At 40.4% G+C, this 115,343-nt stretch carries 101 protein-coding genes, 3 tRNA genes and 1 pseudogene (2 of these 105 running past the window's edge); 49 read left to right on the top strand and 56 right to left on the bottom strand.

Annotated elements, in window-relative coordinates; translation table 11 throughout:
- The 3 genes from ACN9MR_RS07970 to ACN9MR_RS07960 form a co-directional block, all read right to left on the bottom strand.
- A protein-coding gene (locus tag ACN9MR_RS07970; RefSeq protein ID WP_426329080.1) for a relaxase/mobilization nuclease domain-containing protein crosses the window boundary here: on the bottom strand, positions 1-636 show its 5' portion. 492 nt of this gene lie to the left of the window's left edge; 636 of the gene's 1,128 nt are visible here — the first part of the coding sequence; it begins with the start codon at positions 634-636; the stop codon falls past the left edge of the window.
- Between the two features lie 264 nt (positions 637-900).
- Positions 901-1,398, bottom strand: a complete 498-nt coding sequence (locus ACN9MR_RS07965; RefSeq protein ID WP_426329079.1) for a plasmid mobilization protein — start codon at positions 1,396-1,398, stop codon at positions 901-903.
- A gap of 1,429 nt (positions 1,399-2,827) precedes the next feature.
- Positions 2,828-3,202: a hypothetical protein gene (locus tag ACN9MR_RS07960; protein WP_426329078.1), complete on the bottom strand. Its 375-nt coding sequence runs from the start codon at positions 3,200-3,202 to the stop codon at positions 2,828-2,830.
- 858 nt (positions 3,203-4,060) lie between these two features.
- Here ACN9MR_RS07960 and ACN9MR_RS07955 point away from each other — a divergent pair.
- Both ACN9MR_RS07955 and ACN9MR_RS07950 read left to right on the top strand, forming a co-directional pair.
- On the top strand, positions 4,061-4,513 hold the full coding sequence (locus tag ACN9MR_RS07955; protein WP_426329077.1) for a hypothetical protein: 453 nt from the start codon (positions 4,061-4,063) through the stop codon (positions 4,511-4,513).
- A gap of 64 nt (positions 4,514-4,577) precedes the next feature.
- Positions 4,578-5,348: a TlpA family protein disulfide reductase gene (locus ACN9MR_RS07950; protein WP_426329076.1), complete on the top strand. Its 771-nt coding sequence runs from the start codon at positions 4,578-4,580 to the stop codon at positions 5,346-5,348.
- Positions 5,349-5,692: 344 nt separating this feature from the next.
- Here ACN9MR_RS07950 and ACN9MR_RS07945 read toward each other — a convergent pair whose 3' ends face one another.
- Positions 5,693-6,091 (bottom strand): hypothetical protein, encoded by a 399-nt coding sequence (locus ACN9MR_RS07945; RefSeq protein ID WP_426329075.1) that lies wholly within the window; start codon positions 6,089-6,091, stop codon positions 5,693-5,695.
- A gap of 537 nt (positions 6,092-6,628) precedes the next feature.
- Complete coding sequence (locus ACN9MR_RS07940) at positions 6,629-6,904, bottom strand: helix-turn-helix transcriptional regulator (protein WP_426329074.1); 276 nt, start codon at positions 6,902-6,904, stop codon at positions 6,629-6,631.
- 297 nt (positions 6,905-7,201) lie between these two features.
- Here ACN9MR_RS07940 and ACN9MR_RS07935 point away from each other — a divergent pair, with 297 nt between their 5' ends.
- From ACN9MR_RS07935 to ACN9MR_RS07920, 4 genes are all read left to right on the top strand, one after another.
- A complete protein-coding gene (locus ACN9MR_RS07935; RefSeq protein WP_426329073.1) occupies positions 7,202-8,326 on the top strand; it encodes a hypothetical protein in 1,125 nt (374 codons plus the stop codon).
- A gap of 195 nt (positions 8,327-8,521) precedes the next feature.
- On the top strand, positions 8,522-9,106 hold the full coding sequence (locus ACN9MR_RS07930; protein WP_426329072.1) for a hypothetical protein: 585 nt from the start codon (positions 8,522-8,524) through the stop codon (positions 9,104-9,106).
- A gap of 112 nt (positions 9,107-9,218) precedes the next feature.
- Positions 9,219-9,647 carry a MauE/DoxX family redox-associated membrane protein gene (locus tag ACN9MR_RS07925; protein WP_426329071.1) on the top strand — a complete coding sequence of 143 codons (429 nt, stop codon included), beginning with the start codon at positions 9,219-9,221 and terminating at the stop codon, positions 9,645-9,647.
- A gap of 119 nt (positions 9,648-9,766) precedes the next feature.
- Complete coding sequence (locus ACN9MR_RS07920) at positions 9,767-10,144, top strand: hypothetical protein (protein WP_426329070.1); 378 nt, start codon at positions 9,767-9,769, stop codon at positions 10,142-10,144.
- A gap of 59 nt (positions 10,145-10,203) precedes the next feature.
- Here ACN9MR_RS07920 and ACN9MR_RS07915 read toward each other — a convergent pair whose 3' ends face one another.
- From ACN9MR_RS07915 to ACN9MR_RS07905, 3 genes are read right to left on the bottom strand one after another with little or no spacing between them, the layout of a single operon-like run.
- Positions 10,204-11,571, bottom strand: coding sequence for a RagB/SusD family nutrient uptake outer membrane protein (locus ACN9MR_RS07915; protein WP_426329069.1), 1,368 nt, complete (start codon positions 11,569-11,571; stop codon positions 10,204-10,206).
- 17 nt (positions 11,572-11,588) lie between these two features.
- Positions 11,589-14,843 carry a SusC/RagA family TonB-linked outer membrane protein gene (locus ACN9MR_RS07910; RefSeq protein ID WP_426329068.1) on the bottom strand — a complete coding sequence of 1,085 codons (3,255 nt, stop codon included), beginning with the start codon at positions 14,841-14,843 and terminating at the stop codon, positions 11,589-11,591.
- A gap of 13 nt (positions 14,844-14,856) precedes the next feature.
- Positions 14,857-15,432: a TlpA family protein disulfide reductase gene (locus ACN9MR_RS07905; RefSeq protein ID WP_426329067.1), complete on the bottom strand. Its 576-nt coding sequence runs from the start codon at positions 15,430-15,432 to the stop codon at positions 14,857-14,859.
- Positions 15,433-16,055: 623 nt separating this feature from the next.
- On the opposite strand from ACN9MR_RS07905, the gene ACN9MR_RS07900 reads away from it, so the two are divergent.
- Both ACN9MR_RS07900 and ACN9MR_RS07895 read left to right on the top strand, forming a co-directional pair.
- Complete coding sequence (locus ACN9MR_RS07900) at positions 16,056-16,319, top strand: helix-turn-helix domain-containing protein (protein WP_426329066.1); 264 nt, start codon at positions 16,056-16,058, stop codon at positions 16,317-16,319.
- A 103-nt stretch (positions 16,320-16,422) separates the two neighbouring features.
- Positions 16,423-17,151 carry a LytR/AlgR family response regulator transcription factor gene (locus ACN9MR_RS07895; RefSeq protein ID WP_426329065.1) on the top strand — a complete coding sequence of 243 codons (729 nt, stop codon included), beginning with the start codon at positions 16,423-16,425 and terminating at the stop codon, positions 17,149-17,151.
- A gap of 11 nt (positions 17,152-17,162) precedes the next feature.
- Here ACN9MR_RS07895 and ACN9MR_RS07890 read toward each other — a convergent pair whose 3' ends face one another.
- A complete protein-coding gene (locus tag ACN9MR_RS07890) occupies positions 17,163-17,306 on the bottom strand; it encodes a hypothetical protein (protein WP_230145082.1) in 144 nt (47 codons plus the stop codon).
- Positions 17,307-17,399: 93 nt separating this feature from the next.
- Between ACN9MR_RS07890 and ACN9MR_RS07885 the strand changes: the two genes are divergently transcribed.
- The 3 genes from ACN9MR_RS07885 to ACN9MR_RS07875 all read left to right on the top strand — a co-directional run bounded on the left by ACN9MR_RS07885 (position 17,400) and on the right by ACN9MR_RS07875 (position 19,799).
- Entirely contained in the window at positions 17,400-18,473 is a 1,074-nt protein-coding gene (locus ACN9MR_RS07885) for a sensor histidine kinase (RefSeq protein ID WP_426329064.1), read from the top strand.
- 62 nt (positions 18,474-18,535) lie between these two features.
- Positions 18,536-19,108: a hypothetical protein gene (locus ACN9MR_RS07880; RefSeq protein ID WP_426329063.1), complete on the top strand. Its 573-nt coding sequence runs from the start codon at positions 18,536-18,538 to the stop codon at positions 19,106-19,108.
- Between the two features lie 382 nt (positions 19,109-19,490).
- Positions 19,491-19,799 (top strand): hypothetical protein, encoded by a 309-nt coding sequence (locus ACN9MR_RS07875; RefSeq protein ID WP_426329062.1) that lies wholly within the window; start codon positions 19,491-19,493, stop codon positions 19,797-19,799.
- Between the two features lie 305 nt (positions 19,800-20,104).
- On the opposite strand, the gene ACN9MR_RS07870 is transcribed toward ACN9MR_RS07875, so the two are convergent.
- From ACN9MR_RS07870 to ACN9MR_RS07860, 3 genes are all read right to left on the bottom strand, one after another.
- On the bottom strand, positions 20,105-20,329 hold the full coding sequence (locus tag ACN9MR_RS07870) for a hypothetical protein (RefSeq protein ID WP_426329061.1): 225 nt from the start codon (positions 20,327-20,329) through the stop codon (positions 20,105-20,107).
- Between the two features lie 42 nt (positions 20,330-20,371).
- Complete coding sequence (locus ACN9MR_RS07865; protein ID WP_426329060.1) at positions 20,372-21,457, bottom strand: DUF932 domain-containing protein; 1,086 nt, start codon at positions 21,455-21,457, stop codon at positions 20,372-20,374.
- 105 nt (positions 21,458-21,562) lie between these two features.
- Positions 21,563-21,943, bottom strand: coding sequence for a single-stranded DNA-binding protein (locus ACN9MR_RS07860; protein WP_426329059.1), 381 nt, complete (start codon positions 21,941-21,943; stop codon positions 21,563-21,565).
- A 642-nt stretch (positions 21,944-22,585) separates the two neighbouring features.
- Between ACN9MR_RS07860 and ACN9MR_RS07855 the strand changes: the two genes are divergently transcribed.
- Positions 22,586-25,492, top strand: a complete 2,907-nt coding sequence (locus ACN9MR_RS07855) for a TrlF family AAA-like ATPase (protein ID WP_426329058.1) — start codon at positions 22,586-22,588, stop codon at positions 25,490-25,492.
- Between the two features lie 143 nt (positions 25,493-25,635).
- Here ACN9MR_RS07855 and ACN9MR_RS07850 read toward each other — a convergent pair whose 3' ends face one another.
- Genes ACN9MR_RS07850 through ACN9MR_RS07840 form a run of 3 tightly spaced genes read right to left on the bottom strand, consistent with a single transcriptional unit; the run spans position 25,636 to position 28,209 of the window.
- Positions 25,636-27,339 (bottom strand): hypothetical protein, encoded by a 1,704-nt coding sequence (locus ACN9MR_RS07850; protein ID WP_426329057.1) that lies wholly within the window; start codon positions 27,337-27,339, stop codon positions 25,636-25,638.
- Positions 27,340-27,376: 37 nt separating this feature from the next.
- The gene (locus ACN9MR_RS07845) at positions 27,377-27,679 is read right to left on the bottom strand and encodes a hypothetical protein (RefSeq protein WP_426329056.1); all 303 of its coding nucleotides are present in this window, start codon (positions 27,677-27,679) and stop codon (positions 27,377-27,379) included.
- A gap of 38 nt (positions 27,680-27,717) precedes the next feature.
- A complete protein-coding gene (locus ACN9MR_RS07840; RefSeq protein ID WP_426329055.1) occupies positions 27,718-28,209 on the bottom strand; it encodes a hypothetical protein in 492 nt (163 codons plus the stop codon).
- Between the two features lie 97 nt (positions 28,210-28,306).
- Between ACN9MR_RS07840 and ACN9MR_RS07835 the strand changes: the two genes are divergently transcribed.
- On the top strand, positions 28,307-28,783 hold the full coding sequence (locus ACN9MR_RS07835; protein ID WP_426329054.1) for a hypothetical protein: 477 nt from the start codon (positions 28,307-28,309) through the stop codon (positions 28,781-28,783).
- 3 nt (positions 28,784-28,786) lie between these two features.
- On the opposite strand, the gene ACN9MR_RS07830 is transcribed toward ACN9MR_RS07835, so the two are convergent.
- The 3 genes from ACN9MR_RS07830 to ACN9MR_RS07820 form a co-directional block, all read right to left on the bottom strand.
- Positions 28,787-29,776 carry a hypothetical protein gene (locus ACN9MR_RS07830; protein WP_426329053.1) on the bottom strand — a complete coding sequence of 330 codons (990 nt, stop codon included), beginning with the start codon at positions 29,774-29,776 and terminating at the stop codon, positions 28,787-28,789.
- A gap of 30 nt (positions 29,777-29,806) precedes the next feature.
- Entirely contained in the window at positions 29,807-31,546 is a 1,740-nt protein-coding gene (locus ACN9MR_RS07825; protein WP_426329052.1) for a DUF4209 domain-containing protein, read from the bottom strand.
- Between the two features lie 502 nt (positions 31,547-32,048).
- Positions 32,049-32,948 carry a hypothetical protein gene (locus ACN9MR_RS07820; RefSeq protein WP_426329051.1) on the bottom strand — a complete coding sequence of 300 codons (900 nt, stop codon included), beginning with the start codon at positions 32,946-32,948 and terminating at the stop codon, positions 32,049-32,051.
- Positions 32,949-33,564: 616 nt separating this feature from the next.
- Here ACN9MR_RS07820 and ACN9MR_RS07815 point away from each other — a divergent pair.
- The 4 genes from ACN9MR_RS07815 (at position 33,565) to ACN9MR_RS07800 (ending at position 36,895) form a co-directional block, all read left to right on the top strand.
- A complete protein-coding gene (locus tag ACN9MR_RS07815) occupies positions 33,565-34,434 on the top strand; it encodes a hypothetical protein (protein WP_426329050.1) in 870 nt (289 codons plus the stop codon).
- A 91-nt stretch (positions 34,435-34,525) separates the two neighbouring features.
- Positions 34,526-34,861 carry an STAS-like domain-containing protein gene (locus ACN9MR_RS07810; RefSeq protein ID WP_426329049.1) on the top strand — a complete coding sequence of 112 codons (336 nt, stop codon included), beginning with the start codon at positions 34,526-34,528 and terminating at the stop codon, positions 34,859-34,861.
- A gap of 11 nt (positions 34,862-34,872) precedes the next feature.
- Positions 34,873-35,472 carry a PIN domain-containing protein gene (locus ACN9MR_RS07805; protein WP_426329048.1) on the top strand — a complete coding sequence of 200 codons (600 nt, stop codon included), beginning with the start codon at positions 34,873-34,875 and terminating at the stop codon, positions 35,470-35,472.
- A gap of 547 nt (positions 35,473-36,019) precedes the next feature.
- A complete protein-coding gene (locus tag ACN9MR_RS07800; RefSeq protein WP_426329046.1) occupies positions 36,020-36,895 on the top strand; it encodes a type IV toxin-antitoxin system AbiEi family antitoxin domain-containing protein in 876 nt (291 codons plus the stop codon).
- On the opposite strand, the gene ACN9MR_RS07795 is transcribed toward ACN9MR_RS07800, so the two are convergent.
- Positions 36,882-37,751 carry a nucleotidyl transferase AbiEii/AbiGii toxin family protein gene (locus tag ACN9MR_RS07795; RefSeq protein WP_426329045.1) on the bottom strand — a complete coding sequence of 290 codons (870 nt, stop codon included), beginning with the start codon at positions 37,749-37,751 and terminating at the stop codon, positions 36,882-36,884. The two genes, ACN9MR_RS07800 and ACN9MR_RS07795, sit on opposite strands and share 14 nt — an antisense overlap.
- Positions 37,752-37,976: 225 nt before the next feature.
- On the opposite strand from ACN9MR_RS07795, the gene ACN9MR_RS07790 reads away from it, so the two are divergent.
- Positions 37,977-38,168, top strand: coding sequence for a hypothetical protein (locus ACN9MR_RS07790; protein ID WP_426329043.1), 192 nt, complete (start codon positions 37,977-37,979; stop codon positions 38,166-38,168).
- Between the two features lie 339 nt (positions 38,169-38,507).
- Here ACN9MR_RS07790 and ACN9MR_RS07785 read toward each other — a convergent pair whose 3' ends face one another.
- The 4 genes from ACN9MR_RS07785 to ACN9MR_RS07770 all read right to left on the bottom strand — a co-directional run bounded on the left by ACN9MR_RS07785 (position 38,508) and on the right by ACN9MR_RS07770 (position 44,954).
- The gene (locus ACN9MR_RS07785; protein WP_426329042.1) at positions 38,508-38,780 is read right to left on the bottom strand and encodes a hypothetical protein; all 273 of its coding nucleotides are present in this window, start codon (positions 38,778-38,780) and stop codon (positions 38,508-38,510) included.
- A 683-nt stretch (positions 38,781-39,463) separates the two neighbouring features.
- A complete protein-coding gene (locus ACN9MR_RS07780; RefSeq protein WP_426329041.1) occupies positions 39,464-42,694 on the bottom strand; it encodes an error-prone DNA polymerase in 3,231 nt (1,076 codons plus the stop codon).
- Positions 42,695-42,699: 5 nt separating this feature from the next.
- Positions 42,700-44,211 carry a Y-family DNA polymerase gene (locus ACN9MR_RS07775; RefSeq protein WP_426329040.1) on the bottom strand — a complete coding sequence of 504 codons (1,512 nt, stop codon included), beginning with the start codon at positions 44,209-44,211 and terminating at the stop codon, positions 42,700-42,702.
- Positions 44,212-44,216: 5 nt separating this feature from the next.
- Complete coding sequence (locus ACN9MR_RS07770) at positions 44,217-44,954, bottom strand: ImuA family protein (protein WP_426329039.1); 738 nt, start codon at positions 44,952-44,954, stop codon at positions 44,217-44,219.
- Between the two features lie 283 nt (positions 44,955-45,237).
- On the opposite strand from ACN9MR_RS07770, the gene ACN9MR_RS07765 reads away from it, so the two are divergent.
- Positions 45,238-45,861: an alpha-ketoglutarate-dependent dioxygenase AlkB family protein gene (locus ACN9MR_RS07765; RefSeq protein WP_426329038.1), complete on the top strand. Its 624-nt coding sequence runs from the start codon at positions 45,238-45,240 to the stop codon at positions 45,859-45,861.
- A gap of 770 nt (positions 45,862-46,631) precedes the next feature.
- On the opposite strand, the gene ACN9MR_RS07760 is transcribed toward ACN9MR_RS07765, so the two are convergent.
- The 3 genes from ACN9MR_RS07760 to ACN9MR_RS07750 form a co-directional block, all read right to left on the bottom strand.
- Positions 46,632-47,525: a bestrophin family protein gene (locus ACN9MR_RS07760; protein WP_426329037.1), complete on the bottom strand. Its 894-nt coding sequence runs from the start codon at positions 47,523-47,525 to the stop codon at positions 46,632-46,634.
- Between the two features lie 96 nt (positions 47,526-47,621).
- Entirely contained in the window at positions 47,622-47,840 is a 219-nt protein-coding gene (locus tag ACN9MR_RS07755) for a zinc ribbon-containing protein (protein ID WP_426329036.1), read from the bottom strand.
- Positions 47,780-48,331: a DUF421 domain-containing protein gene (locus tag ACN9MR_RS07750; protein ID WP_426329035.1), complete on the bottom strand. Its 552-nt coding sequence runs from the start codon at positions 48,329-48,331 to the stop codon at positions 47,780-47,782. The genes ACN9MR_RS07755 and ACN9MR_RS07750 overlap by 61 nt, the downstream gene beginning before the upstream one ends.
- A 256-nt stretch (positions 48,332-48,587) precedes the next feature.
- On the opposite strand from ACN9MR_RS07750, the gene ACN9MR_RS07745 reads away from it, so the two are divergent.
- The 3 genes from ACN9MR_RS07745 to ACN9MR_RS07735 all read left to right on the top strand — a co-directional run bounded on the left by ACN9MR_RS07745 (position 48,588) and on the right by ACN9MR_RS07735 (position 49,557).
- A complete protein-coding gene (locus ACN9MR_RS07745) occupies positions 48,588-48,926 on the top strand; it encodes a hypothetical protein (RefSeq protein WP_426329034.1) in 339 nt (112 codons plus the stop codon).
- Between the two features lie 99 nt (positions 48,927-49,025).
- Positions 49,026-49,415 carry a DUF4385 domain-containing protein gene (locus tag ACN9MR_RS07740; protein ID WP_426329033.1) on the top strand — a complete coding sequence of 130 codons (390 nt, stop codon included), beginning with the start codon at positions 49,026-49,028 and terminating at the stop codon, positions 49,413-49,415.
- Positions 49,402-49,557 (top strand): DUF2256 domain-containing protein, encoded by a 156-nt coding sequence (locus tag ACN9MR_RS07735; RefSeq protein WP_426329032.1) that lies wholly within the window; start codon positions 49,402-49,404, stop codon positions 49,555-49,557. Before ACN9MR_RS07740 ends, ACN9MR_RS07735 begins: the two co-directional genes overlap by 14 nt.
- A gap of 26 nt (positions 49,558-49,583) precedes the next feature.
- On the opposite strand, the gene ACN9MR_RS07730 is transcribed toward ACN9MR_RS07735, so the two are convergent.
- The 9 genes and pseudogenes from ACN9MR_RS07730 to ACN9MR_RS07690 form a co-directional block, all read right to left on the bottom strand.
- The gene (locus tag ACN9MR_RS07730) at positions 49,584-50,093 is read right to left on the bottom strand and encodes a 2'-5' RNA ligase family protein (RefSeq protein ID WP_426329031.1); all 510 of its coding nucleotides are present in this window, start codon (positions 50,091-50,093) and stop codon (positions 49,584-49,586) included.
- Between the two features lie 4 nt (positions 50,094-50,097).
- Complete coding sequence (locus tag ACN9MR_RS07725) at positions 50,098-50,388, bottom strand: hypothetical protein (protein WP_426329030.1); 291 nt, start codon at positions 50,386-50,388, stop codon at positions 50,098-50,100.
- A gap of 27 nt (positions 50,389-50,415) precedes the next feature.
- A complete protein-coding gene (locus tag ACN9MR_RS07720) occupies positions 50,416-50,682 on the bottom strand; it encodes a hypothetical protein (protein WP_426329029.1) in 267 nt (88 codons plus the stop codon).
- A gap of 7 nt (positions 50,683-50,689) precedes the next feature.
- The gene (locus ACN9MR_RS07715) at positions 50,690-50,932 is read right to left on the bottom strand and encodes a hypothetical protein (RefSeq protein WP_426329028.1); all 243 of its coding nucleotides are present in this window, start codon (positions 50,930-50,932) and stop codon (positions 50,690-50,692) included.
- 82 nt (positions 50,933-51,014) lie between these two features.
- Complete coding sequence (locus ACN9MR_RS07710) at positions 51,015-51,629, bottom strand: hypothetical protein (protein ID WP_426329027.1); 615 nt, start codon at positions 51,627-51,629, stop codon at positions 51,015-51,017.
- A gap of 660 nt (positions 51,630-52,289) precedes the next feature.
- Positions 52,290-52,469, bottom strand: a complete 180-nt coding sequence (locus tag ACN9MR_RS07705) for a hypothetical protein (protein WP_057935026.1) — start codon at positions 52,467-52,469, stop codon at positions 52,290-52,292.
- Between the two features lie 499 nt (positions 52,470-52,968).
- Positions 52,969-53,766, bottom strand: coding sequence for an SDR family NAD(P)-dependent oxidoreductase (locus ACN9MR_RS07700; protein ID WP_426329025.1), 798 nt, complete (start codon positions 53,764-53,766; stop codon positions 52,969-52,971).
- A 23-nt stretch (positions 53,767-53,789) separates the two neighbouring features.
- Positions 53,790-54,596, bottom strand: a complete 807-nt coding sequence (locus tag ACN9MR_RS07695) for a helix-turn-helix domain-containing protein (RefSeq protein ID WP_426329024.1) — start codon at positions 54,594-54,596, stop codon at positions 53,790-53,792.
- A gap of 316 nt (positions 54,597-54,912) precedes the next feature.
- Positions 54,913-55,379: pseudogene (locus ACN9MR_RS07690) on the bottom strand (aldehyde dehydrogenase family protein).
- 490 nt (positions 55,380-55,869) lie between these two features.
- Here ACN9MR_RS07690 and ACN9MR_RS07685 point away from each other — a divergent pair.
- From ACN9MR_RS07685 to ACN9MR_RS07640, 10 genes are all read left to right on the top strand, one after another.
- Positions 55,870-56,658 (top strand): alpha/beta hydrolase, encoded by a 789-nt coding sequence (locus ACN9MR_RS07685; protein ID WP_426329023.1) that lies wholly within the window; start codon positions 55,870-55,872, stop codon positions 56,656-56,658.
- Positions 56,659-56,831: 173 nt separating this feature from the next.
- Positions 56,832-57,818 (top strand): alpha/beta hydrolase, encoded by a 987-nt coding sequence (locus tag ACN9MR_RS07680; RefSeq protein WP_426329022.1) that lies wholly within the window; start codon positions 56,832-56,834, stop codon positions 57,816-57,818.
- Between the two features lie 39 nt (positions 57,819-57,857).
- Positions 57,858-59,270: an ATP-binding protein gene (locus ACN9MR_RS07675; protein WP_426329021.1), complete on the top strand. Its 1,413-nt coding sequence runs from the start codon at positions 57,858-57,860 to the stop codon at positions 59,268-59,270.
- Between the two features lie 12 nt (positions 59,271-59,282).
- Positions 59,283-60,944 (top strand): FAD-dependent oxidoreductase, encoded by a 1,662-nt coding sequence (locus tag ACN9MR_RS07670; RefSeq protein ID WP_426329020.1) that lies wholly within the window; start codon positions 59,283-59,285, stop codon positions 60,942-60,944.
- A gap of 116 nt (positions 60,945-61,060) precedes the next feature.
- Positions 61,061-61,453, top strand: a complete 393-nt coding sequence (locus tag ACN9MR_RS07665) for a RidA family protein (protein ID WP_426329019.1) — start codon at positions 61,061-61,063, stop codon at positions 61,451-61,453.
- A gap of 42 nt (positions 61,454-61,495) precedes the next feature.
- Positions 61,496-61,855 (top strand): response regulator, encoded by a 360-nt coding sequence (locus tag ACN9MR_RS07660; RefSeq protein WP_426329018.1) that lies wholly within the window; start codon positions 61,496-61,498, stop codon positions 61,853-61,855.
- A gap of 387 nt (positions 61,856-62,242) precedes the next feature.
- On the top strand, positions 62,243-63,178 hold the full coding sequence (locus tag ACN9MR_RS07655; protein ID WP_426329017.1) for a ring-cleaving dioxygenase: 936 nt from the start codon (positions 62,243-62,245) through the stop codon (positions 63,176-63,178).
- Between the two features lies 1 nt (position 63,179).
- Positions 63,180-63,815, top strand: a complete 636-nt coding sequence (locus ACN9MR_RS07650; RefSeq protein WP_426329016.1) for an alpha/beta hydrolase — start codon at positions 63,180-63,182, stop codon at positions 63,813-63,815.
- Positions 63,816-63,835: 20 nt separating this feature from the next.
- Positions 63,836-64,195, top strand: coding sequence for a hypothetical protein (locus ACN9MR_RS07645; RefSeq protein ID WP_426329015.1), 360 nt, complete (start codon positions 63,836-63,838; stop codon positions 64,193-64,195).
- A 56-nt stretch (positions 64,196-64,251) separates the two neighbouring features.
- Positions 64,252-65,457 (top strand): MFS transporter, encoded by a 1,206-nt coding sequence (locus ACN9MR_RS07640; RefSeq protein ID WP_426329014.1) that lies wholly within the window; start codon positions 64,252-64,254, stop codon positions 65,455-65,457.
- Between the two features lie 301 nt (positions 65,458-65,758).
- Here the strand turns inward: ACN9MR_RS07640 and ACN9MR_RS07635 are convergent, their stop codons facing one another.
- Both ACN9MR_RS07635 and ACN9MR_RS07630 read right to left on the bottom strand, forming a co-directional pair.
- Positions 65,759-66,685 (bottom strand): LysR family transcriptional regulator, encoded by a 927-nt coding sequence (locus tag ACN9MR_RS07635; RefSeq protein WP_426329013.1) that lies wholly within the window; start codon positions 66,683-66,685, stop codon positions 65,759-65,761.
- Between the two features lie 96 nt (positions 66,686-66,781).
- On the bottom strand, positions 66,782-67,618 hold the full coding sequence (locus ACN9MR_RS07630; RefSeq protein ID WP_426329012.1) for a lysophospholipase: 837 nt from the start codon (positions 67,616-67,618) through the stop codon (positions 66,782-66,784).
- Positions 67,619-68,078: 460 nt separating this feature from the next.
- Between ACN9MR_RS07630 and ACN9MR_RS07625 the strand changes: the two genes are divergently transcribed.
- The 3 genes from ACN9MR_RS07625 (at position 68,079) to ACN9MR_RS07615 (ending at position 71,635) form a co-directional block, all read left to right on the top strand.
- Positions 68,079-68,951, top strand: a complete 873-nt coding sequence (locus tag ACN9MR_RS07625; protein WP_426329011.1) for an alpha/beta fold hydrolase — start codon at positions 68,079-68,081, stop codon at positions 68,949-68,951.
- 149 nt (positions 68,952-69,100) lie between these two features.
- Positions 69,101-69,790, top strand: a complete 690-nt coding sequence (locus tag ACN9MR_RS07620) for a hydrolase (protein ID WP_426329010.1) — start codon at positions 69,101-69,103, stop codon at positions 69,788-69,790.
- A gap of 57 nt (positions 69,791-69,847) precedes the next feature.
- A complete protein-coding gene (locus tag ACN9MR_RS07615; RefSeq protein ID WP_426329009.1) occupies positions 69,848-71,635 on the top strand; it encodes an amidohydrolase in 1,788 nt (595 codons plus the stop codon).
- 119 nt (positions 71,636-71,754) lie between these two features.
- On the opposite strand, the gene ACN9MR_RS07610 is transcribed toward ACN9MR_RS07615, so the two are convergent.
- Both ACN9MR_RS07610 and ACN9MR_RS07605 read right to left on the bottom strand, forming a co-directional pair.
- Complete coding sequence (locus tag ACN9MR_RS07610; protein ID WP_426329008.1) at positions 71,755-73,137, bottom strand: alginate export family protein; 1,383 nt, start codon at positions 73,135-73,137, stop codon at positions 71,755-71,757.
- 73 nt (positions 73,138-73,210) lie between these two features.
- Positions 73,211-73,810: an FMN-dependent NADH-azoreductase gene (locus ACN9MR_RS07605; RefSeq protein WP_426329007.1), complete on the bottom strand. Its 600-nt coding sequence runs from the start codon at positions 73,808-73,810 to the stop codon at positions 73,211-73,213.
- Between the two features lie 462 nt (positions 73,811-74,272).
- Here ACN9MR_RS07605 and ACN9MR_RS07600 point away from each other — a divergent pair, with 462 nt between their 5' ends.
- From ACN9MR_RS07600 to ACN9MR_RS07585, 4 genes are all read left to right on the top strand, one after another.
- A complete protein-coding gene (locus ACN9MR_RS07600; protein WP_426329006.1) occupies positions 74,273-75,307 on the top strand; it encodes a proline iminopeptidase-family hydrolase in 1,035 nt (344 codons plus the stop codon).
- Between the two features lie 438 nt (positions 75,308-75,745).
- Positions 75,746-76,537: an MBL fold metallo-hydrolase gene (locus ACN9MR_RS07595; protein ID WP_426329005.1), complete on the top strand. Its 792-nt coding sequence runs from the start codon at positions 75,746-75,748 to the stop codon at positions 76,535-76,537.
- Positions 76,538-76,562: 25 nt separating this feature from the next.
- On the top strand, positions 76,563-76,973 hold the full coding sequence (locus tag ACN9MR_RS07590) for a DUF1348 family protein (protein ID WP_426329004.1): 411 nt from the start codon (positions 76,563-76,565) through the stop codon (positions 76,971-76,973).
- Between the two features lie 100 nt (positions 76,974-77,073).
- A complete protein-coding gene (locus ACN9MR_RS07585; RefSeq protein WP_426329003.1) occupies positions 77,074-78,072 on the top strand; it encodes an alpha/beta fold hydrolase in 999 nt (332 codons plus the stop codon).
- A 43-nt stretch (positions 78,073-78,115) separates the two neighbouring features.
- Here the strand turns inward: ACN9MR_RS07585 and ACN9MR_RS07580 are convergent, their stop codons facing one another.
- The 3 genes from ACN9MR_RS07580 to ACN9MR_RS07570 all read right to left on the bottom strand — a co-directional run bounded on the left by ACN9MR_RS07580 (position 78,116) and on the right by ACN9MR_RS07570 (position 82,660).
- Positions 78,116-78,718, bottom strand: a complete 603-nt coding sequence (locus ACN9MR_RS07580) for a pyridoxamine 5'-phosphate oxidase family protein (RefSeq protein WP_426329002.1) — start codon at positions 78,716-78,718, stop codon at positions 78,116-78,118.
- A 25-nt stretch (positions 78,719-78,743) separates the two neighbouring features.
- Complete coding sequence (locus ACN9MR_RS07575; protein ID WP_426329001.1) at positions 78,744-79,727, bottom strand: type I glyceraldehyde-3-phosphate dehydrogenase; 984 nt, start codon at positions 79,725-79,727, stop codon at positions 78,744-78,746.
- Between the two features lie 389 nt (positions 79,728-80,116).
- The gene (locus ACN9MR_RS07570; protein WP_426329000.1) at positions 80,117-82,660 is read right to left on the bottom strand and encodes a BamA/TamA family outer membrane protein; all 2,544 of its coding nucleotides are present in this window, start codon (positions 82,658-82,660) and stop codon (positions 80,117-80,119) included.
- A 230-nt stretch (positions 82,661-82,890) separates the two neighbouring features.
- Here ACN9MR_RS07570 and ACN9MR_RS07565 point away from each other — a divergent pair, with 230 nt between their 5' ends.
- Both ACN9MR_RS07565 and ACN9MR_RS07560 read left to right on the top strand, forming a co-directional pair.
- Positions 82,891-85,155 (top strand): histidine kinase dimerization/phosphoacceptor domain -containing protein, encoded by a 2,265-nt coding sequence (locus ACN9MR_RS07565; protein WP_426328999.1) that lies wholly within the window; start codon positions 82,891-82,893, stop codon positions 85,153-85,155.
- A gap of 14 nt (positions 85,156-85,169) precedes the next feature.
- Complete coding sequence (locus ACN9MR_RS07560; protein WP_426328998.1) at positions 85,170-87,134, top strand: sigma 54-interacting transcriptional regulator; 1,965 nt, start codon at positions 85,170-85,172, stop codon at positions 87,132-87,134.
- A gap of 276 nt (positions 87,135-87,410) precedes the next feature.
- Here the strand turns inward: ACN9MR_RS07560 and ACN9MR_RS07555 are convergent, their stop codons facing one another.
- The 6 genes from ACN9MR_RS07555 to ACN9MR_RS07530 all read right to left on the bottom strand — a co-directional run bounded on the left by ACN9MR_RS07555 (position 87,411) and on the right by ACN9MR_RS07530 (position 94,666).
- The gene (locus ACN9MR_RS07555) at positions 87,411-89,708 is read right to left on the bottom strand and encodes a histidine kinase dimerization/phosphoacceptor domain -containing protein (protein ID WP_426328997.1); all 2,298 of its coding nucleotides are present in this window, start codon (positions 89,706-89,708) and stop codon (positions 87,411-87,413) included.
- A gap of 986 nt (positions 89,709-90,694) precedes the next feature.
- Entirely contained in the window at positions 90,695-91,966 is a 1,272-nt protein-coding gene (locus ACN9MR_RS07550) for a site-specific integrase (protein ID WP_426328996.1), read from the bottom strand.
- A gap of 228 nt (positions 91,967-92,194) precedes the next feature.
- A tRNA-Pro gene (locus ACN9MR_RS07545) sits at positions 92,195-92,268 on the bottom strand.
- A 50-nt stretch (positions 92,269-92,318) separates the two neighbouring features.
- A tRNA-Pro gene (locus ACN9MR_RS07540) sits at positions 92,319-92,392 on the bottom strand.
- Positions 92,393-92,493: 101 nt separating this feature from the next.
- A tRNA-Ser gene (locus ACN9MR_RS07535) sits at positions 92,494-92,580 on the bottom strand.
- A gap of 79 nt (positions 92,581-92,659) precedes the next feature.
- The gene (locus ACN9MR_RS07530; protein WP_426330219.1) at positions 92,660-94,666 is read right to left on the bottom strand and encodes an HD family phosphohydrolase; all 2,007 of its coding nucleotides are present in this window, start codon (positions 94,664-94,666) and stop codon (positions 92,660-92,662) included.
- A 190-nt stretch (positions 94,667-94,856) separates the two neighbouring features.
- On the opposite strand from ACN9MR_RS07530, the gene ACN9MR_RS07525 reads away from it, so the two are divergent.
- The 3 genes from ACN9MR_RS07525 to ACN9MR_RS07515 are packed head-to-tail and all read left to right on the top strand — an operon-like array spanning position 94,857 to position 96,411.
- Positions 94,857-95,714, top strand: a complete 858-nt coding sequence (locus ACN9MR_RS07525) for an SPFH domain-containing protein (protein WP_426328995.1) — start codon at positions 94,857-94,859, stop codon at positions 95,712-95,714.
- Between the two features lie 5 nt (positions 95,715-95,719).
- Positions 95,720-96,241, top strand: a complete 522-nt coding sequence (locus ACN9MR_RS07520; protein WP_426328994.1) for a hypothetical protein — start codon at positions 95,720-95,722, stop codon at positions 96,239-96,241.
- Positions 96,242-96,243: 2 nt separating this feature from the next.
- Complete coding sequence (locus ACN9MR_RS07515; protein ID WP_083505516.1) at positions 96,244-96,411, top strand: Arc family DNA binding domain-containing protein; 168 nt, start codon at positions 96,244-96,246, stop codon at positions 96,409-96,411.
- Positions 96,412-96,736: 325 nt separating this feature from the next.
- Here ACN9MR_RS07515 and ACN9MR_RS07510 read toward each other — a convergent pair whose 3' ends face one another.
- Positions 96,737-97,735, bottom strand: a complete 999-nt coding sequence (locus ACN9MR_RS07510) for an IS110 family transposase (protein ID WP_426325762.1) — start codon at positions 97,733-97,735, stop codon at positions 96,737-96,739.
- Positions 97,736-98,242: 507 nt separating this feature from the next.
- Between ACN9MR_RS07510 and ACN9MR_RS07505 the strand changes: the two genes are divergently transcribed.
- The 5 genes from ACN9MR_RS07505 (at position 98,243) to ACN9MR_RS07485 (ending at position 104,985) form a co-directional block, all read left to right on the top strand.
- On the top strand, positions 98,243-99,418 hold the full coding sequence (locus tag ACN9MR_RS07505; protein WP_426328993.1) for an acetyl-CoA C-acyltransferase: 1,176 nt from the start codon (positions 98,243-98,245) through the stop codon (positions 99,416-99,418).
- 37 nt (positions 99,419-99,455) lie between these two features.
- Positions 99,456-100,352, top strand: coding sequence for a hypothetical protein (locus ACN9MR_RS07500; RefSeq protein WP_426328992.1), 897 nt, complete (start codon positions 99,456-99,458; stop codon positions 100,350-100,352).
- A 147-nt stretch (positions 100,353-100,499) separates the two neighbouring features.
- Complete coding sequence (locus ACN9MR_RS07495; protein ID WP_426328991.1) at positions 100,500-102,089, top strand: peptide MFS transporter; 1,590 nt, start codon at positions 100,500-100,502, stop codon at positions 102,087-102,089.
- Between the two features lie 68 nt (positions 102,090-102,157).
- Positions 102,158-103,639, top strand: coding sequence for a peptide MFS transporter (locus ACN9MR_RS07490; RefSeq protein WP_426328990.1), 1,482 nt, complete (start codon positions 102,158-102,160; stop codon positions 103,637-103,639).
- A gap of 584 nt (positions 103,640-104,223) precedes the next feature.
- Positions 104,224-104,985, top strand: a complete 762-nt coding sequence (locus tag ACN9MR_RS07485) for a polyprenol monophosphomannose synthase (protein ID WP_426328989.1) — start codon at positions 104,224-104,226, stop codon at positions 104,983-104,985.
- Between the two features lie 128 nt (positions 104,986-105,113).
- Here ACN9MR_RS07485 and ACN9MR_RS07480 read toward each other — a convergent pair whose 3' ends face one another.
- The 7 genes from ACN9MR_RS07480 to ACN9MR_RS07450 all read right to left on the bottom strand — a co-directional run.
- On the bottom strand, positions 105,114-105,623 hold the full coding sequence (locus tag ACN9MR_RS07480; protein WP_426328988.1) for a YdeI/OmpD-associated family protein: 510 nt from the start codon (positions 105,621-105,623) through the stop codon (positions 105,114-105,116).
- A gap of 280 nt (positions 105,624-105,903) precedes the next feature.
- Entirely contained in the window at positions 105,904-106,482 is a 579-nt protein-coding gene (locus ACN9MR_RS07475) for a hypothetical protein (RefSeq protein WP_426328987.1), read from the bottom strand.
- Positions 106,483-106,494: 12 nt separating this feature from the next.
- Positions 106,495-109,509: a DNA polymerase III subunit alpha gene (gene dnaE / locus ACN9MR_RS07470; RefSeq protein ID WP_426328986.1), complete on the bottom strand. Its 3,015-nt coding sequence runs from the start codon at positions 109,507-109,509 to the stop codon at positions 106,495-106,497.
- A gap of 2 nt (positions 109,510-109,511) precedes the next feature.
- Positions 109,512-110,825, bottom strand: a complete 1,314-nt coding sequence (gene dinB, locus ACN9MR_RS07465) for a DNA polymerase IV (RefSeq protein ID WP_426328985.1) — start codon at positions 110,823-110,825, stop codon at positions 109,512-109,514.
- A gap of 604 nt (positions 110,826-111,429) precedes the next feature.
- Positions 111,430-113,391: an OmpA family protein gene (locus ACN9MR_RS07460; RefSeq protein WP_426328984.1), complete on the bottom strand. Its 1,962-nt coding sequence runs from the start codon at positions 113,389-113,391 to the stop codon at positions 111,430-111,432.
- Positions 113,392-113,435: 44 nt separating this feature from the next.
- A complete protein-coding gene (locus ACN9MR_RS07455) occupies positions 113,436-114,410 on the bottom strand; it encodes a PorP/SprF family type IX secretion system membrane protein (protein WP_426328983.1) in 975 nt (324 codons plus the stop codon).
- 56 nt (positions 114,411-114,466) lie between these two features.
- Positions 114,467-115,343: the 3' end of a Calx-beta domain-containing protein gene (locus tag ACN9MR_RS07450; protein ID WP_426328982.1), read on the bottom strand. It continues 24,725 nt past the right edge of the window; only the last 877 of its 25,602 coding nucleotides appear in the window; the start codon falls outside the window, past its right edge; it ends in the stop codon at positions 114,467-114,469.

Raw genomic sequence — 115,343 nt, 5'->3', positions numbered from 1 at the left:
CTGTTCCCTAAACTTAGATTCAAGATCTATTGTCCTTAATACTGAAATCAACTTTCCACAATGAGACACTTCCAGGTTTTCTTTTTCAAACCGGACATCAAATCCCGATCTTTCCAAAAGGGTACGCACCTGTGCAACAGTAGTAAAATTGTAACCGAGCAACTTATCAAGCTTTGCTATATCAGCTTGCTCCCGCTTCCCTAGAGCAGAAAGTGCTCTGACTGAGCGAAGCTTTTCAAAGGCTGAAGAGATCTTTCTGCCATCCTTATCGATCCTGGTCGATACGATATGTACATGGTTATTTTCCGTATCGTCGTGAAAGATCACCAGATAGGGATTGTCACTGTAGCCCATTTCCGCCATCCACTTTTCGGCGGTATCCAAAAGCTCCTGTTTCGATGTCATTTTTCCCTTTGCAGAGATTACCGCATGGAACTGGGGTTTACTTACCCTTTTGTTTACTACAGATACCGCCCTCAGGTAATTAACATAATCCTGTGGCCCGACCTTGTGTATCCCCATCAGGCTACCGAAATTCCGTACCTTCAAAAGTTCACCCTTTCCATACCGCATCTTCTCATGGTTGTATCTTACTCCGGCAAAAGTTGCAGAAGAGCTGAGTATCTTTACGATCATATAGCTGAGTGACTTTGCAACCTGCTCAGCAGATCACGGGATTATAATAAAGCTACCTAATCGGCTCCGTTGTTTTACCGTTCCCTCCGCAACCAATTAGCGGTATATCCAACTTTCCGGCTATATTCAAAACCAGCAATCTATGTAGCGAACAAACTGGTTACCAAACTAACGATTGAGCCCCGCAAACATATAACAGTGTAACAATTGAATACTAAAACAGCATAACCCGTTATGCACCTAACTACATAACTCCATAGCTGCTTAGCTGCGCATCAACCTCAACATTCTTCTGATTTCCATATTGAGACTTTTTAACAGCAGCGAATGTTTATCAAGTTCTTTATTATACCGGGTAAAGATTACCGGCGAGAGTACCCGCTGCTTGTTCAATATATTGGCGTACCTAGCCAGCTGATTGATATTATTTCCGGTTCTGGAAAGTTCAAGTCCGATCTGGTCAATACTTTCCAAAACCGTACGCCCATCAAAAACTAACTGAACGTTGACCTCTAGCACCCTTTTTCTAATGATATCGGTCTTTTTTAAGCCCAGAAGTTTTTCAAGGGATACAATAGAACTAAATTCTTCCTCCGAAAACCGCACACTTATCTTTCTGGTTCTCTTACCGTTTTTCAGGTGAGGCCGTCCGACCTGCTTTTTCCTTTCTTCCATTCCGATATCATCTAAAAGAGAAAACGAGTTGCGAGTTTTCTCATCCCCAAATGCTCCGCTTTGGGGCAAGATTCTTTTTGTGGGCATAATCCCCCGGATTATTGTCCGACAAAAAGACATCTTGCCAGTATAAAAAAAATCTAAGTATTTATTGGCAGCCCCTTCTATAATATTGAGCCAATTTCCTGTACCTGAACGATAAAAAATCAGGGCATAAAAAAAGGGGCCGAATGGCCCCTCCTGCCTAAACTAAAAACAAAAAAAACAAATCTTTAATTAGGTATACCGGGATTACTCACGTAAGTCCATACGGACCTGGCCGTCGCCTGCCTCTGCGCTTTCGTCATATTGAAATGATCTCAACTTCGCAAGAATTTTCCGTTCCTCACGGAATAATGCTTCATCCCACAATTTCAAAGAACAAGTGCATGGCACTTATCTACTCTCGTTAGCATAAAAGACTATCTTTTAAAAGAAAATCCTTTACTTGATCATTTGGAACCGCATTTTTGATGACAGCACCATGGATCCAGGTAATTTTAAGCTTGTTATTCAGTTAGTCCTAAAACAGGTTATCCCGTTTCATTGACCAAACGTATCCAGTAATTTAGCGTGATGAAATTTTTGGCCTGAAATGGCCTGAATTGGTCGCAGTATGAGCCTAAAGTGACCCAACATCTACAACATTGAAGGCAGAATTTCCGAAAGTGGAATATTATGAAAAGAAGAATATTAGATTTTTTGGCAGGGACAGACCAATTACTATTTCCTAAAATGATAAAAGATCAGTACCTCTTTCTGAATTGACCTAGTTTAAGACCAAAAATAGTGTCGATTCTGACAGTTTTAGCTTAAGAGATCTGTAGCCCAGGTGAGTGCATGGACCGGATAAGACTGACCCAAATTCCATAACCACCTATAATAAATACATTAAATACAACTAAATACACTCACCAAATGCTCACTATTTTTTTGTTACTACTCGGCTGTAAATGAATACGTAAAGATGGTAATTGACTGATATTTTTGCAATAAAAAGAGAGTTTGGATTTCAATGCTTTGCAATGGATTTATTACCGAAATATGGTTTACTTGATCACATTGGTATTTCACATAGTTCAAATATCATCGTTTAGGCAGTATTTAGCACGTTATTATGGAGTCCATAGGCAAGATTTATACTTCAACGATTTCAAGACCGCACAATACTACATAAAATTTAAGTTATTTTTTAGGACATGGCCGCTATAAGCCTACTCGCTTTGCGTCCACACTACCAGGCATTAAAAAGTTGTATAGATTTTGTCCCTGTGTCATCAAAGCTAGAGAACCCAGTTAATGCAGTTTTGTGCCAGAGATCCTTTTATGTTATACAAAAAATAGGTGCAAGTGCCGGTAGGTAAAAATTAAAGGCCCGCATAAATAATATTTTTACGGACCCTTATGAAATAAACAGGAATTCCTGATAAATATCAATCAAGGAAAGTTATTCACAACCAAATTGATTACGCCAACCTCATTTTTGTCGGGTAAATATCCGAAGCGATTTAAGAATTAATTCGTCTTTTGAATAAAGAATGAGGCTAGCCTTGGTTATATTCATAATCTTTGTTTTATAGTGTCCCGCGGTTAAGATACTGTCAGCACTCACTCTATATTTAGCAGAATCAACAATCGTATTTTCCCTATCTCGGGGTTCCATCATTAGCCGGTCACCCCTAAAAATAAGATTTACCTGTTCATTTTTAGGAAGCTGGCTACGTTCTTGTTCCAACACTTTTGCCATTGCAATTTGATAAGTGCTTCCTAATGCCTGCCTTTGCCCATACCACTTTCCTTCAAGCTCTTCAGAAAATTTGCTCAGGGAAGTGGCAAGATTAAACCAGGGCAAGAGGTAATAATTAAGCTTGATAACTACCCGTATCTGGAGTATGGATCATTAACGGGGCGCGTTAAATCAATCTCACTAACTACCAATACCACAAAAACAGAAAAATCAGAAGTTGATACTTACATGATCTTGGTTGATTTTCCAAATCAATTAAAAACAAATTATGGAAGAGAATTGGAGTTTAAAGCGGAATTAAAGGGAACAGCTGAGATCATAACGAATGATAGACGTTTAATTCAACGTTTATTTGACAACTTAAAATACAACCTAAAAAAATAAGTCCTAACAGGCATTTTGACGCTTAACTGATATTATTAAATGCTTGTCTGCAATTTCTTTTAAATACGCATTCATTTTCTGGTTACTCATCAGTAGGAGCAAAGTATCCTTGACAATATATTGGGGATGGTTTTCATAAGCCTTAATTATGGACAGAGCTGCTGGCAATACGGGGATCCTTGAAAGGGTATCGGTTTTCTTTCTGCTTGTATATATCCATAGATTGCCATCAGTGTGCGTATTTCACTAAATCTGTACAGTCCGTTTCGCTCCAAACTGTACGCGAATCTTGCTGCCGGATTTTTTGCTAAGTCATTCCTTTCCCTCTGAATGCATAGCGGCTTGGCTGCAAATTTACTTCTTCCCCTAGGCGCTTCACGGTTTCCCGTTCAGGGTCCTCATTTCCCGCTTTCCTTTAGATCAGCATTCCGTCATCCTTCGGATGAAACCGAAAATCCATCAGAAAGGCGCTCTGAAGCGCTTAAACTCAATCTGATGAACGCAAGATCTTACCACGTATCGATTTTAGCTCTGGGCTTTAATTTGCTCTAAACTTAGAAATTTTATTGGAACTGCTGTGTGAAGAAATCCCGATCTGAAGATCAGGGCGTAAAGTTTGGAGCGAAAGAAGGCGCCTGCATAAATGGGAAACGCGCGTACATATTTGCCGAAATGCCCGCACTGGCCTCGATAATAGTATTTGGTTCATTCGTCAAATATCCCGTTATCATTAAAGCCAATATAACCATCGATAAAAAAAATACCGCGAGATTCAAAACCTCACAGTCCAATTTTACAAAATTAAAACTCGGCAGCCGGGCAATTATCGAACTTGAGAGTTATCCCTCTAATGAATACGGAACACTCCAGGGAAAACTGACCACCATCTCAGATAGTCTTTATCACGACAGTCTTATTGTTGGGGAAATAAGTTTGGATAAACACACAATGGAAAAATTCATGAAGAAAGCTAAAATAAAAAAAGCATGTTTGGTTCCGCTGACGTTATCGCTGAAGAAAGTACGCTTTTAAAAAGGCTTTTAAAAAAGTATACCCCTTTAACAAAAAAATAATTAACTTCAAACAATCCAATGACATGACAACATCTTTCAAGCACATTTTTTATACCCTGTCGATTATTATATTTCTGGGATGCAACGGCAAAAAAGAGTTGAACCCAGTAATTCAGCCTGCAGGTATTCTTCAGGGCAGTGATCAGATCTCAAAGTATATCATGCAATACGTCAATTTTGACTCTGATTTTAGTGCGTTTGACACACACGGAAAATCGATGGATAAGCAAACATTTCTCAACGAAGTACTATCCGGCAGTTACTTACCTTTAAGGCTAAAATCCCAAAGAGGTGAAAACTCATATCAGCTGCACAAAATTAACGTGCTAATTGAAGACTCGCCAAAATATTATCTGATAGACCAGGCCCGTCAGGGTCTTTTTCAACTTTCGCTCGTCGGCAAGCCCGCACCAAAATTTGAATTTGTAGATTTAGCAGGGCACAAATACAACAACCAAAATACCAAGGGAAAAATTCTTGTAATGAAATTCTGGTTTATAGGCTGTGTCGCCTGTGTACAAGAAATGCCTGAAGTGAATAAAATAGTTGATCGCTACCAGGACCGTAAGGACATACTTTTTGTTAGTCTTGCATCAAACAAAGCCGAACCATTAAATAAATTCCTTAAGCAGGTAACATTCAAATATCAAACCGTAGCAGATGCCGACCAGTACATGATCGATTCTATCGGTACCAAGGTATTCCCTTCACATCTGATTATTGGCAGGGATGGCAAGATCAGGAAATTCACGCTACAGTACGCTGAGGTTGAAAAGCTGCTAAAAACCCTGTAGTTAGAAACATATTGAAAACAGAAGTAACCTAGAGCAGCAGAAACCATTTTAATTTCGCCATATTCTAACCTAGATACTATTTAGAGTGGATCTTTTACAGTGGGATGTAAGCACAGCTAAGATAAAATATTGTGTAAAAATATTTCTTCAAAAGATATTCAATTCTTTGCTGTAAGAACACTTTTTTTAAACTTCAAAATTATCTAAGAATTGAACGAAATGTTTTATAATCCATGTTCAACATTGGTCAACAAGGCTATTTGTTAGCCAAAGAGCCTATTAATGATAAATTAATTAGATAAAAGGAAATGGCTTAGGAATTAGCTTTCTATTATTGAATTGCATTATATTCCTGTTCTTTTTATAATCCCTATTTTTACTTCTCCCTTTGGTTTAACATAATAAGAGGTATCATTACTAATCTTTGCCAAGGAAAAAGAATAAGGAAGATTAATTTGTGAGTCTTTATCCTTTAAATAAATTAGGTCACTCCGTGCGACCAACTGGAGGTGAACGCGAACAACTTTACCCAAGCCGTATTCAAATTCAATCCAGAGATACCCATTATGTATCCCCCCCTTCCGAACATTTTTTTGGGGGTCGACTATTTTTTCTGAATTGTAAAAATGTCTATCAAATTCGGTGAGTTCAATTTCTTGCTTTTTAATGTCAATCTTATGGATACGCCAAAACAAAGTTTCTACAGGCTTCTGGGATTTATCTTGTTTAACAATTGTACCCATCCAAATTCCTGTATAACTTTTTACCAAATTCGGATTTGGTATTTGCCCAAAACAATAATGTATTGACACAAAAAATACACATACCGTACTAATGCTAGAAAGTCTTGCATTGAATCTCACAATATCTTCCAATTATTTCATGATATCTTCTTTTAACTAAAGTAGGCTTTTTAATGAACTATTTAAAAAAAATACGCAAAAGCACCAGTTGCATCCGGAAAAAAAATGAGCCAATCAATATCATATGGCAAATTGACACTTATGTTTTATATGTTGAGCTCACACAGTGAGTGAATTCTGCCGATAATCTTAAACCACTCTTTCCGATTTCGGGTTTGTTTTTTCAAGATCTCTCCAGATTTTCTATTAACTAAACACACTAGCTATTCTAATATAGGCATGTATTGTAAAGGTATAAATAAGAACCCGGGACTTTTGGCTAGTGAGCATGCGACATTACAATAATTCGTTGGATCATCATAGATTCATTATGGGTATTAGTGAATAATAGCGGAATCTCACGTTTAATCTTACCGATCAGACCCTTCCCCTTCTTTTACTTTCTAAAAACTCATCTCTCAGCTCGCTTTTATAAAACCTGTCCCCACCGGGAAGCTTGCTAGGTTTTAAAATCCCTTTTCTTACCTTTCTCTTATAAGTGCTTTCACTTATTCCCAGATACTCCATCACCTCAAGCCGGGTCAGCATCTGATCTTCCGGCAGTTTTAATTGACCATAAGACTTAGTATATATCAGTTGCATAAGTTCATAAATTTTGAGCAAAACGTCCAGGATAGCATTAAGTTTGTCCATAGTGATTTCCATTAAATCAGATAGAAAAATCTGGTTTTGATACAATAAACAGTTGATGCAAAAAGAATAATCTATGCCCAATGTGTCAAGTTGCAATATGGTGGTAAAAATTACCACCCCATTTTTACAGGCAATAAGAGGCAGTCTATTTTAACATCAAAAAACCTTACCTGATAAATTTATCACGGCAATAACGCTATTCATCCCCTCAGGATAACGGCCAGTGTAGTTTATTTCCCGAAAAACATTACCTCAACTAAATTTAGGAGAAACTTAACGCCTCCTAAATTTTCAAAAATGGATTTTCAACTGGATTATTTTAGACAGATTATCTATCTCATCAACAACAACCTAGATCTGGATGATGACGATTTAACAGCGCAAACAGGCATAGGGGAAGAAACTCAAAGAATAATCAAAAAGATAGATACCTACCAACCTCATGACATTTCCACCTTTACCGATTTTATCCATTTTCAGCTCGGAACCCTAACACGGACGGCAAAGGAAATAGAGGATATTCTTTCATTCAAAGAGGCCCTGACCGGCAATCAGGAAAAGCTACTTGAATTAATGTTAAACGGAATAGAAACGATCATTTGGCACATACATACTTATTTCCGAGACCAGTTTGATCATAACACCCTTTTGACCAAAAAGACAATTTCAGATCATGTGAAACAACTTGATATAACAATTGAAGGATATCTTTCATTGTTTAAAAAATCCAATATAGACCAGGAACTTATCGAAATATTGTCAGATGCATTATATTTAAGACTGGAAGATCCACCACGCTTTCGGCATTTAGCATTCAGCGACCAGCTACTTGATTATCTGCACAAGAACATAAAAAAGCATATACCAAAGGAGACACTGATAAATAACCTGATTTCCTGGGAATTTAACCACCCCAGGTTCTTTGAATATTACGTACAAAATATAAACGGAAAACTTAAGGATTCTGTTACCATTTCAGAACATTTCAGGGAACTGATCTTTCTGAAAAAGCAGATCTCCCAGGTTCCAATTGAAAACACTATTTCCTATAACCCTCTTCTGCCCCAGATAAACCGCTCACTGCTCCAGGTGCTTGAATCTGAACTGGAATTTATGAAACAACTTGATTTCCTGAACTCAGAACTGATGAATTCAGGGATACTTGATTCTAAATATAAAGTCTCACTTTCGGTAAAACAGCTGGCCTACCTGATATTCCTGGCGGTAGAAGCGGGTATCATAACCGAGCGCAAGGCCAAAAGGGTACATGAATACGTCATCGCACACGTCAGCACAACAGAAACGGAAAAAATTTCAGAGAAGAGTTTCAGTAACGGCTACTACGTTCCAAGTTCAGTTGACATCGGTATTGTAAGCGATAAACTCGCCCAGATGCTTGCCAAAGCTCAAGGTCAATACTAATTCCATGTAAATCCAGCACGGCCTGCCAATTATTCTCCTACCCCATAATTTATCCGTGTCGGCCGTTCACATAAACCTGGTTTTTGAAAATCCAAAAATTCACTTTTTATAATGCATTATAACAAGGATGGTACAGGGTGGTAGAAAGCACCACTTGACCAAGCATCAAAATCCTTTTTATTTGGGTTTAAAAACATGGATTACGAATCATTTTACGCAAAACTTAACGGATACCATCCATTGAGCAGCCCATTAAGGGCTTATTTAAAAGTTGTTTTAAGGGAGATCTTTTTAGCGGACAATAACGCGGTTGAAACATCACATTGGAAGGATTACCCACTGATGTTCGTCAGTAAAGGGACATTAAAAACAAAACTGGAAAGTAAGGTTGAACCAGGAAGATCCCTACTGCTTTTCCATTTTGAAGGCATGATGCTGCCACAGTTCCTCGAGAGGAACCAGGAAGACTTCCAGTTAAAGACAACCGCCATCGGTGAAACTATATTGATAGCGATCCCCTCCGGTCACCTCCACAACCTTTACAAACTATTCCCAGAATTCCACAAAGTGATCGAAGGAATTACCCTAAATAATTTCACAGAACTTTTTCACCTGGCCTTCGACATCAAAAATGTAAAATCAGATGACCGCTTGGCCACATTGTTAAAACTCCATCCAAATATATTTCAGCTGGCCCCATCGATAGATATAGCCGATTCAATTGGCATGCATGCCCATACACTCAGTACACTGAAGAATAAATACTTCAAAAATAAATAGCCTCAGTTCTGCCTCACGAACTAAAATCTAAATCCCGATATGCATTTGTTCCTAAGCAGGAACCTTAAAACAGTCTGGGTATGCTCAATTTTGATCGGTAATCAGAAAAAAAATGAAAGAACCTATTATAAAATTCGCTTCAGGCCTGCTTATAATCCTCTGGATCTATACCGGAGGCTCAAAATTATTGGACTTCATTTCATTTGAACACCAGCTTACACTGCAAAATTTTTCACCCCTTGTAACCGGTATTTTAAAGTATACAATCCCCATCTTGGAGGTTTTTACCGCGGTTCTGCTTTGTATCAAAAGAACCTTAAGGATTGGTCTAGTGCTATCCCTGATAATAATAGGCAGTTTTACGGTTTATACCCTATTGGTCCTTACCGGATATTACCCAAAAATACCCTGCAGCTGTGGGGGCATCATCAAAGCTTTAAGCTGGAGAAACCATCTGATCTTCAACCTATTCTTTTTTGCCCTCAATATGACTGCACTCTGTTTATCCATAATTAAAGAAAGGAGGCCACGGCACGTATAAGTATCCGGGACGTTCAGGGAAGTAAAGTACCTGACCCAGACCGAAAGGTTCAGCAACAATCAATCACTTAAATTAAAGTGGCACCGCCACAATACCTAAATGTCAAAAACAACTTTAACATGAAAAATTTAAAAAAAATCTCGTCAGGCTTTTTAGCCTTAGTTTTCGGAATTACATTGGTGGTTACCCAATCTGCATTCAAAACCCCTACCGCTGCCAAAAGCGGTAAACGCATACCTGTAACGGTATATTATCACGGCCCGGATTTCAGTCAGGCCAACGTGACCACTGAAAGCAACTGGAACACAACCCCGAATACAGGCGGATGTGACAGCGAGCCTGAAGTTGCCTGTTCTGTAACCATTGATTCCGACTACCTATCAGGCAGTACTTTGAGGACAGAAGCCGATTTACAGGCCCTTGAGTCAACTTCAAGCAGATACTATATTTCTGGCTCCGATGATCCATCAGCTGTTTATGTAAATAAAACCTTTTAACCAGCTTTTAACAAGGTCAGGGCCATCCGGCCCTGCCTTGCCATTAACTAAACCTAAATTCAATTCTGTGGGATACCGGTTTCCGCTATGATATCATCCGGTAAAGGAAGCGCATAAAAAGGCGCATTCGGTAAAAGCTCAGATACCGCTCCATTGACCGACCTCCTCAAAATGATCCCTGCTCCTATTTTGTTCAGCCGCTTGATATCAGACCACCTGATATTCCTCATCAGCAGTTCCTTCCGCCGCTCAGCGCGGATCCTGGCAAGTGCATCTTCCACATTAGATGCAGCAACAGGAACATAGGCAATGGTATTCCTCCACCTTGACCTTAACAATAGGTTAAGATCATCCATCGCCCCACTCAGGTTTCCCGCAACCGCCCTTCCTTCCGCCCGGGTGAGGTAAAGTTCATCAGTGGCAAAACCACTGAAAAAACCGGTAGCGCTGGAACTGTAACTTCCCTTGAACTGTTGATAGAGCCCGTTGGCACGGAAAAACGCCCGTTTACGGAGATCATTAGCGGAATACGAGGCATATAATGCAGTATCGATCTTAGCCCTGGTTGTATTCAACAACCCAAAACCAGCATACATTTCAGTATAAAATATCGTTTCCTTGTTAAACCTCCTAAAAGGGATATTCTGATCTAAACCGATAATATCCGGATCCCCATTATAATCCATTAAGCCTCCTTTTATTTTCAGGCACTCATCAGCATACATCGCCGCATGTTCGTAATCATTCATATAAAGATAAACTCTTGAAAGAAGCGCAAGAGCTGCTGCCCTGGACGGTCGCAACGGGTTCAAAGGCGTCTCCGGGAGCAATGAAAGAGATTCTTTTGTATCGACGATCACCCTGTCCAGGCAGTCCTGAACGCTGGACCGAACCGATCTGACATTAAAATCAGAAACGAGCCGAAGCACAATACCCGGATCAGTTGGAGAACCCGCCACATCATAGGCAGCCCCAAAATTTACAGTAAGAAAATAGAAATAATAACTTCTGAAAAACAGTGCCGAGCCTTTAACATTGTCCCAGTCTCTCCCGTTTTGCGAAGTCCGTAAAATACCACCCAGGAGATCCAGACAAAGATTGGCGTTATATATCGGCAGATAAGCGGTCGACCAGTCATTGGCAAAACGATAGGGACTTTTTTTCCATCGATAGATATCCTGCATCCTTTCAGAAATTGCATCATAATTTACTTTTGGCAAAAAGAAATCATCACAGGAATTTTCCCCATAAGATGGTGTCCTGGCCAGGTTCATCAGGGTTGCATCATCGAGTATCCCCTGGAGATCAGCAATGGTGCCAGGAACCACCAGCTTCGCATCAGACTTGACATCCAGGTATTTCTTGCAACCGGCAAATGTTATCATAGTCAACACGGCCATAGATAACAAAACATATATTTTTTTCATATTCATCCATTATTTGGTTAAAACGTACCCCTAACACCCAGTGTGTAAGCCTTAGTAGCCAAAATCTGATTCTGAAAATCCGGATCGGCAACAGATTGGTCAGCCTTCCATAACAGGCCAAGATTGGCAGCATTCAGAAAACACTCCAGGTTACGGAAAGGGAACTTCCACTTTATTGTATTTACCAGCCAGCTGAAATTCACATATTCAAGCCGGATATTATCTGCCCGTATCACATTGGGCTCAGCTACTGAATAAAAAGAATCCCTGGACGTATTCAGCGGATAGATAAATGCCGGAACCGTAGTCAGCAGTTCATCCCCAGGCTTCTGCCAACGATCGGCAAAATCAGCATGTCCGATCCCTGAATTTACCAGCGTAGAATATTCAATGGTCTTTTTCATTGCATAATAACCCAGCCTGTAAGAAATATTAAAGGAAAGGCCAAAAGACTTATACCTGAAGGTATTGACCAGCGAGCCAAAATGCTCCGGTGATGCTGAACCGAAATATTTAAGATTTCCTCCTGTCAGATTCGCCTCGTTCAGCATCGCCGCGTAATCTGTGCTCAGCTTACCATTGAGATACCCCTGCGGATTTCCAGAACCATCGAGTCCTCCCCATCTGTAGGCAGAAATCGCATAGAGCGGTTTACCCACTATCGGATTGATCGACGTACCCGCGCCCAATAAACTAGCCAGGGCGTTTATATTCCTTTCCAGATATTTCACCGTTTTACTTCTGTTGAAATTGTAATAAAGATCCGTACTCCAGTTGAACGAACCTGCTGATACATTCTTACCGTGCAGCTCCGCATCTATCCCATAACCCTTCATATCTGCAACATTCCTCATCAGCTGGGGAGCACTGCCCCAGGTCGTATAATCGTAATCAGCCAGTCCATAGAGATCCGTTCCCTTTTTCAGAAAGTAAGAAAGCGCACCACTTAACCTTTGCCCCTTTGAAGCAAAATTCAACGTGAGGTTAAACTGAGAGAGTTTCTCCCACCGCAGATCAGGATTATTGATGCTCCGGATCCTGGCAAATGGTAGTCCTAAAACCGCATTCGTACCATAAACACCAACAGGTAACGCCGTTCTGGTCAGATCTACATTGCCGCTGTAACCAAATGTCCCTGTAATGCGCAGCACAGGCAGCCAGTCAATAGGGTAAAAACCCTCATCTGAAGCGGTCCAGCCCAAACCCGCCGACCATAACGGTTTCCAACGGTTATTGGTATTCGCCCCGAAAATATTCGAACCATCCCGCCTGATACTGCCCGAGAACGTATACTTTCCCTTGTAGGTATAACCGACATTGGCATACATACTAATAAACCTATATTTTAAACTCGACAGCGCATCCCCCGATCCGATCTGCATTGAATTTCCCGTAACAAAATCCTGGAAAACACCCGTATAATCCACATTCCCAAAACTCAGCGGATCTTCCTGATAACCATAGAACATATTGGCATTAGCTCTGGTATCACTCTGCCTAGCTTCAGTTCCGGCAATTACATTTAGGGAATGAACACCAAAGAGTTTATTGAAACTCACCTGCACCCTACCTGTTGCCGAACTCACCTCCTCGTCCGTAGTCCGGAGCATTCCCCCCCGTGGAATATTATATCTCAGCGTGCCCGTAGAAGGAATGATCTGACTGAAAGAATTGACCAGGTTCCGTGCATAAAAACTCTCCGCATCAGCAATATAGGAAACCTTCGAACTCTGGCTCTCGTGCTGATAACTCACATCCAGACTCAGATAATCCAATATTTTGTATTTAAGCAAAAGGCTTCCGAATATATCCCGTCTGGACGAAGTATTATAAACATGCTTATATTCTTCGGTAGGAAAATAATTCCAGTCCAATAACCTTCCCCTACCCAAAGTATCCGTAAAGGACGGCCTGTAAACCTGTGCCCAGCGGAGCGGTTCCCCATTCTCCCCCCGCAGCCTGACATAAGGCGGCTGGCGGTTGGCATAGGCCAGCACCCCATATTCCGGCGCACCTGAAACTGAACCTGACGAGTTTATATATAGGTTAGTAGAAAGACTCAACTTTTCATAAAGTTTAAAATCGTCACTTACCCTCAAGTTATACCGGTGTGACCGTGCAAAATTCTGCTCCCTGACATGATCATAAGCCCCTGAAACCGTATAGGCATGCTTAGGGCTCCCTCCCTTAATATTGACACCATATTGCTGCGTCAATGCGTTGGTATAAAATTCATCAAGATATTCCCTCCTCAGATCCACTGCTTTTAGCTTCTCCAACTCCAGGTTAACCTGTTCCGAACTCATCTTCCCTGACCGTTCGGCCAGCAAAAGTTCCACTACAGGTGTCAGCGACTGATATCCTGTCGCGATCTGGCTATCAAAGAAACCCTTATCGAAAAGCAGTTTTTCTACAGCTACATAATCAGCGGAACTCATCTGTGAAACCTTCATAAGATCCGGTAGCGCCCTCAGAGTAGCATTTGCAGTAAAACTGATTGTTGCCGCCTGATTGACACGGCCTTTCTTGGAAGTAATCACGATCACACCGTTGCCCGCTCTGGCGCCCCATATGGAGGCAGCAGAAGCATCCTTTAAAATTGATATATTTTCAATGTCAAACGGATTTATATTGGCAATATCTCCATCATAAATAAACCCATCCAGCACAATCAGCGGATCCAAGGGGCCATTGATTGTACCCAGCCCCCTGACCGAAATACCCGTCTTATTCTGCGGGTTACCGTTTGCTTTGCCCACATTCAGCAGCACACCCGAAGACTGCCCAATAATCCGTTCAAGGATATTCGTCCCCGTCCGCGCATTAAGCCGCTTTTCATCCACCACTGAAACCGTACCGTTTACTTCATTTGGCCGCACCTTCTGATAACCTGTATTGATCTCAACCTGCCCCAGATCCTTTATATCCGGCACCAGCCTGATTTTTACGGGCTGATCGGCATCCGAGAGATTTCTGATGATCCGTGTTGTGGTAAAATAGCCAAAGGCCGATATCGTAACCGTATCGGGAAACTTTCTGATCGGAATTGAAAAATTCCCCAGCGAATCGGCTGATGTACTGATACTGGATTTCGCCCTTATAAAAATCTGCACCCTACTGAGGTCCGGAGCAAACACATTCCCCTTAAGCACAGCGAGATTGACCTTAGGCCTGCTACCTCCAACCTGGGCCAATGCGCCGGAAACCTGCAGAAAAAACATCAGCAAAAAAGCACCTAAAGAAATAGCGGACCTCCACGAATATTTGTTCATCAATCCCATCATCTTAAAACTCCTTAACCGGTATAACAAGATCCAGACCGGCGATAAGCCTGGCAATATTCTCATCCGTTACCGCCCTGGCATTGGTCATCGCCTTCAAACGCCTGTCCGCCCCGATCCAAACCACATGGGGATAAAGCTTATGAGGGAAAAGAATCTGCGTAAAAGTCCTTTCGGAAATTACCGGCAAGCGGACCTCCTCACCATCCGCTATCCTCTTTTCCAGAAACAGCGCGATATTTTCCACAGAATCAACATTTGAATCATTGACCAACAGCACCTGCAGATTCTTACCATACTTCTCCTGATATTTCTCCATCTTCGGAAAACCCTTGATGCAACTACTGCACCAGGTCCCCCAGAAATCCAGGATCAAAGCCTTACCTTTTAGTGAAGACAAAGTGAACGGCTTTCTATCACCATTCACCAGATTTTGAAACAGAAAGTCCGGAACCTTTTCCCCCACCTTCAATGGGACTTTACCGTAAGGACTATCAATTTCTTGTTTTTTGCTTTGCGTATATCCCTTAAAAAAAAGGCATAGCACAGCCATTCCGATAAAAATTATCGATTTTTTCATAATTGTTCAGTTAGTTGATTAATAGGAAAACAGATCTAAAAGCAATTTTAGATCAAATAGAAATACCTACAGATGGTTTAAGAACCAATACCCAATCCATAATGAAATTTAAGCGTTGCCACCTGCAGGCAGAAGCAACATCACTCAGGATTTTTGGGTTTCAATGCATACATCCGATCAAACGGGCATGAACATAGGAAAGAAATTTGGGACGATAAAAAAATAAGGATACCTGGGCAATAGCAAGATAATCCACACCTAAAGTATTGGTCAGTCACTCGGAAAAATGGATTACTTTTTTTCATACCCGTATTGGTTATACGAGTCTTGATGGAATGTGCTCAATAAATGTGAGAACTACAAACCGTGGTGCAATAAAGTTTCTGACGCCTTACGTGACACGGAATTACAGCAGTTCCCACATCTATTTCGAAACACAAATATATTATATTTCTACATATAGATATGGGCATTAATCTGCTGTCCTACGTCACGGCGTCAGAAATTGCGACCGCAAGACTCTTATTAATACCTATTTAATACACTCCAAATATAACTAAAAAATCCAAAAACCCTACTATAGTAGGGCAAACTATTTTTTCATTATTCTTTACTTAGTTTCAATGGGCAAAGCATCTGAAATTGAGCAGTTTGTAATTGATAAAGTGAGGGAGATCAGGCTTTTAAAAAATGTTAGCCAAAAGCAACTGTCAGTTTTAATGGGCTTAAACGGAAAATTTGTCGGGAACGTTGAAAGTACAAAAACTCCTGACAAGTATAACCTAAACCATCTAAACAAGATCGCAGAAATCTTTGAATGTTCAATCAAAGATTTTTTTCCAGAAAAGCCAATATCTGGAGAAATCGAAAGGACATATCCGAAGTAAATTCTGCTAATTAATCAAAAAACCTTAATATCCTTATTATTCACATTTAACAATAAATAAGAAATGAAATAAATCCAACTGACATCAAACCAACCTTAAGCTTATGAAAAATAAGATAAGATGCGTGATCATCGACGATGAGAAACACGCCATTGCGCTACTCAAAACCTACATCGGTTCAATGCCCAATCTTGAACTGTTCAAAACCTTCAACAACCCACTCGAAGCCCTTTCGGGCATCACCGCTGAAGACGAGGTTGACATCATCTTCCTGGACATTGAAATGCCACATCTTTCAGGCATAGAACTCGCGAAGGAACTCAGGCCAAAGGCCAGGTCCATTATCTTTACCAGTGCGTATAACAGGTCGCTTGAGGCCTTTGAGGTCAGGGCTAACCATTATCTGCTTAAACCAATTAACCTCGCTAAATTTGCCCAAACGGTCATGGGTATAATCGATAACGAACTTTCCAAAACCGACGGACAGGGAAAAAACATTAAATTTTTTAAGACCGGTGAAAAGGGGAAACTTTCCAGAATCCATAAACAGGATATCCTGTACTTTGAAAGTGCAAAAAACTACGTCAGTATGGTTACTGCCGAAAAAAAAGAGCTGGTATATCTGACATTGAAAGAAGTAGAAAAGATTTTCAATAAAGACCTTTTTTACCGGGTACACCGTTCTCACGTGATCAACGCAAAAAAAATCCAGAAGATAGTGGGCAACACGATCAACCTTGGACAGGGATATCAGGTACAGATGGGAGGCACTTATAAAAGTAATCTTTTGAAGTTTTTAGAAGAAAAGACTTTGTTAACCGGCCGGGTTTAACAAATCTTAATTTAACGGTCTACATTAATATGTGTCCCGGTAACGGTAATAGTGAGACTGGTCACTGTTGGATCAGTACTCTGGAGATTTCGGTCTCCTGCCGTGCGGAAGATAAAAACTGTTTTTTTCTTCAGCCTTTTCTGCTGGTGTTTCATAGTTTATTTCCTGAAACTAGGGGCAGAAAAACGCCAGAAAAAAGTTATTACACCGGGGATAATTCAGGGGTGACCAATACGATTATAGCCGTGATGAACAAAATTCTAAATTTTATAAAAAAGCAAAAGATCCACCTAATCGGATGGACAGGTTTTATCCTGTGTGAGATATTTATCGTCGGCTTTTCGACTGGTAAGTTCGGTGATATAGAAAGCTATATTATCCATTATATCTTGAATATCCTGCTCTTTTATTTTTGCGCACACTGGGCCTATCCTAGAGTGTTCGAAAATGCATTTCACTGGGTATGGAAACTTCCACTCCTTGGCGGCTTTACCTTTCTATGTTATCTCCTTTTGAATTATATTGTCGATACCAGGATTCTGAAGCACCAGTCCTGGAAGACTGTTCAAGAACTCGAGATGGGTCACAAATATGTCCTTGGTGTGTTATATCGGGCCGCGCTGTTTATGGGAAATGCAGCCTTTTACTATCTGTTTCTTGTCCACCTAAAAGAAGTCAAGGTCAGAGAGGCTGCTGAAAGAGCCAGTTTTCAGATCGAGCTTTCCAAAAAGGATATGGAAGCAAAACTCGAACAGTCAAGAAATTCCTACCTCAAGGCACAGATCAACCCCCACCTGCTCTTCAATACACTCAGCTTTATCTATCAGGACATATTGGCCAGCTCCCCAAAAGCAGCTGAAGCAGTAATGACCTTATCCGACCTCATGCGTTATAGTTTAGACTGTGAGTTTACAGAGTCTACTATCCCCCTGAAAGAAGAGATAACCCAAGTAAAAAGCCTCATCTTGCTTCACAGTACACGGTTTGAAGAGGAACTTAGCCTTAGTTTTGAAACTGGAGACGGCATAGAAAATATAAAGTTCATTCCCCTTGTACTGATAACACTTGCCGAGAATATATTTAAACACGGAATCTTTCTTGATCCCCAACATCCCGCCAAGCTAGCAATTAGCTACTGCGGCGAATTCCTTAGCATACAATCACGAAACCTACCGAATAGAAAAAGCAGAGCGACCAGCATGCACAAGGGATTGGAAAACATACGCCAAAGATTGGAGATAGCATATGGAGGCAAAGCAAAAATGCACTATGGGATTAGGGAGCAATATTTTGAAATTGAAATCAAAGTGAGGATCGATTGACGGCCTATTAACAAAACCAATCATTTTCAGCCTTATATAACTGTATCAAAATCTATCATCTTATGAAAATACTAACCACAAAAATTATTTTTATAGCTGGCTTATTTAGTTTCCTATCATCCTGGGGCCAGCTTCCACAGACCAAAAGTGTCAATGGCCTGCTAATTACCGTTGAAAGCAATCTACTCAATGTACCGCCCAAAGACAAATATATAAAAGTGGCAGACAGCCTGGATAAAAACCTAGCCAGAAATTCCAACGACACCACCAGCCTTTTTAACCGTGCACTTATATATTATCTGTATAATCAGATGTTGGCAGAGCCCTATCAACATACTAAAGGTACTTTAGAAAACCTGACCAGGGCAAAAACACAGATAGAAAACGCAATAAAGATGGGCATGCAGGATTTCAGGGCAAAGCAGCTTAGGGCTCAGATTTATAGTGAACTCTGCTTCCGTTTTACGAACGATGAATCCTGGATGTTCAGCAAGGTACAGATGACATCCAGAAAAAAGTTGTTTGACAACTACAAAGCTATGGCAAACCGCTATATCGATGAACTGGCCATGCTGGACAAAAATAACGCCTACCAGTATACAAAAAGGAAAATAAGTTATACCTATAAACTTTAAAGAACGCCTATTGGGATTAATCAATGGTGTCTTACAGAAGGCCCGCATGCGAAAAAATTATTTCTGGCATTAAAAACTAGTTTGCCTTTTTTTGCGTATAATTGTTTTGTAAGGGGTGAGAGCCTTACATCAACTTTCGGTTGAGAGCGTTAATTTAGATGGGGGTAATCATTAATTTGATTATCTCTTTTTTGCTTTTCAAAACGAGACTTATCGTTAAAGGAAAATCTCAAGCTTGCCTTTCTTATCATCAGGCTTATCCCACTCTCCGACTATAAAGTAAAATATTGCAGATTTCTCCTGAAAACACCAACATATCCATTCCCTTACCATAGTTGAAGCAAGACTTTTAAGTTTCGGATTTTTTAATTATTTTGTTTACATGGAAATAAATGAGTCAAGCGAATTTGTTAAGGCAAGAGCGTTGCTTCTGGCCGAATATTTCAGTCAGCGCGGATGGCTGGTTACTGCAGGCAAAAACAACTGTATATTGATTTATGTGCAAAATGAAGAGATATACCATTTTACGGACGACCAATTGATGGAAATAATATGTGAATCAGACTGGCATATTGCGGGAACAGGCTTAAAAACCAGCCCGGTTACCTACATGTTTTACCATCGGGGTGAATTTTACAAAAAATTCGAGGTACTGTCCAGCAGTGAATATGATATCTACGATAATGATTGAATCAGTAAATAACTCGATAAAAATCGGCAAATACTATGAATCGTTAGTGAGTCCAACTCATTAAAAGACTACATTGCCAATTTAGGCACATCTTAAAGCGGCAGTCGGTTTTTGACCAGGCAATGCGCCACGGAAAACCGATGCCGAAAAACGGGCGGGCGAAGCCCGCCGCCGAACGTTTTTTTGAAACCCTACATCGGTATTTTCTATGAACAAAAACTGTCAAGGTTCAGAAAAAACCACGGTTTTCCATAATACCAACCCGTACCATCTGCCATAGGAATGATGCTTACCAAAATTTGTTCTTATTGTTTTATCCTCTTTATTTTTCTAAGCGCTATGCGCTTACTTCTATACAAGATTCCATACCCATTGTTCCCGATCACATCTTTAATAATGTGCTCTGCATGGCGGATGCGAACAGCATCCCCTGCCGACATGTCCATATCTGATAAATTATCGAAATGTGGCAAGGTCTGCGCAATTTCCAGTAAAGCGCAATAATCTGTATTTTCTGTTAACCTACTCATGATCTTAAGTTTTATGGGAGCGGCAGCACCGCTCCCGATGAATTAATTTAGCTGAAAGGCTATATTGCCACTTTTCCCAAGGTCTAAACAAAGGTCAAAGGCTGACTGTCCCCTTTGCTTAGCTGTTCCCTCAATAATGGATTTAAATTTGGCTTCGCTATCCTTAAACTTTCGGGCATTCTGATAGTAGCCCGTCACCGCATTATACGCCCCGAAAAGTGTGCCTTTGGTGGTATCGATCAACTGTGACGGTGCGCTCATGGCATAGGTATAAACTTCATCTACGATATTTTTATATACGCCTGAAGCCTCATCGATCAGCCCTTTTTGCAGCTTGTCCAGAACCTCCCTGTTCGGTGCCATTGCCGTCTGCACCAGCTTTTTTAGTTCGGCATCGGTAATGCGCACCCTAGACCAATGGTTAAAAATGGATTCTATTTCGTACCCGATCCTACCCGAAATACCCATGAGGGTATGCGCCTGTTTAAGCCTGTCGTTAGCCCCCGAAGAATGACGGATTCGAACAACATTAGAAGAATTTTTCAATGCGGCATTAAGCGTATTGTTACAGACGATCCGCACGGGCGTAAAAGCCGCGGTGATACTCCCAAAACCATCGTGCGAGGTGGTGAGAAACAAGTACTGCTCGATGAGGTCATCCTTTCCCACCTTAATATAAGAGGGCAGTTTAGCAGTGATAAAAATACGTTCCCCCTTACCCAATGCACCTGCAGTTTCGTAAAGGATACCATCACCACCGCCGACAATACTATCAAAAAATGAAAAGGCTTCGGTATTCTGAACCACTCTGTAATCCTTGCCGACCACACCAAGAACTTCCTCGGTGTCCGTCCTAACCGTTGAATAATAGTTCGGCACTAAAATATCAGGCAAAAACCCGTCATACATTTTATCCCCATCAGGACTTTTAAAAGTTACAAGATTATGCGAGTCCACGGTAAACAAAGGCCGTTTCTCTACTGTATAATCAAGCCCTGCAAATTTCAAGGCTTCGGCAGAAGTGGGATAAGATTCCACTATGGTACCCAGTCCGTGCCATGCTTTTTCCTTTACCGAGAAAAAACTGTGTTTATCTGTTCTGCTGTTATAATTTAAGTGATGTGACATGATTAAAAATTTTAAATTAAAGTTTGATTAAATTGAGTGCGCTAATCGTAGCTGAAATAATGAGTTTTTAAAGGGGAATACCTCTATCAAAAGCCTTGGCATTGTCTAACTGCGTTTCTTCCTTCTTTGTGTCCCTTCACTTCTATTTCTGCCTGTTGACACCGCTGCCTTCCCACTACTTCCCGTCGAACCCAACAGCTTAACTTCTGAGGTATGAAAGGTCAGCGATGCTTTAGCCTCTCCCTTACCATTGATGTATGCATTGGCACCCACCCTGCCATAAAGCTGAACCCAACCGCCCTTTTTAAGGTATTCAGCGATACCTGTGTTCAACCAGTATGAACACTCAAAAAATGTAGTAATCTTCTTTTGTTCCCCGCCACTTCTGTAGCTGTCATTAATTGCAATTGAAAAGTTTACCACTTTCCGTTCTCCCCTCAACGTCTTTACCGTTGCATCTCCTGTTAATCTTCCTGTAATTTCCATGATCAAAAAATTTTAAGTTTTACATTCTTTTTATTTCCTTTCCTTTTCCCAAAAAATCTTTTCAAAAGAAAAAACGGAAAAAAAGAAAGTCCGGAAAAACGGGTGCAGAGAGAACGGAGAGCTATAAGTCCCGAAGGGTGTTCCGGCGCAGCAGAACATTATGCGCTCGCAGAGAAAGGAGCGCCCGAAATTCACGGCCTTTTTATCCGTTTCGATTGGAAAGAGTGCAAGCGCGTTTAATCTGTAGTGTTCGAAACAAATTGTGACTTCTGTCTAAAACATAATGTGCCGCCCAAAATCATTTTACTAATTAGCATTGTTAGTTGGGGCTATTGTTCACCATTAAATAAACTTTACGTGTTTAAACAAAATGTGACAAATTGATAATTTCAAATGTTAATAAAACAAATGATGACCGAGGTTCTTAAAAATGTGTTGTCTAAAACAAATTGCGATAACTATTAAGATAAAGTAATTTATAAAAACAAAGTTATTTTCATATAGAGGCTATGCAAGACGACATTATTACTTAGGATATTTGTGAGAGGGTATAAACAAAAAGTGACAAATTAATAATTTCAAATATTATTGTAGTTTAGTAACGATATTTATATCACAATATACATTAATTAACGCACTAGTATGTCATACACTCAATTTAAAAGAGGTTCGGAATGGAGAAGATGGGATTTACATATTCATACACCAGAAACTAAAAAGAACGATCAATTTGATGGGGTCACAGCCGCTGAAAAATGGGAAAAATATTTTAAGAGCATTAATGATTCTCCAGAAGATATTTCTGTTATCGGTATAACCGATTACTTTTCCATTGAAAACTACTTTACTTTTAAAGCAGCCATTAGCACTTCTAAAATCACTAAATCTTTTGATTTAGTTTTGCCTAATGTAGAATTAAGGGTATCTCCGGTTACTGGAAGTGCAAAGCCAATAAACCTACATTGTATATTTAATCCTAAAATTGAAAATGAAATTACAACTCGCTTCTTGGCAAGATTGCAATTTGAGTATGCGGGTAGTACATTTTCAGCTACACCTGAAGACATTAAACGCCTGGGTCGTACTCACACGGGGAATCTGAAACTTAATGATGAAGGTGCTTCCAAAGTGGGATATGAGCAGTATGTAATAGAAATAGGTTCTTTGAAAACTCTTTTTAAGAATGATAAAACTTTACGTGACAATACCATCATTGTGGTTGCAAATAGTGGCACGGACGGAGTTTCAGGTGCGGTAAAACATTCCGATTTTCTATTGGGCGGAGGAAAAACACAGCTTGATGCAACAAGATATAGCTTGTACCAGTTTTCGGATGCTATTTTTTCATCAAGCGATAATGATATTTTATATTTTGCGGGAAATGGTGCCGATAGTAAGGAAGATGTGCTTTTTAAATGCTCAAACCTTATGCCCTGTTTTCATGGATGTGATGCCCATTCAAATGATAAAATTTTTAGTCCGGTTGATAATAGATTTTGCTGGATCAAAGCTGATCCTACTTTTGAGGGACTTAAGCAAACCTTGTATGAGCCGGAAGATCGTGTTAGAATTCAAGCTTTCAAACCAGATATAAAAAATGACCGCTTTATCATTTCTGAGCTGGCATTTGAAGATAGCAGCAACCTTTTTGGAAATCAGGTGATACAGCTAAATGATAATCTAAATGCTATTATTGGCGGGAAATCCTCGGGAAAATCTTTGTTGATATATTCTGCTGCCAAGGCGATTGATCCGGAACAAGTAGAACGGGCTTCGCAGCGGTTAAAATTTGAGGGATACAGGCTTCCGGGAAACTTTGATTTTACAGTTACCTGGAAAAACGGGGAAATAGATAAGTTAAGTGATAGTTCGCTTGCCAACAAAAGCCATAAGATCACATATATTCCACAGTTGTATATTAACCATTTGGTTGAGCGAAATAATAAAGAGGATTTAAATAGCCTAATAGAGAATATTTTATTGCAGGATGCTGATTTCAAAAAAATATTTGAAGAAAATAAGGCTAAAATCGATAAGTTTTCTGCAGAGATAGAAAACATGTTATTGAACTATCTTCAAACCAGGGCAACGCTTTTGGACATTCAACAAAAAATAAAAGAAATAGGTAAATCTTCGAGCATTTCTGTTGGTATTGAAAGTATTAAAAAGGCGGTTGATGCTGGGAAAAAAAACTCTAATCTTACCGAACAGGAATTTAAGGATTACAATTCGCTGAATTCTAATAAGGTAGCCCGGGAAGCATTAATTAAGGGGTTGGATAGTAAGAAGACAGCATTGGGTGAGATTGAGAGCGAAATTAATTCCATGAAATTAAATCTTTTTGGATCTGATGACCCCAATGATACTTTTTACATTAGGGGTTCGATTGATAAAGTTACCGATCAATTAAATGTGATCCCAGCCGATTTGAAAAATGTTTTGGACCAACTCAAAAAGGACTTTGATGCCATGGTTGGAAACCTTAAGAACAACATCGATAAAATTGATACTGAAAAAGATAAGGATTTAGAAAAACAGGAAATCGATAAAATAAATGCGTTGTTAAAGCCCTTACTTTTAAAAATTGAAGGACAGCAAGAATTACAAAAACTGATTAAGCAGTTGGGCACCGAAGAAACGAAGTTAACATCGGCACAAAATTTGGAGAAGCAATTTTCCACTACAATGGGAGATTACGAGAATTTAAGGGCTAAAATTTCTGAAACCTTAAAACTCAGAAAGGCGGCCTACAGTTCTATTTGCCAGGAAATTAACAAAAGCAGGAGTGATATTGGTAATGGTATTACGCTCAAATGTAATTTGCTCTTTAAACAAGATAGCCTTAACTTATTCGAGCAGGCAAACAAAGCTGCAATTGCAGCTGATCACTCATTTTACCAGTTATTCATGGATGGAAACGTTAATTACGATAGACTGATAGAATTTTTTGCTAAACCATTAAGGTTAAAGGATAATAAGTTGCTGTTTGGTAGTGCTGATGCTGAATTTATTCCGCTAAAAATGAGAATTACCTTAGATGATGTACTAAAGGGGCTAGTGGAGGATAACTTTGAACTGGATTACAGTGTTACCTATAAAAATGATGATCTTTTAAGCATGTCCCCTGGTAAAAAAGGAACAGTTCTGCTAATCCTATTCTTGCAGATTAGCTCGTCCGAATTTCCAATTCTAATTGATCAGCCGGAAGACAATCTTGATAACCGTACTATTTATGATCTGTTATGTACCATGATCAAACAAAAAAAGCGGGATAGGCAGATAATTATTGTTTCACACAATGCAAATTTGGTTGTGGCAACTGATGCTGAAAATATTATAGTTGCCAATCAGTCCGGGCAAGATTCTAACAATTCAAGTTCATCAACCAGGTTCTCTTATGTTAACGGCTCTATAGAACATTCTTTCTTGAATAATTCTAGTACTCAAGAAGTGTTGTTGCAGCAAGGGATTAAAGAACACGCCTGCGATATACTTGAAGGCGGGGATGAAGCATTCAAACAGCGCGAGCGTAAATATTCTATCAAATAAACTGATGAAATAAAACCGTCATTGCAGGTTAATTATTTTAAATGATTGATAGCCATAAGTGTAAAGTCTGATTACAATTGCATCAGACTTTTTATTGGCAAGAAAGGTAACGGTCGTATTCCTCTTCTAATTTTTCGATGCTTTTAAAACCGTGTTTTGTATGTTCCCTTTTCAAGAAATTCTTTAATTGATCGGTTTCTTTTGTTAATGCGTTGTTTTTCAATGATAGTGTGTAGCTGTCCTGTTGCAGAAACAAGTCCTTGATATCCTTGGGACAATTGGGGATTTCGCTGATAATCTCTTGCCTCAATGCCGCTAATTGTTGATTGACGTAATTGCTCAAATTGGTTTTCAAGTTCTTCTCCTTCGCGCTTAAATCGATCAGGTAGGGTTGCTCTAAATTCTTGTTCTCCTCTGATAGCTTGTTCTTCAAGTTCTTTAAGTTCTCTGTTTCGCTGGATAATTTCTGCTCTAATTTGTTCATATCTGATCGGGAGCTGTTCTCGAATTCCTTGTTGTTTAGCAATATCTCCTTCTTCTGACTGAATTTGGCGTTTAAAATTTTCGACCAGCTCTCTTCCAGAATGTTCATATCTGCCTGGAAGTTCTGCTCTTGTAGCAAGGATTCCATTAATTCGTTGTTCTCCCATTCTAATAGATTGTTCAAGGAATTCTCCTTGTAGGATAAGATTTGCTTTTCTTCGCTCAAAATCTTTTCCATTTCCACCATGGCTTGCGATTTCTTTTTGGATTCTAGATTCAAGAAGTTCTTTCTCTGATTCAAGCTTTCCTGCTTTGTCAAAATATCTTTCTTCCAAATCTGTTTGCTGGCCGTTAATTTCGTCGATTGTTTCTTTATTTCTACCTCTTGCTGCTCTAAAATCATCGTCCTGTTTTCTATCTCTTGTTCGAATTCCTTGTCTATACTGGTCTGTTTCCTGGTCAAGTTTAGATCGTAATTGTTCTGTGTTTCCCTCAATTCTTGATATTTCTGATTTAAGGTTTGCTGTAACGCTTCTGAATTGTTGAGATTCCAAACAGACACTAATTCGTCGTATAAGGTTGTTAATCTGCGCCTTTCTGCATTTGAGAGATTCTGCAAAAAGCTTTCTTTGCTCTTCATCAAAATGTAGTATTCTCTCTGTATCTCCGTCGGAAAGTTGTATATATTCGGTTGATTCTTGCTCATAATTGTATATCCATTTGGTACGGTCTGTTTTATTAAAGGTTTCTGCAATGCTTTCCGGAGAGTCTCTGGGGATGGTAACCGAGATGGTATCAATGCCTAATCTTAAGATTTTTAAAAGCTTATCCGGATCCGGTTTATGGGTAACCACAATTTCGATTAATAAAATGGGGTTGTTATCTGCATCAAAAAAAGTAACATCTGGCTGAATAATCAGGTGTTTATCTGTTCCGGAATTTCTGCCCCACATGACGTTTCCATCCTGGTCCTCATAAAATTGCAGTTCGTTGGATACGGTATGTGCTTCGATGAATTTTGATTCACTGATGAGCATGACCTGTCCATCACCCGAAGGTGAATATTTGTAAACTGCCGGTACTTTAATGCGTTTTGTTAATTGAAGCGCTTCTTTTGCGAGCTTGTGCCGATAGGTTTCATCGGAAAAAGTGCACTTACCATGATGTTTAACTGCTTTTGCATCATGACGAAAATAAGATTCATGATGTTGGATTTTTACGATTACAGCTTGCATTTCCTTTTTACATCCCATGCAGAAATAACCGTTTCTGCCACTTTTTGCCTCACGGATGTAAATGATGTCGTCTTTTACATTATATGCATATTTATTCTGGGTTTCAAGAGAGTTGGGAGCGTTCTTCATTTAAAGAAATTTTAATTTACCTAATTTACGAAAAATATTATTCTTGCTGCTGACCAATAGTTTGCGTAAACCTGCCATAAATCTGGTCTTTTGACAGGGATACGTAAGCAGGCCTGGATACAATTCCATTTGACTTCTCTTGCGTAATGGTGGCATACAGATCTTCTTCAACAGGTTCAGTCAAGCGAAATTCCAGTAGGTATTCTTCATCTATGTTGTCTGTAATGACCGCTTCCCCGATCCACTCATTTTTTTCACGATGGTGAACAGGAACTAGGTCTGCCTTTTTTAGTAAGTGGAAATTATGGGGTATATAGGTTTTGGCGTTGAAATTTTGCATTGGATTTTTTGTAGTTAATGTCTTGATTTTTATCCGTATCAGATGTTAAAGGGTGCATTTGAAAGTGTATGCTGGGCAAGTAGGTCGAGTTTTTCCTCGTACCAATTTAGTGCCTTATCGAAATGAGCACGCCGGGTAATTCTTGCAAGTGGTATTTCTATATTATTCGGTGAAGCCGGATTTAGGCCCATGATACTAAAGAATTCTGCTCTAGGCCAGTGATGCCCATCTCGCACGGAACTGATTAGTATATCGAAGTGGCTTCCATTGGTGTCGTATACGTTCTTAAAATCCCAGATCAGGCCTGGGGTATCGGTTGCTGAGTTTATAATGATTTTGATAGCCTGCCCAAGCTTGTTTGTCCCTTTTAGGATAGCTTTGTAGTCGGGTACTTTTGCAGGTGGTATCGGTACAGCAGGTACTGTTGAAAGTACATCAACAAAGCCTTTGCTCAGCAGATAATTGGTTAGTCTAAATATAGTTTCAGTTTTTCCGACGCTTTGTGCACCTCCAAATAATAATGAGTTCATGTTTTATGTTTGGTTATTACCGAAAATAGTAAGTTTTGGGAAAATAATGGGTATATATTGTAATTGATAGCTTAATTTTATTGCTTAGAGCCCAGTTATGAAAATACAAATTAACATCTCAGTCAGAAATCCCCAATGGTATTGGAAAGAAGATGATTATCAGAAAACGTGGATATCAATCAATGGCGATAAAGAAGCTAAATATTTGCCCTCGGTCACCTTTGGTTTTGATGCTGATATTAAAGAATACCGAAAGCCTGAACTTAATCAGCACACCTTCAAGTTTACTAACGCAGAACTTATGGATGCTGAAAATCCTATTACCCAGGAGGTAACTTTGGATGATTTGGATGTTACTGAATTTATTGATGCCGAAGGATCAAGTTATGTGATTGTTTCAAAATCGATATTGCATCATGTAATGGCTGCACAAAATAAAGGTCGCGGTAAATTCTATTGGTATTATTATATCAATGAAGATGCTGAATATGTCCGGTTTAAAACCAATATCTGGTTATCCAAAGATCATTTTGAAACACTTGTAGCACATGTTCCCAATCTTGAATTTGGGTGAGAATTACCGGCTTTCTTTAGGTTTAAGGTGCTCTTGTAATAATATTTTTTCGGTAACATTTTTTAACTGAGTGTCTAGTATCAGCCCAGCATAAATTTCGACATCAGCTTTGAGGTCATCTGTATGTATATTAAAACGGGGATCCGGCTCCCTGGTTTCGTACACATAGATTTCGCTCATGGTATCTAAAAGCAAAAACAGCCTGTTACAATTCTCCCAGGTTGCGAAGTGGTTGTCATTAAGTAAATGGGCAGCCAGATGCCTGTTGAAATTGGAATGGGAGTCTCCGCTTTGGGTTGGCTTAAACAGATGGTCATTTAAGATTTTGTCGCATCCCTTATTATATACATTGTGAAAAAGTACATTACTAGGGCATGGTTGCCGAATGTGGGATCTTTTAAAGAATTTACGGTGTTCATCAAACTCTGGTTTATTGCCTGTGCCGTTATATCCTGTCCATCGCAGCAAAACTCCTTCAATTACCGGAGCTAAGGTTAAATAGGCACTGATATAATTTTGCCTATAAAAACAGATTAGGGCAGCATCAATGATCTGAACAAATGGTTTAAATGGCGTTAGTGTTTCGAATCTGCCTTTTTTTTGTCTTGCCCTGAAGCCCGGGTGCATAGATTGTTTACTTAAGTATTCCAGGGTGTTTGTTTCGGATTGCGGCAGATTTTCTGCTAGATCACTTATATATTCAAAGTCTGCCATGGTTGCCAGGCTATGCAGCAACAGTGCATAGTCTGCTAACTTTTCATTAAGTGTTAAGATTTGCCGGATTTCCTGATTTGAGGTTGCAGAAACATTTTTCTTTAGGATATCTTGATCACGCTGTTTTTCTGCGTCAGCCAAATATAGGGCGTATGCTTTAGCGCTAATTGCAAACCACCGTTCGCTTTTGATTTCAAGCTCATTTTTGGCTTGTTCTACAGGAATCCCATCTTTTAGTTTTTCAATTAGTAATTGGGCAATTTCGAAGGTTGTTGGCATTTTGGGCGGTGATGTGTTTATTATATTTACTTACGCTATTGGTTTTTCTATTAAACGGATCATGCCTAAGATCAATAACGCATGAAATAGCCGCTGTGCGGTATGTGTATTGATCAGGTTTGGTGCAATCATACCATGCGATATCCTGTTCCGCAGGTTCCAGCCTCTGGGATCGGTGAAAAGGATTTTGAGATAATGGATTGTACTTTCACCAAAAACCTGCAGGATTATTGGGTCATCGAGTAATTGGTGGAAGGTTTTTAATTGGTATGCTTTATTTTTATCTACTAATATATTTCCGCCATTTATCTCCAGGAGGTTACGGATCGCTTCTTCGAACTGTGGGATGATCAGGTGTGCAAAAATCTGGTAATCCTTTTGAAAAAATGCTTCTATGCCACGTGAAATGATGTCGAACCGTTCTGGTTCTAAGATGCAAGATTTCTTCAGAAATGCCATCGTGTTCTCTGGGCTTAGATAGCCTTTGTCCGTCGCCAGGGTAAATAATAGATGGGTTAACAGGCTTTGCATGTAAAGTTGACGCCCGGAATGTTGTGCCAAATGGCCTTCAAAATCCGTTTTAATGGGCCCAATCTGCGCAACAGGCCTTCCTTTTTCGTCGACCAATGTGTTTGTGATCAGGTATGGGATCGGGTGCTTTATAGCGGTATCGTTTAACTCCTTTTTAGTGATTTCCAATTGGGGTATCAACATTTCGACAATTAAGGGAAAAACTGTTTCGGGGTCACCCACCATAATCTTCTCTAAATGTTCTTTAAGTTCGGTGGTATCAATGGTATGTTCCGAAATGACGGATTTCATTTCCTCATTGGATTTTTTTCCCAGTTCGCGGAGCTGGATCAATACTTTGGCCGCTTCGGTGTGCAGTTGGTACTTCCGGTATATGTGCAATAATTCGTCTAATTGTCCGGCTGCCTGCATGGATATTTCTGTCGCTGCTTTTTTCTGATAAGCATGACCTAATTCAAGAATTACTCTTTTTACCTCATCAGGTTTCTCTTTTTTCTGATAATACTGTGCGAGTCTGTTAGCTGATGAAGCACTTGCCCAGGGATCGACATTTTTAAGATATTCAAGACGGGATTCAAGGGTATTTATAACCTGTAACTCTTCTTTTTGATCAAGCCAGTTCTTTTTTCCGTTCAGCAGTAAGTCGAAGGTAAAACCCCATTTATTTTTTTCTTCTGTGATTGGGATAGGTTGTTCGAGGGCAAAAATCTGAGTTTTGATCCTTTGAATTAGCGGGTTGCTATTATAGCTGGAGGCAACCTCAAGGGCTTTTGCTAATTTTTTTACAGCGTATTTTTCGATGGTATATAGTTTTTCTTCAACTGTTTCAATTAATGCGGTAGAGTACTTTTGGGCTGTTAGATAGCTGACTTTTGTACCTGTGATTGTTTGGGTAAATTCATATAGCAATCCTGAAAACCTGGTACAAAGCACGGGATGGGCGAGGATATCTGCTTGTTTTTGCCAGAATTCGAGAACTGTAGTTGTTATCAATCCCGGATTCGGGTATGGCTCATAACCGGTATCTGTCTGAATATATCTCGAAGGTTGGTAGTGACCACCCCAAGTCGAAGGTTGGCTACTGTAATTGTCTAAAAACTGAAATGCCAGCATATCAGCATATAACTTAGGTTCAGTTTCTAAGTTTATGGTTTTGAGCTGCTCCTGTAGTTTGCGTGCGACATCTATTTCGTTTATCGCCTGAAGAGGACGTTGTTCGAAAGCGCTAAATAAGTCCATCGTTTGCTGTGTTAAAAAGATATGTCTAAAGATGAGACTTAATTACGATAAAGGCAATAATTATGATTACTGTTGACAGCATGTTGTTTTATGGGCTAGGACCTGGAATTAAGATCTAGGAAATAGAATAAAAAGAACCAGTTTCCCAGTTTTATTTAGGTATAATCGAAACAGTATTTAACTAGCCCGCCTTAATAATTGTTGATTGAATTTCAGCTCTTTAAAAACTGACATTGGCCTAGCTGAAACTACAGATTATTTGAAAAACTGGAACAGACTTAACATTTTGCCAAGTGATACAGACGGTAAAATGTTTAAGAACAAGGGGCATTCGAAGCTCGAAATAGAAAATGGGATTATTTGAATAAAAAGGATAAATGTCATGAGAATTAATTAGTTATCGATTATTAGCTGCTTTTAGGCTATTCCATTGAGATAGGCCTTATTTTTGCGCGGCCTTAAATGAGTATTAAGTGCCCTGTAAGTCTTTGGAGATAGCTCCTTAGGGAAATTTCAGCAGCTTTAAATTTCCGTTGGTTAGGTACTCGTAGATGAAAGTTGCCGTTTCGGTACTGATGATTTTATCCAGAGCCAGGTCAATCAGTTTACCTTTAAGTAATTGTGACCAGTTTTTTTTTGATAAGGTATGTTGTAATTCTTTTAGTTCTCCGATTTCATCAAAGATGATTTCTTGCCCAAGGCCAATCCTATTCAAATGTTCAATAACACTATTTAGTTTTTTATCAAGATCGGCGCCGGATTTCCTATTTTTGGTTTGTTTGGCCTTTCTTTCTATGTAACTGGCTCCTTTAATTGATATTTTAACTAAGCTGGATTCCCCGTACTGGTTTTCAATGGCCACGTATCCCCGGCGGGATAAGTCTTCTGCAATTTCTCTGGGTTCTCCTGACCGATATGCTATGTTATTAAACTTCAGGATTAGCAGAATGGAATAAAAGCCGCCGCTAAATAAAGTATGCAGTTTTGACAACACAAAGTCATTCTTTTCCAATACGCTTTCAATTTTGGGACGGTTGTCTTTATCGATGAGGGTATCAATTACCTGAAGATATCCGATTAACTCTTTAAGGCTGTGATGAAATTTTCCCAATCGCTGTATCTCTTTACGGATCTTAGGTTCCTTATCAAATTCATAGAAAGCATAATCAAAGTCATATTCATGGGTATAATGTGTACTTAATAAATCGAGGATGTCTACTGTATTGGGGCAGATGTGGTTTCCGATATGGTCCTGAGCGGCCAAAATTAATTCGTCAGTTTGTTTTTTAAAATCTTCAGCGGCTAAATCTTCCTCATCCTTCAATTGCATCGCGGAATGGGCAATTTTAGCAAGTGTTTCAAAGAAATCAGAATGAGAAATGTTGTGGAGAATGTAGTTCATGTTTCAAAACTAAAAATAAGCATGACATAAAATAACAAATCATGATAAGTGATACCAATTTATTTCTGAACATTGTTATCTGATAACCCAGAACAGATTAGCTAGATAGAATCTAAATACAATCTATTCGTCTTTTGTAAATATCCAATTTTGCCATTATTGTTTTTAAACCAAGAAATCTAGCCATAATTGGCCTGTGGTGATCGAAGATGGTGATATCATCATTGACCTTTCTAGCTTTAATTATTGTTGTTTTAAGAAAGTCCAATGTATCAGGTTTGTAATTAAATCTTTTTAAATTTTCCAATGCTTGCAGCCATGTCCTTCCTGAGTACATATAGTTAAAGCATGAGGTAATTTGCTAAGTTCAAGATCCACCTCAGAAGTCTTTATATAAATAACAATCAACATCCCTGTCAAATGGCAGAATAACGTCATCATACCAGTCTTCGAAACCTTCTTCCAAGTTTAAAATCTGTATATTCTTCATGGTTTGATTAATAAATTATTCAGCATAAATACTAGTTGAAGATTATTTCCTTAGGATTAAGTAATGTAATGTAATCCGAATGTTAAAAAAAATCGCAATATTTGCCACTTTATTAAAACCAAACAGTTGCAAACTCAGGAAGTTTATTTAGGGCAAGATGGAATCTACACAAACTCTGTGGGTGTTAAGCAATTGCTTGATTTTTATGAAGACTGTAAAAAGTTTACGGACTGTGTAATCCATATCAAACTGGACAACCTGTTGTGGCTGGACGGAAACCTGTGCGCGTTATTGGGTGCACTGATATTTCGTCTGACACAGGACAACAACCTAAAGTTTGGTATAGATGCCGCCGAGGTCACCAAGAAGTGCTCAGTTTTGTTCCATAATGATTTCCTTAAAATTGAGCAGAACGTAAACCTTTACAAAGAAAGCTCAAGCATTCCTTTCAAAGGCTTTTATCCAAAGCAAAAAGATGAGTTTACCGATTATCTGGACAATGAATTGTTATCGCACAAGGCAATGCCCAAGTTTAGTACTGAAATCAAAGAAAAACTGATAGACGATCTTATAGAAATCTATGGTAATATCGACAAACATGCCGAGACTGAATTTCCCTTTTTTGTCTGTGGCCAGCATTTTCCCAAGCAAGAAATAATCAGGTTTACGATCTGTGATCTGGGCGTAGGTTTTTACAAAAAAATTAAGCATATAAAGCCGGACATTATTGCCAATAGTGGTGACGCTATACTTTGGGCGATTGATGGCAATAGTACCAAACCTGATGCCCCGGGAGGTAAAGGACTGAAAAACCTACACGAATATCTTTCAGAAAATAAGGGTGGAATCCAGATTTTCAGTGGTGATGCAAATTGGTGCAGTAAAGAAATGGCCCAAAACATTGCTATGAAACCCCAAGGCATTAGCCAGTTAAAAAAAATGTTCACTGGGTCTTCAATTAGTTTGGAATTCAACAAAAAAGTATTACTTTCATAAAAAATAATAAAAAGGAAAATTTTATTACCTTTGCACTCCGTAACGATTGGCACAATTTTAGTAATATAAATTGCAAATAAATCACTCCAAAATGAAAATTAGCGTACATGAAATCTTAAAAAGTCAAAATGCATCTTTGCATGATGATGGATTAGCGCTGTATCAGGAAGTCAAAAAGAATATCTCAAAACAAATAGAAGATGAAATCACAATTGACTTCTCTGAAATCAAAAGGTGTTCAACATTATTCCTTAATGCTTCTTTCGGAAAACTTCTTGCAGAGTTTGGAGAGGATAGTGTCAAGAAATTTATACACCCGGACAGTTATGCACAGATCCTTAATTTTATGGATAAGTATAATGACATGTGGGATAATTTCAGGAACAAATCTAACTACCAGGCTTACAGAGAAGAGGCTTACGCCTAAAATCAAAGCAAATGGATATTTTCTACCTTCAGCACAATCCTGTTCCAAAAGAGAAGGCCCTTTATGTTTTTGATAGTAATGTATGGTTACCGTTACTTGGACTGGATTCCGAAGAAATAAGCGACCGTTACAGCGAATTTTTCAGTAAGGTAATGAAAAATCCCGGCTGCAGCATATTGTTATGCCCTATTCAGCTAAGCGAAATACTCAACAGGCTCTTAAGGTACCATGCAAAGATCGCGTACGATAGAAAATATTCCAATGTAAAGGGTCAGAGACCTAATGCCAATGAATTTTACAAAGGAGAATATAGGTCCAGTGAGGACTTCAAAAAAAAGTATGCAACGATTCTGGATGATATTGATCAATACTCTGAAGGCTTAAAGTTTTGTGATATACAAACAAATGATTTTGCTACATTGACTACTTTCAAGGGCAGTGCGCTTGACTTCAATGATAACTACCTCTATCTCTTAGCGAAAGAATACGATGCTACCATTATTACACATGATGGGGATTTCCATGATCTGGACATTAGAGTGGGTACTTATAATAAAAAACTGTATCAAGCCTACAAAGATTCAGTAAAGCCAATAGCCGCTTCTAAATAACAAGTATAAAAGCAGCTGGTAATTAAGGTAATCCCTTATTATATTTGGTGCGTATGATACTCTATTTCAGTGCAAACTGACCACCTGATTTTAATAATAACGCGTTTTTTATATGCTTGTTCGGAAATTCAAAAAACACAGTGGTGAGTTTTTGGCATCAAATCAAAATGACTAAAACAAAAAAATACTAATTCACAACCCATTACACTCCAAGGTTCGACACCCTTTCGTTCCTATAATATTTATAAACGTAATTTGATTCATCCAACCTATCAGAATACCCTTAAAACAACTTGGTTTATCTAAAATCTGAGTTTGTGATTCAAAAGAAAAGTCTAACAACAAAAATAATTTACATAAACATACTGATTACCTTGACAATATGGTTAAAAATCATTAACTTTGATTGCATAAAGCATATATGCTTTATGCATAGTTAATTATAAAATAATTTATAGTATTGACAACTGCCCCAAAATTTGGATTTGTCATTTTTTTCATATAACTTAGCTTTAATAAAGCATATATGCTTTATTAATAATGTATAATGGCACGCCCCCATCCTGTCCGCGTCAAGATTTTAGAAATAATGAGCTGGTTTGAATCGCTATCAATCCGATCTTTCACCTATACACGATTACATGAATTAATCGAAGGACAAAAAGAACATTGGGGAATTCCATATTTTAGAAGCAGCGACTATGTTATCGATTTTTTAGTTAAAGAAAAACACCTAAAAAAGACTGTTTTCAATGGAAACAAGTCTGAACTCGAAATTTACAGTTTAAACGATCTTGATTTTTTCAGTGTAGTCTCGGGTATAAAATCGGGTTCATATTATACATGTCATAGTGCATTGTTCCTAAACGGCTTAACATTACAAATTCCTAAAGTTTACTATCTAAATGCCGAACATCAGTCTGTCAGTAGAATATCAGATACAGGACCACTAACCCAAGAAGCTATAAACAATGCATTTTCAAAACCGCAAAGACTTAGCAACAACATATATGAATGGAATGATCGCAAGGTGGTGCTTTTAAATGGTAAAAACACAAAAAAATTAGGCGTTGTAGAAAAGAACAGTACAAATCAGGCATTTGCATTCACAGACCTAGAAAAGACTTTGATCGACTGTGCTGTAAGACCGGTCTACAGTGGTGGGGTATCTGAGGTTTTGAATGCTTTTGAAGCAGCAAAAGACCAGTTGGATGTTGAAAAACTTGTACACTATCTAGGGATACTTAACTATAAATATCCTTATCGTCAAGCTATAGGGTTCTATTTGGAAAGAGCGGGTTATGAAGACAAGCAATTGCGTTTCTTTGATAGCAAAAGCGATCTGGATTTCTATTTAACCTACGAGATCAAAAACAAGGAATATTCACACCGATGGGCCATCTACTACCCTAAAGGCTTTTAGCTAAATCCCTTGCGAGTTTGATGACGTGCCCAAAATAAAAGTCAAAATCCTGAACATTTTCTTTCTGACTTATTGTATTAAGAACCGATGGCCAGCTCTGCCTATGTAATTCATATTGCTCAGGCAATTCAGTCAGATAATCCATTGGCACTTTTTTGGCATCAAAAATGGCCACACACATCTTTCGATTCTCGCCACTGTTCAAATCAAAGGTAAAATTGGTGGTAAGGTTATGGATATCATAAAAATCCCGTGCCCTGGATTTATTGCTCATAGACCCTATGATTTCCTTATACTTTGGATTTTGCTGACATAATGCCCTTAACTTTTCAAGTGCGATCATCTCAGGGGAATAAATATGAATGATTGTACCTGTTAGATCTTTCGCCCGTTTCTTCTGTATGTATTCGTATTTACTGATATCTACCGGAAATGTTTTTGTACTTTTTGCATCTATTGGAATAGCATAATTGCGCAGGTTAGCCATATTATCTTTATATTTTTCGAAACTTTCCTGCTCAATTACTTTAAATTCCAAGCGATAGCCGCCCCAAAAATCCTTCACAACATCACTGATAATTTCTGGCTTATCATAAAATCTAACATCGAAGACCTGCAAGCCTTCTTGATTAAATCCTTGATTTAAAATACCCTCAGCCTGATTTCGGATCATTTGTTTTTCATCCTCACTAAAATCTTTTTCCATCGAGAAATCGATATCCAGGCTACCCCTATTAGAAAGGTCATAACCAATATCAAGCGCGTTTCCTCCCTTAAGTACCAGTATCCCCATGAACAGATCGTCCGCCATTAACGAGGTAATCGTAAGCCTTTTAATTGTCTCAATAATATCCATCAAAATTCTATATTTAGATGGGTGCTAAAGTACACAGTATTCCTCATCTATTACAATCCATTTTCAGCTTGGTTAAACTAAAAGTATAACTTCTAAAACTACTAGCGCTGGCAACGTGCCTTAAAACTATATCTCCCACTGGTGGTTACTTTCAATCCAGTGAAGATTTCAATAAAGCTCTTAGCAGCTTTATTCCCCCATAACCCTCAATAAAAACACCTCACATTGAAGCATAATTTCCATATTAGAAAAACAAAAAACGATACCGTGTTTAATCTCTTCAAGAAAAAAAACAGCAACATTCAACAGGAATGGCAAACAAAAGGCGCCGAATATGCCAGCGCCGTAAACGAAATGATCCGCTTCGCAGATGAACACGGTTGGGACAAATGGAAAGGTAGAGATCCGAGTGGCTAGTCTGCTAAGAACATTACTAGTACTATCATTATTTGACTATTTTTTTGCGCTTGCTGCAGAATCAATTAGGGATCTATTTTATTCAGAACTGATAAGTATTTATGAGCATAGCATAATTTTAGCTGTAATTTTCCTGGTTTAGTTGATTTAATATAAATTACTGATTATCAATCATCTGAAATGAATAATTCGTTTCTCATAAAAAGGATTGAAACTGCAAAAGCATGGTATTGCTGGTTGAAGAATTTTTTCTATCTGCCATCAACCGGTTCCAGGTCTTCGGTAAAGAATGGAGACAAGTATTCAAAAAGCACTATAACCCCTTTATCTTCAGACCAGTCAGGGACTACCCTGATCCGATTCAGCCTCCAGGATACACTGGATATTATATTTCATATCTTCACTGGCCCAGTTCCAGTCATTTTCAAGGATCACCTCAATCAGTAATTCCTCTGCACCATAGCCATAAAGGGGTCTTCTTTCCAGATCATTCACATAAAACATCATTATACCGTCACCATCATCAGTGTAGAAGATAAAACGATCCGTGATCAATGATCTATGGAAGATTTCACCATATTCGTTTTCGATTGTCTGATCTAAAGTAGCCATATTTTTTTTTGCCGGACAAAGACAGGGTCTAGGGAAAATGTACAAGGAACCGTGGAATAAATAGCGTAGCGTTTATGCCGCGAAAGTCCTTTTACAGGTTAACGGCCCGGTATGTTTGCAGCAAAAAAATAGGGCTACCAGCAACCGAAAAATCCGGCCCGAAATCAGAACAGATATCTGGTCAACGGATATTTCCATCTATATCTATGAGGAGAAAACCAGATAATATTTTTTTTTTGCGTATAATTGTTTTATAGGGGGTGAGAGCCCTATATCCGGCGAAAGCCAGAGCACGTTAATTTAGATTGGGGTAATCTTTAATTTGATTATCCCTTTTTTAATAGACTTAATGTCCGAAGTTCCCCGGGCGGTAATGAATAAATTTCCTGTCAGGGACAGGCGCGGCATCCTTTTGGAACAAAAGATACAGCAGATGGCCCGGCCCGCTGGGGACAGCCAGCAACAACTTCCCCCCTTTTAATACCATCCAAACAAAACCACATTTCACTGACACAAACAAACAAACAAACAAACAAACAAACAAACAAACAAACAAACCATCGCAGCACTGCAGGCACAGATTAAAGCTGCATGATTCCACCATTCGGCACTTAAACCGTTACCCCAGAGAATTTCCCTCAGGGCTTTTCTTCCTGTCATAACCATCTTCTTCCTGATACACTTTACTTAAAATTCCTGCCGCCATGGAAAGCATTCTTTGATACCTCTTCCCTGACCTGCGCCCTTTTGTTCCGGGCCGGATAAGGAGCGGATTTCTCATCCCCCCTGGCCAAGGTCAGCACCGGAAGATCATCCATTTCCCTTTGAACGAGTTTGCCCAGCATTTTGGTAAAATCAAAACACCTGCTGACAATTACATGAACGACCTGCCCTTCCCGCTGCAGGCGGCCTTCTACCATCAGGAGCCTGGCATGCAGGATCTCTTTCCGGTAGGTTTCAAAAAGCTTTTCAAAAACCACCAGATTAGAAAACCCTGTTTCATCCTCGATGGTAATAAAACAGACGCCACCCGCCGTTCCCGGACGTTGCCTGACCAATACCAGGCCTGCTACTTTAACCAGTTGCCCATCTGTTGCATCGTTGTTGATCGCATGGCACGAACGGATATTCAGCATATCCAGCTGGGCACGCACAAAACTCACCGGATGGGCCTTAAGGGATAAACCAACAGTAGCATAATCCTGGACCACATGTTCACCCTTGCTCATTAACGGCAGCGAAACCTGCGTTTCCAGCACACTTTCCGAGGCCTGCCCCCTGAAAAGCTCTACAGGCATGTCCTGCAAAGCAGATACCTCCCAAAGCGCCTTGCGCCTGTCCATTCCCATGGAACGGAAAGCATCCGCATCTGCCAGCTTTTCCAAAGCGTCCAGCGATACACCCGCATCACGCAGGGCAGTGATGGTTTTATAACCATCTCCCCTCCCTTTTACCAGGATATCCATTTCATCCTCCCGGATCCCTTTAATCTCCCGGAACCCCAGGCGCAGCGCAAAATACTTTCCCGGTTTTTCCTCCAGCCTATTGTCCCATAAAGAAGAGTTCACATCTACTTCCTGCACCTCAACCCCATGCTTCTGCGCATCAATTACAATCTGTGCAGGCTGATAGAACCCCATCGGCATGCTGTTCAAAAGCGCTGCCGCAAAAACATCGGGATAATAATGTTTCAGCCAGCAGGATACATATACCAGCAGGGCGAAACTTGCTGCATGGCTTTCCGGGAAGCCATAACTTCCGAATCCCTCGAGCTGTCTGAAGATCCGTTGGGCAAATTCCAGACTATAACCTTTTGCAAGCATCCCGTCAATGAGTTTCTTTTCATACTGGTTTACCAGCCCCTTAAATTTAAAAGTGGCCATACTCCTACGCAGGCCATCGGCCTCGGCAGGAGTAAAACCTGCTGCAACAATCGCAATTTTCATGGCCTGCTCCTGGAACAGCGGAACGCCCAGGGTCCGCCCAAGGATTTCTTCCAGTTCTTTAGAGGGATATACTACCGGCTCCTCTCCATTTCTTCTCCGCAGGTAGGGATGCACCATATCTCCCTGGATCGGTCCGGGACGGACAATGGCCACCTCGATCACCAGATCATAGAACTCCCTTGGCTTTAGCCTTGGGAGCATGGACATCTGCGCCCGGCTTTCAATCTGGAAAACACCCAGCGTATCCGCCAGGCAGATCATGTCATAAACACCGGGATCATCCTGGGGGATATTGGCGAGCGTGAACTGTTTGCCATAATGATCCCTGCAAAGGTCAAAACATTTGCGGATACAGGTCAGCATGCCCAGTGCCAGTACATCCACCTTTAAAAAACCCAGCGCATCGATGTCGTCCTTGTTCCATTCGATATTGGTACGGTCTTCCATACGCGCGTTGAGGATCGGGCAGAGATCGGTGAGTTTGCCCTGGGTCACCACAAATCCCCCTGTATGCTGGCCGAGCTGGCGTGGAAAGCCCATCATCTGCCTGGTCAGCTCCAATGTTTTTTTCAGGTGCGGGTCATCGGGGTTTAAACCCTGTTCGGTTACCAGATTACCCTCAAACCATTCATCTGTGAATTCCCAGATCGAGCTGGAAAGGCGGTTTATCGTATCCACCGATAATCCCATAGCCTTGCCCACATCCCTGATCGCCCCCTTCTGGTGCTGCTGGGTGACCGTGGCTACAATGGCTGCCCGGTCACGGCCATACTTGTTATAGACATACTGGATGATCTCCTCACGCCTTTCATGCTCAAAATCCACATCGATATCCGGCGGCTCATTCCTGGCAGGAGAAATAAAGCGCTCAAAGAGCACATCGAATTTCATCGGATTCACCGAAGTGATGCCTAAGACAAAGCAGATCGCAGAATTGGCTGCAGATCCGCGCCCCTGGCAAAGGATCCCCCGCGAGCTGGCCTCGCGGACGATATCCTCCACAAAAAGAAAATAATTCGCGTAATCCATCTGCCTGACAAAAGCCATCTCATGGTGGATCATATTCACCACCTTTTCAGGAACCACCTCGCCATAAAATGCATGTGCACCTTTCCAGGTCAGGTATTCAAGTTCCTCCAGTGGCGAACGGCCACTTTGATTGATCTCCTCCGGATATACATACTTAAGTTCATCCAGAGAAAATGTGCAGGCTTCTGATATTTCCATGGTATTGCGGATCGCCTCGGGGTATTTACGGAACAGGCGATGCATTTCTCCGACCGGCTTTAAATAACGTTCCGCATTCTGGTGCAAACGGAACCCTGCTTCCTGGATGGTACATTTTTCCCGCACACAGGTTAAAATATCCTGTAATTCCCTGCGTGCCGGCTCATGGTAATGCACATCGCCCGTTGCCACCACAGGGATGTTATACCGGTCAGAAAGCTGGCGGATACGGAAGATCAGTTTATCATCATTGCCCAGGTAACTGCGCGTGGCAGAAAGATAAAGCTGTCCCGGTAAAGCTTCTTTATATTCACCGATCTGTTTTACTAAGGAATCCTCAAAATTAAAGTGGCGGTTCAGCACTCCCGGCATGACCACAATGAAGCGCATGCCTCTGGCATGTTCATAAACATCAGCTTTATGCAGGTGGCATTTCCCTTTTTCCGCACGGAGATTGCCCCTGGTCAGCAGCGCCGATAAGCGTCCATAAGCTTCACGGTCAGTTGGGTAAGCGAGCAGGCCCGGCCCGTCCAATAGGTCTAACCTACAGGCAGGGATGATCTGAATATCTTTTTCCCTGGCCGCAGCATGCGCCCGTACGATTCCCGCCAGGGTATTGCGGTCAGTGATGGCCATTTTTTTATAGCCATAGGCCGCCGCCTGATCAATGAGCTCCTGAGGGTGGGAAGCTCCCCTCAAAAAGCTGAAATTCGAAGTCACCTGTAATTCAGTATATTCCATTTCCTTTAAGCAAAAAATCCGTGAATAAACCATTTGTATTTCTGACCGCTGTCATAATGACCCGATCGGAATAGCCAGTACCTTCTGCCCTGCCCGTCTTCTACCCGGTAATAGTCGCGGTGATCGCCCTTATCCATCCACCATTCCCTTTCGATCCGTTCCGGCCCGTCGGCCTTTACCACTTCGTGTTTAGCGCCTTTGTATATAAAAAACTTTGGCGGGTGATCGGGGATCAGCGCCATCACTTCTATCGCTTCAGGCCTGGAAAGCAGTTCAGTCGGCCGCGGATTGTCCAGGCGCCATTCCGTATCAGGTTTTTCAGTCGCAGTGGTACAATTTTTTACCGAACGTTCCGGCCAGTAACGCGTTGCCGGAACATAACGGTGGATTACCCCTGTCCCTACTTTGCCTGCCACCCGGTCAAGCAACCGGATCACACTCTGATCGTTCAGGCCCGGCCTCGCTGTCCATAATGCTTCCTGCCCCGGGGCCACTTCATCCACTTTGGCTGCATCCAGTACAAACAGCTCGATGCCCAGTGCCGGACGGATCTGATCGATCTTTAACTGGAAGAGCTTGAACAGGTGGCCAACGCTATGCGTTGCCGCATTTGTACCGATACTGACCTGAACAACCTTGCCATCAATCCGGTAACAGCTCAGTACCGCACTGCGCAATCCCTTTCCTTCACCTTGAAGATGCTGACAAAGGTTTTCCAGCAGTTTAGTGATCGCGGTTTCAATGCCGTTTCTTGTTTTGATCGGCTCCAGGCAGGGCAAACGCTGCTGAAAAGGTTCCGGAACCTGTAAGGGTCTCAGTATTTCGTCCGCACTGCCAAGTGCCTGGGCAAGCCGCGTTAAAAAGTCCTCACCAAAACGCCGGCGCAAGACCGAGCGGGGCATACCGATAAAACTTTTGATCCGGTAAAAGCCAAGCTTGCGCAATCTGTTTAGCGTAATTTCATCAAGGCGCAAGGCTTCCGGAGGTAAAGGCAGCAATGAAGCTGCATGATCGCCCGGCGGAATAAGGGGTGTTACGGTTCCAAATCGTGCAATCGCCCATGCAGCACCGGGCGTGTCGGCCATAGCAAGCCTGACGGTGTATCCTTTTGTCTTTAGCCTTGAAACAATCTCTTTCAGGTATTCCCTTTCCCCTCCCCAAAGGTGGGTGCAGCCACTGATGTCCATAAACAGCCCATCTGTTGAAAAATCATCCACCATCACAATTGGGGAATAACGGATGCACCATTCCCCGATGGCTTTCAGGAGAGAAGCTGCCCTGCCTGTTTTATCATCGATCACCTCCAGCCCCGGACAGATCGCTTTGGCATCCGCGGCTTTCATGCCAACATCTATTCCCTGCGAGTGAGCAAGAAGACTGACCGCAGTGATCATGTTGCGTCCATGATCGGGTGCGGCAAAAACAAAAGGCACATCCTTCAGTTCAGGCCGGCGGATCAGCTGCCAGTCAGCCAGCAGGTGGCGGAACCATATCGAAACATAACGCTTTTGCACCATAACACCTATCCAATCTGTCTTTGTATTGGTTCAGACCATAATGTATTGTTTTCTCCAGGAGTAGGCTCTCTGAAGGCATCACCTGCCCATTCCATCACCCAGCTGCCCGGTTTACCGCTTCTTACTTTCAGCAGCTCCACCTGCCAGCGTGGAAAACCAAGCCCCGGCATTCCCGGCTCGGTAACACTTGGTAAGGGAGAAATTTTCCACCTGGCAGTGGCTACGGTACTTGCAGTCTTACGCTCATCTTTACGCAGGATTAATCCGGTAACACCGCTTTTTTCCACTGCGAGCTGTAACCTGCGGGATTCAATGAGGCTCAGTTCAGTAAGTTCAGCAACGGCTACCGCCAGTCCTTTGCATTTCAATGATTCTTCCATAATCCACAGAACATCCTTTTCGGTCTGCACATCCATAAAAATAATGCGTTCGGGATCGGCATTGAAAAGGCGCAGGGAAAGCGGAAAGAGTTTCCTTGATCTACTGATCCAGACACAGGCTGCGCCGTCCTTCATCAGGATAGCGAGCAGACCGCCGATAAAACCATCTGTAGCAGCAGCATCTTCAGGAGCGATGGTAATAAATTCATGGATTGCTTTTTTGGGAAAAACGCCATTGGGAAATGCAGTTTCTATTGCACCAAGGCCAATAGCATCAGCTTTTCCCGCAACCTGCGGCTTAAAGCCCTGCCACAGCAGGATATCCTGCTGCAATTTATCGATCAGTTCCCTGTTTGCTTTCATTTGGCCTCCCTTATTTTATGCCTCTCGATGAGCATCTTAAAATGATACAACAAAACTAATACTAAAAATGTTAGCAATTATTAAAATGTGGAAAACATTTATTTTTATGCGATGGGGAGAATAAGGGAAAAATGAAATAATTCCACAAAAAAATCTCCTTAATGCATTAATATTGCAAAATCACCGCTATATATCTGGATTATTTTTTATCAAAAACAATTCACAAAAACGTCAATTTTTACTAATATTTTTAGTTCATTATCTAAAACTGTAACTTTGTGGCATGAACCTTTTTGGAGAAACAGCATTATTTGACGGAGGCATAAAGAGGCATACAGATTTCAATATGCCCGATACAAAACTGCGGCTGTGGCAGCATTTTTTTAACAAAAAAGAGTCGGACAATTATTATAAAATCCTTTTAGCTGGAACACCCTGGCAGCAGCGCATGCGAAAAATGTATGATAAGATGGTGCTTGACCCCAGGCTGACGGCCTATTATGGTGGCGTAAACGGTTATGAATGGACACCCATACTCCAGGAAATCAAACAAGCAATAGAAAATACCTGCGGCATCAGTTTTGACCGCGTGCTGTTGAACCTGTACCGGGACGGAAAGGATTCCGTCGCCTGGCACAGCGATACGCTTCCTGCTGACGGCAAGCACCATCACATTGCATCAGTAACTTTTGGTGATACCAGGATTTTTAAGGTACGCCACAAAATCAGAAAAGATATTGCAGGGCTGGATATACCATTGACGCACGGAAGTTTTCTGCTCATGGATGAGAACATGCAGGACCATTACGAGCACCATGTGCCCAAGACTACTCGAAATGTCGGCCCAAGGATCAACCTCACTTTCCGTATTTCCGAACCGGGTAAACCAATTTATCTGAATAGTTAAAGGCTTATTGTTATTTACCCCCCAATAATCAAAGGTCAGTTCCTCTGACCAACAACGGACATATCAAGAGCTTGCTGGTCGGGATATATCCTTGGGCCTAGTTTCCCTGTTGAAAAGGTATCCTTAGAAATGGGACATGCTTCCACTAACTTTGATGGGAACTGTATAAAGGAAATTACAGTCAGGCGCTCATCCCCCCGCTTCCATCCACGAATCCCAGTCAGATCATCTCTAAGATTAGAGGCATACGTAGTTTGTAATTGTGGATCTGTCTCCATCTGGTCCATTGCAACTGTTCTCGCCAGTTGTCCGGCTTCTTTGCAACAGCAATAAATATAGACCAGTCACATCTTCAATCTACCGATTATCTCAGCCGGTGTGCCCGCAGGACGCAAGGCTTTCCGGCCCTCCGGTGGACGGCCGCGCCCCCAATTTCATTTATCCTAAAAATATCTGCTTTCTTAATAGCAGCTTCCAAGTCTCAGACCCTGACAGGCCTCCCTACAAAATCTATTACAACAACCATAATTGAAATACGGGAACAATTACTGGATATACCTGGCTGCTATCCAGGGGAATTAAAAATGAACAGTCAAAGCAAACAAGCTTTTTTTAGAAAAAGCAAATCTGGATGGTTACGATGTCAGCAAATTGAAATGGGTTAAGCAGAACAGAGACTAAATCAGCATCGATTTCTCCTTATCGTTTTTGCATATCGAAAAATAAAACTTAAAGAAAAATAACAAATACCCTAAATAACGATGTTTCCATTATAGAATATAAAATGTATCCGAGGTTGAGGGCTCAGGTATATTTTCCTCTTTGATCAGTTGCTTTAGATTAATCTCAATCGTGTTACAGATTGTCGTCATAGCTGTGTCTGTAGGCAGATTGCTGAAAGGATTTTCCATATGACTGGCTGTTTTTTCCAGAAGGAAAAAAGCAGCGGATATGACAAGCAAGAGCGGGATTTCAAAATAGCTTTCAATATCTCTCAAAGATATCGATAAGGTAATCAAGAAAAGATATATGGTCAGGTGTAGAAAATACCTGTAAGTTACCGGAAACACTGTGGTTTTTATACGCTCTGCCATTCCCATCGCATTGGAAAAATTAACAAGGGTATTATTGATCTGCACATGGGCGAATAGACTGAGCCGCTCTTGCTCCCTTAGGCTTGCAATATGCAGGGTATTGAGCTGAAGAATGGCCAGATGCCTGTTCTGGTGAGCACTTATCTCTTTTATTTCGCCATCAGTAAGATATTCCTGTAAATTTTCCGCGCCGTCCTGCCCCCTTAAAGACCGGCTGAGGCTATAACACCATGCAATGTGCCTGAAAGTGATTTTTTTGATATCATCAGTCAAACCTGCAGGCAGAAAAGACTGAAGCTGTAACACAAAAGTCCTGCTTTCATTTACTATGCTGCCCCATATCTTTCTAGCCTCCCACCAACGGTCGTAGGATTGATTTAGTTTAAAAGAGAGTATAACAGAAATTGCGGTCCCCAGGAAAGCAGGTATGCCCAGCGGCATCTCAGGAATGAAATTTTTGAATACTGAAGTACAGTAATAAACCACCAGACCAATCGCTAAAACATATAAAAGTTCTTTACGGACTTTCTTGAAAATATAACTAAATGGGATTTTCTTTTTTAATAACATAAAATAAAAATTAAATCAAAAATACATAGGCTAAACAGAAACTTATCTATATCAGGTCAAAAAAAACAGCGGCAAAATAAAACAAAATCATCACATTTAATGCTCAATTGACCTGATCCATTCTTTCCCACCACATTTCGGGCAATGCGAAAACCTCCTATCTGAAGTCATATACCTTGTATTACCGCAGTGAGTACAAGTAAAATGCCTTTCTACTGAAACTTCATTTCCAGCATGCGCTATGTGATCTTCAGCTAAATGTTCCTGAGAATTATTCCTAATCCGGGAACCGTTTCCGATTTTGGAAAGCACCATACCAACAGCAGCCCCGAAGCTTCAAAAAAAGCATTCTTTACCTGGCCCAAATGCTCAACATCCTTACTTCGCAAAAGCCTGTAAAGATCTTCATGGCTGAGATTATTTTTATTGAGTGACACATTAACAATCATCCCATCCTTAACCAGGCAATCAGGCCTCCCCTCCATAAATGCCTCAAGTTTCTTGTTGCGATTGATAATCCATTCGGCAGCGCTCTGTAGCATAGCTACCGTGGTGATCACGACCATCCCATGCACAATCGGGACATCCTTCCCCATCATCGGATCGCCAACCGCTGAACCGAAACAGATAATAATAGCAAGTTCCAGTGTGCTGAGCTGCCCCATGCTCCTTTTACCCAGCAATCTGAGCAAAATGATTGTATAGGCATACATCACCGCCGTCCGGAAAACAATCTCCAATAAAAAGCCATAAGGAAGATCACCAAAAAAAATCCTGTGAAAATCAAAAGTTTTGAATGCATCCATGGATAAATAATAAAAAGGCCGGAATCATTCCGGCATTTCTCAGAACATATGTGAAATTCAAAAGGTTTTAAAGCGAGATTCAAATTTTGGTTGTTTCCCTCCGATATCGGATTTCACCGCTTCAACGGGATAATATCCAGCAGTACCCCGATATCAGGGCTAAGCTAAAAACGTGTTATCAAAAAAATATACCGTTAATGGGATAAAACTTTAGCGACCGAAAAGTGTTAGAAAAGGGAAGTTAAATACATCAGATATGACAGCAGATGAAAAACAACTGGCGATCAAATTATTGAAACAGGGGCTGGAAACTATACAGGACCGCGCCTATACCGAAATCGCGGAAATTCCGACCGAAGATCAGGATGATTTTCAGGTCAAGTACAGTTTTGTGCATGGAGGTATTGAAGGTATTTTTACTGTTATCGGAAAAGCTGCGCATGCTGAGCAGGAAGACACGGAAATCAGCTTTACCCTGTTGAGCGAATTTGCAGAGGATTCCCAGTACGATGGATCAGTTGCGGCCAGAGAGCAGATTGACAAAGATCTGGTCAGCGCCGAAGGCTACCTGAACACACACATCAACCAGGGATAACATACCGGTTATGGACAAACCCAGCTATCTCCACTTTGACCATTCGAAATATGCCTGGAAGCGGATATTGATTACCGGAAAAATCCTGTAGCTTACCGGGTGGGCAAAGGCGAGCAGGGTGTTCTGATCTGTGAGCCATACAAAAGTGAGATTGGCCAGTACTGGCGTTTTAAAACACCGGAAGTCGCCGGACAGAGCAGTGACAAAATCTACGCAATGTTTATCTCCTATCTGAACGAAGGAGATTTTGTGGGCGCAGATATGGCCAGAAAATACCTGCAGATGGGCTTTACCAGGTCCAGGCGTTATGCCAATTATAAAGGAGGCAAAAAACATGATCCTGATCAGGGTTATCGCCAGTTGGAACGCGGAACGGGTGAAGCGCAAAAAGCACTTTCGGCTTCCATATTTTATAATAAATGGAAACTTGCCGAAGCCAATGAAAAGTATGCTATCTTGAAAAAGCAGTGGAAAAATGAAAGGGGTTAAAAAGCAGCACCTCCCGGAAAAAGCCTGCATAGTATGTGGGCGCAGCTTTAGCTGGCGAAAAAAATGGGAAAAGGTATGGGAGAAAGTCAAATACTGCTCAGGGAAATGCAGAAGAAATAAGGAGAACCCGCTGGTCTCATAAATATTTATCTTTTTATTAATCCTAGGTTAAGACAGGGGCTTAAAGGGAAAATAGCGGCAGTGCGCCCAGGGACCATCAAGGTAATGCCAGAGATCAAGGCCATGTACAGTTATTTGAAAAGGCGCAAAGCCTGTTTGCAGTATGTTCAACAGTGCCCGGGCCTCTTCCGGTTTTACCTTGTTCTGGATGGTGATGTGCGGCCGGATGACCTGCTGATCCTGAGCGCTCAATTCCGAAAGAAACTGCTGCTGTAAATAACTGTGAAGTTTTGACAGTTCATTGCAGTCAATAAAATAAGCTACCCCACGGCCGATATTCTTTATAGAGTTTACCGATGAAAGAAAGATCTGCTGATCTAAGCCTGCCAGAATCTTTTGGGTCTGCTCAGTATCCGGCAACTTGTGGAACAGCGTGAGATGGGCACGGAGCAAATTCCGTTCTTCAGGAAAATAGCGGAACCTCATTTCATCAAAAAATGCCTGGCTTTTCTCATCCAGGCCGGCAGTGAGGATACAGGTTGGCCCCAGCATACCCATAAGCTTATACAATTTCCTCAAAGGCCAGCCCCTTAAGGAACCATTTTGAACCATAGGTAAATTTCATTCCCTGCTCGCCGGATTGATCAGTGAATTTACGGATAAAACCATAGGCAATCTGCCGGCCATGCCCGACGGACAGCTTCGCCAACCTGGCATATTCCGATAGGTTCAGACCAGACTTTTTGATCAAGTACGGTATCACATTGTCTTTCCAAATGGCTTCAAATACCCCGCCATCAAATTTTTTACTTTCCGCCGCACTGAACTTGGGCCTATCTGTATCACTGAACATGGTTTATACTATTTATTAGGGTTAACTTTACTCACGATCAGTCATTGATTCAGGAATGCGATGCGGATGCCTCAGTTCGATGGCCTCGCAAAGCATATCAAGCACTTCCCCGCCGATGTTGCCCGGATTTTGGCAGAGGTGCAAAAAGCCCTGACTGTCCGGAGACAGGGACGCTACAGGTTTGCCGTCCTGGAGAACGCCATATCGGCAGCTGGGTTGCCGATAGTGCGGATATATAACAACCTCAAAGGAGTGCACGACCCCATCACCAAGGGCTATTTTGTAAGTTTCCATATATCTGTTATTGATTGCCTTGTTTTTGCTGCCTGTGGTGCCGGTCCATAAATCCACCCAGTTCCTGCAGGATTTCCGGCCCGGTATCAGCACCCGAAAGCTGTACCCATTTTCCATCCTGTTTTTGTGCCCTGCAGACTGTTCCTCCATTGGGCATAAAGTCAAAAATATCTTCGGAGGCATATTCTACAATAGTATAGGTGATTTCCGCCCCTTTTTTATCTTTGAAGGTATAAGCAAGTTCTTCCATTTCTATCCAACAATTATAGAATTAATTGGTTTTGATTTATCTTCTACACTTGAAAATACAGACTTTATTACATCAAAAAAATCTAATTCACCCCAACAATCACGAAATAGGCATTATCGGCTTTTTTGACCATAAGGTCCAGATGCTCCCCGAAATCCACGAGGTTCAATACTTCATCTTTGAGGAAAGTTGAGAATACCTCCAGGTCCGTCTCCGGTGATATCACCACTTCAAGCGTTTCCGTACTTTTCCACCCGGTGGAAATAATTTCCGGATAAGCACCTTTTAACAGCGAAGGAAAGCCTTTGCGCGAAAAAGCTTCCGATAGCAGGCTTGCAATATCCGAAAGATGCGGTGTTAGCTCCTCATCCAGCGTATTCCACTGCATCACGCGTTCTTCGTCTCTCCACATGCTGCCAATATACCTGCCATCCAGCGTCACCGTATAGCAATCGCCGCCGCTTTCTACCACAGCAGCTTTCAGGCCTCCATCCGTTTGGATATCAAAAACATATCTTTCCATATCAATACCTATTTTCTTTGGCTGTAAAGGGCTCACCTGTTTCTTTTTGCTGGAAAGCAGATAGGCTGCCGTGACTGAAAAGCTAAGGATGCCCCCCATCAATAATCCTCTCCGATATTTAACCGCCCATTTGCCAAGTTTTAAAAGGCAGTGACTTATTTCTTTGGTTTCCATAACTAAGAGAACATCAGATTAAGGGTATAAGTTTTAAAATCAGCGTCAGCGTGCAGCACAACATTAATCCAAACAAGAACGGGCAAAGCTATAGCATCGACAGGAATGAAACAGCGTTAATCTCCCAATCATCTTGTTACTCCTTAAAAACACAATAAGGCTGACACCACTGAAATTTACGGTCCACAATGATCAGACAACAGAAAAATCATTTTGCAAATGGCACACAGCCTTTGAACCCTAATGAGCAAATACCTTGATATCAAAGATGAAAATGAAAATGAGGTTTTATATAAATGTCCTATGGCAAAGCGGATCATTCGGCCTCCCCCTCCTTTAGTTACACAAACTAACCTTATACCCTGTAATTCCGGGAGATAGAAGTTTTAAGTAATGTCAACTAATCAGATTGCTATATACTGATTAATCCGCAACAGGGATAGCAGCGGATGCCTGCCCTGCACATAAGGCCTGCAGGCGTATGAGCGGATAGCCCGGCAGTTGCCCAAACAATAAAAAAATTAAATATATATGGCATAACCAGAAAACATATACAGTTGCCAGGGTCTATTGCCGGATATGATAGATATAAAAATCCACCTAAAAACAAAAAGCCACTGATCAATATCAGTGGCCTTATTTCCCAAAACAGTCTCCTGTTTATTTTGCGCTGTTCTTTTTCTCTGTAACCTCAGCCCTGATCTCCTGGGCAAGGTTTTTAAGGTCCTGCATTGCTTTACGTACACGTGTACCAGCTGCAGCGTTTCCACCATCATAAAATTTCGTCACATCAGCCTCAACCGACGCGATCACTTCCTGTACCTGTTTGAATTTGTCCATAACTGTTTTTTAAAGGGCCAAAAGCCCCGGGTATAAATTGTTTTGTTGTAGGAAACCATATTCCAGTCCCAAAACTAAACATTTCAGGCAGAAAGCAAAAAGAACTATTGATAATCCAGATGCCGGGCATCACTGCTTACCCCAATAGCGTTAGCCCTTCAGAGGATAAATCCCAGCCGTCCGCAGCATTCCGCCACAAAGTATTCGATATCTGCGGACACGTCATTTACAATGCGGTAGCGGATCTTATATTTTGGGTTGTAGCTGATATAGACAACCAGGTCATCATCTGTAAACCCCTACCCGATAAGGGCTTAAAGTGTACGTCCCGGAGGTCATTTGAGGTACAGATTGTAAAGGAATATGTGTAAAGTGAGCAATAACTATAGAGCAGGGACGGCAATAGAACCAGCATGTTAAATGTGGATCAGCTAAAAATGACAAGGAGGGGATCCCGTCCTTATCATTTTTTTTTAACTACAGGTAAACCAAGTACTGCTTACATACATTTTATCGTACCGCCATCAACCCTGATGTTTGCACCGCTTACATAATCAGCGTAGGTGCTGCAAAGGTAGGCCACCGCGCCAGCAATTTCATCAGGTTCTCCAAATCTGCCAGTATCGTTGGGGATCAGTTCCTGAACAGCCTTATATTTGATCTCTTCGAGATCGGTACCCCAGCCAAACTTCGGAGCAGCGCTCACCAGCCAGTCCTCTACCATAGGATTGATGATTGCTCCAGGCGATACAACATTGGATGTAATACCGGTCTCTTTAAGCTGCCTGGCCAAAGAAATTGACAAATTATGCCTGGCGGCTAAAGTCGCATTATAATGCGGTTGCTCTTTGATCGGCTGTATGCCCAGACCTCCACCAATATGAACCACCCTGCCCCATCCTAATGTTTTCATCTGGGGAACAATGCGCTGGATCATCCTTACATAAGAAACCACGTTGTTATTGTACATATCAGACCAATCCGCTGTCGTAGCATCTCCCCATAATTTATGGGATGTTGCGCCGGCATTGTTTACCAGGATATCAATCGGTCCGTTTTTTAATGCTGCCTTGGCCACCGCATCAGCACCTTGATCAGTTGTCAGATCACCGATTGCGATATCGGCTTTACCGCCCGATGCAATAATATCTTCACTGACTTTTTTGGCACGCTCTTCATTTCGTCCGTGTACCACCACACTTGCGCCTTCAGCCGCCAACATTTTAACAATTGCCTCTCCAAGGCCTGAACTCGAGCCTGTAACCAATGCCCTCTTTCCTTTTAATTTTAAATCCATTTTTTTATTTTGTATAATCCGTATTATTTATGTGAGGGGGCCTTGCCAAATGCTTTCTTATAGGCATATGAAAAGTGGGACATATTTACAAATCCCAGGTCAAGGTAAATCTGTGTCGGCCGCCGGAACTGCTGCTCGATCAGATACCGCGCCTCGATAAGGCGTTTCTGGACCAACCATCTGCTTGGGGTAACATTGAACAGTTTTGCAAAATCCCTTTTAAAGCCCGATAGACTTCTTCCCGTCAGGAAAGCAAACCTTTCAAGGGGAACATTGTAGCGGTAGTGTCCGTTCATAAATGCTTCCAGATCAAGTTTTCCGGGGTCACTGAATTCAAACAGCATGTGTTTGATTTCAGGATCACTTTCTGCAAGGATCAGTACAAGCTCTTTGGTTTTTAATCGCAGGAGACCGTTATCCAGATTTCCGTTTCCAAGATAAGGCTGAAGAGTGTCCACAAAACTTTTTAGAAAACCTTTACCGCTCAATAATTTCACGCCTTCACCTCGGTAGTGGCCCTGAACCTGTAGATCATATTCTGCCGAAATTTCTTTGAGCGTTGCCTGATCGATGTGGAACGCGATCGATCTAAAGCCTTCTGATTCGGTATGCTTAACAAATTTGGTCAACTGGTTGCGTTTAAAAAACCGGTAATCCCCAGCCTTGAAAGAATATTTTTTTTCCCCGATCCATACTTCATGGGATCCGCTGATGATATAGCTGAAAATATGATCGGAAACCATAGCTTCTCCTTCCACATTTTTACCGAAATATTCGTTCAGTAAAAGCCTGGGATATGAAAGGGGATGTTCATTTTCTAGAGACTCCATAACATTGAATTTATAGCGGCACTACTACCACCGATTTACGATACAAATTTCTATAAAAAAAAGTTGTAAAGTTTTGTTCAAACGTCCAATTTTATTTGTTGAAAAGGCCAATATAAAAGAGAGAAAAATAGGTACTTAAGCTAGTGCTATAACTGACATAACAAGCCGGTTGATAGGAAGAAAACAAAAGTTAGCGCAGCGGCATCCATCGGCTGCTCATAACTATTCAAAACTAACTATTCATGATTTGGATCTGTCTGTGATCCGATAGAAAACAATCTATTATCTTTCTATACCTTGATCTGATACTCAGTAATTAAGTACTTTGGCTTCCAGGAACTCCTCCATTCCGTAGGTACCATTTTCCCTGCCCAGCCCTTGAGTCTTTATATCCTCCAAAGGGAGCAATCGGGTCATGTTTAAGGGTATTAATCAGCACACGGCCCGCTTTTAACCGGCTAGCAATTTTATTTGCCCTTTCTTTAGTGGTTGAATTGATGAACGCGATGAGCCATATGACGAGTCATTGGTTATGGCTCCAGCCTGATAATCATCGCGGTAAGCAATTACACCAAGTACCGGTCCAAATATTTCGTTTCTGGCGATCCACATATTATTGTTTACTCCCCAGAATATGGTCGGACGCACATAAAATCCTTCTTCAAGCCCCTCCGGATTGCCAAATCATCCGAAGATCAGCTCCGCACCTTCTTCAATGCCCTTAGAAATTGCCTGCTGGATCCGGTCATATTGTCTCTGACTGGTCAATGGACCTATCTTTATATCTTCCTCTCGGAGATCTCCAACTTTAAAACCTTCTGCAACTTTAACTATACGGGTTTTAACTTAGATCGTGGCAGACATCAGCAATGGATACCTGTCCTACGTGTAAGGCCTGAAGGCGTATAAGTTGATAACCCGGCTTTGCCCAAAACAACAACGATATTAAGCCCCTAAACACAAAATTCCACTGATCTCCACCAGTGGCCTTATTTCCCAACACAGTCTCCTGTTTATTTTGCAACGTTCTTTTTCGCGGTAACCTCTGCCCTGATTCTCTTGGACAAGGTTTTTAAGGATTACCTGTTCTTCTCTAAAAGGGAGATTTAACCGATACTCGGTTATTGCATCATATTTTTAATAACTGCTAAAATTTAAATGATTTTGCCAGACTCCAAAAACCGCCAACTTTGTACATGATATACCGAAAAAAAATGTGCTTGGGAATCCATTGCTTCGAGGTACCGGTTAAACCATTATTTAAAAAAGAAACATGAAAACAAAATTATCAATCCAAAAACCGGCCAGGGTAGGAACTTTGGCCATGTTATTACTTGCAGTGATTATAACGCCGCAGAAAGTATCCGCACAAGCTCAAAAAATCAAAAACGTTGTATTAGTACATGGCGCTTTTGCAGACGGTTCGGGATGGAGTGCTGTTTATGCTATCCTGACTAAAAAGGGCTATAAGGTAACGGTGGTCCAAAATCCAATGACTTCACTCGAAGATGATGCTGCGACCACTAAACTTGCAGTAGATAAACAAGATGGGCCAACGATTCTGGTAGGCCATTCTTACGGCGGTGCTGTAATTACTCAGGCGGGTGACCATCCTAAAGTTGCTGCATTGGTTTACGTCGCAGCTTTTCAACCGGACAAAGGCGAAACGGTGCTACAATGGGTAATGACCGCACCACCAGCTCCAGAAAGCGGAATACTTAACCCGGATGAAAAAGGAATGGTGTATTATGATCTGGCAAAATTCCATGCGGGTTTCGGTGCCGATATTCCCAAGGCGCAGGCTGAGTTTATGGCAGCCTCACAGGGTGCCTTTAATGTAAAAGGTTTTGTAACTCCGCTGACTAGTGCAGCATGGAAAACAAAACCAAGCTATGCGGTAGTTTCTACCGAGGACAAGACACTCGTTCCCTCAATTCAAAAAGCAATGTATAAGCGCTCTAACACTAAAGTTACGGAGGTGAAAGGAAGTCATGCCGTATTTATTTCACATCCTGAACAAGTTGCAAAAGTTATCACCGATGCGGCGACGGCCGTCAAATAACAGGAATTTAACCATTAAGAGATGGAATTTAGATTATAATTAAACTGCTCTGCAAAGCCGCTTTTTGCAGAGCAAATTTGTCTATTCCAATCTCGTTTAATCAAAATTTACTAACGGTATTTCAGGGCTGTTATTAAATATTAACCGGCAACGAAAATAGAAAACTATACATCATGGAAGAAATTGAAAAACAATACCCGGTTGAGAAAGATAAAGCACTTTCAAAAAAAACAAAAAAATTTCTTGCATCGTTTAATGCCCAGGTATCGACCAACGCACTAAATTTATCAGTTGCTGATGCGAGAAAAGCTTTTGCCGATCTTCAAGCCTCTGGCGAAGTCGACTATTCTGGAATTGAAGAATCTGAAATAAACATTGATTCAGGTGGATATAAGATAAAATTAAATATTTTAAGCCCCGAGAACAGCAAAGGATCTTTACCCTTTTTCATTTTCATTCATGGTGGTGGCTGGATTTTAGGTGACTATCCGAGCCATAGACGAATGGTAAGGGATTTGGTTGTCCAGTCAGGCACAGCAGGGATTTTTATAAATTACAGTTTATCACCTGAAGCCAAATATCCACGGGCACTGGATGAAATTTCTGCAACATTGGATTGGTTATCAAAAAACGCTGATGATTATAGTCTCGATGCTACACGGATAGCGCTTGTAGGCAACAGCGCCGGGGCAAACATGGCAATCGCAAGTGCGATCCGGGGGATTGAAAACAACGGGCCAGAGATCAAACTACAAATACTAATGTGGCCAGTAACAAGCTATACCACAGATTGGAAATCTTATGAAAAATATGGCAGGGATAGGTTTTTGACTTCACAGAAAATGAAGTGGATGTTCGACAACTATACCAGCGATGAGCAGTCGCTTGGCAGTATCTACATCTCCCCTGTTCTTGCAGACCGCAAGCAACTTAAAAAGCTTCCGCCAACATTAATTCAGGTAGCAGAAGCTGATATTTTGAGGGATCAGGGAGAGAAATTTGGCCGAAAACTGGATCAGGCTGGAGTCGATGTAACCACCATACGCTATAATGGAATGATCCATGATTTTGGCTTGCTTAATCCTTTGGCAAAGCTGGCGCAGGCGAAATCACAAATTGCGCATGCATCTGCTGAGTTACACAAATATCTTTGGACTTAAGTGTAACCAGACCTAATTTATTACATAGATGAACAGACAATGCTAACCCTTCTTCAGCAATTATTGAATTTTGAAAATCTTTCAACAATCCCTCATGACCAGTTGAACTGGCTGATCAAGCACAGCAAGATCAGAAAATTCGAAGGGGGAGCCTTTGTGGGTATTCAGGGGAAAAAAATCGATGGGCCACACTTTTTAATAAAGGGAAATATTTTAATGTTTATGTATCGTGGAAACGAGAAGCAGGATTTTTTGACACTGGAAACGGGCGATATCTTCGGATACCTTCCCTACTCAAGAAGCGATATCGCACCATTAAATGCACTTGCCCTCGGCCAGGTCGAAGTGCTGTCCTTTGAAACCTCAATGGTGCGGGAAATGATCAGTTTACATTTTGAGCTTACCCAGTCATTGGTACATATCATGAATACCCGGGTCAGAAGTTACACCACGCTTCAGCAACAAAATGACAAGATGGCTTCGCTCGGAAAATTGGCAGCAGGCTTAGCCCATGAACTGAATAATCCGGCCTCAGCGCTCATCAGTGATGCTTCAGCCCTCAAAAAACATATTCGCGCGGAGTTCTTATTCAATAGTTTCTTTCCAACGGAATGTTTGGTAAATACCCAAAGAAGTAGTATTGAAAGCCGGCTTGTAGAAATAATCTCCGGGCATCAGGAAAAAGAACTATCCTACAAGGAGCAAAATCAAAAAGAAGATTCCATCACCAAATGGATGGAGCGTAATTCCATCAGCTATACTGAAGAAATGATCGAAGTTTTTGCAGATTTCAATATCCAAAGCGACTCGCTTGAATTTCTCAAACAGAGTCTTCCGCAAAAAGCATTGGTAACCGTATTTAAACAACTGACTCACACCCTTGTTACCGAAAAAATTGCCCATAACATTCACGTCGCTTCATCGCGAATAGCGGATCTGGTCCGATCTGTCAAAATATACACGCACATGGACCGTGGCCAACAAGGGTCATATTCTAATATCCATGAGGGAATTGATAACACCATCCGTATGCTGGGACATAAAATCCGGGCTGGAAAAATTCACATCAACAAGCGCTATGGTGAGGGAGTTCCACCCATAAATGCACATACGGGAGAACTTAATCAGGTCTGGACCAATTTGATCGACAATGCAATTGACAGCATGCTTGAAAACGAAGAAGGATTACTTACAATTGTGACCGAACTTGCGGGCGACAACATCAAGGTTAGCTTTACAGATGATGGACCAGGCATTCCTAAAGACATCATAAACAACATATTTGATCCCTTTTTTACAACCAAACCTATAGGATCAGGCACAGGCATGGGCCTAGAAAATGTAAGAAGGATTATACTTAGGCAGGGTGGATCAGTTAAAGTGTATTCAGTTCCCCGCAGTACGGTCTTTACAGTTTGCATCCCAATCAACACTCAACAAACAGGCAATTAAACCATAAATGAAATGGAAAAACCTTTAATTTTTTTGATTGATGATGACCCTCAGGTACTCCATTCAATCACAAGGGACTTAAAGTCCCAGTATGAAAAAAAATATAAGATCATCAGCAACAGCTCCGCGCACCAAGCTTTAGAAACTATTGCCGAATTGAGGAATCAGTCCAAAGCAATTGCCATTTTTATCAGCGACCAGCGTATGCCCGAGATGCAGGGCGTAGAATTTTTGAAAAAAGCTATGGCCATTTTTCCAGATGCGAAACGGGTACTGCTGACTGCATACAGCGATACCCAAGCTGCCATTGAGGCAATCAACCATATTCAGTTGGATTATTACCTTATGAAACCGTGGGACCCGGCCGGGGAACGCTTATATCCTGTACTGGATGAACTCCTATCCGATTGGCAGGCTAATTACCGCCCTGAATTCAAAGGAATCAAGTTAATCGGCTTCCAATACTCGCCATTTTCGCACAAACTTAAAGATTATCTGGCAGGCAATTTGATTCCATATCAATGGCTGGATATCGAGAAAGATCCGGAAGCAAATCTGCTGCTTCAACTTAACGGGTTAAGTTTGGAGAATTTACCTGTGGTTATAACAGAAGATGGAGAAGTTTTCATCCAGCCAGATGTTTCTGCTCTGGCTTTGGGAATCGGGGCAGATGCCGGAGTAATGACCGAGATGTATGATGTCGTAATTATCGGCGGGGGCCCTGCAGGACTTGCATCTGCAGTTTATGGCGCTTCCGAAGGTCTTAAAACCCTTATAATAGAGCGAAAAGCTCCGGGTGGACAGGCAGGAACGAGTTCCAGGATAGAAAATTACCTGGGTTTCCCTTCCGGATTAACAGGTGCTGACCTATCCCGCAGGGCGATTAGCCAGGCCATAAGACTGGGTGCGGAAATACTTTCTCCAAAAGAAGTGTTATCCATCAGCGAAACAGATAACTATAAAACAATTACGCTCCATGATCAAAGCTCGATCAAATGCCGGGCAGTTATTATAACTACGGGAGTCGACTATAAAAAACTAGAGATCAAGGGCATCAGCGATTTTACAGGTGCCGGAATTTATTATGGAGCAGCTGTAAGCGAAGCGACTTCCTGTAGGGGGCAGCAGGTTTATATTGTCGGAGGAGGCAATTCTGCGGGCCAGTCTGCAGTTTACCTCTCTAAATTTGCTAAAAAAGTACATATTCTCATCAGACGGGAAAGCTTATCGAATACGATGTCATCCTACCTGATCAAGCAGATCGAAAGCTTGCCCAACATCGAGGTTTTGACAAACTGCAAAATAAGGGAAGCTTCAGGCGGAAGCCACCTGGAAGATTTGTTAATCGAAAATATTAAAAGCAAGAGCCTTGAAAAACACAAGGCAGCTGCATTGTATATATTTATAGGGGCTAAACCATTTACCGACTGGCTCGGAGAGGCTATCGAACGAGACGTTAATGGCTTTATTAGAACAGGGCAAAATCTAAGGTACGACAGCAGGTTCGAGCAATTTTGGAAGCTTAAAAGAGACCCTTATTTACTTGAAACCAGTATTCCTGGTGTATTTGCCGCAGGCGACGTACGTTCCGGAGCAATGAGCCGGGTAGCTTCGGCAGTAGGTGAAGGCTCAATGGCAATTTCTTTTGTCCACAAATATTTAGCAGAAAATTAGTTGCCAATTTTAAAATAGCTAAAAGGACAATATTGTATGTGTACACCTCAGGGAAATTAGCCCAATTTCCGATTGAATTAAAAGAAAAATCGATTAACAATAAAATAACTTAAGATATGATTAACGAAAACAAAAAATTTAACACTTTCCACATGAAATGGGAAGAAGATTACGGTTACGTGCAGGCGGTAAATAATGGAAACATGGTCTATATTTCAGGCCAGTTAGGCCACGACGAAAAGGGTATTTTAGCAGAAGGGATGGATAAGCAAATGGAGTTAGCTTATGCAAATATACTTAGACTTTTGAAGGGCTTTAATTATATTGAAGATGATATCATTGAAGAAGTAATTTATGTAACTGACATGCAGGCAGGCTTTCAGGCGAGAAAGGCTATTGGCGCTAAGTTTTATCCGGACCCTAAAAGAATTGCCAGTTCGATCATAGGCGTAAAGGAACTGGCTTTACCTGGGCAATATGTGGAGATAAAAATAGTAGCCATGAAATAGCCAACTGGTATAGGTTTGCAGAATTACCTTTAATTCGTCAAGATGAAAACGATATTAATCATAGACCCAAACCTTAACCTGCTGGAAGTTCTTTGTCATGCGCTGGAGATGGAAAAATATGAAGCTATCGGTTACTCGGGGCACGAACTGGAACTGATCAAACTCATTCAGAATATAGCACCTTCACTAATCCTCATTAACCTCACTTTACCTTCCGATAAATCTATAGAGTGGTGCGGTCGAATGAAATCTTTATACCCTAACCTCCCCATCATTGCAATGAGTTGCGATGAAAGCATTCTCAAAAAAAAGAATCGCTGGTTATTTGACGGGAATATCGGGAAGCCGTTCGACCTTGATTCATTTTATAACCTTATAGAAAGGCATACTGGAAAGACCTAACCAAAAACCAGTCAGATTAGAATCACCACGTTCAATACTTTTGCTACGGAAATAACCCTCTTGGTCTCAATCGGTCGATCCAGCCCAAAATGAACTGTAGTTTTACGAACATTCCCACCAGAACAATCAAGATGACTATCAAAATAATGATAACAGGTATAAGTCGTATGATTTTCCATTTTTAAAATTTCAAATGAACTTTATTCAAAATAAATCATGTTGGTGATGAATTCAATTTAAGGTAATCTGGCGAAAATTTGTTCAGGAAAGTCTAAAGGACCTGATGGAATCAGCTACAGAAATGATGTCAGGGAAGCTGAACAACCAATAGATAGAGGTCTTCAATGTATAAAGGATTGAATTAACGCATTCTAATAAAATAAAAATATGGATAACACAATTAAAGGTATTCATCATATTACTGCAATTGCAGGTGATGCCAAAAGAAACTATGACTTTTATACCCGTATCCTCGGACTTCGGTTTATTAAAAAAACAGTGAATTTCGATGATCCCGAAACTTACCACCTCTATTATGGAGATAAGACGGGCACACCTGGTACCATTTTGACATTTTTTCCGAATGAGGGAATCCCAGCGGGACGACCCGGAACACGTCAGGCTACAGCCATAGGATATTCTATAGATAAGTCTGGTTTTGATTTCTGGAAGCAACGCTTTGATAGTAACGGCGTAAAATACCTCAATGTAGCTGAAAAGTTCAATGAACCATATTTAACTGTTTTCGACCCCGACGGACTTCGTTTGGAGCTGATTGGCTCATCAAGGGAAGATATACGCCAACCTTGGACATCTAAAGAAGTACCTGGAAACAATGCACTGAAAGGATTTTACAATATAACTCTAACACTAAACGACTTAGCACCAACAGCGGATATATTAACCAAAGTATTTGCCTATCAATTAGTGGAGCAAAAAGATAATCTCTTCCGTTTTATCACCAACTCGGTTACAAATGCAGCAATTGTGGATATTTTGGTTTCGAAATCTGAAATTCCGGGCCACGTATCTATGGGATCGGTACACCACGTCGCTTTCAGAGTAAAGGATGAAAAGATTTTAATGCAGTTCCGGGATACGATTATTGGTCTTGGTCTACATGTCACTGAAAAGATTGACAGAAACTATTTCTATTCCATATATTTCCGCGAACCGGGAGGGGTTTTATTTGAGCTGGCTACGGAGAACCCCGGCTTTATGGTCGATGAACCGATAGAAACCCTTGGTGAAAAGCTGATGTTGCCCGAGCAATATGAACAGTTGCGTGAGACCCTTGAAATCACATTGCCTAAACTAACATAAGATGGACGCAATACAAAGCAACTATTTGACCGCTGGACAACCAATTGAATCAGCTACCGGTGTACTCATCATGATTCACGGAAGAGGTGGCAATGCATTAGATATCATGGCGCTTTCTGATGAGTTACAAATTGGAGGAATGGCCGTATTTGCTCCACAAGCATTGCAAAACAGCTGGTACCCGCACAGTTTTATGGCACCCATTGCTACAAATCAGCCATCAGTAAATCTTTCACTGGGAATGGTTGGTGAGCTCGTCAAGCATGCATTAAATTATGGTATAGCCCGGGAGAGAATTTTCTTTCTGGGATTTTCACAGGGTGCATGCGTGATGTTGGAGTATATCAGCAGAAATGCAGGCAAATACGGAGGTGCAATAGCTTTTACAGGTGGTCTTATTGGAGAAGTTTTGGTAGATGATAATTACAAAGGTGATTTTTTAGGAACTCGGGTTTTGATTACTACAGGAAATATGGATCCGCATGTACCACTAAAAAGGGTTAAAGAGACTGTAGCACAACTGGAGCTTCTGCAGGCAAATGTCAGACTGGAAATTTATAAGAATAAGCCACACACTATCCTGCCTAATGAAATTTCCACCGCGAATGACTGGATATTCAGTTACAATCAGGTTTGAACAGTTAATTAGCTTATAAAATGACAAAAACATTCAAAGTCACACGCGTTTATACAGATGCGGAGGGCGAGAGCAACTTTCAGGATGTTGAATATCCGCTTTTGGATGCCGGCTACATCGGCTTTCTTTCCGACCGGTTTCAAGTCAAAGAAATGATCTTTAGAACAGTTAGAGCCGATTATAATGATTATCATCAAGCCCCTGAAAGGCAATTCGTTGTGCTGCTCGATCTTGGTGTGGAAATCGAAACTTCACTGGGTGAGAAAAGGCAGTTTCAGCCGGGCGAGATCCTACTTATGGAGGATACTACCGGTAAAGGCCATCGAAGCCAAAACCTTGAGTACAAAACCAGAAACTCGCTATTTATAATCCTCAAATAATAACAACCGGTAATCCGGTATTCCATTAACTATAGTCTACAATAAATTTTCAACGGATGATTCAGCAGATAAAGCGCAGCCACAAAGGACTTTTATCCTTAACTTATGAATATACTACTTTATTTGCATGCATGCTTGTGATGTTCCAGGCTTACTTAATTGCGCCTCTTTCGCCAAGTTTAGCAAGAGACTTTGCCTCACCATTGCCTGCGCTTGGCATTCCTGTGTTCGCGATAGCATTTTCTATCGCTGCCACAGCTACGGCCTATTTAAAAATTCATGTGCCAGTTCGTGGGTATTTGTTGCTCTCACTCGGTTCTATGGCACTAGGATGTTATCTGTTAAGTATTAGCGAGACTGCATTTTTTTTCCTCATAACAAGAGCGCTGGTCGGCTTTGGGACAGGTGCATTATTGCCAATGACGATTCTCCACAACGTTTGCCATACCAAAAAGCCAAAATCTTTAGAGCGTATCGTACCGGTTGTTTTTGCACTGGCCATGGGCATGACTTTCTCCCCAAGTATCGGAGGTTGGCTAAATGGTGTATTTGGCTGGCGAATGCTTTATCTATGTTTAAGCATACTATGTACTTTATTTTTGATTTTATGCCTGCTTAAGAAGGTAGAGAAATTTATTCCCCCAGGGATACTCATCGAAAATTCCGGGGATGTTAAGTCCTTTGAGCGCAATGCCGGATTTATATATAGCTTTTCTTTTTTGACAGGTCTGTTTCATTCCGGGGTTTTTGTTTGGATCAGCCATTATTTCACAGTTCAATATCGCCTGAATGAATCTGAGATTGCAACCGAACTGTTTATTTTTGGTTTTCCGGGTTTTGCATTATCTTTTCTATTCCACCATTTGCAGATGGATAAGAAAATGATAACCTTTTTATACGCCACTATGGGACTAACCATTTTAGGGCTTTTACTACTATGGGGGGATTTGTCGCTGGGGCTGGCCGAATGCCTACTGGCTGTTATTTCAATTGGATTCGGTTGTAGTCAACCATTATTCATGGGCCTTGTTAAGCTTCCTCAGGGAAGGCAAACGCTTTTGTCTCCCGCTGCTCATGGGACAGGATTTCTTTTTGGGGGCTACGGCATTGGCCCATTGGTAATGTTCGCATTGCTAAGCATCAACTTATCCACCGGGTTATTGTTTTTGATTTCAACTGTAGCAGCTCTAGCCTACATCTCAATTCGCATATGGAAGAAAAATGGTATTCCAGCAAATTCGGTCTTTATTAATGGAAAATAATCAAAGGTTTATGGGGTATCCGTATGATATACATTCCTTATTCGGAAAGAAGCCCCATATCGCTTAGATTTTAATCTGATCACACACTGAGCCTCCGAAACACGAATTGTTTTATAAAATACAAGGTCATTTCAATTAAATCCTGTGGCAACTGTTTAATCAAGAATCTTTATTCAACAGCTTCAAGCCAAATGGAAATGGTTATAACCATGTTGCGTAACGAGGTTAAAATCCAGAAATACCCTTTCCAGCAGTGAAAATCAGCCATGGATCTATCCATCATAGAATGTATCAGCATCCACTAATCCACCAATGATAACTTCTCCATACCAACAGGCCAATTTTTGTTTAAAATATCTTCAAGGTATTTAATCTCGTCCGGATACGCAGTATTTTTGCGCTTGGCAAAATAAAGTGTGTTTTCTAATGGCGGACTTCCCTCCCATGCCAGTTTTATACCTTTTTCTGCGAGTTCTTTACCACACAGGAAATCGGGTACAACGGCAAAACCTTTACTATTGGACATACACCTTAAAATTGACGCGAAAGAAGGCACCACATATTTTGGTCTGAAACTCGGTAATGCGTCGAAACTTGCTGACCAGAAATTTTTAAGATATTCCATATCATACGCAGTGGTATACCAAATTTGGTTGTTCAGCCAATCTTTCAGCGCCGGGCGATTATCTTGTGAAAGGAGTTGTTCAAATTCATTTGTATCGGTCTGATTTCCACAAATAAGTATAATCTTTTCTGTATTGAACGGCTTATAATCCAGGTTGTGCTGAGTGCCCTTTTGCGTCGTAAGAATCAAGTCTAATGTGCCATTATTCAAATCCTGCAGCATCTGCGGACAGTCACCAAACCTGGTAACCAGATTGAAGGGTAAATCTGTGATGTTGGACTCCAATACGTGCTGAAATATTTCCATTGACATACCCACACTGACAGTCGGTTTTTCAGCCTTCGACTTTCTCCGGAAGATATGTTCCGCTTCTTCCAGCTTATTCATGTGGTCGATGATAAAATTATACAACATTGTCCCCCTTTCTGTAGCTACCATTTTTCGGGTATCCCGGTCAAAAAGCCGATGGCCGGCAAAAGATTCAAGTGAGCTTAAATGCAGGCTAACACCTGGTTGGGAAATAAATAAGTCCTTTGCTGCAGCCGATAGTGTTCCGGCTTCATAAATTACTTTAAAGGTTCTGAACCATTCTAGATTAATCATTGTTTGTTGGTTTAAGGTTTTTTATTAATCGTTCGTTACAACTTGTTGCAGTACCATACCAAAAGAGTTTGTCTCTTGGCTGTCCTGCTGCTCAACTTATATCGCGTCGTTTAGCCAGTGTATAATGTCCCGTGTAACAAGTCCATTGTACTTGTCATTGAGCAGGTCATGATAATGCCCTACATACAGTTTCAATAGCTTATTTGAAGAGGATGCGTGTTTTTCGAAGTATTCACTTCCGGATGGCGAAGTTGCGCCATCTGCAGTACCATGAAGGATCAGTAGCGGGAGCTTAATCAAACTCATTTCTTCTTTAAGATATTCGGATGCGAGCAAAAGTTGCTGCATAGTCTTTGCAGGTTGCTTTTCATGGCTCAACAATGGGTCATTGTTCATTTTAAGCACATGGGCTGCATCTCTGGAAAAATCTTCATTTTTTAATTTGACCAAACGGACATGAGGAATAAAACGGGCAAGAAATTTTATGGCCGCTAGAGCAAGTGCCGGCGCCGGAATTTTAAATGCAAAGCTTTCTGAGATTAAGCCCTGAAGCTTATGCTGATTTTCCACAGCGTAAGCGGCAGAAAAAACGCCTCCAGCGCTATGCCCAAGCAAAAAAACGGGAATGCTTGGATGCCTGGATACAACAATATTAATCAGGGTATCGATGTCTGATAACACTCCATGAAAATCAGGTATATAATACCTTTCGCCTTCTGAGCGACCCCTACCGATCAGGTCCATAGCATAAACCTCATACCCCTCTCCGTTAAGCTGAGATGCAAATTCTTCGTAATACCCACTATGTGAATTCAGCCCATGAATAATAACGATTATCCCTTTGAGCTGGCTGGGGCTATTCCAGTTTCGATAAAAAATGTGCTGGCCATTCTGGTTTGCAAATGTTGCAGTTTGTTCATTCTGTGACTTCATAACTAAGCACCAGTCAATTATGTGCCATAAATAATAAAAAAGGGAATGCAAACAGAATTTATTTTAACACATTGATTATCAGATAAATAAAATAATTATAAAAATGCATTTTGGTTTAAACATTAAAAAAAACTCCAATTTTTTCGGAGTTTCATTAATGTAAACTCTGAAAATATCGGAGTTGGATATTAAAGAAAGCTTGACCAGGAAATCACAAATTTGGAAGCTGATGCAGAAAAAATTCCGGTGTTGTGTTTTGGCAGCTCGGCCCAACCACGAACCTTTTAGTGATCACCTTATGTTTGAATCTTGATGCGATGTATTTATGATTTTAATAATACCTAGTATAAATAGCCTTATATACAAATTTTAGCATTGGCCGGTACTTTTGATATGCCACGATGACAGATCAGTTATGGTAGCGTACACTCACTATTAAGATAAATTTAATTGGAAAATTATGAAAAATCAAACCACGTATCACTTCATTGACATTAACGGTGTCAATATTTTCTACCGAGAGGCCGGACTGAAAACAGCTCCAACATTAGTGCTGTTACACGGTTACCCAACATCCTCGCACATGTTCCGCAACCTGATGGACAGCTTATCGGACAAATATCATCTAATCGCCCCAGACTATCCTGGGTATGGCAGAAGTGAACAGCCTCCGATTGCAAACTTCGAATATACATTTGATAACTTTGCAGAGATTATAACCACCTTGCTTCAAAAGCTGGAGATATCAAAGTACAGCCTTTACCTGATGGATTATGGTGCCCCAGTGGGCTGGAGAATTGCTTCTGCAAGTCCAGAAAAAATTGACACATTAATTGTTCAAAACGGTTGCGCCTATGAAGAGGGCCTGGAAACTTTCTGGGATCCATTCAAGGCATACTGGAAAGACAGAAATGATAAAGCAGCTGAAAGCACGCTCGAAACCTTTCATCAGCCAGATGGACTAAAATGGCAATATACTCACGGGGTGCCTGATACTTCAGTGGTAAGTCCGGATAATTGGGAGATTGATCTGCGTCATCTTGAAAGACCGGAAAATAATCAGATCCAACTGAACTTATTTTATGACTACGGAACCAATCCACCTAACTACCCTAAATGGCAACAATACTTTAGAGACCATAACCCCGAAATGCTCATCGTTTACGGAAAAAACGACTACATTTTTCCTGTAAGTGGCGCTGAAGCATACAAGAAGGATGTAAAAAATCTTGAATACCATTTGTATGATGCAGGCCATTTTGCCCTTGAAAGTAAGGGGGATGAAATGGCAGCAGCAATTGAAGATTTTTTAGACCGTAAGGTTAAAAGATAATAAAGCTTCAAGGAAATTAAGCCAAAGAACTTTATACCCTCGCTTCCATAACATCATCCCAAATTAATATATGCGGTTCTTAATAAACACGAAAACCCCGCATGTACACATTTGCTATCATCCCTAACTATTCACAAAATCAAATCAATATGAAAAAATTAATTCTGTTATCTATTAGTCTTATAACTTCACTTTACGGATTTGCACAAAAGCCGAGTCCGCAATTATTAAACCCTACTAACCATACACTGGTTTTAATAGACTATCAAAGTCAGATGGCATTCGCCGTCAAGAATCAGTCCATTGAAGTGCTTCGAAACAATGCGGCCCTAACCGCAGGCGCCTCCAAAATTTTCAATATTCCAACTGTGGTCACAACTGTGGCGGCAAAATCATTCAGCGGTCCTGTATTTCCTGAAATCAGTTCATTTTATCCGATTGCTTCTACCACTGTTATTGATAGAACAACCATGAATTGCTGGGAAGATCTAAATGCGCATAAGGCAATTACGGGCAAGGGCAAAAAAATATTGGTTTTGGGTGGTCTGTGGACAAGTGTTTGCATAGTCGGGCCGGCCTTATCAGCTATTAATGAAGGTTACACCGTTTATGTAATTACAGATGCCAGTGGTGATGTTTCTACCGAAGCACATGATCAGGCCGTTACAAGAATGGTTAAAGCGGGTGTGCAACCCATAACATCGCTTCAGTATCTTTTAGAACTACAACGTGACTGGGCGAGATCAGAAACTTACAATGCCACTACCGACCTCATCAAACAGTATGGAGGAGCATATGGAATTGGTATCCAATATGCGAAGGAAATGATCAAACATTAAATAATTATAAGTTATATAGGGACAATGCGTGCATTGTCCCTTTGATCAAAGCAGTTCATGAAACGAATTAAAACAACCCTATTTTTGATCATTGTATGTTCTGGAAGTATATTTTCCCAGCAAAAGGTAGACAAAGTCATCCTAAACGGTAAAATTATTACACTGAATGATCAACAACCAACTGTTGAAGCACTTGCTATTGCTGGTAATAGAATTATTGAACTTGGAAGTAACCAAAGAATAAGAAAATACATCGGCAAAAATGTTCAGGTGATAGATGCCAGGGGAAAAACAGTGATACCAGGAATCTATGATTCGCACCTTCATGTGATTCGCGGTGGACGATTTTACAATGCGGAACTGAGATGGGACGGATTAACCACATTGGCAGAGGCATTATCAATGCTTAAAGAACAGGCATTGCGTACACCCAAAGGACAATGGGTAAGAGTTGTAGGCGGATGGAGTGAGTTCCAGTTCAAAGAAAAACGCCTCCCTACCCTAGATGAAATCAACACCGCTACAGGAGCTACTCCAACCTTCATCCTGCATCTGTATGGACAGGCATTTTTAAATAAGGCGGGTATTCAGGCTTTGAGTATTACCGGTGATACGCCGAATCCAATTGGGGGGCTAATACAAAAGAATCCAAATGGGGAGCCTACCGGACTTTTGATTGCCGAGCCCAGTGCTTTTATATTGTATTCTACACTATCAAAGCTTCCAGAACTCACCATGGAAGAAAAAATCAATTCCACAAAACGGTTCATATCCGATTTAAATTCTTTGGGGGTAACAAGTGTAATGGATGCGGGAGGGGGATTCCAGAACTTTCCAGACGACTATCAGATTACCGATATGTTATCGAAGAAGGGAGAATTAAATATAAGATTACCATACTATTTATTTGCTCAAAAACCGGGAACAGAATTGGAAGACTACCTGAAATGGATTGGTATGGTTGTTATTTCGGACCACCAAACGGATGATTCATTTGAAGGCAAGAAAACTGAATACCATGTCCAGGGTGCAGGAGAAAACTTAGTAGCGTCGGGCGGGGATTTTGAAAATTTCCTCAAACCGCGACCTGAACTCCCTCCGGCCATGGAGAATCAGCTAAAGGCAGTGATAACTGAACTGGTGAAAAACCGATGGCCATTTCGATTGCATGCAACTTATGATGAGAGCATCATCAGGTTTTTGAATGTTATGGAACAGGTAAACCATGAAACACCATTTAACGGACTGACCTGGTTTTTTGACCATGCGGAAACTGTGAGTGATGCAAATCTGGATCGTATAAAGGCTTTAGGTGGTGGTGTGGCGATTCAGGACAGAATGGCTTTCCAAGCAGAGGGATTTGTTTCAAGATATGGCAAAAAGGCTGCGCTCCATACCCCCCCAGTCCGCAGAATGTTAGAGAAGGGCATACGTGTTGGGGGCGGTACAGATGGTACTAGGGTATCAAGTTTCAACCCTTGGATTGGGATATATCAATTTGTATCCGGAAAGTCATTAGGTGGATTGAAATTCGCATCCAGTGAAAATCAGGTCGATAGAATATCCGCGCTGAAAATATATACCCTGGGAAGCGCTTCATTAATACATCAGGACAATGAACGCGGCATGCTAAAGAAAAATTTTCTGGCAGATCTGGCAATTCTTAACTCGGATTACCTTGGCATAAAGGAGGATGAAATAAAAGATATTCACTCAATCCTGACCATTCTGAACGGTAAGGTTGTATACGGTGCACAGGAATATCAAAAACTTGCTCCGAAAATCCCAAGTGCAATACCCAGCTGGAGCCCAATTAACTTCTATGGTGGCTACCAAAGCCATTAAAAAACCGATATAAAATTGTAACGCTGCATTGAAGGCAAAACTTTTAATTAAGTATTTGCCTTTTTTGCATTTAGCCCATTCCTAGCGTTCATGAAATCAGCGTATTTGCAAAAATTGCCCTAGAACTTGAATGAGAGTTGCGTATTAAAGAATTTGGAATTAGCACTATTGGGGATGACATCCCGTAGAAAACGACCTACTCTAAAAAATTGATAGCCGAAACTTATAGACAGGTATTTGTTTATCTGGTAATCTGCACTCCATAAATAGGTTGTGCCGATGTAACGTGCCGGTGAACTGGAGCCTCCGATATTAAAACTTCCACTTGGATGAAAGATTCCGTCCTGAAGTGAATACCGCCAGTTATAGACCAGATCAACTTGAAATAAAAGTTTCTCACTTGGATGGAGTGTTAGGAATGGATGTATATCTATAAGGTTTGATGGCCCAATTAATGGATTAAATCCGAAGTAGCCCCCTTTCGGATACAAAGGGTTAAAACTATTTAATTTTTTATCCAGAATATTTTTGTCGCCCGAAATGTAATCATTCCGCAGGCTTAATGTGGGTTTAAATTTGAGTTGCTTAAATACATAGCCCAGTTCAATTGCCATAGTCCATGCACTGATTTCATTATGACCAAACTTTCCGAACTGGTAGGCTGTCTCGAGATTATATCTAACACGGTTACTTTCTTTCCAGTAACGAATCGCAAGGGTATGCCGAAGTTCCCGACCCATCCCAGATTCAAATTGAGACTGCTCTCGCATCGCACCCAGATAGTAGATGTTAAAGTTACCGGTTTCTGCCAACCTCACGTCCGAATAAACGCCCCAAAGGTTTCCTTGTATCTTTGTTTTGTTATCAAACAGGCCGGGATGGATTTTATCTGCTGCTAATACAAAAGCGTCAATTTTTAACCGAGGTTTAATATAAGACAATTTCAATCCGGTAAAGTACTGTCGACTATTATTGCCATCTTTAACGGAGACCAACCGTCCGGAACCATAATCAAGTTCCTGACGCCCAATCCTTAGCAAGAGTTTTAGCGCCGGAGCCGACGAAAAATCGTAATCCAAGAAAAGGTTCTGAACATTGAGCTTATCCTCATCCGTAGTGGAAACTGCATTGCGACTACCGTTTTCAAGGCTGCTGTTTAACTGAACAAAAAACCGATACTTTCTTCCATAATTTACTCCGGCATGTAAGGAATAACGATTAAGAAAGGAGTGATTGAATCCTTCGTTGGCAATCCAGTTCTCATCCACTTTCACTGCCCACTCAGAGCGTATTTCACCGCCAAATGAAAGGCTAAGAGCAGGATTAGATGAAAGCTGTGAATACTTCAGTCGGTTATAGAAACTTCGGGTTGAATCCGACAGGTGATGATAATCCTCTTCAAACCTAAGCAACATAAAATGCTGAGCCTGCATTTTTTTCGGAATGAATACCATAAGCGCAACGATAGCTGCTAATCGGAATAAACATTTAACCCCGTTCATTGTGCCAATGATTAAGTGATTATTTCGCCAAAACCTAATGCGAAATTCCTTCTTTAAGTTTTTGCTTCGCTCCTTAAATCTGGATTCTTCCTATAGCTTTTTCTAAAGCGTTATCCCGAGTTTCTGACAAAGCAAAACCCTCCGCCCTGCACACGGTCACGTTATCCATTCCAATAAAAGCCAACATAAATTTTAAGTAAGGGGTTAAAAAATCATTTTCAACGTTCGCTCCTGAACTGTATATTCCGCCGGTTGTAATGGCAAGATAAACCTGCTTTCCGCTAAGCAGTCCTACAGGACCCTGTTGCGTGTATTTAAAGGTAATGCCTGCACGGGTTACGTGATCAAACCAGGCCTTAAGCGTTGAAGAAATCCCGAAATTATACATCGGTGCGCCAATAACTACAAAATCTGCGTTCATTAACTCTTCAATGGCTAAATTGGAATGTTTTATGGCTTCCCTGTGCTCTTCAGTATGCTGCTCTACAGGTGTTAAAAAAGCATTTAGATGAACTTCCTCTAAGTGAGGGAATGGCGATTTGGTTAGATCTTTGGTGTGCAGCGCTGCTGATGGATAGTTTAATTGAAGCCTTTCGATAATAGCTTCTGAAAGTTTAATACTATTTGACGCCTCCCCTCTTGGGCTGGAAATGATATGCAGGATATTGGGCATAATTGATAATTTTTGTTAAACATTTATTTAATTAATCTACGACCGATATCCACTATCCTAACTTTAGCCATGGGCTGATATGATCTTGTTTTCTTGATCGTCTGGAGTAAAATTACAACGGCACAGCATAGCATTTATCACATTTAAATGATATGATATATTAGTTTATTGATGGCAGAAAATAAGGCACCTCGACAAAACCGGGATATAAATTATGATCCCGTTTCCGACAACTCAGGTCTAAAGAAAATGGAACATCCGAATGAATTTTAAAATACTCGAAGTAGGACAAAAAATGAATGAATATACTCCATTATCACAATCCTGATAAGTTATATGATTTGCATTATATAAAACATGATGGGTCCCGGACTAATTTTGTTTTGCAAGTTTACCCTCTGAATGATCATATATGAGACATGAAAATAAGGAGCTGGTAGAATATCCTTAATACAATATAAAATGAAAACACAGCATCAATCCCTTCTTACAGTACTGTTATTTGTCGCATTAATTTCAATGATATTTGCCTGCGGATCTCCCCAATCTAGAAAGGAATCGCAAACAGGCACCCTAAGCGAAATAAAAACAGGAGGCAGCAAACTTATCTCAGTTGACGGAAAATATAAGGTGTGGACAAAGAAGGTTGGAACAGGCAAAATCAAAGTATTGCTTCTACACGGTGGGCCGGGATTTTCACACGACTATTTTGAATGTTTTGAAGACTTTCTACCAAAAGAAAATATCGAATTTTATTATTATGATCAATTGGGCAGTGGCCTTTCTGATGCTCCTACAGATACAACACTTTGGAACACCCCACGGTTTGTTGAAGAAGTGGAGCAGGTTAGAAAAGGTTTGGGTCTAGAAAACTTTTACATTTTGGGTCATTCCTGGGGGAGTTTATTGGCGATGGAATATCTATACAAATACCAGAAACATGTAAAGGGTGCTGTCCTTTCAAATATGACAGGAAGCATAGCAGACTTTGTTGACTATAGTGCTGTGCTAAAATCCAGGCTGTTTACAAAAAAGGAAAAACAATTGTTTGATTCGTTGGATAATGCTAAAGCTTATTCCTCTCCCCGCTATGCGTCTTTATTAAATGAAAAACTTTATACTAAAGTAATTTGCCGAATGCCTCTTGAACAGTGGCCGGAACCCTTAATTAGAACATTTAAAAAGCCCAACCAAACCATATACTTGCAAATGCAGGGCATAGATGAGTTTCATGTAACTGGCAACTTGATAAACTGGAGTTTTTGGAATAAAATGCCCCAAATCAAGGTGCCAACACTGGTACTTGGCGGTGTGTATGACGAGATGAACCCGGAAAGCATGAAAAAGGAAGCACAATTGATTCCAAACAGCAGGTTCTACCTATGTCCGATGGGTAGTCATATGTCTATGTACGATGATCAAAGCAATTACTTCAATGCGCTTATTGGTTTTTTAAAAGATGTAGACACGCAACATTTTGCAGCGGATAAAAAATAGTAGCGGTAACGGTTATGATCTTATGAAAATAAATTGAGATATGCGCAGATAATTTCCTCAACCTGTATTCTTTGTAAAGCAGTATAATTTTTAGCCTATATTAAATTTTAGCCATGAATATTAAAATGAAAAAACTAGCCTGTCTTGCCGGAGTGGTACTCGCATACTTCACGATATTCTTTTCTGGCCAAATTAATTTTGCCCATTGCACCGAGAGGGCCTTCGTTAGGCTACAAATTTCGGTTGAAGACAGAAGCAGATTGGCCGGAACCGAATTTCGTATGAAAAATACAAATCAGTCAATCAAATCAGATTTTGAACTACTTTATAAAATGCCGGAATGTTCAATCCTTAATCTGAGTAGAAAGTAATCCATAATAACCATCTGTCCATTACGGGAGATGGTCAGAAAAAAAATTCGTTGATTAAAATACATGCATGATGAACTTGAAGAACAAACAATCTTTTTCAGCGACTTACATTGGAGGTCCTACCGTGATTTTTGAAATAGGAGGCTTGCGATTAATGACAGACCCGACATTGGACGAGGCCGGTAGTTTTTTCAAACTTAATGAGAATATGACTGAAACCAAGCTTAAAGGACCAGCGAAGATTCCCGAAGGATTAGTCGAAATAGTTTTACTCAGCCATGATCATCACTTTGATAATCTCGATAATGCAGGTCGATCCTTTTTAACTCGGGCAGGCGTAGTTCTAACAACAAAGTCGGGTGCAAAACGACTTGGAGCCAACAGCATTGGCTTAGCGCCCGGAGAATGTCGGGAATTCCAAATTCCTGTTGGTGGAAGTCTGGTTATTACAGCCACAGCTGCTAGGCATGGGCCGGCAGGTATAGAACCAATAACCGGCGAAGTTATTGGTTTTCACTTAAGCATCGAAAATGAAATCAGGCAGAGTCTGTACATAACAGGGGATACAGTTTACTACAACGAGATCGAAAAACTGGCCGAACAGATAAATCCCTCATATGTTTTTATTTTTGCAGGCGCAGCACGCCCTCGCGGTCCTTTCAATCTGACAATGAGCACCAACGATGCACTGGACACTGCTGCCGCATTCAAAAACGCCATAATTGTGCCCGTCCACGCTGAAGGCTGGTCACATTATACCGAGAACAATGATAATCTGCGGGAGGCTTTCAATATTCTGGGTATCGGACACCGGCTAATTTTGCTTGAACCCGGAATACCAACCAAACTATTCAATTAAAAGTATTTTAAATAAGTTAATAAAGATGGAAACAAGACCACCTATACCCCCATTTAATCTAGAAACAGCATTACAAAAAGTTCAACTTGCAGAAGACGCCTGGAACACTCAGGATCCTTTGAGAATATCTTTAGCCTATTCAGTTAATAGTGAATGGCGGAATAGAGATACTTTTATTAACGGGAGAGCGGAAATCGTAAAATTTTTAACAAAGAAATGGTCAAAGGAATTAAACTACCGCCTTAAAAAAGAATTATGGGCATTCCATGAAAACCGAATTGCGGTCAGATTTGAGTACGAATATCAAAACGTTCAATCACAATGGTTTAGGGCTTATGGCAATGAAAACTGGGAGTTCGATACAAACGGACTGATGACCAGGAGATATGCGAGTATAAACGACCTTCCCATTCATGAATCTGAAAGACGCTTATAGTGAGCCTGTATCATCAACTGAGATTACATAAGAAAACACCCTTAAAGGAAGATTTAATTTCGGCATTTGTAACAAACAAAAACAATTTCAAAGAGAAAAAATGAAAAAATTCAGCATGCTGATGACTACGGTTTTGATCGCGGCATCCAGCCTAACTATAGCCCGTGCGCAAACTGTGAAGGGTTCCAAAAAAACGTCAGTGCGTTCGCTTGCATCGCAAAAGCATTCACAAAGTTCAAATATTATGGAATATCGAAAAATAAAGGTGGAAGATACCGAAATATTTTATAGAGAGGCGGGTGAAAAGGCAAAACCAATAATCCTACTCCTACACGGATTTCCGTCATCCTCACACATGTACAGGAATCTAATCACAAAACTGGCGCCGGACTACCACATAATTGCGCCCGATTATCCTGGCTTCGGAATGAGCAGCAGTCCGTCTCCTGAGACATTTAATTACACATTCGACCATCTTTCGGAGATTGTTGAAAAATTTATAGATAACCTTAAGTTAACGTCCATTACCTTTTACCTGCAGGATTATGGTGGTCCGATTGGATTTCGGATTGCGAGCCGCAGGCCCGAATTGATTAAGGCATTGATCATCCAAAACGCCAATATGTATATGGAAGGAATTGGGCCTGATGTTCAGAAAATAGGTGCTTTAAGTGCGGCAAAGGATACTGAAGGCCTTAAAGCAGCGGCGAATTACATGATGTGTTTAGAAGGAATAAAGGAACAGTACCTATATGGCGCATCCCAACCCGAGCGAATCAGTCCTGACAGTTATAATATGGATCATTTCTTTTTTGAGCAGCCGGGCATAAAAGACATCCAAAAGGTGCTTTTCAGAGACTATGAAAATAATTTCCCAAAGTATCCGGAATGGCAAAATTACCTTCGCAAGCATCAGCCGCCAACACTTTTGGTCTGGGGAAAGAATGATAAAATATTCCCGGGTGCCGGAGCGACCGCCTATAAGAAAGACTTACCAAAAGCAGAAGTTCACCTCTTTAACGGCGGACACTTTCTGTTGGAGGAAAGCGGTGAAGAAGTAGCCGCTTTGATACAGAGCTTTCTGAAAGAATTAAAATAAAAGAATTAGGCCGGGCACATAAAAATGTCCGGCCTTTTCATTATTAAATCTCTTTTAATCTTTTGATTTCCTGTTCAAGCCGCTCTATGTATGCTTTTTGCGGTTTTAAAAGTTCCTCGATCTCTTCAAGGGTATATTTTGGAACGATATGTTGTGGGCAGTTCCAGTCGTAAGCGGATATTTTGAATGTCAACATCCATTCCGGTTTATGTTTATATGCCTCAGGTTTCAATAGCTCATAAAGCCTTGGGTTTTTATCGATTTCAACAACCTCAGCTTTCGCATATATTTTTAGCCGTGCTTTCAGCGGGTAGGAAAGAAGAATAAGTGAAACATTTGGATTCCTGGAAATATTAGCTGCAGTAATGTACTGCCTGTTCCCTGTAAAATCAACTATCCCGATTGTACCTTTATCGATAACCTTAATAAAACCTTTGGGGCCTCCTCTATGCTGGATGTATGGATATTGATTTTCCCCAAATGAGGCAATATAAAAGCTATCTATATCACTTATAAAGTCAATTTCAGAATCGGTAAGTCCATCTATAAAGCTTCTTTTTTCCATGCGGTCATAACTCAGCCGGCTACCGAGCTTCTCCTGTAGATTTTTAACTGCATCCGTAAATGCGAGCTGTGCGTAGTTCATAGTTTAAATTTAAGCTTTATTTTTTTTATAAGGCACCAATCTGTCTGATCATTTGATTCGTAAATCCCCACTCATTATCATACCAGGACATCACTTTTACCAAATCACCATCTACAACCCTGGTCATGGCCAAATCCACTATTGAGGCTAAGGGACTTTTTATAATATCGGTGGAAACCAGCGGTTCATCTGTTGTACCAACCACTTCTTTATACCTTGACGATAAGGATTCCTCTATCAAAATCTCATTGATCTCTTCGGCACTTGTGGGCCTTTCAGAAATAAATGTGACATCAGAAATAGATCCGACAGAAACCGGGACCCTAACTGCAACACCATCAAATTTACCGGCATACTGTGGAAGTGCTTTTGTAGTTGCTATCGCTGCCCCTGTTGCAGCGGGCGCCAGATTAATTCCTGCTGTCCTGCCCATTCTGGGTTCTTTTTTCGAGGGAGCATCCATCAATGTCTGTGATGCGGTATAGGCATGAGTGGTGTTTAAAATCGCTTTTTTAATCCCGATTCTGCGACCTAAAATTTCGATAATCGGACTTATATTATTTGTGGTACAGCTTGCACAGGAGAAGATATTAACCTTACCTTCATCGGTATTCACCCCGTGAACAATTGTAGGGGTATCTTTTGTCGGCCCTGATATGACAACGAATTTTGCTCCGGAAGCCAGATGCTTTTCTGCGTCGGCCCGGTTTGTGAATAGCCCCGTACTTTCGATTACCACCTCGGCCTGAAATTCACTCCAAGGCAAATCCGAGATGTCACGCACTGAACTGTAATGAAAGGATTTATCGCCGATATAAACCGTATTTTCACTGTGTGTAATCTCCCGCTCATAACGACCGTAAATGCTATCATACTTCAAGAGGTATACTGCATTTTCAATACTCATCAGATCATTTACTGCAACCAGTTCTAAATGATCACTTTCCATGATTAATTTTAAAGATGCCCTTCCGATACGGCCTAAGCCGTTTATTCCTATTTTTTTCATATTATTTTGATTAGCTATAATACCACATGATTGTGATTGTATGATGTAAACCTATTGAATTTATCTTGACAGAAAGCGAATTCAGCAATCAGAAAACTGATAGCAAATACTATTGAAGTGATAAATAGCAACAGGAACAATTTTTGAAATATCATAGCTAAAGCCAAAGAATCAGCAAATCGAGGTTGGAAAGCTTTCAGCGCTTTTGCCTCAACAAAGTGGGGATTACATAAAATGATAATCGTTTTCATACGACCCCGAAAAAACCTATAGCGCTAGATATATTCAGTTCAGATTTTATATTTTACTTCAACAGCATAACCTAAGGTCTGCGTCGACACGGGGTAAAAAAAAAGGAATTATGTTTTTAACGTCAATTATCGTTTTCATTATAATCGGGTTTTGAGGGAAAGTGTAGGATAAAAGCCTTCATTTGAATATCCAGCAATTAAATTAATTAGCGCAGAAGATGCCGGAGCAAAATAGAGCCCGGCGCCAACACCATGATGTAACCGGTCACTATGCTCACCTCGTTCCCAAATCCTACCACAATCATACATTGTATTAAGCCCAAACTCCCCAGGAAGGATGTAGCTTAAAAACTCCCCTAATTTTATCCGGACTTCGGCATTATTAAACGCACTGTAATCACCTGTGAACCTAAATTTTCTATAGCCGGTTAAATTATCCGTTCCCCCTAAATATGGCAACTGGAAAAATTCAGGTCTTCCTGCACTGAGCCCCGCACCCAGGCGATTGCTGAAAACAACAGTTCCTGTTTTATTCAGTTTAAAAAACAATGTAAATTCAGAGTTCAGTACGCCGACACGACTGGCGCTTGGTCCAAACCCAGTCAGTAATTCAAGGTTTGATTTGAAAATTGTTCCGGACTGTGAGAGGATTTTCTTATCCCTGTTATCTATATACAATTGGAATATTGTGCCAATCTGAAAATTATTCAGACTAACTGGCCTGTTGGAATTGTTTTTCGCCAGATAACCATTAATGAATTTTTCTTTATTGTTTGAATCCGAATAATGAAAATATTGAAACAATGGCCCGAATGAAAAATTATTATCCCCCCAGCGCTTCCTTATCAAAGCTTTTAAAGTAAGGAGATCAAACCGTGCGCGGTAGAAACTAACAGGCGAAGATTTCCGATCGAATTCACTTTCATTCCCAGCGCCAAAATAATTACGCGCATTATTTGGGGCATTTACTTTTAGATCGATAAGCAGATCATTGTTTTCAACAGCATTCAGCCACTCACCCAAATAATGCACGTTAAATGCTGAAGTATTCCATGCATATAAGGCAGAAAATGAATGCGTGCTTGCAAAAGGTTGTTTTCTAAAACCCGGTACTGTAAATCTGTGCGATACACCAATCATAGCACCATCATCCACGTTAAATCCGAAATTAGCAAGAGTTAATTTTCGAGAATAAAGATTAGTTGCAAAATAGGTAAAATTAGACGTATCGGCAGACAATCTCGTTTTCATACGGTGATTCATATCTGCAATATCATCCTGCGGCTTCCCATAATAAATTAATGATTTACCCTTCCATTGAACCTTTAGATGTTTTATATCAGAACCTCCAATCAAACGAACCTTAATCCTTGAATCACCCGATTCCATCAAAACACTGTCCTTTCCTTCCCGAAGAAATATGCGCAACTCTCTGGTGATCGACGGATCAAATTCCCGCTGGAGGATTTGCGCTGAAGCGGTCTCCCCCATTCCGGGTCTGGAAACAACAAGCTGCATATATCCATTACTTTTTTCTACCAGGCTAACCCGTTCATCCTGATCACTAAGCGGCACATCCACGATTTTGTTAAAGAAACAATAATATTGATCCATCAAATAAGGGAGTGCATTTCGCCGCTTTTTCATTTGCGTTAGTATCTGTGATCTGCTATCTGGATCTGTCGAGTCCGGAAGTTTAAGTAGTGCCTGAGCAAGTAACGAATCTGTCATGACAGCACAAAATTCACTGATGGTATTCTTCCATTGCAGCTGACTGACACCGGAAAATATCTGTGAGTTTAGATTTCTTCCCTCCCATAAGAACCAGTTTACATTCTGAATATCTCTTTCATAACCCTGCATCATTGGCAATAGCCAGCTGGACTGTGCAAGCCGCTGCGCGATACCATCCGAGCGGTAGAAAACCTGATCCCGGTCACGTGGCACCGGAGTGTATTCAATGCCATTTGCTTTCGCATCCACCGCCCAACGCCATTGATCCTCATGCCTATCCCAGTCACCTAATAGTACATCTAAAGCCTTGGCCTTTAAATAGGTTTGCCAGTTTACCCAATTTTGATAACTGTTTGCTATTTTCTTCAACATTTTTTCAGTGTTATCTGATTTACCCATAGGTTCCCGCTCTTCTAAAAGGCAAAGTGTATTTGCAAAATCCTTTGCGTAAATCCCTAGACCAACCTCTTGCGCAACAACTCCGATCACGGGATTACTGTGAGGTATCCCGGCTGCTTGTGCCAACACAGGAACAACAAGGGCTCCAAAAGGGTGTTGAGCAGACATATTATCCTCTAAAATTCCCACGAGAAATGTTTCCCTGAATGGAATTGGAAGCAAGACAGCAGGAAATTTCTGTACGGATCTCAGCGTCCATTCCTTGCCTGTGGCTTCCCTAAGCCTTAGCGTCTTAGACTGGTTCCCTCCTCCGGCTTGAATAGCGGTAAGCCCACCCGATATCCGCGAAAGCCTGATCAAAGGAACTTTGATAGGACGGGCATAATCTTTTCGATAGTTTTCACCAAAAACTTTTCGGTGCAATCTGCCTACACTATCATATTTTGCCACAGGTATTATTGTTACCGAATCCAATTTCTGATTCTGGCCTTTGACTGCGGTAATGGCTAATAAGAAAGCGAGAATAAAAAATATATGTAGTCTAATCATGGCAATTAATTTAGCATTATGTAAATGTCCTATTTAAATGCATGAAGGTCAGATTACAGCTGAACAAACAGAAATAATGATTTTCATAAATGCTATTATTTTGTTGATAGATCGATATCGATTAAAGACTCCGTCGCTTTATTTATTATAATCCTGATAAATACTATAACTGTCGTTTTGATGGCTTTCGCCAGCCTATGCCGTAATTTGAATAACCCAAAGAACATTACATGTTTATGAAAATTTTTAGCCTGCTGATGCTGTTTACCCTCTCTAATATTTCTGTAATGGCTCAAAACACCAGCCTCGAAGAACTTTCTGTGTCAGAACTGAAGAGAAGGCTTTCCAGGCAGAATCCGGATACGATAAAAATAAAACTGAAAATCGCGCTTGGGAGAGTATTGTTGGTCAAACCAGGTGGTGGAAGTCGTGAAATAGACGCTGCGATGAGGTTTTCAACGGACGCAGAGCACTTAAGTCGTAGGATTGGATATTCTAAAGGCATCATTAACGCTATCTTGCTAAGGGCACTCAGCTTAAATAAAAAAAATGAGCCTGACGCAGGTCTTAAAACTGCAAAAGAGGCCCTAGCATATTCTACCAAAATTGGTGAGGAGGTGGGAATTGCCGAATCGTATATCGTAATTGGCCAGCATTACGCTATATCTAAACCGGAACAACTGGTTAAGAGAATGGAATACTACCGAAAAGCAAGTGATATTTTTAGAAAAACGCAAAATTTTTATCGGCTTGCCTCGTCTTTACAAGGTGATGCGGAAATGTTATTGCTAAACAGACAACATATGGAAGCGATAAAAATACTGTTCGAGGCCATCAATGTTAACAAATCGATCGGGAATAAGTCCATTCAGGGAATATATTGGCTTATAGGCCGAACACTGAATGAACTTGGCGATTTTCCCAGCGCTTTGAAATACTCGCTTCTTGCGATTAAATCTGCAAAAGCAGTCAATGACACGACCTTGACCGTTGCCAGTATCAATTTCACTACCTCAACCATATATACTTATATGAAGGATTATAGGAATGCGCTCCCGTATACGTTAAAGGCGCTTGAAATCGCGAAGCATTACAAAGATTCAGATTATATTTTTACAATATCCATCTCTGCTGCTTTTAACTATACCAGAGTCAATAAATTTGATGACGCCCTCAAATTCTTGAGAAATATTTGGCAATATGCAAAGAATGATGCGGATTCTCTTTATATCATGACCTACTTCTTGGACAACCTTAACCATGCAAAAAAGTATAAACAGGCAGCATTTTATGCAGGCGAGGTAACGCGTCTGCTCAAAAAGATACCGCCAGACAATTTTAACAATAGGATTACGGCATATAATTTTCTAGCCACCCACTACATTGATACCAGACAGATAAAACTTGCCTATCAATATGCAGACAAGTACGAAGCAGTTGTTAGATCCTTCAATTTCCCTATAGGCATCAGGTCGGTAGAAAACATGTATTATAAACTGGATTCATTGCAGGGCAATTATAAATCTGCCATTAAGCACCATTTGTTATCCGAAGAAATTAAAGACTCAATAGAAAACGTTACCAAAGCTTATCAGGTATCGCTTTTGCAAATCGAAAACGATACGGAGAAAAAGAATAACGATATTGATACCCTTACCAAAGCGGGGCAGGCCAAGGATGACGCAATGAAGCGTACGCAGTTGATGCAAAAAGCGATAACTGCCGCGGCCGTTTTACTGGCCATAATCACCGCACTTATCTTTAGCCGATACCGGCTTAAACAAAAAACCAACCGGAAACTTGAAGAAAGCCAGCGCGAATTGGATCAGAAAAATGCTTACCTGGAAAGTATGAATACCGAACAAGATAAGCTTTTGAAAGAGAAAGAATGGTTAATTAAAGAGGTCCACCACCGGGTCAAGAATAACCTTCAGATGGTTACCAGCTTGTTGAGTTCGCAAACCACCTATCTTGATAATGATGCTGCAATTCTGGCGGTCAACGATAGCCTACGCAGAATGCAGGCAATGTCGATGATTCATCAAAAGTTATATCAGGAAGATAATGTATCAACTATATACATGCCTGAATATATTAATGAACTTGTTTATTATCTTCGTGACAGTTTTGATGATAACAACAGAATTATTTTTAACCAGAAGATCGAACAATTGCACCTGGATGTTGCCCAGGCAATTCCTTTGGGTCTTATTATAACTGAGAGTATAGTGAATTCCATTAAATATGCATTCCTAAACAGCAAACCCGGAATCGTTGATATCGCTTTAGGGCAAGAAGGACCAAATCATCTTTTGCTTTTTATTGCGGACAATGGAACCGGATTACCAGAAGGCATCGATAAATCACCCTTGAATTCTCTGGGGCTGGACTTAATGCAAGGACTAGCCAGACAATTAAAAGGTACATTTCAGATTGAAAATAATAACGGCGTTCAAATCAAAATTAAATTCATTAAGCCAGAAAAAAACATTTAGCTAAACCTATCGTCATGGCCAAAAAAGTGCTCATCGTAGAAGATGAATATGTTGTTGCAAATAATCTTCGTTTAATTTTAGCAAAAGCAGGTTACAGTATAATCGGCATTGCAATATCGGTGGAGGAAGCGTTGGATCAGTTACAGAAGCAGAAGCCGGATATTGTTTTGCTGGATATTATGCTTGATGGCGAACGCTCGGGAATAGATTTAGCGAAAATATTAAGTGCACAGCATATTGCTTTCGTGTATCTCTCAGCCAACTCCAACCAGGCCATATTAGAAGAAGCAAAAAAAACGGACCCCTATGGATTTCTGGTAAAACCCTTCAGGGAGAAGGACTTAATCGTTACCCTTGATATCGCATGGTATCGGCAGAAAAATAATGTTGAGGCCAGGCTCTTACAGGAAGTATCCGTACAAAAACAGTTACTGGATATAAGTAACGAAAAATCAGATGCAAAACAAAAATTATTAAAGGTTTGTCATGCATTAAGAACCTTAATTCCTTTCGATTTAATTGTTACCCGGGCTAATACTGAGGGTGGTTACATAAATTGTGGCTATCTGAGGACAGGTTTCAGTGAATACCAATTCATCATTGAAACTGAGTTATCGGATGCTCAGAACCCTAAGCAATCTCAGGCCAGTAAAATGCTTAGAACCAGTGGAGAAACTGAATACTGGCCACATTTCGCTGAAGATATTGAGATTAATCGAAATTCTACAAATGCGGGTGAAAGCATCTGGATGGATTTCTTCAAAATGGAATCTAACCTATTTTTGAAGTTAAAGATTAGCGCTGGGATTGAATTCTCTTATGGATTCTATAGTCGACAAAGAGACTTATACACCCAGAAACACGCCGGAGTATTAGAACTTTTCACCAAATCCCTGACTAATGTGACTGAGAAAATGTTCTATCCTGTAATTTCTCCCGACATCGAAATCTCGCCGGCGCCTGCTAATAATGAGGTAAAACTTATGGAGCGCCAAGAATTTAAAGGTATAATTGGCAGTCATTCTCTGCTACTCGCTGCCTTAGATCTAACCATTCAGGTAGCGCCATACAACACATCAGTCTTAATCCTCGGAGAGAGCGGGACGGGTAAAGAAAAAATTGCGCGCGCCGTTCACAATCTATCCCCTCGGAAAGACAAGCCATTCGTTCAGGTGAATTGCGGAGCGATACCTGCTGCCCTTATTGAATCGGAATTATTTGGGCACGAAATGGGTGCATTTACTGGCGCAAGTGAAAAAAGAAAGGGGAAGTTTGAACTAGCAAACGGTGGAACTATTTTTTTAGATGAGATTGGAGAATTGCCTCTAGATATGCAGGTAAAACTGCTTAGGGTATTACAGGAAAAAGAAGTAAGTGCCGTTGGGAGCAATGCACCATTTAAAGTTGACGTACGCGTGGTTGCCGCTACAAACCGTAATCTGGAGAAAGAAGTAGCCCAAGGCAAGTTCAGGCTGGACTTATATTATCGTCTGAACATATTTCCAATAACGATTGTTCCACTGCGGCAGCGGAAAAGTGATATTCCTGCACTCGTAAGCTTCTTTATCCATAAGTTCTGTAAAGAATTTAATAAGCAGATACCGCAAGTCGAAGAATCAATGATGGAACAATTGGATGGATACCAATGGCCCGGCAATGTACGGGAATTGGAAAATATCATAGAGCGTTCTATAATCCTAAACGATGAAAAAAGTAAATTGAATTTAAAGCAACCTCTCATTGACATAGTGACTAGCAGTCCTAATATCAACGCAATCGAGACAATGGATGATGTTAAGTACATTCAGATGGAGACAGAACGTGCCTATATAATTTCGGTGCTTAAGATAGCGAAAGGTAGAATCAGGGGACAAAATGGTGCTGCAGAATTGCTTGGGATCAAGCCTACAACATTGGAATCAAAATTGTTAAAATTAAATATTCGGAGACAGGATTATTTATCGCCCCAGCAAACCTGAGATTTCATCATATCCTTGAAAACGGAAAAGAAATTCTTAAAATAAGTTTCGACCTGTTGATGAATGTGGGAAATTTGATTGGATGGATTCGATTTTTGGTCCGGATCCTACACAAACCAAAGAAGCCCCTTTAAAGCGTAAAATGGATTCCAAATGAACAATTTAAATCATTTTGCATGTTTCGCTGAACCTTTTAGAATGACTTATCAATTAGTAATAGCTTGTTACTACTATAACTTGTTACTACTATAATAAGTATTACATTCCTAAAAACTCCTATTGATACGCCAACTCATTAGCCAAGCCGCTGTATGCAAGTTGACGTGAAGAATTCATGGGGAATCTTAGAAATATAGTCAATCCGTTATTATTTTTGATGCGAAATGACCCTCCAAGCTGTGCTGTTAATCCTTCCAAAAGATTAATTCCTAGTGTATTAACATTTGATAAGCTGAAGTCCATTGGCAGCCCAATACCATTATCGCTTATTTCCACTTCTACAAACGTTTTTACCTGCTTTACACAAATACTTATTGTGCCTTTTTGGTGATTTGGAAATGCGTACTTTAATGCATTAGTCACTGTTTCATTTAATATTATACCTATTGGTATTGCCTGTGAAACATCAAGCATAAGGTCATCAATCTCACACACTATCTTAATATTGTTAACATCATTGTTTAAGAAGTTATCAAAAGAATCCACTAATTCTTTAATGTAGAGGGCGAGATTAATTTGTGTAACATTATCTGTTTTATATAACTGATCATGGATGAGGGCTATGGATCGAACCCTGTTCTGACTGTCCAAAATCGCCTGCTGTGCACTTTCGCTGGATAAATAAACAGATTTAGACGCCAATAAGCTCATCACAATCTGCAAATTGTTCTTTACCCTATGGTTTACTTCCTTCAAAAGCAAATCTTTCTCTACAAGAAGCTGATTTTTAGATGATACCAGGTGTTTAAGCACATTATTTTGCTCATCGATCTCTAATTTTTGTGATAATAGCATTGCATTACTCCGCTGCTTTAAACGGTAGCGGCTATAGATAAGTGCAGTAACGATCAGCAGCACAATTATCCCGCCAAAGGTCGCCCGTTGACTAAGTTCATTTCGCTTCATTTTAATATCTTTAATCAGCGCGTCCTTGGTAAGCGACTCAATATGCCTGTTTTTTTCTAAGGCTGCATTTTCAATGTGCAGCAGGGATATCTGATATGCTTTTGAAACATTATCTATCGAATCTTTAATCGCTTTTTCCTTCTGAAAGTGCGCCAAGGCAGACTTTTTATCCCCTTTGAGCGAAACCAGCTGGTAATACCGGTATTCGGCAGTTTGGATACCCGCAGAATAATTTAGTTTATGTGCCAAATGCGCATACAATTCTGTATGCTGATAAGCCTTGTTTACTTTCCCTGTTTCTGAATAATAATATGCAAGCGCATTGTGGACGTTCATTATATGCTGGATGTTCTCCGGATAAATCTTTGGTAACACGCGCTCCAGTTCGGTTACATATTCTTTAGCTTGCTGAAAATGTTTTGCATAAGTCAGGGTATTTATGAACTCTATGTTGAGTGCTATGTTTTTCAAAAAGCCGCCCGGGCGGCTTTTCATTTCATTAAGTAAGGTTAACGCTTTAGCGAGTTGGTTGGTATGGCTGTATGCCAGGGCCAGCTGATAAGCTCCCGAACGCACAAAGCCCTCATCATTGTACCTTTTGGCCATACTGATCACCTCTTTAGAATATGGCATCGAGCGGTTATAATCCTGTTTCTTTATATAACAGGAAGCAATAAAAAAATTAATAGTACACACCTGCGTTGTTGTATCCTTAACCTCCCTCGCAGTTTCACGGGCCAGCAAAGTATATTTTAAAGCATTTTCATAATCGCCCAGTCTAAATGAAGTCCTGCCAATATTCCAGTAGATTCCCTCTATAGTTCTCCTGCTTACTCCCTTTCCCAAATTCAACGCTTCAAACAGGAATCTAAGCGCTTCTGTGGTGCGGTCAGCCTGAAACAACATGTCTGCATTCACCGTCAGCATATCAGCAAGGGAATGGTTGTTTTTATTTTTCCTGAATATTGCGATAGCTTTATCATTATACCAAATCCTGGTACGAAGCTCAGCCGGGGAACCTGTGTTAAAGTACTTGGAAATCATATGATATGACCTCGCCTCCCCATCACTATTGTTATGCTGACGCGAAAAAGCAAGCGCATTCTTCGCGGCCTTTACCCCCCCTGCCCCGTCTCCCTTGTTATAAGAAATTTCTGACTTTAAAAGCATTGAATTAATAATCCCGAATTGAAAATTAAGGCGACTGCTGAGCGATTGGGCTTGTGCGGCAAACATAATCGCCGAATCGATATCCTTTTGTCCCTTTATAGATTTCGAGAACATCAGATGTCCCAAAGCAAGTTGTAACTTTACCCTTGTTGTATCCTCCTTGCTGGCGGCGAGCTTTTGTCTTAAGACGGGCATAGTTAGTTCATCCAGCTCACTTGTTTGTGCCTGTGCGAATATAACCGGTAAAAATAGGATGATATATAAAAAAGCTCTCCTCATATATGTCGACTCAAGATTTCAAAGCTTCAATACACGAAGATATGAAATAACCAAATAGATTTAGTGAATATGCATCATGAAATGGCTAAATACCTTTTTTTTGAAGCCGATTTGGGGTTTCGGTACTGATAACCGATAGTCTGGAAGGAATACAGTTAAAATTAATTGTAACAATATCTTTGATCATCTTGGATTAGGCATGCTCATACCACCAAACCTGTTTTCCATTTCATAGAGAAGTATTAATTCCCAGCTTCTACTGCTAAGGTTATTAAGCATTTTTTACTATGATCAATTAGCTCTAATGATCACCATTTTTAAAACCTCTATTATTTCAAAATGTGTGGTAGAATAAGGAGGGAAAAATTCAAAATATGTTTGAAAGTAAATGTTAATCCTTAAGCTATGACAAATACTTTGAAAATCGTTGGTTATCCTTAAAGAATAACCAACCATTGGGTCGCTGATGGGGCTCGACCCCTCCCAGAAAACAAGTGTAAATACGTCTAACTCTAAAAATTTGATATCATTTTTTCAACTCATTTCTAAGGAATTTTCAGATCCGCAATCCGCTTCAATCTTTAATAAAAATGTTCGTTGATTGTCTTGTTACGAGCACTAATCTAGAAAACATATTAAATCTAAAGGCCAAGATACTGTATCAAACTAGCCTATAATTTTGAATTTCTAATCACTTTCGTATCTTTAAATTAAGAATTTGCATTCAAAAAAATAAAGGTGAGTTTTTGGTACCTTAGAGCAGGAAATCAATTATAAAAAACTGTTTTACAGATATATAAACCGTTAGGTTCGACTCCCTTTGGCTCCATGCTATAATAATAAAGCAGATAACAAAATATACCCTCCGAAGATCTATTAGAATGCTCATACATAGCGTAAACACAAATCTTTGATTTTAGGAAAAGAGTATTAACCCTTTTTCCTAAAATCGTTTCTTACTCATTTACAAAGGTTAGATGAATAAATTATTTTGAAAAGACCTGTTGAGCCATCATAAGATACTTCATTTCGCTTGCAACTTTTTTCTGCTTTACCTTTGAATAAACTTGTGTGGTACGGATGCTTGAATGTCCAAGCATATGGGAAACACTTTCTATCGATATTCCTTTCTCCAGCGTTACTGTTGTTGCAAATGTATGCCTGGCAATATGAAAAGTTAGCTTTTTGGCTATACCCGCTTTTTCTGCAATCAACTTTAGATTTTTGTTGGTATACTGGTTTGTAGGACAGGGAAATAATGTTCCGCGGTTTAAGGAATCTGGAGATGTTTTATATTTCTGGATGAGTTCAAGTGCAATTGGTAACACCGGAACGTGAAAGCTGCGCTCTGTGCTATGAAAGGTCTTCTGACGCTGCATAATTAGCCAAATACCTCCTTCGCTGTCAGTATTGATATGATGCAAAGCCAAGCTACTGATTTCACCATAAGCCAAACCGGTAAAACAACTAAAGATAAACATATCTCTTACTACTAACTGAACAGCATCATGAAGTTCTACATCCCGGATAAGCTTAAGCTCAATATCATCAAGACAATCTCTATCCTTAGTAATCACTTTTCTTGTAAAGTGAATAAAGGGATCTCGTAGAATCCATCCAAACCTCAATGCTAGTCCCATCAATTTTTGAAATCGCTCCATGTGCTTCATAACAGTATTATTAGTACACACCCTCTGCCCTTTATCTGGCGTTTTAGTTCGAAGATAGATACCGAAGTCCGTAAGAAACTTAAAATCAATTTTCGACAACTGGATATCCGTGAACTTTTTCTTTTTAAGAAATTCCAATAGAAACCTTTCTGTTGAATAGTAGTTCTTGAGTGTCCCTGCCGACAATAGCTTGCCGGGCTGATCAAAATGATACTTAATCAGATCCTTCAAACTTTTGCCTTGATCTTCACCTTCTACCTTAGCCCTGATTTTTTCAGCAGTAATTACTTCCTTTTGAAAGCGAAGCTCATCATAGGCGGTGCTAATCTCATTAGTAAGCTGTCTCATTCGATCCCGTGCAGAATTGTTTTCGATGGAATTTCCTTTTATTCGCTGCGCTTTCTGATCCCATTGCGAGAGCTCAATAGATTTCTTGGCAGCAAAACAAATAACTCTGCCATCAACAGTAATTCTTACATACAAAGGAACCTTGCCAAACGCCTCCCTATCGCGCCTAACGAAGAAATTTACGCTAAAACTGTGGTTAGATTTCATAAAATCTTCTCCTATTTTTTTTACCAAATCCACTACCAAAAAACAGCAAAAAGAGCGGTAGACCTGGTCGGTTTATCCAAAAAAATTATTTGCAATAAAATTTCAGTTTTGTTGAAAGACAATATTAAATAGAAAAATCTGGTACTGGATTTGGTAAAAAAATATCTGATATTCTTTGTCCCAAACTATGCCGAATAAAAAAACAAAACCCCCTAAATGAACCATTTAGAGGGTTTTTGACACAATTTGTATCTGTCTTTGTCGGGATGGCAGGATTCGAACCTACGACCTCCTGCTCCCAAAGCAGGCGCGATACCGGGCTACGCTACATCCCGAACTTGGTATCGATCTTTTAATCCTGTTTTAAAAGTGGATCAACTTTTTGTCGGGATGGCAGGATTCGAACCTACGACCTCCTGCTCCCAAAGCAGGCGCGATACCGGGCTACGCTACATCCCGAACTTGGTATCTTCTTTTTTATTTCCCTTTTTCGAAGGGATTGCAAAGAAACGGTTTTAAATTGATAATTCCATTTTTATTTGCATTTTTTTTATTCTCTGCGGAGAGGGCGGGATTCGAACCCGCGGTACCGTTACCAGTACGACAGTTTAGCAAACTGTTCCTTTCGGCCACTCAGGCACCTCTCCTTATCCTCTATTTTCTGCCCTACCGGCGTTGTTTTGAGGTCTGCAAATATAGTAAAACAAGTTATCCAACAAAAAAAAATTACAAAATTTGTTGATAATCTATACGCACATGATAGATACTCATAAGCATCGTCTTGAATATCAATTTGATAGTCTCAATATCTTTTAACGTTAAATCGCAATCATCTAACTGATTTTGCTCCAATTTGTAGTTAATTATCCGTTCAACGATGTCATTTATGTTCTGCGCATCGGGATTTTTCAGACTTCTTGAGGCAGCTTCGACCGAATCTGCGAGCATTAACACACCAGTTTCTTTGCTAAAAGGTATTGGTCCAGGGTAACGGAAAATGTTTTCGTCCACGAATTTTTCAGGCGTATTTTTCAAAAAAGACTGATAAAAATAATCAACCCGGGTATTTCCATGGTGTGTTCTGATAAAATCAATAATCGCTTCAGGAATCTGGTTCTTCCTTAAAATCTCAATTCCTTTATGCACATGCTGAATAATAATCTGCGCACTTTGTTCATACGGTAGTTTATCGTGCGGACTAACGGCGGTATTCTGGTTCTCGATAAAATATTGTGGATTATCTACCTTTCCGATATCATGATATAAAGCGCCTGCCCTTACCAGCACCGAATTGCCCCCAATTTTAAATATCGCGGCCTCTGCAAGGTTTGCCACCTGTAAAGAGTGCTGAAACGTTCCAGGCGCTTTAAAGGCAAGCTCCCTTAAGAGTTTATTATTGGTATTGGTGAGCTCAATTAAGGCCACATCTGATGTGATACCAAAAATGCGTTCGAACAGATAAATTAAAGGGTAAGCTAAAAGAGATAAAAGTACACTAAAAACGAAAGGAATAAAATTCATCCATTCTATTTCGCGGAAAGATCCTTCACGAAGCAGGGCAATACCTACAAAAGAAACCAAATAGGCCAAAAGAATAAATAAGGCCGAAACCAGGAATCTTTCGCGCTTAACAAAGTTTTTTATACTAAATATGGCAACCATGCCCGCAGTAACTTGATAAAACACAAACTCGAAGCTATTGGCCACAAAAAAACCAGCAATTAAAATCACCAGCATATGGAGGTAAAGCGCCAAACGGGTATCGAACAGGATCCTGATGATAATGGGCACTACACAAAACGGAATATAGTACAAACTTGGGATTTCCATTTTAATGGCCCAGGTTAATGCCAGTAACATCCCCGTGGTAACAATCAGGATTAAAGAAAGCTGACGGTTATCGGCAAAAATATCCTTCCGGAAAAGAAAAAGGAACGACATTAAAATGGCGAGTATAAAGCCAACCAATATTACCTGCCCCAAATAAACCAATGCCCTGCTACCAATTGTTTTGCTTTGTGCATCGTAGGTTGCTTTATACGATTCTAGTTTCTGATAAATTTCTTCATCAATAACATCATTCTTCGCTACAATAAGCTCTCCCTTTTGAACCATCCCCTTGGTAGTAGAGATATTGTTAAGCGTATTATCCTGTATAGTTTGGGTCAGCCGCTCATCAAATACGATGTTCGGCGTAATATGATCAATGGCAAGGTTTGCAACCAGATCGCCCATTACCTGATTGGGGGCTTTAAAATTATCTTTAAAAAACTTCAGGGCCGATTCTGCGGTAAAAACATCCTGCGTATTCTTTTCCTGGGCAACATTGTTTTCAAGTAAAGAAAAGTCATAGTTCTTCCCTCCTGCCTGATGTTTCACATTTAAACCAATAATCCCTTTCTCGTAAATGTTTTGCAGCAATTTATAGGAAGCGCTTTTATATGCGTCCTTATCTTTTTCGTTAAGTTGCTTAGATTTCCATTTCACATCAAACTCGTTGGCAAACTCCTCCAAAGCATTTGCCGTAATGCCCCTATCGAATTGGTAAACTGGCAAAATATCTTTTAGTGCATTCTTTTTATCGGCACTAACCTGTGGGTTGGTTTTTAAAATAGCAAAACTGAAGGGCGAAATCAGGTCCTTGTTTTTCCATACCGCATTTTTTTCAAACTCATATCTAAACCGGGGCTGTTTGGGTAAGAATAACGTAATAATGAAAACGGTAAATATCATCATCACATATTTTAGGTTTGATGAATACTTCCGGTAAAGGATCTTGTGTGAATTTCTTTTGATTTTGGCCAAAACGATGTAATTATTGTATTGTCAAAAATAGCATTTTTATCTAATATACATTTTACAGGTTTTGTTTGCAATTACCAGATTTTATATTTTACTTTATGATATCAAATTAATATCAATTATGTATCAAGAAAAAATTATTAATCCGCCATCTGGCTATCTAACATTCGCACTATGCATTGCATTGCTGGGCGCTTCTATTTTCTGTTTTTTTTCAGAAATTTTTCTCTGGGGAGGGATATTACTGGCAATAGATATATTTTTAATATTCCCGGGCTTTTTAATCATCAACCCCAATCAATCAATGGTACTCACCCTTTTCGGAAAATATATCGGAACAGTAAAAGCTGATGGATTTTTCTGGGTAAATCCCCTAACCGCTAAAAGACGCTTATCGTTAAAAGCAAACAATTTAAACGGACAGCAGTTAAAGGTTAACGACAAACTGGGCAACCCGATCGAAATTGCTGCTGTGGTAGTTTGGAAAGTAAACGAAACAGCCAAAGCAGTGTTTTCTGTTGAAAATTACATGCAATACGTAAACATACAAAGTGAAGCCGCTGTAAGGCATTTGGCTAACATTTTCCCTTATGACCATGCAGAAGGCGAAGAAACCAGCATTACCTTAAAAGATGGTGCTGATAAGGTGAGCGAACTTTTAGAAAACGAACTGAACGAACGGTTATCGCGCGCGGGCATTGAAGTTTTAGAAGCCAGAATTTCGCATTTGGCTTATGCACCAGAAATTGCCAGTGCCATGTTACAGCGTCAACAGGCTACAGCGGTTATTGCGGCCCGTAAATTAATAGTTGAAGGTGCTGTAGGTATGGTAGAGATGGCTTTAGAGAAATTATCGCAAAAAGGAATTGTTGAGCTGGATGAAGAGCGTAAAGCTGCTATGGTAAGCAATTTATTGGTTGTGCTTTGCGGTGACCGCCATGTACAACCCGTGGTAAACACCGGAACCCTATATAATTAGCCACAATGGAATTTGAGGAAAAACAAAGCTTAAAACTTTGGTGGCTTTATATTTTATTGGCTATTGATGCCGTTATGGTGCTGAGTATTGTACTTTTTGATAAAGGAGGAATGAGCTTTGAGACTTTAAAAGCCAATTATTTTGCCCCATTTTGGGCAATACTTCTTCCTTTTGCGATTATTTACCTGCTTCAAAAAAATAAAATGACTTTACATATTGGCACTGAGGGCATTTCTTACAAGTATTTTCCATTCCAAACCAAGCTGAAGCTATTGAGTTGGGGCAACATGGAGAAAGTTTATATCAACAAGTATAATGCTCTAGGAGATTATGGCGGATTTGGTGTTCGCAGCAGGCTTTGGTTTAAATTTAATGACAAGGCCTATATCCTAAACGATAAAGATAAAGGTTTACAGATTGAATTTAAAAATGGCAAAAAGCTTCTGTTCAGCTCAAATAAGATAGAAGAACTGCAAATGTTCCTTATTAATTTAAAAACGAGGTATAATATACAAGCGATACAATAAGAATGGCGGAGAAAGATAAAAAAGCTTTTGTATTAAGAATTAGTCCTGCTTTATTAAAAGAAGTAGAAACCTGGGCTGCCGATGAGTTTAGAAGTACGAACGGACAGATCGAGTTTCTACTCACGCAGGCTTTAAAATCAAGAAAAAAAGGTAAAACAAAAGAAGAATGAAAGCAAGACTTCCGAAGCTTCCAGGGCCCAGGGCATCAGCAAACTTCGGAAGTCTGTTAATATTTGGGCGTTCCCCAAGCTACGCAAGGGTCGGGCTTTGCAGGGCTTCGCTTTGCTCCGGTACCGATAGAATCGGTACTGAACCCTTACAATCCCTAACGCTAACCACCCCGCCCTGCGGGCACCCCTCCTTAAAACAAGGAGGGGAGTAATCGCCGCCAGAAAGACAACCCAGCCCAAGAACCACCAGCCCAAGTAACCTAAACCTGTATTCTATGGTTTATGCAAATAAAAAGTTTTTTTTCTGAGAAGCATTACTTTAGATTTATGCAGCAGGCTCCAGGAGGTATGGCGTACCTCTTTTAACAGCAGCAAAAGCTCTGCTCAGTAGCTTATTTTTTATCACATTCAGTACACACATAGCGTTTTTTCCCTCAGCTTTTTTTCGATCATAGTATCGTTTGAATTCGTTATCTTTTTTTATCGTGTTTAGCGCACACATGGTCAGTAACGCCTTTAGTTTTTTATTGGCGAGGTTGCTTACCCGGTTTCTCCCTCGTATACTCGTCCCCGAGCTATGTGGAAATGGGACTATTCCACAATAGCTCGCAAACTTTCTGTAGTCTGAAAATGCAGCGAAGGCTTCAGTATGGATCAGGATAAACATAGCCGTCTGCTTTCCGATCCCATGCACGCTCTGCACAAGGCTGAACTGTTCGTTTAGTTCCTGGTCCTCTGTTATTAAGGCTGCCAACTCGATATCTACCTTTTTTATCCGTTCGGCGTAAAGGGCAAGCATTTCCTGGCTATCGGCTATGCAATAGCCAGCGTTCTCCCTATCAAATCCTTTAAGCGCTGAGCAGGTGCATTTAAAAGAGGTCTGGTGTCTTACCAACTGTTCGCGGTGTGCCAGCAGGTGTTTGAGTTTTGAGCTTGTTGCCGAAGGAAGGAGGTAAGGACGGGCTTTGTGCTGATTTGAAAAAGCATAGCTTGCGATTGCCTGTGCGTCAGCCTTATCAGATTTCCCCCGTTTAAGTCCAATGGAACGCTTAATGTGCAGCCCGTTTTCAACCCATATAGATAAATCATTTGCATGCATAAAGTTGGTTATGGGGCAGATATAAATACCTGTATGCTCGCAACAGAAAAGAACCTTCTTAAGCGCGATACCATGTATGGAAAGCCATTCCAGCATTAGGCCAAAGCCATCATAGCTGTTCTTAAAAACATGGTGGAGGGGCTTCTCGAAACAGGCCTGTGTAACAACAGCAACATCGATGGTTGATTTGGAAATATCTATTCCAACAAATAGTTCATAATTCATAACTTTACGGTTAAGTGAAATGGAAATCCTAAAGTTGAATAAAACTGAATCCCTTAATAGTCCGCTAGACTAAAATTCTATATGGTTCTTGTTCAACTAAAAAGCAGAGGTCTGTTACAGGTTCTAGATCGTAAGTCTGGATCGCAGCATAGTTCACCTCTGCTTTTAAGGTTTCCTTTGTCAAATTTAATTCTTTGATAATCTTTCTCAAACCTAAGGGATGGTAGCGACAGCCCCGAAGTATGAGGGCTACAGCGAACAGCAGGACTGAACACCCCTAAGTATCACTGCAGCACCTTTCAAAAATCTATTAAAACTTATTATTTTCGAATAGGCTAAAATCATTTTCTAAACGTTATTTTTAAACCTCGCAGGTTTTGGAACGGCGTTAGCTCTCAATGAGGCTAATAAAGACATCAAAACCTCGAATTAAACCTGCGGGCTTTGTTTAATATTTAAAATGTATAACTTAGCGGCCTAACCAAAAATTCATAAAATTTAGTTTAAATGAAAGAAGTTGTAATTGTATCAGCTGTGCGAACGCCTATTGGTAGTTTTGGAGGCTCATTAGCTCAATTTTCTGCTACTCAACTTGGTGGCTTTGCCATTAAGGCTGCTATCGAAAAAGCTGGATTAAAACCAGAACAGATCCAAGAAGTATATATGGGTAATGTTTTATCTGCAAACCTAGGGCAAGCGCCAGCCACGCAAGCCGCAAAATTTGCAGGTTTACCAGATTTACCTGCTACCACAATAAATAAAGTATGCGCTTCGGGCACAAAAGCAATTATGCTTGCAGCACAAAGTATTGCAAATGGCGATAATGAAATTATTGTAGCCGGTGGCATGGAAAGCATGAGTAATGTTCCCTATTACCTGGATAAGGCAAGAAACGGATATCGCTTAGGCCATGGGCAAATTACGGACGGCTTGGTAAAAGATGGACTATGGGATGTTTATAACGATTATCATATGGGATCTGCCGCCGAACTTTGCGCTACAGCATGTAATATCAGCCGCGAAGCGCAGGATGATTTTGCAATAGAATCGTACAAAAGAGCACAGGCAGCACAAACTTCGGGCAAATTTGCCGGCGAAATTGTAGCTGTAGAAGTGAAAGACCGTAAAGGCGAAATTACTTTAGTTGATACCGATGATGAGCCAACGGCGGTTAAATTTGATAAAATACCTTCATTAAAACCTGTTTTCAAAAAAGATGGAACCGTAACTGCAGCAAATGCATCTACCTTAAATGATGGCGCAGCAGCATTGGTTTTAATGAGTGCCGATAAGGCAAAAGAACTGGGTTTAACACCTTTGGCCAAAATATTAGGCTATGCTGATGCACAACAAGCACCGGAGTGGTTTACAACCGCACCTTCAAAAGCAATTCCATTGGCTTTACAGAAGGCCAATATCGATATTAAGCATGTTGATTTTTTCGAAATTAACGAAGCTTTTTCTGTAGTTTCCATTGCGAACAATCAACTTTTAGAACTAAACGGCAGTCAGGTTAACGTTAATGGTGGTGCTGTTTCATTGGGTCACCCACTTGGCGCATCGGGTGCAAGAATTGTAGTTACCTTACTTTCGGTATTGGCACAAAACGATGGAAAAATCGGTGTTGCCGGAATCTGTAACGGAGGTGGCGGCGCAAGTGCACTTGTTATAGAGAAATTATAATTTTTTGGTTTTGCAGAATCTTTGCGTATTTGATCGTATGAAACTTATCAGATTTTATATCCTTTTAATCTTTGGAACGCTAAGCTTTAATTTAAAAGCGCAGCAGGCGTCAAATAAATTAGCGGTTTTTCAAGATACACTGATTAAAATATCGGCAAGGGTTATTGCTGCTCAAAATGATGCACAAAAACTAGAAATAAACGGCAATTTTGTAAAAACCTTGGTAGAGGCTTTAAAAGCCCCCAATTCTTTTTCTTATCCATTCGATTCGCTTAAAAATGTATCGGTAATTAAATCATCTGATCAGGTTTTTAGGATTTTAAGTTGGTATGTGCTACTCGAAGACGGTACATACCGCTATTATGGCGCCATCCAGATGAATACCAAAAGTGGCCCATTGAAACTTTACCCCTTAATCGATCAGACCGACAATTTAGCCGACCCAAACAGCATTACCAATAACCAAAAATGGTTTGGAACCAGGTATTATGAAATTGTTCCGGTAACCAGTGGAAACCGCCTGCCCTATTATGTACTTTTAGGCTGGAAAGGAAATACGCAATTTACTACTAAAAAGGTAATCGATATCCTCTCTTTCGATAAAGATAATCTCATTTTTGGTGCTCCGGTTTTCGATGGAAAAGAACTAAAAGGAAAAAACAGGGTAATATTCGAATATGCCAAATCGAATGCAATGACTTTAAAAACGGATTTAAAGGCCGGGATGATCGTGTTCGACCATTTAGCATCCTTCAATCCGGAAATGAAAGATACATTTGAATATCACGGATCTGATGGCACTTTTGATGGCTTTAAAATCGTTGGCGGAAGGCTGAAACTGCAAGAAGATTTAACGCTTAACAACGATCCAAATTCGAGTGATGAGCTCTATGCCGACCCAAAGAAAAATGTTAAACCCATCAGAAAGTTTTAAATCTTAACAAACCTTAACAAATCATTTACCTAACACATCATTTAAAAATTTGTGAGTTTGGCATTCGCTGACTATATTGCGCCCTGCTTAACTAGCTTAAACAACACACAAATTCTGAATTCATAAACTAAAACCAACAAATGTTTTATGCAAACATCTAATGAAACCATTAGTATTGACCATAGCAAGGAACTAGATCTCCACTTAGACAGTAACAATGTATCCAAAGAAAAATTATTTAGCCACCCGGTAGGCCTCTTTGTGCTATTTTTCACAGAAATGTGGGAAAGATTTAGTTACTATGGAATGAGATCATTACTTGTTTTATTCTTAGTAAGCGAAATAGGTAAAGGCGGTTGGCAATGGACAAGACCGGAGGCTTTGCAACTCTACGCCTGGTATACAGGTTTAGTATATCTAACTCCAATAATTGGTGGTTTAATTGCCGATCGATTGACCGGATATAGAAAGGCCGTTATCATTGGCGCTTTAATTATGACCATTGGCCATATATCAATGGCCTTAGAAGGAGCAAATACCAATTTCTTCTATCTGGGATTATTTTTATTAATTACTGGAAACGGACTATTTAAACCAAACATTTCTTCTATCGTTGGAAAACTTTACCCATCTACAAGTGATAAAAAAGATGCTGCTTACACTATTTTTTACATGGGTATTAACTCTGGTGCCTTTTTAGGCATGTTAATGTGCGGTTATATTGGTGAAAAAGTGGGTTGGCATTGGGGGTTTGGATTAGCGGGGGTATTTATGTTTTTTGGAATGCTTCAGTTTTACTTCGGGCAAAAAATCTTTGGTGTTTTAGGTGCTGCTGTAAATAAAACAGAAAAAGTAATTGATCCAACTGATGAAGTTTTACCAAAAAAAGTAAGCAATCAACGTTTAGCTGTGGTCGCTGTATTTTCAATTTTCACCATTTTCTTCTGGATGGTGTTTGAGCAGGCAGGTGGCTCAATGACTATTTTTGCTAAAGATTATACACTTAGAAATTTAACAGGGAATGCAAGTACAATCTTTAAATGGGTTGATGCAATACTTACTATTTTTCCACTCATTGCGGTAACCGTTGTTTTATTAAGCCTGGCGGCAAAAATCGCAAAAAAATATCCTGCCACAATAATTTTCACTGCAATAAGCTTCATTATTATCTGGGGATTAGCCATTTGGAAGGTAGAAAAAGAATTTACCGCTTTAAACACAGAGGTTCCTGCTTCATGGTTTGGAATTCTAAATTCATTCTTTATTGTTTCCCTTGCACCATTTGTATCTAAAATATGGGAAACTAAATTTAACCCAAGTGGTCCTGTAAAATTCGGACTCGGTTTAATTTTTGTGGGTATAGGTTTTGCAGGATTGGCTTATGGAGGTATGGATATTGCAAAAGGTGCTACATCTGCACAGGTAAGTATGTTTTGGTTAATTTTCGCTTACTTCTTCCATACCGTTGGCGAATTATGTGTTTCGCCTGTTGGCTTATCTTACGTTAGTAAATTAGCTCCGGCTAAAGTGGTCGGTTTAATGTTCGGTGTATGGTTTACGTGTACAGCGATTGGTAACTGGCTAGCGGGTACTACCGGCGGCTTAATTGACAAAATAAGTTCAGAATACTCCATTTCGATTTTCTTCTTAATATTTACCATTATACCTATTGTTGCAGGCTTAATTATGTTTGCTATAAGTCCGATATTGCGTAAATGGATGCACGGCGTTCACTAATCAAAAAATAAATTCAACAAAAAGCCCGATCTCCATCGGGCTTTTAATTTTTAAGCATATTTAATTTAATGGAAAAAACAGTTTCAATAGAAGATATTCAAAATTTTGAGGGAAAATATCCGAAACAGCTCTGGCATTTATCATTGGTAGAAATGTGGGAGCGTTTCTGTTTTTACGGAATGCGCGGGGTATTGGCTTTCTTTATGGTTGAACAACTGGGTTTAAGCGACCAAAAATCGAACCTACAGTATGGTGCTATACAAGCTTTTGTTTATGCCTTTACTTTTATAGGCGGTATTTTTGCCGATAAGATTTTAGGTTTCAGGAAATCTCTTTTTTGGGGCGGATCATTGATGATTATCGGGAATTTAATCCTAGCCTTCTCTCCTCACGATTTGTTTTATGTAGGCATTACCTTATCTATTATTGGAACAGGTTTCTTTAAACCCAATGTTTCATCAATGGTTGGCGAATTATACCACGAGAAAGACAACCGCAGAGATGCCGGTTATGGGCTTTTTTACGCCGGTATTAATGTAGGTGGATTATTGGGTGGTGCCATGTGTATTTATCTCGGTAAATATTACAACTGGCATTTATGTTTCCTGTCTGCGGCACTGGTAATGATGTTCGGTTTGGGCACATTCATTTTCACAAAAAAACACTTAGGTCCGATCGGGAATTCGCCTTTACTGCACCTTAAAAAATCAAAACAGCAGCTATGGGAAATTGCCGTGTATGTGGGGTCGATACTTTGTATTCCACTGATTTATATCATGGTAAAAAACACGGCCTTTACCGATTATTTCATGTATACCATAGGCATTATTGCCCTGATTTATTTCTTGTATGAAACGTTTAAAATAAAAGATAAAAAAGCGCAATATAAACTACTGGCAGCTTTCGTTTTTATCTTCTGTTATTTCATTTTCATGGCCATATCTGAGCAGAGTGGCGGTTCATTATCGTTATTTGCAAAGGACAATCTTGATCATAAAATCCTCTTTTTCAATATCGATCCGAATGTAGTAAACAATAGCGTTAACTCGTTCTTTGTTATTGTTTTTAGTCCAATTGTTGGCATTTTGTGGTTAGGCTTATACAAACGCAAAATTGAACCGAATACTGTGGTAAAATTCGGAATCGGATTCCTTTTACTGGCTTTGAGTTTTTATGTTTTTTACGCCACCAGGTTCTTCGCCAATGCGCAGGGCATTAGCTCGTTAAATGTATTTACATTAGCCTATTTATTATTAACCCTTGGCGAACTTTGTTTGGGCCCGATAGGTATGTCGATCATTACTAAACTTTCGCCAAAGAAAATGTTTGGGATGATGATGGGGCTTTGGTTTTTATCAAGTGCTTTCGGGCAATTGGCTGCCGGAAAATTAGGTGCAGAAATGTCGAGCATTGATAATGCATCATTAACCACAAAATTAATGGCTTATACCGAAGGTTATAAAGCACTGGCATTATACTCTTTAATTGCAGGTTTGGCGTTGATTATTTTCTCGCAGCTAGTTAAGAAATTAATGCAGGAAGTGAGGTAAGAAAGTGATCGTCATTTCGATTCCAAATGTTCTGGAAGAAATCTACAGAACGATTAGTTATTAAAATATCGGAAGGTTTGAAAATGAAAAGACAGTAGTTCTTGGAGGTCTGCCGTCCCGCTCTTTGTTCCAAGTCCTCGCCCTTATGCTTCGGTCTACGGGCTTTACACGCCGATCGGGTTTAGGAACAGTGGTTTGTGCTGCAAAAGCTAAAAATAAATATAAAAGCTAGTCGGTATCTGTAATATTGCAAAACTGCTAAACCTGGATACAGATCTTGAAAACGAAGATCTAGATAACAAATCCGGACCAACAGAAGTTCCTCGGCGGTGATCTGCGAAATCAGCGGGAAATATTTGGGTAAGGTCTTCGACTACGCTCAGACTGACAATGCTTTAAAAACAGTAAAGACTACTAATAAAACAAGTTCAGGAATAGGAATCATTGGTTATTAATGAAAATTCATAAAGGTTTCACATTAAATATTTACTTTCGCACATTAAAAGCAATTGCACAGCGCTAATAAGCATAACATACCACATACAAAGCCAAAAGCTTATATTATTTAAAAAACCACAACAAACGTGTCAGATAGTTTAGTCATCATTCCCACCTACAACGAGAAGGAAAATATCGAAAAGATCATTAGAAAGGTTTTTTCTTTAACGCAGCCTTTTCATGTTTTAATTATTGATGATGGTTCGCCTGATGGAACTGCTGAAATTGTAAAATCGTTACAAGACGAATACGAAGGACATTTATTTATTGAGGAGCGTGCTGGGAAACAAGGATTGGGCACAGCATACATCTACGGCTTCAATTGGGCACTACAACACGATTATGCCTACATTTTTGAAATGGATGCCGATTTCTCGCACAACCCCGATGATCTGTCCCGCTTACGCGAAGCCTGTGTAAATGGTGCTGATGTAGCCATTGGCTCCAGGTATGTTAAAGGTGTAAATGTAGTAAACTGGCCAATGGGCAGGGTTTTAATGTCGTATTTTGCTTCAATGTATGTGCGTATGATTACCCGGATCAATATTCAGGATGCTACTGCCGGCTTTAAATGTTACCGCAAAATTGTGTTGGAAACCATTCCACTAAATAAAATTAAGTTTGTTGGCTACGCGTTTCAGATCGAAATGAAATTCACCGCCATTAAATTTGGCTTTAAAGTGGTCGAAGTTCCAATCATCTTTACCGACCGTACCGAAGGAACATCAAAAATGAGCACCCGTATCTTTAGGGAGGCTTTTTTAGGTGTAATCCAGATGAAGGTTTGGAGTTGGTTTAGGAGTTATAGTCGGAAGTCCGAAGTCGGAAGTCCGAAGTCGGGAGTCTAGAGTCTTTAGTCATTGTTATAGTTTGATCCTATATATTTCTGATTAACAAATCTTATCAGCCTATAGACCGGGCTATTTTGTATTAACCAATCTCCCCGACTCATGACTGAGGACTGAAGACTACAGACTTAAGCCTTACCTTGCGATTCCCTGATCATTGCGCCAAAATCCTGTCCCTTATCCATCGCTTTAACAGTCATTACAATTCTTTTGGTGCGTGTGGGTTCAGTTTTAGCCTGGTTGATCCAGTTGATGTAATAGTTTTGGTGCGATTTAGGCTGTTTTAAAAAATTCCGGATTAAATGTTCTTCTTCTGATAAACAGATTTCGAGGTCTTCGGGCATTTCGATCTTAAAATCTTTATCTTCTTCTAAGTAAAGTTCGACACCTGCTCCGGCTTCTTTTCTTAGTTTTTTACGGACTTCGCCTTTCAAAGCAATAATAAAATCGCCCTCTCCCATTGGAATGGTTGCCATACCGCTAATCTCCAACTGATCTATCTTTCCTTTTACCCTGAAACTCTTTTTACAATCCGGTTTGATTTCGTTGGCCAGTGCTGCCGGAATAAACACATAACTCCAGCCGGTTTTTTCACCCATGGTTTCGAAACGCTCTATCTCTGCTTTAAAGTGAATCATGGCTTAAAAATATGAAATTATATTTTAACTGCTAAAAGATGATAGAAATGTCGTCATCTCGACTGAAGCACCGCGAAATGGAGAGATCCCTACCTTATATTCAGGTGAGCAGATTTCTCGGCTGCGCTCGAAATGACGATCTGTAGTCCTTAAATCGCCACCGAGTACTTCGCTGCGGTACCATTAACAAAACCCAAAAGAAAGGTCGTCATCCGATAGATTCGGATGCGAGGAGGCACGACGAAGCAATCTTACAACTATGGGTTATAGCGGGTGCATTCTATTGAAGCAATGAAAGTTGTCCTTGTTTAAGAGGATTTCCCAAAAAATAAAATTCATAAATGACCTCATACTGTCTTATCTCATCATTGAATTTACGAATTGCAATCTTTTCACATAAAAAGTTCAAGCTAACTTCTTCGAATAGATCTTGAGCTATTTCAATATCTACGGGATGTAGTTTCCTTCCAATAGAGATATGGGCAGCAGATCCGTTAATTACTTTCTTATATCTCAAGCCTTCTCTAAATCTTTTAAAAAGATTATTAAAGTAAGGTTTAGCGTTCTTGTTAGGTAAAACAACAATTGCTCCGTTTTTTTCCGAAGCAATTAAATGATCAAACATCACAAAGTTGGGCTTTTCAGCATAACAAAAGTCTTCAGTATAAGCTATGTAAAAATCCAATTCACGCTTATTTGCTTCAAACAGAGCAATCGTAACATGTGCTTCTGAATCTCTACTATGATACCAGCCAACTTTGGACCAGAGTCTGTCTTTCAAAACTCTAACATCACCAATGACTTCTCGGTGAGGGTAAACAACTATTGAATACCTCTCTTTTTTTAATTTTAAATCCATATCAATTTTATTTTAATCAATTGCCACCGGGTTCATCTGGATATCCAATTTGGCAAACTTTAAAACCTCTATGCTCTGAAAGCCGAAATCTTCTACCACTTTACCTAAAATAAGGTAACAGCCCTTTCCTTTAAATGGATACATCGGCGTAGTATTTGGGAAATGTGTAGTATCGAAGAAATCGCCGTTGGCATCTAAAAAAGTCCCGAACCACATTTTGGTATTTTTAATGGTGTGTACTGTTTTTTCGCAAACATAGTTCCCTACCATTCTTACCGTTTTACCCAAATGTTTGTGCATATCGGCTGCCATAACATCACCACGGTATGGTGTTTTCAGAAAATCGAACATTTTATAATTGAGCGGATAACCCAATAACTCCAATTCAGTGTAAGCGTTTTCGAGCTCCGAATCGGCCAATGCGGGGAGCTGATAGGTTTTGTAACTGAGCTTAAAAAGCTCGGCATGGTTCACTTTCTTTTGTTTAAACCCCAGGTAGTTGTGCACATCCCACAGCAGGGTTTTCCGGTCTTTCCCGGTAAAACGTAAGGCACCTAAACGGATTAAAATAATCGCTTGCTCCAGCGAAATACAGGTCCGCCTTACAAAATCTTCGAGATCGATATACAAACCATTTGCAGCACGTTCTTGTGGAATAATTTTGATGTTTTTTTCTTCCAGTCCCTGAACGCCGATAAATCCTAGATAAGCGTCTTCGCCATTTATATTCACTACTTCATCGCTACGATTAACACAAGGCAAATGTACCCTTGCTCCTGTTTTTTGCAGTTCATATACATAAACCCAGCGACTGTAAAAACCACCATAGTTATTTAGTACCGCTACCATAAATTCCATAGGGTAGTATGTTTTCAAAAATAAGCTCTGATAACTTTCTACTGCAAAAGAGGCCGAATGTGCTTTCGAAAAACTATAACCGGCAAAAGATGAAATCTGTCGCCAAACTTCGGTGATGAGTTCTTCTGAATGCCCTTCATTTCTGGCTGAAACAAAAAACTTGTTTACTAATTCATCAAAAGCCAGTTTAGACCGGTATTTACCACTCATCGCTTTGCGCAGGATATCGGCATCGGCAAGATCAAGGCCTGCAAAATAATGACATACTTTGATCACATCTTCCTGATAAACCATTACCCCATAGGTTTCGCTAAGCCGCTCTTTCATCACTTCGCAGAGGTATACTACTTTATCAGGGGCATGGTAACGCTCGATATAGGATTTCATCATGCCCGAACTGGCCACCCCCGGGCGGATAATGGAACTGGCTGCCACGAGCGTAAGGTAATTGTCGCATTTCAGTTTTTTGAGCAGTTGCCGCATAGCTGGCGATTCGATATAGAAACACCCTATGGGCTGTCCTTCTTTAAGGATACCATTCAATTTCTGGTCTTCTTTAAAAGTTTTAAAATCGTGTATGTCGATATCCTTTCCTTTATTTTTTTTAATGAGCTGCACAGCTTCGCGGATATGCCCAATACCCCGTTGACTTAAAATATCGAATTTCTCATAACCGATGGCTTCGGCTTCGTACATATCCCATTGCACAGTCGGAAAACCTTTTGGTGGCATATCCAATGCGGTATAATAGGTAATAGGCTCTTCAGAGATTAAAATCCCTCCGGCATGGATAGAACGCTGGTTGGGCATACTTTTCATATAGGCATGCACAGCCAATAATTTCTGATAAGTTGCATTCTCCGAATTTTCGCGTTCTTTGGTAGGATCGGTAAAACTATCTATTTCGCCTTTGGGTAAACCCAGCACCTTACCAATTTCTCTGATAATTGCACGATCTTTAAAAGTGCTCATCGTACCTAAAAAAGCAACATGCCATTTGGGATAGCGTTCAAAGATATAACGCTGTATCACCTCTCTTTCGTCCCAGGAGAAATCGATGTCAAAATCTGGTGGACTTGTCCGTTTTTCATGTAGGAAGCGTTCGAAATACAGGTCGAGATCAATCGGATCTACATCGGTAATGCGCAAACAATAAGCTACAATGCTGTTGGCACCCGAGCCACGGCCAACGTGGTAAAAACCGCATTTATTCATGGCATAGCTTACAATATCGAAGGTGATAAGAAAATAGGCACAGAAGTTTTTAAGTTCGATGATCCGGAGTTCTTTCTCCAAACGCTCAACAGCTTCTGTATTATTTTCACCATAACGATATTTAAGCCCTTCTTCGGCCAACTCTCGAAGCATTTTTTTATCCCCTTCGGAATCTCCGGTATAAAAAAACTTGTTTTTAGAAGTAGGTGTAGGGCCATCTTCAAAATAAACACTTAAATCGCAGCTGTTTATCAGTTTCTGTGTATTCTGAACAATAAAGGGATACTGTTCAAATTGCTGGGTTAGTTCTGCTTCTGGAATCAGGAATTCATCCTGATCACATTTTTGCTCATCGGGCACTTTACTTAAAAGCGTATTGAGCTCGATCGCTCTAAAATATTCGTGCAGGCGGTAGGTAATCTTACCGTTAACGGTAACAGGATGCCACACCACCAACTTTTCTTTCTGTTTTAAAAGCGGATGTTTATACAACAGGTTGAGCTGTTTGGCCCGGATGCCTACAAATTCATTTGCTTTTAGTGCTGGGTCAAAAGATTTTTGAAAGGGATAAATGATATAAACATTCTCCATTTCGGGTGGAATATTGGGTAACGGAATATGGTTGATGTTGTGGTGGCTTAAAAATTCATTCAGCTCACGCATTCCCTCTTTATTCTTCGCAATGCCCACATACAACAACCTGTTATCGATCCGGAATTCGATACCCGCTACCGGTTTAATCTGATACGGAATATTGCCTTTGTGTATTTCGTCGGCTTCTTTGGCAATGCCTTGTTTGTAACACTCGCGAATAAACTCTACCGCCCCGGTTGAGTTATTGATATCAGTAAGTACCATTTGGTGGATACCCAAACTACGGGCCGTAGCAATTAACTGATCAATGCTCTGTGTACCATACTTTAGGCTATAAGAAGAATGCACATTTAAAAACATCGCTAATCATAAGATTTAGTACCTATTATTCCTTTTTCACTCATAAAACTTCTAATTTTCGATCGTTTCCTTACCTCCTGCTGTTCTTCCTCTGTTTGGTTTTCGATCAATATTTTCTTTTTACGCGGATTGTACTTGATTATTTTCCCCGTTTCATCGCGGGGTGGCTGGGTAACAATACAGGCCTTTACCACTGCTTCGGCACCATAGTGGTTACGTACCTTATCCATAGCCTGGTAAAGACTATATTCTTCTTCGGCAATATTATATAAACCAATCTGCTCGTAACCGCTCACCAGATGCGAAAGCTTTACGCCTATCAGCCGTAACAGCATCCGCTTTGCATACACTTTTTCGAACAGGCTATGTGCCTTGCTGATTAAAAAAGAATCGAGCGAGGTATACGGAATACGTTCTTGCTGGGTAACAGTTTCGAAATTGGTATACCGCACGGTTACGGTAATGCAGGCGGTTAATTTTTTCTGGTTGCGTAGCTGAAAAGTTAAGCCGGTAACCATTCCGGTTATAATGGCCTTTAGTTTGGCCATATCCATGGTATCGCTTTCGAAGGTAGCCTGTGTACCGATAGATTTTCTTTCGCGGTAAGGCACTACGGGAGAAAGATCAATCCCGTTTGCTTTTTGCCATAAACTTAAACCATGTTGGCCCAAAATTTTAAACATGAGCTGTTGTGGGATCTGGGTAAGCGTAAGGATTTCGCGAACACCCATTTCGCTTAACTTTTTATAAGTAGCGTGGCCTATACCCGGAATTTTGTGGATAGCCAAAGGATCGAGGAAGGGCCGCAATTCGGGAAATGTAACCTGCCGTTCGCCACCAGGCTTAGATTCGTTGGTGGCTATTTTAGCTACTGTTTTATTGATGGACAGGCCAAAGGAAATCGGTAAACCCATTTCTTTGATAATATTTTGTCTGAGCTCTGACGCGAATTTCATGCAACCAAAAAAGCGGTCCATGCCCGTCATATCGATATAGTGCTCGTCGATACTGGCCTTCTCAAAAAGGGGAACTTTATCGGCAATAATTTCGGTAATCTCGTGCGAGGCTTTGGAATATTCTTCCATATCTCCTTTTAAAAATATAGCCTGAGGGCATAGCAATTTTGCCGTCCTGCCGGGCATTGCAGAATGTATGCCGTACTGGCGTGCTTCGTAGCTACAAGAGGCTACCACACCTCTATCGCCACCGCCACCGATAATTACGGGTTTACCCAACAGTTTGGGATTCTTTCTGATTTCTACCGATACAAAAAATGCATCCTGATCCATATGAATAATCTGCCTTTCTTTATCCATTCTCGTATTATAAGGATGATTGAGATCAAAAATACTAATATTCTTAGTTTTAAAGAAAATTATCATTGATTAATTTTAAACAAAATACTAACATTTTTAGTTTTAAAATTACATTATGATTAGGTAAAAAAGAGTTTTAGACTAAGAAAACGTTACATTTTCCATCATCTGACCATTAATAAGTTGAGAACATTAAGTAGAACCATATTTCCGCTTCAAGAGGGAATCCGATGTCATTAAGTTAAGCACCGCGGTCGTTAGCTTGAGCGTAGTAGAAGACTGCTTGAGATTGATAAAACGCAAATAAATATCCTTCGACTACGCTGTTATTGACGTTATTTAATGGAGTGCAGGAATTAATACGGGCATTTTTACCATATAAGTTATTGAAGAAAATATAAGCTTGTATGGCCTTATATTTATTTATGTGGTAAAAAAGGGCTTCGACTATGATTAGACCGATAAACCGATTGACAGCTAATGCGGTATTAATACAAATGTCAATTGAATAATCCGCAGATCACCGACTATGGAAGCAAAAATGCCTCCGATTTTCATCAGAGGCATGTACTAAAAATAAATATATTCTAAATCTTAATTATGCTTATTGTTTTACGATTTTGAATTCTGTTCTTCTGTTTAACTGATGTTCTTCTTCGCTACATGCTACCCCATTGCTGCATTTGTTTAACAGCTGTGTTTCACCATATCCTTTTGCGGTGATTCGGTTTTTATCGATACCCCTCGAGATGATATATTCCACAGCAGATTCAGCTCTTTTTTGCGATAGGTTTAAGTTATAACCATCCTTACCCCTGCTATCGGTATGTGAACCTAACTCGATCCAGATGGTCGGGTTATCGGCCATGATTTTAACCAGTTTATCCAGCTCTACTGCTGCATCCGGGCGGATATTCCATTTATCGAAATCGTAATAGATATTTTCCAGCTTAATGGCTTTGTTCACTACAATAGCTTCCAGATATAGGTTTTGCGTAAGTACGCTAGAAGTTGTTAAACCAATAGTTGCCAGATTTTCTACATCAGATCTATAGTTTGTTTTCTCTGCCGAAACATTGTATTCAGATTCTTTGGCTAAATTAAATCTATAACCGCCATTCTCATCAGTTTCAGTTTTTAAAACAGCGCCATTTACTTTTGCCAAGGTTACCAATGCACCTGCAATGGGCTGGTTGCTATTTTTATCAAATACCCTGCCTTCTAATTTGAAAGCCAGGATCATTTTCTGATCAATGGAATAAATATCATCGCTACCTAAACCACCCTCGCGATTGGAAGAAAGATAAACAATACCACTTTTTTCGTTTAAACTAAAGCCAAAATCATCCTGGGGAGAGTTGAAAGGATAACCCATATTTTCGATCTGGCTAATCTTGCCTTTTTCTCTTAAAGCTTGGTATACATCCAATCCTCCCATGCCAACTCTGCCATCGCTAGAAAAGTAGAAATTATCCTTTTCATCAAAAACCGGACTGCGTTCATTGCCTTCGGTATTTACTTCTTTCAGGTTAACTGGTTTGCCCCATTCACCAGCATCTGTTTTTAGGCAAACATAAATATCGGTACCCCCTAAACCACCTGGCATATTCGAGGCAAAATAAAGGCTATCTCCATCAGTAGTAATAAAAGGATCACCTACAGAGTAAGCATTTACATTATTATATGCAAATGAGACCGGTTCACCCCAAACACCATTGGCATCTTTTGTACTGCTAAAAATTTCTACGTTAACGGTTGTTGGTTGTTTTTTTAAGCGTTCCAGTTCGTCAGTGATACGGGTGAGCGTAAAATACATGGTTTTGCCGTCAGCTGTAAAGCTTGCCGAACCTACATGATACCTTGTACCTGCTTTTATGGGGAATAACTGAAGGCTATCGTTTGGCGATGGTTTGATGTATAGTTTCAGGTATCCGTTACCGGTCCATCCGTATACTTTTTTATCGGGTTCTTTTGACCCGTCGAATCTTAAAAACGGTTTGCTTTCCTGAGCATTTAACCCACTGTTTGATCTATCGGAAGTAAATACAACCGCTCCCTTATAGTTAACGGCACCCCAATCGGACTGTGTGCTATTTAAAGTTTTTTGGTTGATGAGTTCGATTTTCTTCGGATTTCTGATCCACTTTAAAGCCGAATCGCAAGAGGCAAGCCAAACGGCCTGCTGCTTTTCTGATATATTTTTCTTTTTATCAATGTAATTCAGGTACTGGACTTTGGCTTCGCTGTATTTCGAATTGCCCTGTAAAGCTTTGGCGTAACCCAAAATATTCTCAGGGCTACTACCTGGCATTTTAGCTGCAATAGCATACCAGCTTTCGGCTTGTTTGTAGTTATAAACGAACGTATAAGCACTTGCTAAACGCTCTGCAGCATGTAAAGTTTCTTTCTTTTTAAAGGCTTGTTCATATAAATCTATTGCTTTGCTGTAATTAAACAGTTCGTATTGCTTATCGGCATCTTTTAATGCATACTGGGCACTTGCCGAAAAACTGAATGCAAATAAACAATATGCAAAAAAGCAGGTGCCTATTAAAATTTTCTTCATTATGTTGTTGGGATAGTTGGTCAAAAATACTGAATATAATTAGTTTAAAATACCCTTGGGGTTGCCAATCTGATGTTTTGTCTGATAAAAGAATAAGCGATAGAAATCTCATGTGTTCCGCCGCTATAACCCTGTAGCGGACCGATTGAAAAATCGTAACCATAGCCGATCCTGAGTTTCTCGGATGGAAAAATCTGTATCGCTGCTACGGCAGAGTTCCTGGGGGTAAGATCACGCTGCAAATAGCTTTTATCATACAGCTTTACACCTGTACGGTACGAACCGCCAACCCAGATAAAATCTTTGATCATCAAAAACGCATTCAAATCCAAACTCGTGGGACCTCCACGGTCGTCTTTTAAAAGAAAAGAAGGTTTAACCTGAAAATCTTCTGAAAGCGGAAACAAGGCACCAGCGGTAAGGTAGTAATGCGGTTTGGGCTGTGGGATAAAGGCATAACGGTCGATATCGATGTAAGTGGCAATCAGGTTATCGGCCGAGAAACCTGCATAAAACTTATCGTTGGAAAAATAAACCCCTGCCCTTGCATCGGGCACAATGGTACTCTGCATACCAACTGGCTGGTTAGGCTCAGGGTTGTTCGGGTTTAGCAGCGAACCATCTATACCCAACTGCACCATTCCAAGGCCAAGGCCCAGTGCCAATCTCGAACTGCCATCATCGTTCATCCTGATGCGGTAAGCGTAGTTGCCGTAAATACTCAGGTTGGTCTGTGCACCAAGTTTATCGCTCGCCACCTGAAGGGCCAAACCTACGTTGCCGCTGTTTGCAATGGCATCTACCGCCAGCGACATGCTTCTTGGTGCCCCGGTAATACCCGTCCACTGGCTCCGGTAAAAGCTATGTACATTCAGTACCTCTTTATAGCCGGCGTAAGCGGGATTGATGTAGATCCCGTTGAACATGTACTGGCTATACTGGGCATCCTGCTGTGCAGACACCTGCCGCGAAAGCAACAAAAACAAACCTGCTATTAACCATATTAATTTCTTCATCATCTTAATATCTTAAAGTACAGTCTAGTTTTAAACCAGACTGTACAAAGCCTCATATCTTATTTTTTAAACGCTCTGATTAATGTAATATAACCTTTAAACACTTCGTACTGATCGCTTCCTGCCTTTTTAACCCGCAGTAAGTAATAGTAAGTGCCTTCATTCAAGCCCTCGCCTGTCCAGTTATTCTGGTAGCCTTTAGCTCGGAATACCTCATTGCCCCAACGGTTAACAATCTGCAGTTCGTTAACCTGATATTGGTTAATGCCCAAGATTTCGAAAGTATCATTTATACCATCACCGTTTGGTGTAAACAGGTTAGGTATGGTAAGGCCAGCGAAGTTAGCCGTTAATGTTACCGCTGCCACATTGGTATAATAACCAAAGGCATCTTTCACCCTATAGGTAAAGACATCATCACCCGTATAACCTGGGTTAGGTGTGTAGGTAATCGTACCATCAGGATTCACTGTTACTTTACCATGCTGAGGCTGACCTACAATCTCTACCGTTAATTTATCAAGCGTAGAATTTCCAGGATCATCATTTGCCAACACATTAATGGTAACCGGTTTATTTGCTACGGTACCACCCACATCATCAACCGCTTTTGGCGATTTATGGAATGTGATAACAGTTGCTGTGTTGTTGTTTTCGGAAGTCCCTGAAACGTCGGTTACATTAATACCACCAAGTGTTTTGGCATTTACCGTGGCCGTATTAGTTACTGTTCCCAGATCTTTATCAGCCTGGGTTAAGGTATATACTTCAACATCGGTTATAGTGGCTCCAGGAGCCAAACCACCAGGTATTGCAATTACCTTATTGCTTAAGCTAAGTTTAGCATCAGTTAAGGTAACGGTATTTAAAGTGTTGGTCCCTGTGTTTTTGATTACAAACGTATAGGTTACCTGGTTACCGCTAAATGCTGCTGTT

It is taken from the genome of Pedobacter sp. R-06 (genome assembly GCF_049913135.1).
In the GTDB taxonomy this organism is placed as follows: domain Bacteria; phylum Bacteroidota; class Bacteroidia; order Sphingobacteriales; family Sphingobacteriaceae; genus Pedobacter.
Note: the sequence above shows the minus strand (reverse complement) of the source record. Positions and strands in the feature narration are given on the sequence as shown.

Bases quoted from the DNA above. Each gene is read 5' to 3' on its own strand.
- ACN9MR_RS07920 (WP_426329070.1), top strand. From the start codon at position 9,767: ATGAAAAATTTAAAAAAAATCTCGTCAGGCTTTTTAGCCTTAGTTTTC.
- ACN9MR_RS07580 (WP_426329002.1), bottom strand. From the start codon at position 78,718: ATGAACTACGCACAGCTCGCATTTACGGATGCAGTTAAAAATCTACAG.
- ACN9MR_RS07455 (WP_426328983.1), bottom strand. From the start codon at position 114,410: ATGATGAAGAAATTAATATGGTTAATAGCAGGTTTGTTTTTGTTGCTT.
- ACN9MR_RS07660 (WP_426329018.1), top strand. From the start codon at position 61,496: ATGAAAACGATATTAATCATAGACCCAAACCTTAACCTGCTGGAAGTT.
- ACN9MR_RS07710 (WP_426329027.1), bottom strand. From the start codon at position 51,629: ATGGAAACCAAAGAAATAAGTCACTGCCTTTTAAAACTTGGCAAATGG.
- ACN9MR_RS07680 (WP_426329022.1), top strand. From the start codon at position 56,832: ATGGAAGAAATTGAAAAACAATACCCGGTTGAGAAAGATAAAGCACTT.
- ACN9MR_RS07825 (WP_426329052.1), bottom strand. From the start codon at position 31,546: ATGGACTTATTTAGCGCTTTCGAACAACGTCCTCTTCAGGCGATAAAC.
- ACN9MR_RS07615 (WP_426329009.1), top strand. From the start codon at position 69,848: ATGAAACGAATTAAAACAACCCTATTTTTGATCATTGTATGTTCTGGA.
- ACN9MR_RS07770 (WP_426329039.1), bottom strand. From the start codon at position 44,954: ATGAAAGCAAACAGGGAACTGATCGATAAATTGCAGCAGGATATCCTG.
- ACN9MR_RS07600 (WP_426329006.1), top strand. From the start codon at position 74,273: ATGAAAACACAGCATCAATCCCTTCTTACAGTACTGTTATTTGTCGCA.
- ACN9MR_RS07915 (WP_426329069.1), bottom strand. From the start codon at position 11,571: ATGAAAAAAATATATGTTTTGTTATCTATGGCCGTGTTGACTATGATA.
- ACN9MR_RS07905 (WP_426329067.1), bottom strand. From the start codon at position 15,432: ATGAAAAAATCGATAATTTTTATCGGAATGGCTGTGCTATGCCTTTTT.
- ACN9MR_RS07645 (WP_426329015.1), top strand. From the start codon at position 63,836: ATGACAAAAACATTCAAAGTCACACGCGTTTATACAGATGCGGAGGGC.
- ACN9MR_RS07500 (WP_426328992.1), top strand. From the start codon at position 99,456: ATGAAACTTATCAGATTTTATATCCTTTTAATCTTTGGAACGCTAAGC.
- ACN9MR_RS07495 (WP_426328991.1), top strand. From the start codon at position 100,500: ATGCAAACATCTAATGAAACCATTAGTATTGACCATAGCAAGGAACTA.
- ACN9MR_RS07590 (WP_426329004.1), top strand. From the start codon at position 76,563: ATGGAAACAAGACCACCTATACCCCCATTTAATCTAGAAACAGCATTA.
- ACN9MR_RS07585 (WP_426329003.1), top strand. From the start codon at position 77,074: ATGAAAAAATTCAGCATGCTGATGACTACGGTTTTGATCGCGGCATCC.
- ACN9MR_RS07755 (WP_426329036.1), bottom strand. From the start codon at position 47,840: ATGGTGCTTTCCAAAATCGGAAACGGTTCCCGGATTAGGAATAATTCT.
- ACN9MR_RS07560 (WP_426328998.1), top strand. From the start codon at position 85,170: ATGGCCAAAAAAGTGCTCATCGTAGAAGATGAATATGTTGTTGCAAAT.
- ACN9MR_RS07620 (WP_426329010.1), top strand. From the start codon at position 69,101: ATGAAAAAATTAATTCTGTTATCTATTAGTCTTATAACTTCACTTTAC.
- ACN9MR_RS07850 (WP_426329057.1), bottom strand. From the start codon at position 27,339: ATGAAGAACGCTCCCAACTCTCTTGAAACCCAGAATAAATATGCATAT.
- ACN9MR_RS07855 (WP_426329058.1), top strand. From the start codon at position 22,586: ATGTCATACACTCAATTTAAAAGAGGTTCGGAATGGAGAAGATGGGAT.
- ACN9MR_RS07965 (WP_426329079.1), bottom strand. From the start codon at position 1,398: ATGCCCACAAAAAGAATCTTGCCCCAAAGCGGAGCATTTGGGGATGAG.
- ACN9MR_RS07655 (WP_426329017.1), top strand. From the start codon at position 62,243: ATGGATAACACAATTAAAGGTATTCATCATATTACTGCAATTGCAGGT.
- ACN9MR_RS07490 (WP_426328990.1), top strand. From the start codon at position 102,158: ATGGAAAAAACAGTTTCAATAGAAGATATTCAAAATTTTGAGGGAAAA.
- ACN9MR_RS07675 (WP_426329021.1), top strand. From the start codon at position 57,858: ATGCTAACCCTTCTTCAGCAATTATTGAATTTTGAAAATCTTTCAACA.
- ACN9MR_RS07895 (WP_426329065.1), top strand. From the start codon at position 16,423: ATGAAAAATAAGATAAGATGCGTGATCATCGACGATGAGAAACACGCC.
- ACN9MR_RS07475 (WP_426328987.1), bottom strand. From the start codon at position 106,482: ATGGATTTAAAATTAAAAAAAGAGAGGTATTCAATAGTTGTTTACCCT.
- ACN9MR_RS07950 (WP_426329076.1), top strand. From the start codon at position 4,578: ATGACAACATCTTTCAAGCACATTTTTTATACCCTGTCGATTATTATA.
- ACN9MR_RS07745 (WP_426329034.1), top strand. From the start codon at position 48,588: ATGACAGCAGATGAAAAACAACTGGCGATCAAATTATTGAAACAGGGG.
- ACN9MR_RS07880 (WP_426329063.1), top strand. From the start codon at position 18,536: ATGAAAATACTAACCACAAAAATTATTTTTATAGCTGGCTTATTTAGT.
- ACN9MR_RS07945 (WP_426329075.1), bottom strand. From the start codon at position 6,091: ATGGGTACAATTGTTAAACAAGATAAATCCCAGAAGCCTGTAGAAACT.
- ACN9MR_RS07785 (WP_426329042.1), bottom strand. From the start codon at position 38,780: ATGGCTACTTTAGATCAGACAATCGAAAACGAATATGGTGAAATCTTC.
- ACN9MR_RS07865 (WP_426329060.1), bottom strand. From the start codon at position 21,457: ATGTCACATCACTTAAATTATAACAGCAGAACAGATAAACACAGTTTT.
- ACN9MR_RS07935 (WP_426329073.1), top strand. From the start codon at position 7,202: ATGGATTTTCAACTGGATTATTTTAGACAGATTATCTATCTCATCAAC.
- ACN9MR_RS07910 (WP_426329068.1), bottom strand. From the start codon at position 14,843: ATGAACAAATATTCGTGGAGGTCCGCTATTTCTTTAGGTGCTTTTTTG.
- ACN9MR_RS07625 (WP_426329011.1), top strand. From the start codon at position 68,079: ATGAAAAATCAAACCACGTATCACTTCATTGACATTAACGGTGTCAAT.
- ACN9MR_RS07830 (WP_426329053.1), bottom strand. From the start codon at position 29,776: ATGCCAACAACCTTCGAAATTGCCCAATTACTAATTGAAAAACTAAAA.
- ACN9MR_RS07875 (WP_426329062.1), top strand. From the start codon at position 19,491: ATGGAAATAAATGAGTCAAGCGAATTTGTTAAGGCAAGAGCGTTGCTT.
- ACN9MR_RS07665 (WP_426329019.1), top strand. From the start codon at position 61,061: ATGATTAACGAAAACAAAAAATTTAACACTTTCCACATGAAATGGGAA.
- ACN9MR_RS07605 (WP_426329007.1), bottom strand. From the start codon at position 73,810: ATGCCCAATATCCTGCATATCATTTCCAGCCCAAGAGGGGAGGCGTCA.
- ACN9MR_RS07595 (WP_426329005.1), top strand. From the start codon at position 75,746: ATGATGAACTTGAAGAACAAACAATCTTTTTCAGCGACTTACATTGGA.
- ACN9MR_RS07705 (WP_057935026.1), bottom strand. From the start codon at position 52,469: ATGGACAAATTCAAACAGGTACAGGAAGTGATCGCGTCGGTTGAGGCT.
- ACN9MR_RS07610 (WP_426329008.1), bottom strand. From the start codon at position 73,137: ATGAACGGGGTTAAATGTTTATTCCGATTAGCAGCTATCGTTGCGCTT.
- ACN9MR_RS07700 (WP_426329025.1), bottom strand. From the start codon at position 53,766: ATGGATTTAAAATTAAAAGGAAAGAGGGCATTGGTTACAGGCTCGAGT.
- ACN9MR_RS07575 (WP_426329001.1), bottom strand. From the start codon at position 79,727: ATGAAAAAAATAGGAATAAACGGCTTAGGCCGTATCGGAAGGGCATCT.
- ACN9MR_RS07685 (WP_426329023.1), top strand. From the start codon at position 55,870: ATGAAAACAAAATTATCAATCCAAAAACCGGCCAGGGTAGGAACTTTG.
- ACN9MR_RS07460 (WP_426328984.1), bottom strand. From the start codon at position 113,391: ATGAAGAAAATTTTAATAGGCACCTGCTTTTTTGCATATTGTTTATTT.
- ACN9MR_RS07810 (WP_426329049.1), top strand. From the start codon at position 34,526: ATGAAAATTAGCGTACATGAAATCTTAAAAAGTCAAAATGCATCTTTG.
- ACN9MR_RS07525 (WP_426328995.1), top strand. From the start codon at position 94,857: ATGTATCAAGAAAAAATTATTAATCCGCCATCTGGCTATCTAACATTC.
- ACN9MR_RS07760 (WP_426329037.1), bottom strand. From the start codon at position 47,525: ATGTTATTAAAAAAGAAAATCCCATTTAGTTATATTTTCAAGAAAGTC.
- ACN9MR_RS07750 (WP_426329035.1), bottom strand. From the start codon at position 48,331: ATGGATGCATTCAAAACTTTTGATTTTCACAGGATTTTTTTTGGTGAT.
- ACN9MR_RS07630 (WP_426329012.1), bottom strand. From the start codon at position 67,618: ATGAAGTCACAGAATGAACAAACTGCAACATTTGCAAACCAGAATGGC.
- ACN9MR_RS07860 (WP_426329059.1), bottom strand. From the start codon at position 21,943: ATGGAAATTACAGGAAGATTAACAGGAGATGCAACGGTAAAGACGTTG.
- ACN9MR_RS07650 (WP_426329016.1), top strand. From the start codon at position 63,180: ATGGACGCAATACAAAGCAACTATTTGACCGCTGGACAACCAATTGAA.
- ACN9MR_RS07670 (WP_426329020.1), top strand. From the start codon at position 59,283: ATGGAAAAACCTTTAATTTTTTTGATTGATGATGACCCTCAGGTACTC.
- ACN9MR_RS07640 (WP_426329014.1), top strand. From the start codon at position 64,252: ATGATTCAGCAGATAAAGCGCAGCCACAAAGGACTTTTATCCTTAACT.
- ACN9MR_RS07805 (WP_426329048.1), top strand. From the start codon at position 34,873: ATGGATATTTTCTACCTTCAGCACAATCCTGTTCCAAAAGAGAAGGCC.
- ACN9MR_RS07565 (WP_426328999.1), top strand. From the start codon at position 82,891: ATGTTTATGAAAATTTTTAGCCTGCTGATGCTGTTTACCCTCTCTAAT.
- ACN9MR_RS07725 (WP_426329030.1), bottom strand. From the start codon at position 50,388: ATGTTCAGTGATACAGATAGGCCCAAGTTCAGTGCGGCGGAAAGTAAA.
- ACN9MR_RS07695 (WP_426329024.1), bottom strand. From the start codon at position 54,596: ATGGAGTCTCTAGAAAATGAACATCCCCTTTCATATCCCAGGCTTTTA.
- ACN9MR_RS07930 (WP_426329072.1), top strand. From the start codon at position 8,522: ATGGATTACGAATCATTTTACGCAAAACTTAACGGATACCATCCATTG.
- ACN9MR_RS07515 (WP_083505516.1), top strand. From the start codon at position 96,244: ATGGCGGAGAAAGATAAAAAAGCTTTTGTATTAAGAATTAGTCCTGCT.
- ACN9MR_RS07720 (WP_426329029.1), bottom strand. From the start codon at position 50,682: ATGGAAACTTACAAAATAGCCCTTGGTGATGGGGTCGTGCACTCCTTT.
- ACN9MR_RS07730 (WP_426329031.1), bottom strand. From the start codon at position 50,093: ATGGGTATGCTGGGGCCAACCTGTATCCTCACTGCCGGCCTGGATGAG.
- ACN9MR_RS07480 (WP_426328988.1), bottom strand. From the start codon at position 105,623: ATGATTCACTTTAAAGCAGAGATAGAGCGTTTCGAAACCATGGGTGAA.
- ACN9MR_RS07795 (WP_426329045.1), bottom strand. From the start codon at position 37,751: ATGGATATTATTGAGACAATTAAAAGGCTTACGATTACCTCGTTAATG.
- ACN9MR_RS07505 (WP_426328993.1), top strand. From the start codon at position 98,243: ATGAAAGAAGTTGTAATTGTATCAGCTGTGCGAACGCCTATTGGTAGT.
- ACN9MR_RS07885 (WP_426329064.1), top strand. From the start codon at position 17,400: ATGAACAAAATTCTAAATTTTATAAAAAAGCAAAAGATCCACCTAATC.
- ACN9MR_RS07870 (WP_426329061.1), bottom strand. From the start codon at position 20,329: ATGAGTAGGTTAACAGAAAATACAGATTATTGCGCTTTACTGGAAATT.
- ACN9MR_RS07900 (WP_426329066.1), top strand. From the start codon at position 16,056: ATGGGCAAAGCATCTGAAATTGAGCAGTTTGTAATTGATAAAGTGAGG.
- ACN9MR_RS07510 (WP_426325762.1), bottom strand. From the start codon at position 97,735: ATGAATTATGAACTATTTGTTGGAATAGATATTTCCAAATCAACCATC.
- ACN9MR_RS07835 (WP_426329054.1), top strand. From the start codon at position 28,307: ATGAAAATACAAATTAACATCTCAGTCAGAAATCCCCAATGGTATTGG.
- ACN9MR_RS07715 (WP_426329028.1), bottom strand. From the start codon at position 50,932: ATGGAAGAACTTGCTTATACCTTCAAAGATAAAAAAGGGGCGGAAATC.
- ACN9MR_RS07735 (WP_426329032.1), top strand. From the start codon at position 49,402: ATGAAAGGGGTTAAAAAGCAGCACCTCCCGGAAAAAGCCTGCATAGTA.
- ACN9MR_RS07890 (WP_230145082.1), bottom strand. From the start codon at position 17,306: ATGAAACACCAGCAGAAAAGGCTGAAGAAAAAAACAGTTTTTATCTTC.
- ACN9MR_RS07840 (WP_426329055.1), bottom strand. From the start codon at position 28,209: ATGAACTCATTATTATTTGGAGGTGCACAAAGCGTCGGAAAAACTGAA.
- ACN9MR_RS07520 (WP_426328994.1), top strand. From the start codon at position 95,720: ATGGAATTTGAGGAAAAACAAAGCTTAAAACTTTGGTGGCTTTATATT.
- ACN9MR_RS07845 (WP_426329056.1), bottom strand. From the start codon at position 27,679: ATGCAAAATTTCAACGCCAAAACCTATATACCCCATAATTTCCACTTA.
- ACN9MR_RS07775 (WP_426329040.1), bottom strand. From the start codon at position 44,211: ATGGTGCAAAAGCGTTATGTTTCGATATGGTTCCGCCACCTGCTGGCT.
- ACN9MR_RS07800 (WP_426329046.1), top strand. From the start codon at position 36,020: ATGGCACGCCCCCATCCTGTCCGCGTCAAGATTTTAGAAATAATGAGC.
- dinB (WP_426328985.1), bottom strand. From the start codon at position 110,825: ATGGATAAAGAAAGGCAGATTATTCATATGGATCAGGATGCATTTTTT.
- ACN9MR_RS07925 (WP_426329071.1), top strand. From the start codon at position 9,219: ATGAAAGAACCTATTATAAAATTCGCTTCAGGCCTGCTTATAATCCTC.
- ACN9MR_RS07530 (WP_426330219.1), bottom strand. From the start codon at position 94,666: ATGATATTTACCGTTTTCATTATTACGTTATTCTTACCCAAACAGCCC.
- dnaE (WP_426328986.1), bottom strand. From the start codon at position 109,509: ATGTTTTTAAATGTGCATTCTTCTTATAGCCTAAAGTATGGTACACAG.
- ACN9MR_RS07820 (WP_426329051.1), bottom strand. From the start codon at position 32,948: ATGAACTACATTCTCCACAACATTTCTCATTCTGATTTCTTTGAAACA.
- ACN9MR_RS07570 (WP_426329000.1), bottom strand. From the start codon at position 82,660: ATGATTAGACTACATATATTTTTTATTCTCGCTTTCTTATTAGCCATT.
- ACN9MR_RS07635 (WP_426329013.1), bottom strand. From the start codon at position 66,685: ATGATTAATCTAGAATGGTTCAGAACCTTTAAAGTAATTTATGAAGCC.
- ACN9MR_RS07940 (WP_426329074.1), bottom strand. From the start codon at position 6,904: ATGGACAAACTTAATGCTATCCTGGACGTTTTGCTCAAAATTTATGAA.
- ACN9MR_RS07780 (WP_426329041.1), bottom strand. From the start codon at position 42,694: ATGGAATATACTGAATTACAGGTGACTTCGAATTTCAGCTTTTTGAGG.
- ACN9MR_RS07765 (WP_426329038.1), top strand. From the start codon at position 45,238: ATGAACCTTTTTGGAGAAACAGCATTATTTGACGGAGGCATAAAGAGG.
- ACN9MR_RS07555 (WP_426328997.1), bottom strand. From the start codon at position 89,708: ATGAGGAGAGCTTTTTTATATATCATCCTATTTTTACCGGTTATATTC.